The organism is Kitasatospora sp. NPDC056184 (assembly GCF_042268405.1).
Taxonomy (GTDB): domain Bacteria; phylum Actinomycetota; class Actinomycetes; order Streptomycetales; family Streptomycetaceae; genus Kitasatospora.
This window is the reverse complement of the sequence record NZ_JBHJUI010000005.1, coordinates 267,594-378,698: the sequence shown is the minus strand read 5'-3', so window position 1 is coordinate 378,698 and position 111,105 is coordinate 267,594. Positions and strand designations below refer to the sequence as shown.

Annotated in this window: 104 protein-coding genes and 1 pseudogene (2 of these 105 running past the window's edge); 47 read left to right on the top strand and 58 right to left on the bottom strand. The window is 75.5% G+C overall.

Going from position 1 to position 111,105, the window contains the following annotated elements; translation table 11 throughout:
- On the top strand, positions 1 to 59 hold the 3' portion of the coding sequence (locus ACFC0B_RS13690; protein WP_376085811.1) for a hypothetical protein. 124 nt of this gene lie to the left of the window's left edge; 59 of the gene's 183 nt are visible here — the last part of the coding sequence; its start codon lies off the left edge, out of view; the stop codon is at positions 57 to 59.
- A 196-nt stretch (positions 60 to 255) separates the two neighbouring features.
- Here the strand turns inward: ACFC0B_RS13690 and ACFC0B_RS13685 are convergent, their stop codons facing one another.
- Positions 256 to 2,490: a sensor histidine kinase gene (locus ACFC0B_RS13685; protein WP_376085808.1), complete on the bottom strand. Its 2,235-nt coding sequence runs from the start codon at positions 2,488 to 2,490 to the stop codon at positions 256 to 258.
- A 282-nt stretch (positions 2,491 to 2,772) separates the two neighbouring features.
- Between ACFC0B_RS13685 and ACFC0B_RS13680 the strand changes: the two genes are divergently transcribed.
- From ACFC0B_RS13680 to ACFC0B_RS13670, 3 genes are all read left to right on the top strand, one after another.
- Positions 2,773 to 3,414, top strand: a complete 642-nt coding sequence (locus tag ACFC0B_RS13680) for a response regulator (RefSeq protein ID WP_376085995.1) — start codon at positions 2,773 to 2,775, stop codon at positions 3,412 to 3,414.
- 114 nt (positions 3,415 to 3,528) lie between these two features.
- Entirely contained in the window at positions 3,529 to 5,763 is a 2,235-nt protein-coding gene (locus tag ACFC0B_RS13675) for an ATP-binding protein (protein WP_376085805.1), read from the top strand.
- Positions 5,764 to 5,982: 219 nt separating this feature from the next.
- Positions 5,983 to 7,320 (top strand): M28 family metallopeptidase, encoded by a 1,338-nt coding sequence (locus ACFC0B_RS13670; RefSeq protein ID WP_376085803.1) that lies wholly within the window; start codon positions 5,983 to 5,985, stop codon positions 7,318 to 7,320.
- A 109-nt stretch (positions 7,321 to 7,429) separates the two neighbouring features.
- Here the strand turns inward: ACFC0B_RS13670 and ACFC0B_RS13665 are convergent, their stop codons facing one another.
- Together ACFC0B_RS13665 and ACFC0B_RS13660 are read right to left on the bottom strand one after the other, a co-directional pair.
- Positions 7,430 to 9,130, bottom strand: coding sequence for an acyl-CoA dehydrogenase family protein (locus tag ACFC0B_RS13665; protein ID WP_376085800.1), 1,701 nt, complete (start codon positions 9,128 to 9,130; stop codon positions 7,430 to 7,432).
- Positions 9,131 to 9,187: 57 nt separating this feature from the next.
- A complete protein-coding gene (locus ACFC0B_RS13660; protein WP_376085799.1) occupies positions 9,188 to 9,766 on the bottom strand; it encodes a PadR family transcriptional regulator in 579 nt (192 codons plus the stop codon).
- A 204-nt stretch (positions 9,767 to 9,970) separates the two neighbouring features.
- Between ACFC0B_RS13660 and ACFC0B_RS13655 the strand changes: the two genes are divergently transcribed.
- Positions 9,971 to 10,441 carry an SPW repeat protein gene (locus ACFC0B_RS13655; protein WP_376085797.1) on the top strand — a complete coding sequence of 157 codons (471 nt, stop codon included), beginning with the start codon at positions 9,971 to 9,973 and terminating at the stop codon, positions 10,439 to 10,441.
- A gap of 108 nt (positions 10,442 to 10,549) precedes the next feature.
- Here the strand turns inward: ACFC0B_RS13655 and ACFC0B_RS13650 are convergent, their stop codons facing one another.
- Both ACFC0B_RS13650 and ACFC0B_RS13645 read right to left on the bottom strand, forming a co-directional pair.
- Positions 10,550 to 11,953, bottom strand: coding sequence for a class II fumarate hydratase (locus ACFC0B_RS13650; RefSeq protein ID WP_376085795.1), 1,404 nt, complete (start codon positions 11,951 to 11,953; stop codon positions 10,550 to 10,552).
- A gap of 184 nt (positions 11,954 to 12,137) precedes the next feature.
- Positions 12,138 to 12,866, bottom strand: coding sequence for a carbon-nitrogen hydrolase family protein (locus tag ACFC0B_RS13645; protein WP_376085794.1), 729 nt, complete (start codon positions 12,864 to 12,866; stop codon positions 12,138 to 12,140).
- Between the two features lie 201 nt (positions 12,867 to 13,067).
- Here ACFC0B_RS13645 and ACFC0B_RS13640 point away from each other — a divergent pair, with 201 nt between their 5' ends.
- The gene (locus ACFC0B_RS13640) at positions 13,068 to 14,972 is read left to right on the top strand and encodes a cholesterol oxidase substrate-binding domain-containing protein (protein ID WP_376085792.1); all 1,905 of its coding nucleotides are present in this window, start codon (positions 13,068 to 13,070) and stop codon (positions 14,970 to 14,972) included.
- A 147-nt stretch (positions 14,973 to 15,119) separates the two neighbouring features.
- Here the strand turns inward: ACFC0B_RS13640 and ACFC0B_RS13635 are convergent, their stop codons facing one another.
- Positions 15,120 to 15,698 carry an XRE family transcriptional regulator gene (locus ACFC0B_RS13635; RefSeq protein ID WP_355362881.1) on the bottom strand — a complete coding sequence of 193 codons (579 nt, stop codon included), beginning with the start codon at positions 15,696 to 15,698 and terminating at the stop codon, positions 15,120 to 15,122.
- Positions 15,699 to 15,767: 69 nt separating this feature from the next.
- Here ACFC0B_RS13635 and ACFC0B_RS13630 point away from each other — a divergent pair, with 69 nt between their 5' ends.
- The gene (locus ACFC0B_RS13630) at positions 15,768 to 16,586 is read left to right on the top strand and encodes an AzlC family ABC transporter permease (protein ID WP_376085791.1); all 819 of its coding nucleotides are present in this window, start codon (positions 15,768 to 15,770) and stop codon (positions 16,584 to 16,586) included.
- Entirely contained in the window at positions 16,577 to 16,885 is a 309-nt protein-coding gene (locus ACFC0B_RS13625) for an AzlD domain-containing protein (RefSeq protein WP_376085788.1), read from the top strand. The genes ACFC0B_RS13630 and ACFC0B_RS13625 overlap by 10 nt, the downstream gene beginning before the upstream one ends.
- Positions 16,886 to 16,932: 47 nt before the next feature.
- Here the strand turns inward: ACFC0B_RS13625 and ACFC0B_RS13620 are convergent, their stop codons facing one another.
- Together ACFC0B_RS13620 and ACFC0B_RS13615 are read right to left on the bottom strand one after the other, a co-directional pair.
- A complete protein-coding gene (locus ACFC0B_RS13620) occupies positions 16,933 to 17,268 on the bottom strand; it encodes a hypothetical protein (protein ID WP_376085785.1) in 336 nt (111 codons plus the stop codon).
- Between the two features lie 51 nt (positions 17,269 to 17,319).
- On the bottom strand, positions 17,320 to 17,937 hold the full coding sequence (locus ACFC0B_RS13615; RefSeq protein ID WP_376085783.1) for a GNAT family N-acetyltransferase: 618 nt from the start codon (positions 17,935 to 17,937) through the stop codon (positions 17,320 to 17,322).
- Positions 17,938 to 18,087: 150 nt separating this feature from the next.
- On the opposite strand from ACFC0B_RS13615, the gene ACFC0B_RS13610 reads away from it, so the two are divergent.
- The 3 genes from ACFC0B_RS13610 to ACFC0B_RS13600 all read left to right on the top strand — a co-directional run bounded on the left by ACFC0B_RS13610 (position 18,088) and on the right by ACFC0B_RS13600 (position 20,678).
- A complete protein-coding gene (locus ACFC0B_RS13610) occupies positions 18,088 to 19,278 on the top strand; it encodes an acyl-CoA dehydrogenase family protein (protein ID WP_376085781.1) in 1,191 nt (396 codons plus the stop codon).
- A gap of 72 nt (positions 19,279 to 19,350) precedes the next feature.
- Positions 19,351 to 19,770, top strand: a complete 420-nt coding sequence (locus ACFC0B_RS13605; protein WP_376085780.1) for an ADP-ribosylation/crystallin J1 — start codon at positions 19,351 to 19,353, stop codon at positions 19,768 to 19,770.
- Entirely contained in the window at positions 19,767 to 20,678 is a 912-nt protein-coding gene (locus tag ACFC0B_RS13600; protein WP_376085777.1) for an ATP-grasp domain-containing protein, read from the top strand. The genes ACFC0B_RS13605 and ACFC0B_RS13600 overlap by 4 nt, the downstream gene beginning before the upstream one ends.
- Here ACFC0B_RS13600 and ACFC0B_RS13595 read toward each other — a convergent pair.
- Positions 20,588 to 21,073: a hypothetical protein gene (locus ACFC0B_RS13595; protein ID WP_376085776.1), complete on the bottom strand. Its 486-nt coding sequence runs from the start codon at positions 21,071 to 21,073 to the stop codon at positions 20,588 to 20,590. The two genes, ACFC0B_RS13600 and ACFC0B_RS13595, sit on opposite strands and share 91 nt — an antisense overlap.
- On the bottom strand, positions 21,070 to 21,504 hold the full coding sequence (locus ACFC0B_RS13590; protein WP_376085773.1) for a MarR family winged helix-turn-helix transcriptional regulator: 435 nt from the start codon (positions 21,502 to 21,504) through the stop codon (positions 21,070 to 21,072). The genes ACFC0B_RS13595 and ACFC0B_RS13590 overlap by 4 nt, the downstream gene beginning before the upstream one ends.
- Positions 21,505 to 21,696: 192 nt before the next feature.
- Here ACFC0B_RS13590 and ACFC0B_RS13585 point away from each other — a divergent pair, with 192 nt between their 5' ends.
- The 3 genes from ACFC0B_RS13585 to ACFC0B_RS13575 all read left to right on the top strand — a co-directional run bounded on the left by ACFC0B_RS13585 (position 21,697) and on the right by ACFC0B_RS13575 (position 24,926).
- Positions 21,697 to 22,575, top strand: coding sequence for an alkaline phosphatase family protein (locus tag ACFC0B_RS13585; protein WP_376085772.1), 879 nt, complete (start codon positions 21,697 to 21,699; stop codon positions 22,573 to 22,575).
- A 375-nt stretch (positions 22,576 to 22,950) separates the two neighbouring features.
- Entirely contained in the window at positions 22,951 to 23,430 is a 480-nt protein-coding gene (locus ACFC0B_RS13580; RefSeq protein WP_376085770.1) for a hypothetical protein, read from the top strand.
- Between the two features lie 131 nt (positions 23,431 to 23,561).
- On the top strand, positions 23,562 to 24,926 hold the full coding sequence (locus tag ACFC0B_RS13575; RefSeq protein ID WP_376085768.1) for a multidrug effflux MFS transporter: 1,365 nt from the start codon (positions 23,562 to 23,564) through the stop codon (positions 24,924 to 24,926).
- A gap of 216 nt (positions 24,927 to 25,142) precedes the next feature.
- Here ACFC0B_RS13575 and ACFC0B_RS13570 read toward each other — a convergent pair whose 3' ends face one another.
- The 10 genes from ACFC0B_RS13570 to ACFC0B_RS13525 form a co-directional block, all read right to left on the bottom strand.
- On the bottom strand, positions 25,143 to 27,257 hold the full coding sequence (locus tag ACFC0B_RS13570) for a glycosyl hydrolase family 18 protein (protein ID WP_376085765.1): 2,115 nt from the start codon (positions 27,255 to 27,257) through the stop codon (positions 25,143 to 25,145).
- Between the two features lie 943 nt (positions 27,258 to 28,200).
- Positions 28,201 to 28,842, bottom strand: coding sequence for a hypothetical protein (locus ACFC0B_RS13565; protein ID WP_376085764.1), 642 nt, complete (start codon positions 28,840 to 28,842; stop codon positions 28,201 to 28,203).
- An 83-nt stretch (positions 28,843 to 28,925) separates the two neighbouring features.
- Positions 28,926 to 29,909 carry an ABC transporter substrate-binding protein gene (locus ACFC0B_RS13560; protein ID WP_376085762.1) on the bottom strand — a complete coding sequence of 328 codons (984 nt, stop codon included), beginning with the start codon at positions 29,907 to 29,909 and terminating at the stop codon, positions 28,926 to 28,928.
- Positions 29,910 to 29,998: 89 nt separating this feature from the next.
- Positions 29,999 to 30,691 (bottom strand): ABC transporter permease, encoded by a 693-nt coding sequence (locus ACFC0B_RS13555; RefSeq protein ID WP_376085760.1) that lies wholly within the window; start codon positions 30,689 to 30,691, stop codon positions 29,999 to 30,001.
- Positions 30,688 to 31,356, bottom strand: coding sequence for an ABC transporter permease (locus ACFC0B_RS13550; RefSeq protein WP_376085757.1), 669 nt, complete (start codon positions 31,354 to 31,356; stop codon positions 30,688 to 30,690). The genes ACFC0B_RS13555 and ACFC0B_RS13550 overlap by 4 nt, the downstream gene beginning before the upstream one ends.
- Positions 31,346 to 32,563, bottom strand: a complete 1,218-nt coding sequence (locus ACFC0B_RS13545; protein ID WP_376085755.1) for an ABC transporter ATP-binding protein — start codon at positions 32,561 to 32,563, stop codon at positions 31,346 to 31,348. Before ACFC0B_RS13545 ends, ACFC0B_RS13550 begins: the two co-directional genes overlap by 11 nt.
- Positions 32,564 to 32,803: 240 nt before the next feature.
- Positions 32,804 to 33,187 (bottom strand): rhodanese-like domain-containing protein, encoded by a 384-nt coding sequence (locus ACFC0B_RS13540; protein ID WP_376085752.1) that lies wholly within the window; start codon positions 33,185 to 33,187, stop codon positions 32,804 to 32,806.
- The gene (locus ACFC0B_RS13535; RefSeq protein ID WP_376085750.1) at positions 33,184 to 33,750 is read right to left on the bottom strand and encodes a cysteine dioxygenase family protein; all 567 of its coding nucleotides are present in this window, start codon (positions 33,748 to 33,750) and stop codon (positions 33,184 to 33,186) included. The genes ACFC0B_RS13540 and ACFC0B_RS13535 overlap by 4 nt, the downstream gene beginning before the upstream one ends.
- 188 nt (positions 33,751 to 33,938) lie before the next feature.
- A complete protein-coding gene (locus ACFC0B_RS13530; RefSeq protein ID WP_344330530.1) occupies positions 33,939 to 34,019 on the bottom strand; it encodes a putative leader peptide in 81 nt (26 codons plus the stop codon).
- Positions 34,020 to 34,066: 47 nt separating this feature from the next.
- Positions 34,067 to 37,234: a hypothetical protein gene (locus ACFC0B_RS13525; protein ID WP_376085747.1), complete on the bottom strand. Its 3,168-nt coding sequence runs from the start codon at positions 37,232 to 37,234 to the stop codon at positions 34,067 to 34,069.
- Between the two features lie 455 nt (positions 37,235 to 37,689).
- Here ACFC0B_RS13525 and ACFC0B_RS13520 point away from each other — a divergent pair, with 455 nt between their 5' ends.
- Genes ACFC0B_RS13520 through ACFC0B_RS13510 form a run of 3 tightly spaced genes read left to right on the top strand, consistent with a single transcriptional unit; the run spans position 37,690 to position 41,127 of the window.
- Positions 37,690 to 38,532: a nitrilase-related carbon-nitrogen hydrolase gene (locus ACFC0B_RS13520; protein ID WP_376085744.1), complete on the top strand. Its 843-nt coding sequence runs from the start codon at positions 37,690 to 37,692 to the stop codon at positions 38,530 to 38,532.
- Between the two features lie 59 nt (positions 38,533 to 38,591).
- On the top strand, positions 38,592 to 40,040 hold the full coding sequence (hydA, locus tag ACFC0B_RS13515; RefSeq protein ID WP_376085991.1) for a dihydropyrimidinase: 1,449 nt from the start codon (positions 38,592 to 38,594) through the stop codon (positions 40,038 to 40,040).
- Between the two features lie 58 nt (positions 40,041 to 40,098).
- On the top strand, positions 40,099 to 41,127 hold the full coding sequence (locus ACFC0B_RS13510) for a TIGR03842 family LLM class F420-dependent oxidoreductase (protein WP_376085741.1): 1,029 nt from the start codon (positions 40,099 to 40,101) through the stop codon (positions 41,125 to 41,127).
- Positions 41,128 to 41,151: 24 nt separating this feature from the next.
- Here the strand turns inward: ACFC0B_RS13510 and bla are convergent, their stop codons facing one another.
- A complete protein-coding gene (bla, locus tag ACFC0B_RS13505; RefSeq protein WP_376085738.1) occupies positions 41,152 to 42,138 on the bottom strand; it encodes a class A beta-lactamase in 987 nt (328 codons plus the stop codon).
- A 281-nt stretch (positions 42,139 to 42,419) separates the two neighbouring features.
- On the opposite strand from bla, the gene ACFC0B_RS13500 reads away from it, so the two are divergent.
- On the top strand, positions 42,420 to 42,686 hold the full coding sequence (locus ACFC0B_RS13500; RefSeq protein WP_376085735.1) for a GlsB/YeaQ/YmgE family stress response membrane protein: 267 nt from the start codon (positions 42,420 to 42,422) through the stop codon (positions 42,684 to 42,686).
- Between the two features lie 72 nt (positions 42,687 to 42,758).
- On the opposite strand, the gene ACFC0B_RS13495 is transcribed toward ACFC0B_RS13500, so the two are convergent.
- The 5 genes from ACFC0B_RS13495 to ACFC0B_RS13475 form a co-directional block, all read right to left on the bottom strand.
- A complete protein-coding gene (locus ACFC0B_RS13495) occupies positions 42,759 to 43,682 on the bottom strand; it encodes an ADP-ribosylglycohydrolase family protein (RefSeq protein ID WP_376085732.1) in 924 nt (307 codons plus the stop codon).
- A 135-nt stretch (positions 43,683 to 43,817) separates the two neighbouring features.
- Positions 43,818 to 44,408, bottom strand: a complete 591-nt coding sequence (locus tag ACFC0B_RS13490) for a TetR family transcriptional regulator (RefSeq protein WP_376085729.1) — start codon at positions 44,406 to 44,408, stop codon at positions 43,818 to 43,820.
- A gap of 144 nt (positions 44,409 to 44,552) precedes the next feature.
- Complete coding sequence (locus tag ACFC0B_RS13485; RefSeq protein WP_376085726.1) at positions 44,553 to 45,575, bottom strand: aldo/keto reductase; 1,023 nt, start codon at positions 45,573 to 45,575, stop codon at positions 44,553 to 44,555.
- A 147-nt stretch (positions 45,576 to 45,722) separates the two neighbouring features.
- The gene (locus tag ACFC0B_RS13480; protein ID WP_376085723.1) at positions 45,723 to 46,025 is read right to left on the bottom strand and encodes a GNAT family N-acetyltransferase; all 303 of its coding nucleotides are present in this window, start codon (positions 46,023 to 46,025) and stop codon (positions 45,723 to 45,725) included.
- Between the two features lie 51 nt (positions 46,026 to 46,076).
- On the bottom strand, positions 46,077 to 47,018 hold the full coding sequence (locus tag ACFC0B_RS13475) for a class I SAM-dependent methyltransferase (RefSeq protein ID WP_376085720.1): 942 nt from the start codon (positions 47,016 to 47,018) through the stop codon (positions 46,077 to 46,079).
- A 161-nt stretch (positions 47,019 to 47,179) separates the two neighbouring features.
- Between ACFC0B_RS13475 and ACFC0B_RS13470 the strand changes: the two genes are divergently transcribed.
- From ACFC0B_RS13470 to ACFC0B_RS13455, 4 genes are all read left to right on the top strand, one after another.
- On the top strand, positions 47,180 to 48,862 hold the full coding sequence (locus ACFC0B_RS13470) for a sensor histidine kinase (RefSeq protein WP_376085718.1): 1,683 nt from the start codon (positions 47,180 to 47,182) through the stop codon (positions 48,860 to 48,862).
- Entirely contained in the window at positions 48,859 to 49,518 is a 660-nt protein-coding gene (locus tag ACFC0B_RS13465; RefSeq protein WP_376085716.1) for a response regulator, read from the top strand. The genes ACFC0B_RS13470 and ACFC0B_RS13465 overlap by 4 nt, the downstream gene beginning before the upstream one ends.
- A gap of 709 nt (positions 49,519 to 50,227) precedes the next feature.
- The gene (locus ACFC0B_RS13460) at positions 50,228 to 51,850 is read left to right on the top strand and encodes a M20/M25/M40 family metallo-hydrolase (protein ID WP_376085713.1); all 1,623 of its coding nucleotides are present in this window, start codon (positions 50,228 to 50,230) and stop codon (positions 51,848 to 51,850) included.
- Between the two features lie 306 nt (positions 51,851 to 52,156).
- Positions 52,157 to 54,154, top strand: a complete 1,998-nt coding sequence (locus tag ACFC0B_RS13455; protein ID WP_376085711.1) for a LamG-like jellyroll fold domain-containing protein — start codon at positions 52,157 to 52,159, stop codon at positions 54,152 to 54,154.
- Here the strand turns inward: ACFC0B_RS13455 and ACFC0B_RS13450 are convergent.
- A complete protein-coding gene (locus ACFC0B_RS13450) occupies positions 54,141 to 55,211 on the bottom strand; it encodes an aminoglycoside phosphotransferase family protein (RefSeq protein WP_376085708.1) in 1,071 nt (356 codons plus the stop codon). The genes ACFC0B_RS13455 and ACFC0B_RS13450 overlap by 14 nt on opposite strands.
- 139 nt (positions 55,212 to 55,350) lie before the next feature.
- Between ACFC0B_RS13450 and paaA the strand changes: the two genes are divergently transcribed.
- From paaA to paaE, 5 genes are read left to right on the top strand one after another with little or no spacing between them, the layout of a single operon-like run.
- A complete protein-coding gene (paaA, locus tag ACFC0B_RS13445) occupies positions 55,351 to 56,571 on the top strand; it encodes a 1,2-phenylacetyl-CoA epoxidase subunit PaaA (protein ID WP_376085705.1) in 1,221 nt (406 codons plus the stop codon).
- A complete protein-coding gene (gene paaB / locus ACFC0B_RS13440; RefSeq protein WP_030391930.1) occupies positions 56,568 to 56,861 on the top strand; it encodes a 1,2-phenylacetyl-CoA epoxidase subunit PaaB in 294 nt (97 codons plus the stop codon). Before paaA ends, paaB begins: the two co-directional genes overlap by 4 nt.
- 17 nt (positions 56,862 to 56,878) lie before the next feature.
- On the top strand, positions 56,879 to 57,760 hold the full coding sequence (gene paaC / locus ACFC0B_RS13435) for a 1,2-phenylacetyl-CoA epoxidase subunit PaaC (protein ID WP_376085702.1): 882 nt from the start codon (positions 56,879 to 56,881) through the stop codon (positions 57,758 to 57,760).
- Between the two features lie 5 nt (positions 57,761 to 57,765).
- Positions 57,766 to 58,362, top strand: coding sequence for a 1,2-phenylacetyl-CoA epoxidase subunit PaaD (paaD, locus tag ACFC0B_RS13430; RefSeq protein WP_376085699.1), 597 nt, complete (start codon positions 57,766 to 57,768; stop codon positions 58,360 to 58,362).
- On the top strand, positions 58,363 to 59,568 hold the full coding sequence (gene paaE, locus ACFC0B_RS13425; protein WP_376085696.1) for a 1,2-phenylacetyl-CoA epoxidase subunit PaaE: 1,206 nt from the start codon (positions 58,363 to 58,365) through the stop codon (positions 59,566 to 59,568).
- A 40-nt stretch (positions 59,569 to 59,608) separates the two neighbouring features.
- On the opposite strand, the gene ACFC0B_RS13420 is transcribed toward paaE, so the two are convergent.
- Positions 59,609 to 60,532, bottom strand: coding sequence for an NAD(P)H-binding protein (locus ACFC0B_RS13420; RefSeq protein ID WP_376085693.1), 924 nt, complete (start codon positions 60,530 to 60,532; stop codon positions 59,609 to 59,611).
- A gap of 76 nt (positions 60,533 to 60,608) precedes the next feature.
- Between ACFC0B_RS13420 and ACFC0B_RS13415 the strand changes: the two genes are divergently transcribed.
- Entirely contained in the window at positions 60,609 to 61,025 is a 417-nt protein-coding gene (locus ACFC0B_RS13415) for a winged helix-turn-helix transcriptional regulator (protein WP_376085690.1), read from the top strand.
- 24 nt (positions 61,026 to 61,049) lie between these two features.
- On the opposite strand, the gene ACFC0B_RS13410 is transcribed toward ACFC0B_RS13415, so the two are convergent.
- The gene (locus ACFC0B_RS13410; RefSeq protein WP_376085988.1) at positions 61,050 to 62,153 is read right to left on the bottom strand and encodes a flavin-containing monooxygenase; all 1,104 of its coding nucleotides are present in this window, start codon (positions 62,151 to 62,153) and stop codon (positions 61,050 to 61,052) included.
- Between the two features lie 173 nt (positions 62,154 to 62,326).
- Entirely contained in the window at positions 62,327 to 62,701 is a 375-nt protein-coding gene (locus tag ACFC0B_RS13405) for a YbjQ family protein (protein ID WP_045938048.1), read from the bottom strand.
- Positions 62,702 to 62,848: 147 nt separating this feature from the next.
- Between ACFC0B_RS13405 and ACFC0B_RS13400 the strand changes: the two genes are divergently transcribed.
- Together ACFC0B_RS13400 and ACFC0B_RS13395 are read left to right on the top strand one after the other, a co-directional pair.
- Positions 62,849 to 63,781, top strand: coding sequence for a hypothetical protein (locus ACFC0B_RS13400; protein WP_376085687.1), 933 nt, complete (start codon positions 62,849 to 62,851; stop codon positions 63,779 to 63,781).
- 57 nt (positions 63,782 to 63,838) lie between these two features.
- The gene (locus ACFC0B_RS13395) at positions 63,839 to 64,552 is read left to right on the top strand and encodes an aminoacyl-tRNA hydrolase (protein WP_376085684.1); all 714 of its coding nucleotides are present in this window, start codon (positions 63,839 to 63,841) and stop codon (positions 64,550 to 64,552) included.
- 65 nt (positions 64,553 to 64,617) lie between these two features.
- Here ACFC0B_RS13395 and ACFC0B_RS13390 read toward each other — a convergent pair whose 3' ends face one another.
- From ACFC0B_RS13390 to ACFC0B_RS13380, 3 genes are all read right to left on the bottom strand, one after another.
- Entirely contained in the window at positions 64,618 to 65,079 is a 462-nt protein-coding gene (locus tag ACFC0B_RS13390) for an SRPBCC domain-containing protein (RefSeq protein ID WP_376085681.1), read from the bottom strand.
- Positions 65,080 to 65,185: 106 nt separating this feature from the next.
- Positions 65,186 to 65,980, bottom strand: a complete 795-nt coding sequence (locus ACFC0B_RS13385) for a hypothetical protein (RefSeq protein WP_376085678.1) — start codon at positions 65,978 to 65,980, stop codon at positions 65,186 to 65,188.
- Positions 65,977 to 66,885, bottom strand: a complete 909-nt coding sequence (locus tag ACFC0B_RS13380; protein ID WP_376085675.1) for an ABC transporter ATP-binding protein — start codon at positions 66,883 to 66,885, stop codon at positions 65,977 to 65,979. The genes ACFC0B_RS13385 and ACFC0B_RS13380 overlap by 4 nt, the downstream gene beginning before the upstream one ends.
- 138 nt (positions 66,886 to 67,023) lie before the next feature.
- Between ACFC0B_RS13380 and ACFC0B_RS13375 the strand changes: the two genes are divergently transcribed.
- Positions 67,024 to 68,313, top strand: coding sequence for a sensor histidine kinase (locus tag ACFC0B_RS13375; RefSeq protein WP_376085672.1), 1,290 nt, complete (start codon positions 67,024 to 67,026; stop codon positions 68,311 to 68,313).
- On the top strand, positions 68,313 to 68,975 hold the full coding sequence (locus tag ACFC0B_RS13370; protein ID WP_376085986.1) for a response regulator: 663 nt from the start codon (positions 68,313 to 68,315) through the stop codon (positions 68,973 to 68,975). Before ACFC0B_RS13375 ends, ACFC0B_RS13370 begins: the two co-directional genes overlap by 1 nt.
- Positions 68,976 to 69,072: 97 nt before the next feature.
- Here the strand turns inward: ACFC0B_RS13370 and ACFC0B_RS13365 are convergent, their stop codons facing one another.
- The 3 genes from ACFC0B_RS13365 to modA form a co-directional block, all read right to left on the bottom strand.
- Positions 69,073 to 70,176 carry an ABC transporter ATP-binding protein gene (locus ACFC0B_RS13365; RefSeq protein ID WP_376085669.1) on the bottom strand — a complete coding sequence of 368 codons (1,104 nt, stop codon included), beginning with the start codon at positions 70,174 to 70,176 and terminating at the stop codon, positions 69,073 to 69,075.
- 103 nt (positions 70,177 to 70,279) lie between these two features.
- On the bottom strand, positions 70,280 to 71,155 hold the full coding sequence (locus ACFC0B_RS13360; protein ID WP_376085666.1) for an ABC transporter permease: 876 nt from the start codon (positions 71,153 to 71,155) through the stop codon (positions 70,280 to 70,282).
- On the bottom strand, positions 71,152 to 72,012 hold the full coding sequence (modA, locus tag ACFC0B_RS13355) for a molybdate ABC transporter substrate-binding protein (RefSeq protein WP_376085663.1): 861 nt from the start codon (positions 72,010 to 72,012) through the stop codon (positions 71,152 to 71,154). The genes ACFC0B_RS13360 and modA overlap by 4 nt, the downstream gene beginning before the upstream one ends.
- Before the next feature lie 398 nt (positions 72,013 to 72,410).
- Between modA and ACFC0B_RS13350 the strand changes: the two genes are divergently transcribed.
- From ACFC0B_RS13350 to ACFC0B_RS13335, 4 genes are all read left to right on the top strand, one after another.
- A complete protein-coding gene (locus tag ACFC0B_RS13350; RefSeq protein WP_376085660.1) occupies positions 72,411 to 73,478 on the top strand; it encodes an RNA ligase (ATP) in 1,068 nt (355 codons plus the stop codon).
- Between the two features lie 122 nt (positions 73,479 to 73,600).
- Complete coding sequence (locus tag ACFC0B_RS13345) at positions 73,601 to 75,058, top strand: cytochrome P450 (RefSeq protein WP_376085657.1); 1,458 nt, start codon at positions 73,601 to 73,603, stop codon at positions 75,056 to 75,058.
- Between the two features lie 339 nt (positions 75,059 to 75,397).
- A complete protein-coding gene (locus tag ACFC0B_RS13340; RefSeq protein WP_376085654.1) occupies positions 75,398 to 75,928 on the top strand; it encodes an RNA polymerase sigma factor in 531 nt (176 codons plus the stop codon).
- Positions 75,929 to 75,972: 44 nt separating this feature from the next.
- Complete coding sequence (locus ACFC0B_RS13335) at positions 75,973 to 77,007, top strand: hypothetical protein (RefSeq protein WP_376085652.1); 1,035 nt, start codon at positions 75,973 to 75,975, stop codon at positions 77,005 to 77,007.
- Between the two features lie 140 nt (positions 77,008 to 77,147).
- Here ACFC0B_RS13335 and ACFC0B_RS13330 read toward each other — a convergent pair whose 3' ends face one another.
- The gene (locus ACFC0B_RS13330; RefSeq protein WP_376085649.1) at positions 77,148 to 78,656 is read right to left on the bottom strand and encodes a cation:dicarboxylate symporter family transporter; all 1,509 of its coding nucleotides are present in this window, start codon (positions 78,654 to 78,656) and stop codon (positions 77,148 to 77,150) included.
- 255 nt (positions 78,657 to 78,911) lie between these two features.
- Between ACFC0B_RS13330 and ACFC0B_RS13325 the strand changes: the two genes are divergently transcribed.
- Both ACFC0B_RS13325 and ACFC0B_RS13320 read left to right on the top strand, forming a co-directional pair.
- Positions 78,912 to 80,660 carry an ATP-binding protein gene (locus tag ACFC0B_RS13325; RefSeq protein WP_376085647.1) on the top strand — a complete coding sequence of 583 codons (1,749 nt, stop codon included), beginning with the start codon at positions 78,912 to 78,914 and terminating at the stop codon, positions 80,658 to 80,660.
- Positions 80,657 to 81,403, top strand: coding sequence for a response regulator (locus ACFC0B_RS13320; RefSeq protein ID WP_376085644.1), 747 nt, complete (start codon positions 80,657 to 80,659; stop codon positions 81,401 to 81,403). Before ACFC0B_RS13325 ends, ACFC0B_RS13320 begins: the two co-directional genes overlap by 4 nt.
- A gap of 208 nt (positions 81,404 to 81,611) precedes the next feature.
- Here ACFC0B_RS13320 and ACFC0B_RS13315 read toward each other — a convergent pair whose 3' ends face one another.
- Both ACFC0B_RS13315 and ACFC0B_RS13310 read right to left on the bottom strand, forming a co-directional pair.
- Complete coding sequence (locus ACFC0B_RS13315) at positions 81,612 to 81,977, bottom strand: PH domain-containing protein (protein ID WP_376085641.1); 366 nt, start codon at positions 81,975 to 81,977, stop codon at positions 81,612 to 81,614.
- A 118-nt stretch (positions 81,978 to 82,095) separates the two neighbouring features.
- Complete coding sequence (locus tag ACFC0B_RS13310) at positions 82,096 to 82,815, bottom strand: class I SAM-dependent methyltransferase (protein ID WP_376085639.1); 720 nt, start codon at positions 82,813 to 82,815, stop codon at positions 82,096 to 82,098.
- A 215-nt stretch (positions 82,816 to 83,030) separates the two neighbouring features.
- Here ACFC0B_RS13310 and ACFC0B_RS13305 point away from each other — a divergent pair, with 215 nt between their 5' ends.
- Together ACFC0B_RS13305 and ACFC0B_RS13300 are read left to right on the top strand one after the other, a co-directional pair.
- Complete coding sequence (locus ACFC0B_RS13305; RefSeq protein WP_376085983.1) at positions 83,031 to 84,422, top strand: diaminobutyrate--2-oxoglutarate transaminase; 1,392 nt, start codon at positions 83,031 to 83,033, stop codon at positions 84,420 to 84,422.
- A complete protein-coding gene (locus ACFC0B_RS13300; protein ID WP_376085637.1) occupies positions 84,419 to 86,080 on the top strand; it encodes a pyridoxal phosphate-dependent decarboxylase family protein in 1,662 nt (553 codons plus the stop codon). Before ACFC0B_RS13305 ends, ACFC0B_RS13300 begins: the two co-directional genes overlap by 4 nt.
- Position 86,081: 1 nt before the next feature.
- Here the strand turns inward: ACFC0B_RS13300 and ACFC0B_RS13295 are convergent, their stop codons facing one another.
- The 8 genes from ACFC0B_RS13295 to ACFC0B_RS13260 all read right to left on the bottom strand — a co-directional run bounded on the left by ACFC0B_RS13295 (position 86,082) and on the right by ACFC0B_RS13260 (position 94,261).
- Complete coding sequence (locus tag ACFC0B_RS13295; protein ID WP_376085634.1) at positions 86,082 to 86,756, bottom strand: signal protein; 675 nt, start codon at positions 86,754 to 86,756, stop codon at positions 86,082 to 86,084.
- A gap of 47 nt (positions 86,757 to 86,803) precedes the next feature.
- On the bottom strand, positions 86,804 to 87,601 hold the full coding sequence (locus tag ACFC0B_RS13290) for an inositol monophosphatase family protein (protein ID WP_376085980.1): 798 nt from the start codon (positions 87,599 to 87,601) through the stop codon (positions 86,804 to 86,806).
- 163 nt (positions 87,602 to 87,764) lie between these two features.
- A complete protein-coding gene (locus ACFC0B_RS13285; RefSeq protein WP_376085632.1) occupies positions 87,765 to 89,033 on the bottom strand; it encodes a type III PLP-dependent enzyme in 1,269 nt (422 codons plus the stop codon).
- On the bottom strand, positions 89,030 to 90,781 hold the full coding sequence (locus ACFC0B_RS13280) for an IucA/IucC family protein (RefSeq protein WP_376085629.1): 1,752 nt from the start codon (positions 90,779 to 90,781) through the stop codon (positions 89,030 to 89,032). The genes ACFC0B_RS13285 and ACFC0B_RS13280 overlap by 4 nt, the downstream gene beginning before the upstream one ends.
- The gene (locus ACFC0B_RS13275; protein WP_376085626.1) at positions 90,778 to 90,981 is read right to left on the bottom strand and encodes a hypothetical protein; all 204 of its coding nucleotides are present in this window, start codon (positions 90,979 to 90,981) and stop codon (positions 90,778 to 90,780) included. Before ACFC0B_RS13275 ends, ACFC0B_RS13280 begins: the two co-directional genes overlap by 4 nt.
- Positions 90,978 to 92,723 (bottom strand): IucA/IucC family protein, encoded by a 1,746-nt coding sequence (locus ACFC0B_RS13270; RefSeq protein WP_376085623.1) that lies wholly within the window; start codon positions 92,721 to 92,723, stop codon positions 90,978 to 90,980. The genes ACFC0B_RS13275 and ACFC0B_RS13270 overlap by 4 nt, the downstream gene beginning before the upstream one ends.
- The gene (locus tag ACFC0B_RS13265) at positions 92,720 to 93,958 is read right to left on the bottom strand and encodes an acetyl-CoA carboxylase biotin carboxylase subunit family protein (RefSeq protein WP_376085621.1); all 1,239 of its coding nucleotides are present in this window, start codon (positions 93,956 to 93,958) and stop codon (positions 92,720 to 92,722) included. Before ACFC0B_RS13265 ends, ACFC0B_RS13270 begins: the two co-directional genes overlap by 4 nt.
- 96 nt (positions 93,959 to 94,054) lie before the next feature.
- Positions 94,055 to 94,261 (bottom strand): hypothetical protein, encoded by a 207-nt coding sequence (locus ACFC0B_RS13260; RefSeq protein WP_376085618.1) that lies wholly within the window; start codon positions 94,259 to 94,261, stop codon positions 94,055 to 94,057.
- 166 nt (positions 94,262 to 94,427) lie between these two features.
- Here ACFC0B_RS13260 and ACFC0B_RS13255 point away from each other — a divergent pair, with 166 nt between their 5' ends.
- On the top strand, positions 94,428 to 95,282 hold the full coding sequence (locus ACFC0B_RS13255; RefSeq protein ID WP_376085616.1) for a (2Fe-2S)-binding protein: 855 nt from the start codon (positions 94,428 to 94,430) through the stop codon (positions 95,280 to 95,282).
- A gap of 38 nt (positions 95,283 to 95,320) precedes the next feature.
- Positions 95,321 to 95,722 (top strand): VOC family protein, encoded by a 402-nt coding sequence (locus ACFC0B_RS13250; protein ID WP_376085613.1) that lies wholly within the window; start codon positions 95,321 to 95,323, stop codon positions 95,720 to 95,722.
- A gap of 142 nt (positions 95,723 to 95,864) precedes the next feature.
- Here the strand turns inward: ACFC0B_RS13250 and ACFC0B_RS13245 are convergent, their stop codons facing one another.
- The gene (locus ACFC0B_RS13245; RefSeq protein ID WP_376085611.1) at positions 95,865 to 96,572 is read right to left on the bottom strand and encodes a bleomycin resistance protein; all 708 of its coding nucleotides are present in this window, start codon (positions 96,570 to 96,572) and stop codon (positions 95,865 to 95,867) included.
- Between the two features lie 46 nt (positions 96,573 to 96,618).
- Positions 96,619 to 97,233 carry a maleylpyruvate isomerase family mycothiol-dependent enzyme gene (locus tag ACFC0B_RS13240; RefSeq protein ID WP_376085608.1) on the bottom strand — a complete coding sequence of 205 codons (615 nt, stop codon included), beginning with the start codon at positions 97,231 to 97,233 and terminating at the stop codon, positions 96,619 to 96,621.
- Between the two features lie 72 nt (positions 97,234 to 97,305).
- Between ACFC0B_RS13240 and ACFC0B_RS13235 the strand changes: the two genes are divergently transcribed.
- On the top strand, positions 97,306 to 98,235 hold the full coding sequence (locus ACFC0B_RS13235) for a LysR family transcriptional regulator (RefSeq protein ID WP_376085605.1): 930 nt from the start codon (positions 97,306 to 97,308) through the stop codon (positions 98,233 to 98,235).
- Here the strand turns inward: ACFC0B_RS13235 and ACFC0B_RS13230 are convergent.
- The 4 genes from ACFC0B_RS13230 to ACFC0B_RS13215 all read right to left on the bottom strand — a co-directional run bounded on the left by ACFC0B_RS13230 (position 98,225) and on the right by ACFC0B_RS13215 (position 100,588).
- Entirely contained in the window at positions 98,225 to 98,764 is a 540-nt protein-coding gene (locus ACFC0B_RS13230; RefSeq protein WP_376085603.1) for a GNAT family N-acetyltransferase, read from the bottom strand. The two genes, ACFC0B_RS13235 and ACFC0B_RS13230, sit on opposite strands and share 11 nt — an antisense overlap.
- On the bottom strand, positions 98,761 to 99,231 hold the full coding sequence (locus ACFC0B_RS13225; protein ID WP_376085600.1) for an NUDIX domain-containing protein: 471 nt from the start codon (positions 99,229 to 99,231) through the stop codon (positions 98,761 to 98,763). Before ACFC0B_RS13225 ends, ACFC0B_RS13230 begins: the two co-directional genes overlap by 4 nt.
- A gap of 113 nt (positions 99,232 to 99,344) precedes the next feature.
- On the bottom strand, positions 99,345 to 100,178 hold the full coding sequence (locus ACFC0B_RS13220; protein ID WP_376085597.1) for a hypothetical protein: 834 nt from the start codon (positions 100,176 to 100,178) through the stop codon (positions 99,345 to 99,347).
- Positions 100,175 to 100,588 (bottom strand): hypothetical protein, encoded by a 414-nt coding sequence (locus tag ACFC0B_RS13215; protein ID WP_376085594.1) that lies wholly within the window; start codon positions 100,586 to 100,588, stop codon positions 100,175 to 100,177. The genes ACFC0B_RS13220 and ACFC0B_RS13215 overlap by 4 nt, the downstream gene beginning before the upstream one ends.
- 175 nt (positions 100,589 to 100,763) lie before the next feature.
- Between ACFC0B_RS13215 and ACFC0B_RS13210 the strand changes: the two genes are divergently transcribed.
- Positions 100,764 to 102,773, top strand: coding sequence for an SMI1/KNR4 family protein (locus ACFC0B_RS13210; protein WP_376085591.1), 2,010 nt, complete (start codon positions 100,764 to 100,766; stop codon positions 102,771 to 102,773).
- Between the two features lie 71 nt (positions 102,774 to 102,844).
- On the opposite strand, the pseudogene ACFC0B_RS13205 reads toward ACFC0B_RS13210, so the two are convergent.
- From ACFC0B_RS13205 to ACFC0B_RS13195, 3 genes and pseudogenes are all read right to left on the bottom strand, one after another.
- Positions 102,845 to 103,336, bottom strand: a pseudogene (locus ACFC0B_RS13205) (GNAT family N-acetyltransferase); the annotation flags it as partial.
- 28 nt (positions 103,337 to 103,364) lie between these two features.
- On the bottom strand, positions 103,365 to 104,366 hold the full coding sequence (locus ACFC0B_RS13200; RefSeq protein WP_376085588.1) for an ABC transporter substrate-binding protein: 1,002 nt from the start codon (positions 104,364 to 104,366) through the stop codon (positions 103,365 to 103,367).
- 167 nt (positions 104,367 to 104,533) lie between these two features.
- Positions 104,534 to 105,310, bottom strand: a complete 777-nt coding sequence (locus ACFC0B_RS13195; RefSeq protein WP_376085585.1) for a MerR family transcriptional regulator — start codon at positions 105,308 to 105,310, stop codon at positions 104,534 to 104,536.
- A gap of 168 nt (positions 105,311 to 105,478) precedes the next feature.
- Between ACFC0B_RS13195 and ACFC0B_RS13190 the strand changes: the two genes are divergently transcribed.
- The 3 genes from ACFC0B_RS13190 to ACFC0B_RS13180 are packed head-to-tail and all read left to right on the top strand — an operon-like array spanning position 105,479 to position 109,007.
- Positions 105,479 to 107,098 (top strand): flavin-containing monooxygenase, encoded by a 1,620-nt coding sequence (locus ACFC0B_RS13190; RefSeq protein WP_376085582.1) that lies wholly within the window; start codon positions 105,479 to 105,481, stop codon positions 107,096 to 107,098.
- On the top strand, positions 107,095 to 108,117 hold the full coding sequence (locus ACFC0B_RS13185; protein WP_376085580.1) for an alpha/beta fold hydrolase: 1,023 nt from the start codon (positions 107,095 to 107,097) through the stop codon (positions 108,115 to 108,117). Before ACFC0B_RS13190 ends, ACFC0B_RS13185 begins: the two co-directional genes overlap by 4 nt.
- Positions 108,114 to 109,007 (top strand): SDR family oxidoreductase, encoded by an 894-nt coding sequence (locus tag ACFC0B_RS13180; RefSeq protein WP_376085577.1) that lies wholly within the window; start codon positions 108,114 to 108,116, stop codon positions 109,005 to 109,007. The genes ACFC0B_RS13185 and ACFC0B_RS13180 overlap by 4 nt, the downstream gene beginning before the upstream one ends.
- A 93-nt stretch (positions 109,008 to 109,100) precedes the next feature.
- Here the strand turns inward: ACFC0B_RS13180 and ACFC0B_RS13175 are convergent, their stop codons facing one another.
- Together ACFC0B_RS13175 and ACFC0B_RS13170 are read right to left on the bottom strand one after the other, a co-directional pair.
- A complete protein-coding gene (locus ACFC0B_RS13175) occupies positions 109,101 to 110,195 on the bottom strand; it encodes a serine hydrolase domain-containing protein (RefSeq protein ID WP_376085574.1) in 1,095 nt (364 codons plus the stop codon).
- Positions 110,196 to 111,105, bottom strand: partial view of a DUF6895 family protein gene (locus ACFC0B_RS13170; protein ID WP_376085571.1) — the 3' portion only. Its footprint extends 68 nt past the window's final position; the window shows 910 of its 978 coding nt (coding positions 69-978); the start codon falls outside the window, past its right edge; the stop codon is at positions 110,196 to 110,198. It lies immediately after the preceding gene.

The following is a 111,105-nucleotide window of genomic DNA, read 5'->3' as shown; positions in this document are numbered from 1 at the left end:
AGAGCGTGGCGGAGGCCGCGCGCAGCTGCAAGCCGGGCGAGAAGGACTGCGGGCACTGATCGCCTGCTGAAGCCCCCGCTGCTGCGTCTCTCCTCTGCCGATCCCCCTTCCCCGTCCGCCCCGACCCTTCCCCGTCCCCGCCCCCGGCGCCGGAGCCTCCGGCGCCGGGGGCGGGCGGCTTGCGCGGGGCGGGTGGACGACTGACAGATGACAGAGTCTGAAATCTGTCATCTGTTATCTGTCATCTGAAATCTGTCAGTTGTCAGTTGTCGGCGACCGGCCGTCGGCTCCCGCGCCGCGTCCCTGCGAGGGGTGCCGGGGGAGGACCGCCAGCACCCGGGTGCCGCTCTCCTGGGGGAGCCGGTCGATGGTGCAGCGCCCGCCGATCTCGGCCGCCCGGTCCGCCATCGACCGCAGGCCGACCCCGCCCGCAGAGTCCGCGCCCGCACCCACCGCGGGAGCGGGGTCGGCCCGGAAGAGGCCGAGGCCGATCCCGTCGTCCTGGACGGTCAGCGTCAGGGTCGCCTCGTCCGCCCGGAGCGCCACCTGGGCGTGCCGGGCGCGGGCGTGCCGCAGCACGTTGTTCAGCGCCTCGGCGGTGATCCGGTACGCGGCGACCTCGACGGCGGCCGGCAGCTCCGGCAGCGGGTCGGGTTGCAGCGCGGCGGAGACGGCGAGCCCGTCGCTGCTGAACGAGGCCGCCAGGTGTTGGACGGCGCGGGTGAGGCCGAACTCGCCGAGTGGCGCGGGCCCGAGGCGGTCGGTGATCCGCCGCACCTCCTTGATCGCCATCGCCAGATCGTCCGAGATGCCCCGCAGCGTCTGCGCGATCGACTCCGCCCCGGCCCCGGCCCCGGCCCCGGTGCCCGCACCGGGGCCCGCCCCCGCCTCGGAGCCGTCCGCCGCCCCGGCCGCCGAGGCCGTGTTGTCGACCCGCAGCCGCAGCCCGGCCAGCACCGGCCCGAGCCCGTCGTGGATGTCCCGCCGAAGCCACCGCCGCTCCTCCTCGCGCGCCGCGACGATCTGTTCCCGGCTGGCCTGGAGGTCCTCCTGCAGCCGCAGCGAGGCGACGGCCGGCGAAGCCTGGTCCGCGAGCGAGCGCAGGATGTCGACGTCGCTGGACTCCAGCCGCTCCTCACCGGCCCGCAGTCCGACCGTCAACTCCCCGATCACCGCCCCGTTGTGGACCAGCTCGAAGCCCTGGACCGGCCCGTCCAGCCGCCCCACCGCGGCCAGCGAGCGGCGGCCGGCCCGGGTGGTGACGGCCAGCGCCACACCCGGCAGCCGCAGTTCGTCCGCGACGGCGGTGCACAGCGCCGACGGCAGCCGCTCCGGCTCGACCACCTGCCGGAACTGCCCGGCCAGCGTCCGTAGCACCTGGTAGGGCTGGGCACGGTCGCCGTAGTAGAGCCGGTCGACCACGCCCACGGCCCACCGGGCGGCCCGCGGCAGGCCCGCGCCCAGCGTGAAGACCAGCGCGATCAGCACCAGCGCGGCGGCGCCCCGGCCGGGCACCAGCCACCCCGACAGCACCGCCGCGCACACCACGAACACCACGGTGAGCCCGGTGGCGAGCAGCAGTCCGGTCAGCACCGACCGGGCCGCGCGGTCCAGCCGCCACCCCCCGTCGCGCACCACCAGGAACCCCACGGCCACGGCCCACACCGCCCCGGCCGCCGTGAACAGCGAGTAGCTCAGCCAGTACTCGTACTGGAACCGGCGCATGTAGTAGTCCTGCATGCCCGCCCAGAGCAGGTAGGCGCCCAGCATCCCGGCGATGTGCGCGCGCTGCCGGGGCGCGGTGCGCCGCAGCAGCCGCACCAGCAGGACGGCGGTCGCGATGCCGATCAGCAGGTACCTGACCGGGTCGTAGAGGCTCTCCAGATGGTTGTAGACGGAGCCGAAGAAGTTCGCGGGCAGGCTGTCGGCGAGCGGGTTGGGGCGTCCGAAGACGGTCGTGAGGTCCAGGAAGGACATCTCGTTCGGCAGCTGCCACAGCGTCACGGCGCCGATGTACCACCACCACCGGCGCGTGGTGAGCCGGCCGGCCGGCAGCCAGAGCGGCAGCACGTACAACAGCGTCTGGTTGACGGTGTCGCACACCCCGCGCACCACCACCGCCACGCCCACGATCCCGGGGTCGGAGACCTCCACCCAGACGGGTGCCGCGGTCGCGCTCGGCAGCATGGCCGTCAGCGCGTAGAGGAGCATCACCCAACCGAGCGGATTTCCCGGCCGGTGGGCGTGCAGCAGCATCCCCGCGCCCGCGGTCGGCAGCGCGTAGAGCAGGATCGCCAACTGGTCACGGGGCCCCTCGATGCCCGGGGCGTCGAGGTGGACCAGGACGTAGCAGACCCAGAGGGTGGCGACCGCCAGGCAGACCACGGTGACCGCCGCCGCGGCGGTGAGCCGGCGCTGCGCGGCCGTGCGGTGCGGCAGGGGCCCGGCAGGCGTGCGCGGCCGGGGGCGGAAGGGGATCACCATGGTCATGGCACCGCCTAGGGACGGGTGGGAGGAGGCCCACCGACGACCGGTCGCCGGGCCGGGCGCGCTGTCTCCAGTCTTGGCCTCCCGCGGTCCCGGGCGCATGGGGCAGCGGTCATGTCCGCCCAGGCGCGCGGCACACCGAGCGGCGCGGCCCCCGCCGCCAGGCCTGTCACGGAAAGTCACACCTGCATCGCTGGTAGTGTCGGCCAGGTGGATGAAGAACAGCCAGCCGAGAGCCCGCGGGAACCGGAGGGCCGCCAGGACGAGGAGTCGCCGGCCGCGCCCGTGCGGGTCCTGATCGTCGACGACCACCCGCTGTTCCGGGAGGGCCTGAAGGCCGCCCTCGAAAGCGCCGAGGGCATCGCCGTCGTCGCCGAGGCCGAGCGCGTCGGGGACGTGCCGGAGGCGGTCGCCCGCCACCGCCCGGACGTCGTCGTGATGGACCTCTCGCTGCCGGACGGCTCCGGGCTGGAGGCCACCCGCCGGCTCTCCGCCGACCAGCCCGCCCCGCCGGTGCTGATGCTCACCATGGCGGACGACGACGGCAGCCTGCTCGCAGCCCTCCAGGCCGGCGCCCGCGGCTACCTGGTGAAGGGCGCGGGCCGCGAGGAGGTGCTGCACGCGGTGCGCACCGTCGCGGCCGGCGGCGCGGTGTTCGGCGCGGACGTCGCCGAGCGGATCACCACCCTGCTCGCCGGGGCCCGGGTGCGGGAGGCCGGCCAGCTCTTCCCGGCGCTCACCGCCCGCGAAGCGGAGGTGCTCGACCTGGTGGCCCGCGGACTGGACAACCGCCGGATCGCCCGCGAACTGGTGGTCGCGGAGAAGACGGTCCGCAACCACGTCACCCACATCTTCGAGAAGCTGCACGTCGCGACCCGCGCGGAGGCCGTCGCCCGGGCCCGGGACATGGGGCTCGGCGACGGCTGACCCGCGCCCGCCGCGGGCACCCCGCCGGTGCGGGCCGGCGCCGGGGCCGGGACCGGACCGCCGTCCCGCGCCGACGGGACGGCAGGACCCGCAGGATGCGGGGAGGAGGCCCTCATGAGCGAACCGGCCGCGACCCCGGCCACCACCACCCCGGCCCGGCACACCGCCGGACCGGCCACTCGGACCGCCCGCCCGCACGGTCCGGCGGGACCGCCCGCACCGTCGGCGTTCCCGCCGGCCCCGGCCGCGCCCCGGCGCACCGTCCTCGGCCCGGCGGCCTGGGCCTGCGCCGCGACCCTGCTCAGCGGGCTCGGCTGGGTCCTGCTCGCCGTCACCCACCCGGACGCGCCCTGGGCCTCCCCGTTCTATCTGCACGACGGCGAGACCGTCCTCCTCGGCTTCGCCTTCGCGCTCTCCGGGCTGCTCATCCTCGCCCACCGCGCCGCGCCCGCCCCCGACGGGACCGTCCCGGGCCCCGCCGCCGGACCGCCGGCCGGCCGCAGCCTCGGCCGCTGCCTGCTCGCCGCCGGGCTCCTCGGCTGCCTCTCCCGCTTCGCCCTCCTCGCCGCCGCGGTCGCCGGTGCCGGCCCCGCCGCGCAGGCCCTCGGCGCGGCGCTGCTGCTCGTCTCCGTCGCCCTGTTCATCTTCGTCTCCCTCGCGCTGCCGCTCTGGCTGCCCGAGGGCCGGCTGCCCGGCGGACCGGGCCGCGCCTACGTCGCGGCCATCGCCCTCTGGAGCGCCGTCCACGCGTGCACCGTCCGCCTGCGCAGCCCGCTGCCGTACCTCGGCGACATCCTGGTGCCGCCCGGGAGCGGGCTGCCGCTGGACGAGTGGCACGCCACCCTGGTCGCCTGGGGCCTGGTCGTCGCCAGCCTCGCCGTCGCCGCCGTCCGCTGGCGGCGCTCCGCCCGCCCGCACCGCAGCGTCACCGCCGTCCTGGTGCCCTACCTGGTCTGGCTGGTCACGACCAACATCGCGCTGCGGCTCGGCAGCTCGGAGAGCGTCGCGGCGGTCGCCTACTTCGCCGGCTCCGCGCTGTGGATGCTCGGCGCCGTCGGCTACGCCTTCACCCGCGACCGCTCCCGCTACCTCGACCGGGCGACCCGCCGGATGCTCAGCATCCTCGCCCTCACCGCCGTGCTGATCGCCGGCTACCTCGGCATCGCGCTGCTGCTGCGCCGCGCCCTGCCCGAGGCCAGCAGCGCGCCCGCGCAACTGCTCGCCGCCGGGGCGCTGGCCATCGGCGGACTGCTCGGACCCACCACCCGGTGGGTGGTGCGGGCCGTCGACCGCTTCTACTACGGGGACCGGGCCCGCCCCTACCAGGTGGTGCGGGCGCTCGCCGAACGGCTGAGCCGCGCCGTCAGCCCCGCCGACGCGCCGCCCCTGCTCTGCGACACCGTGGTCAACGCCCTCGGCCTGCCCGGCGCCAGGGTCGTCCTGCACACCCGCACCGGACCGCACGAAGCCGCCGCCGTCGGCACCCTCGGGCCCGCCAGCCAGGTGTTCCCGCTCAGCTACGAGGGCGCGGTGATCGGCGACCTGTACGCGCCGCCGCGCACCGGGCAGCCCGAACTGGACGCGCAGGACCACGAGGTGCTGCGCTTCCTCGCCGACCAGGCCGCGCCCGCGATCGCCTCGCTGCGCATGTACGAGGAACTGCAGCGCGGGCGGCGGAAGATCGTGCTCGCCCGCGAGGAGGAGCGCCGTCGCCTGCGGCACGACCTGCACGACGGCCTCGGGCCCACCCTCTCGGGCCTTCGGCTCGGCGTCGACACCGCGCGGGCCGCGGTGCCCGAGGGCTCCCCGGCGGCCCGCTCGCTGGTCGCGGTGTCGGCCGGGATCGGGCAGGCGATCGACGAACTGCGCCGGATCACCGAGGGGCTGGCGCCCGCCGCGCTGGCGGGGGAGGGGCTCGCGGTGGCGCTGCGGAGGCTCGTTGCCGAGCTGGACGGGCCGCGGGCGCGGATCTCGCTGGTGCTGGACCCGGACCCGCCGCCCGCGCTGCCGGCCGCCGTCGAGGTGGCGGCGCTGCGGATCAGCGGCGAGGCGCTGCACAACGTGCTGCGCCACTCGGGGGCGGGCCGGGCCCGGCTGACGCTGCGGGTGCGGCCGGAGGCGGTGGTGGTGGAGATCTGGGACGACGGCCGCGGCTTCCAGGCCGATCCGGCGGAGGGCTGGGACGGGAGCGGGACGGCGCGGCGAGCCGGTTCGGGCGTGGGACTGCGCTCGATGGCCGAGCGGGCCGAGGAACTCGGCGGCTGGTTCGCGACGGGCAACCACGACGGCGGCGCCGTCGTCCGGGCGGTGCTGCCCCGCACCCCCGAGCAGCCCACGGTCGACGACTGACAGCTGACGACTGACAGATAACAGATAACAGCTGACAGATTTCAGATTCTGTCAGCTGCCACCTGCCCGCAGCCCCTTGACGGACTCCCGGCTTCGCCCAATCATCATGGTCGCGTCAACTTTTCGGCGCGGCCGGCGGCCCCACACCCCCTCAACATCCCTCCGCCGCCCGTGAGGTGACGCGCTTCCGTTCTGCCCCACCGGATACCGGAGCCTCCATTGACCGAGCGCGCCCCGCGGCGATCCCGCCTGCGCCGATCCGCCCTGTCCGCCGCTGCCGCCGTCACCCTCGCGGCAGCCTTCCTCGCCCCCGCCGCCTCGGCGGCCCCCGCGCCTCCCGCCGCGCCGGCGGCCGTCGCCGCGCCCGACATTCCGGTCGCCAACGTCAAGGCGCACCTGGCCCAGCTCCAGTCCATAGCCACCGCCAACGGCGGCAACCGGGCCCACGGCCGCACCGGCTACAAGGCCTCGATCGACTACGTGAAGAGCAAGCTGGACGCGGCCGGCTACACCACCACGCTGAAGACCTTCAGCTACAACGGCTCGACCGGCTACAACCTCATCGCCGACTGGCCCGGCGGCGACACCTCGCACGTCGTGATGGCCGGCGCCCACCTCGACTCCGTGACCGGCGGGCCGGGCATCAACGACAACGGCTCCGGCTCGGCCGGCGTCCTGGAGACCGCGCTCGCCGTCTCGCGGGCCGGCCTCCAGCCCGGCAAGCACCTGCGGTTCGGCTGGTGGGGTGCCGAGGAGTACGGCATGATCGGCTCCCAGAACTACGTCAACAGCCTTGCGGCCGGCGAGCGTTCGAAGATCGACACCTACCTCAACTTCGACATGATCGGCTCGCCCAACCCCGGCTACTTCACCTACCGCTACGACAGCGCGCTCGACGCCCTGTTCCGCGACTACTTCGCCGGCCTCGGCATCAGCACCGAGCAGGACTTCGAGGGCGACGGCCGCTCCGACCACGCCCCGTTCCAGAACGCCGGGATCCGGGTCGGCGGCCTGTTCAGCGGCGCCGACTACACCAAGACCAGCGCCCAGGCGGCGAAGTGGGGCGGAACGGCGGGCCAGCCGTTCGACCGCTGCTACCACTCCTCCTGCGACACCAGCGCCAACATCAACGACACCGCGCTGGACCGGATGAGCGACGCCATCGCGTACGCCGTCTGGACCCTCGCCGCCGGCTCCACCACCCCGCCCACCGGCACCGTCTTCGAGAACACCGCCGACGTCCAGATCCCCGACTACGGCTCGGCCGTGACCTCCGACGTCGCCGTCACCGGCCGCACCGGCAACGCCCCGGCGGCGCTCCAGGTCGGCGTGGACATCAAGCACACCTATCGCGGCGACCTCGTCATCGACCTGGTCGCGCCGAACGGCACCGCCTTCCGCCTCAAGTCCTCCAGCAGCGACTCCGGGGCGAACGTGCAGACCACGTACACCGTGAACGCCTCGGCCGTGCCGGCCAACGGCACCTGGAAGCTCAAGGTCCAGGACGTGGGCCCGCAGGACACCGGCTACATCGACAGCTGGAAGCTCACCTTCTGACGCTCCACCGGCGAGACGCCGGAAGCCGGAAGGCGGAGGCGAGAAGCAACAAGCAAGAAGCGCCCCCCGGGGGTGCCGGCCTGCCGACCGGCACCCCCGGAGGTCCCGCCTACGGGGCCATCTCGTACGCGCCCGAGAGCGCCTCGACCATGCCCCACACCTTCGCCGCCCGCGCCGCGTCCGCGACCGGGCGGCGCACGTGCGCCAGCGCCCACGCGGCCTGGGCCTCGCTGGCGGACGCCTTGCCGTGCAGCTCGGTGGCGTGCGCGGAGAAGTCCCGCACCAGCGCGTCGAAGACCTGGTCCAGCAGGTCCGCGTCCAGCCCGGTGAGCGCCGCCTGCTCCAGGACCAGCTGGCCGTAGACGATCAGCGCGAACAGCTGGCCGATCTCCAGCAGGAAGTCCAGGTCCGCCTGCTGCTCGGCGCTCGGCGCGTGGCTGAGCAGCAACTCGCAGAAGCCGTCGGCCTGTTCGCGGAACCGGGCGACGTTCGGCAGGTGCCCGTGCGCATCGTAGGCGGCCCGCCAGTCGTGGAAGCGGATCGCGCCGAGGCCGCGGGCCGGGCCCTGCCGGAACAGGAACGCGTCGTCGGCGGCGTCCTGCCGGGTCGGCACCGGGGCGTACTCGGCCGGGTCGAACAGGTAGTTGGCCATGAACTTGAGGATCAGCGCCAGGTTGACGTGGACGGTGCCCTCCAGCTTCGGCAGGCCGCGGATGTCCTTGGCGGCCTTGTCGAAGTAGGTGTCCGCCTCGAAGCCCTTGGCCGCGATGACGTCCCACATCAGGTCGATGACCTTCTCGCCCTCGGTGGTGACCTTCATCTTGGTCATCGGGTTGAAGAGCAGGTAGCGGCGGTCCTCGGGGAAGGCGGTGCGGAAGTAGTCCACCGAGCGGGCGGAGAACAGCTTCATCGCCACCAGCCGCGCGTAGGCGTCGGTCAACTCCCGGCGCACGTGCGGGAAGTCGGTGACCTTCTTGCCGTACAGCACCCGGTTGTGGGCGTGCGTGACGGCCTCGTACATCGCGTGCTCGCAGATGCCGACGGAGGCCGTGCACAGGTTGAACTTGCCGACGTTGACGGTGTTCAGGGCGGCGTCGAAGGCGGCCTTGCCGGTGTGCAGCACGTCCTCGGCGCGGACCGGGTAATCCTCCAGCCGGAACTCGCTGACGTACATCTGGGCGTTCACCACGTTCTTCACCAGGTGGTATGCCTCGTGGCGGCTGTCGGCGGCGAAGAAGACGTAGCCCTCCGGCCCCTCGACGTCCGAGCGGCGGCCGAACACCGAGACCAGGCCGGCGACGTTGCCGTTGCCGATGTAGTACTTGGAGCCGGTGGCGGTGAAGCCGCCCTCGCCGTCCGGGGTGAGGATCAGGTCGGTCGAGTAGATGTCGGCGCCGTGGCCGCGCTCGGAGAGGCCGAACGCCATCACGTGACCCTCCGTCAGGAGGCGGGCGGCGCGTGCCCGGACGGCCTCGTTCTCGCTCTGCCACACCGGTCCCAGGCCCAGGATGGTGACCTGCCAGGTGTACCAGTAGCCGAGGCCGTAGAAGCCGAGGATCTCGTTCAGTTCGGCGATCCGGGACGTGTCCCAGCGCTTGGCCGGGTCGGCCGAGGAGGGCGTCAGGAACTCGGCGAACAGGCCTTCCTTCGCGGCGAATTCGAGGAAGTCGGCGTACCAGGCGCGGTCGATGTAGGTGTCGATCAGCGCCTTCTTGCCGCGCGATTCGAACCAGTCCACGGTCGCGCGCAGCAGCCGGCGGGTCGGCTCGTCGTACTGCGCGGGGTCGTAGGTGCGCGGGTTGAAGAGCATCGCGGGCTCCCGGGGGGTCGAGGGTGAGGGTGGGAAGTCGAGGCTGAGGGAAGGGGGTCAGCGGTCGGCGCCGGGAGCGGCCCGGCCGTCGGCGAGTTCGCGCAGGGTGGCGAGCACGTCGTCGAGCCAGGCGAGCGTCATCCGCTCGTACTCGATGCCGCCGCGCAGCACCACGTGCTGGAGCCGCTCCCGGGCGTCCAGCGCGCCCGGCGCCGCGGCGGCCGGGAAGTCGCGCCGCTCGCCGTGCAGGTAGCGGGCGAGCAGGGCGGCGTGGCCCTCCCGGTGGCGCTCGACCTCGGGGATCAGCGCGGCCGGGTCGTCGAAGGCGGCCGCCCGGATCCGGACGGCCAACTCGTGGCGGACGGTCTCCGGTTCGACGGGCTCGCGCAGCCAGGCGGCGAGCGCCTCGCGCCCGGGCGGCGCCGCCGAGTACACCTTCTTGTCCGGTCGGCCGTCCTGGGCGACCTCCTCGGCGCGGACCCAGCCGTCCGCCTCCATCCGCCGCAGGACCCGGTAGATCTGCTGGTGGGTGGCGGTCCAGAAGCGGCCGATGGACCGGTCGAAGCGCCGGGCCAGTTCGTAGCCGGAGCCGGGCCGTTCCAGCAGCGAGACGAGGATCGCGTGCTCCAGTGCCATGACCGGCATCCTGCTATGCAACGAGTTGCATAGGCAAGGGCGGCAGGCGGCGGTGAGACGGAGGTCACCCGCCCCGTGACCGCTGGGTGCCGGAGTGGGTGCGGAAGAGTAGCCGTCCGGAAGAAAAGGTGCAAAACGGGCGAACGGCGCCAGAATGGTACTGGGCTAGAGCCCTCCATGTTCGAAACCTAGGAGGTGGTATCGGTGTCGACCCAAGCGCCGATGGGCATGGAGCACCATCCGGACATCGTTGAACTCCGGGAGCACTACGAGCGGGTCACGCTGACCCCGCGGGCCCAGGCCGTCGAGGCCCTGGCCGTTCTGGCCGGTCTGTTCCTGGCGGCCTCGCCGTGGATCGTCGGCTTCACCGCGTTCAGTACGCTGACCGTCACCTGCCTGATCGTCGGCATCGCCTACTGCGTGCTGATGGCCGGCTACGGCTCGGCGTACGAGCGCACCCACGCACGGGCCTGGGCGGCCACCCTGCTCGGCGCGTGGACGATGATCTCCCCGTGGGTCGTCTCGGGCGAGGTCGACCGGGGCAAGAACATCGTCACCTGCCTGATCGCGGGTGCCGTGATGTTCCTGCTGGGACTGGCCGCCATCTCGATGGCCACGATGACGTCGAACGGAGCGGCGATGCGGCGCGGCCGGGCCGGCCGGGCCAGGGGCTGACGGTCACCGGAAGCCCGACACCCGGGGCGCGGAGGGCGGCAGCGCCGCTCCGCGCCCCGGGTGCGCGTGAGGCGCCGCCGGACGCGGGCCGGCCGGCGGCGGCTACGGCTACGGCCGGGTCATCCGCAGCACGTCCAGCGCCTCGTCCAGCTGCTCCACGGTGAGCCGACCCTGCTCGACGTACCCGCGCTCCAGCACCACCTGACGGATGGTCCTGCGCTCGGCGAGCGCCTGCTTGGCGACCTTGGCCGCCTCCTCGTAGCCGATGTACCGGTTCAGCGGCGTCACCACCGAGGGCGAGGACTCCGCGTACTCCCGGGCCCGCTCGGCGTTGGCCGTGATGCCGTCCACCGCGCGGTCGGCCAGCAGCCGGGCGCTGTTGGCGAGCAGCCGTACCGACTCCAGGACGTTGCGGGCGATCACCGGCAGCATCACGTTGAGCTCGAAGTTGCCGCTCGCCCCGGCGACCGTGACGGTGGCGTCGTTGCCGATCACCTGGGCCGCGACCATCAGCACCACCTCGGGCAGCACCGGGTTCACCTTGCCCGGCATGATCGAGGAGCCGGGCTGGAGGTCCGGCAGGTTGAGCTCGCCGAGGCCGGTGCGGGGGCCCGAGCCCATCCACCGCAGGTCGTTCGCGATCTTGGTGAAGCCGACGGCGACGGTCCGCAGCTGGCCGCTCAGCTCGACCAGGCCGTCCCGCGCGCCCTGCGCCTCGAAGTGGTCCCGGGCCTCGGTCAGCGGCAGGTCCGTGGCGCGCGCGACCTCCTCGATCACCGCCGCCGCGAACCCGGGCGGGGTGTTGATGCCGGTGCCGACGGCGGTGCCGCCGAGGGGCAGTTCGGCGACCCGGGGGAGGGTGGCCAGCAGCCGCTCCCGCCCGTGCCGGACCTGCGCCGCGTAGCCGCCGAACTCCTGGCCGAGGGTGACCGGCGTGGCGTCCATCAGGTGCGTGCGGCCCGCCTTGACGACGTCCGCGAACTCCGCCGCCTTGCGCTCCAGCGCCTCCGCCAGGTGCTCCAGCGCCGGGATCAGCTCCTGGCTGACGGCGGCGGTGGCGGCGATGTGGATCGAGGACGGGAAGACGTCGTTGGACGACTGGCTGGCGTTGACGTGGTCGTTGGGGTGGACCGGCCGGCCGAGGCGCTCGCCGGCCAGGGTGGCGATCACCTCGTTGGTGTTCATGTTGGAGGAGGTGCCCGAGCCGGTCTGGAAGACGTCCACCGGGAACTCGGCGTCCCAGCGGCCCGCCGCCACCTCCTCGGCGGCGGAGGCGATCGCGGCGGCGGTCTCCTCGTCGAGCACGCCGAGCCGGGCGTTGACCCGCGCGGCGGCGGCCTTGATCCGGGCCAGCGCGGCGATGTGCGCCCGCTCCAGGCGCTGGCCGGAGACCGGGAAGTTCTCCACCGCCCGCTGGGTCTGCGCCTGCCACTTCGCCCCGGCGGGCACCCGGACCTCGCCCATCGAGTCGTGCTCGATCCGGTAGTCGCCGGTCATCTGCTCGTCACCCATCGCGCGCTGCACCTCCTGAACGGTCCCGGCCGGGGCGGGGCCCTTCGGGCCCGGGATCCCCGCCCCGACCGGGTACGGCTTCCGCACACCACAGCCGCGCGCGGGCCCCGGGTATTTCCGGCCGGGGGGAGCGGCCCGCGCGCGGGCACCGGAACGGCGCTCGCGGCGGTCCCCGCGCCCCCGGCTACCCCAGCACCGCGGTCACGACCTCGTCCGGCGCCGTGCCCGCCCTGGCGGCCTCGGTGCCGTCCGGCGCCCAGACGCCCGAGCCGCCCGAGGTCGCGGCGAACTCGCCGCTCGCCCCGGCGGCGGTGGCCAGCACGACCCAGACGCCGTTGTCCGCCGCGCGCGCCGGGTACCGGGCCTCCTTGGTGGCCAGCGACTCGGCGCCCGCCCCGTACAGCGTCGAGGCGACGTAGGCGTCGGCGCCGAGCGCGACCAGCCGCTTCGCGTGCTCCGGGTCGGCGGCGTCCGCGCAGATCGCCAGGCCCAGCCGCCAGCCGTCCAGCTCCAGGACGGAGGGCCGGTCGGCGGCGGCGAAGCGCTCGACCTCCCTGCCGTAGAGGTTGGTCTTGCGGCAGACCACCGAGGCGCCGGCGCCGGTGACGGCGAGCGTGGCGATGTACTCGCGGCCGTCCGCCCCGGCGACCGGCGCGCCGACCAGGGCCGTGGCACCGGTCTCCGCGCAGGCCGCGACGAGCGGTGCGAGGCGCTCGTCGGACGGGTCGACGGCGGGCGCGGCCAGGTCGTAGCCGGTGAGCGAGAGTTCCGGGAACACCACCAGGCGCACCGCCCCGGCCGCCCGGACGGCGGCGGCGTGCCGGTCGACGTTGGCCGCGACGGTCCCGGGCCGCCCCGACGGGTGGCAGGCGGGCTGGGCGACGGCGACGGCCAGGGGAGTGGGCGCGGACACGGTGGGGCCTCCGGAGGTGAAGAGGGCCGGCGATGGAGCACGGCGATGGAGCACGGCGATCACGATCAACCTATGAGCGCACCGGGAAATCCGGCAAGGTTCATTCCTTCGAGTGAAGATCGCGGGCGCCGCCGCAGCACCCGGCCGACCGCTTCGTACATTCACCCGGATCGGGGAGACCACGGACAGCAGGGGCGGGGCATGACCACGGAACACCACCACCGGCACGAGCACGAGCACGAGCGCGACCACGACCAGGAGCACGGCGGCCACGACCGCGGCGAGGCGCACCGGGGCCTCAGCCGGCGCCGCCTGCTCGGCGCCTCCGCCGTGCTCGGCGCCGGCGCCTGGCTGCTGCGCGGCACCGTCGGCCCGGACAGCGCCCTCGCCGACGACGCCCCCGTCCCGCCCGGACTCCCGGCCGGCACCGAGCTGTTCCGGCGCGTCTACCAGAACTGGTCCGGCGAGGTCCGCACCGACCGGCTGTGGACCTGCGCCCCGCGCACCCCCGAGGAGGTCCCCGCGCTCGCCGACTGGGCCCGCGCCCACGGCTGGCGCCTGCGCGCCCAGGGCCACCGGCACACCTGGGCACCGCTCACCGTCGCCGACGGCACCCCGGAGGCGGCCCGCGTGCTGCTGCTCGACACCACCCGCCACCTCACCGCGCTCACCGCCGACTCGCCCACCACCGTCCGCGCCCAGAGCGGCGCCACCATGGAGGCCCTGCTCGCCCACCTCGCCGAGCGCGGCCTCGGCCTCACCGCCGTCCCCGCCCCCGGCGAACTCACCGTCGGCGGCGTGCTCGCGATCGGCGGCCACGGCACCGCCGTCCCCGCCGCCGGCGAGACCCGCCCCGACGGGCACGGCTACGGCTCCGTCAGCAACCAGGTCACCCGGCTGACCGCCGTGGTCCTCGACCCGGCCACCGACCGCTACACGCTGCGGACCTTCGACCGCTCCGAGGCCGACAGCGCCGCCTTCCTGGTCCACCTCGGCCGCGCGTTCGTCACCGAGGTGGTGCTCCGGGCCGGCGCCGACCGGCCGCTGCGCTGCGTCAGCCGGCTGGACATCCCGGCCGCCGAACTCTTCGCCCGCCCCGGCGCGCTGCCGGCGTCGACCCCCTCCCGCCCGCGCACCCTCGCCGACTTCGTCGAACGCGACGGCCGCGTCGAGGCGATCTGGTTCGCCTACACCGAGCGGCCCTGGCTGAAGACCTGGAGCGTCGCCCCGAACCGCCCCTTCGCCGCCCGCGCCGTCGACGGGCCCTACAACTACCCCTTCTCCGACTCCGTCCCCGAGCCGATCGCCCGGCTGGCCGGCGACCTCGTCGCCGGCACCTGGGCCTCGGCCCCGCTCTTCGGCCAACTCCAGTACCTCGTCGCCAAGATCGGCCTCACCGGGGACATCACCGACGTCCTCCTCTCCGGCGGGCTGATCCGCGACCTGCTCACCGGCGAGGTGCTCACCCACCTGCTCGCCGGCGGCCTGCGCTCCGACCTCTGGGGTCCCTCGCGGACCCTGCTCCAGTACGTGCGCCCCACCACCCTGCGGGTCACCGCCAACGGCTACGCGGTCCTCGCCCGGCGCGCCGACCTGCAGTGGGTGGTGGCCGAGTTCGCCGACCGCTACCGGGCGCTGCTCGACGCCTACCGGGACCGCGGCGAGTTCCCGGTGAACGGCGCGGTGGAGATCCGGGTCACCGGCGTGGACGACCCGGCCTGGTCCGGGGTGCCCGGCGCCCGGCCGCCGCTGCTCTCCGCGCTGCGTCCGCGCCCCGACCGCCCCGAGTGGGACACCGCCGTCTGGCTCGACGTGCTCGGCTTCCCCGGCACGCCCGGACTGAACCGCTTCGCCCGCGACCTCGAACAGGCCCTGCTGCGCTCCTTCGACGGCACCCGGGCGGGCCTGCGCGTCGAGTGGTCCAAGGGTTGGGCCTACACCGAGGACGCCGCGTGGGCCGACCCGGACATGCTGGACCGGGTGATCCCGGCCGGCCACCGCGAGGGCGGCGGACCGGGCTGGGACGAGGCCGTCACCACCCTGGACCGCCACGATCCGCACCGGGTCTTCGGCAACCCGTTCCTGGACCGGCTCCTGAAGCTCTGATCAGGCGGTGCCGGGAAGCGGGGCCCGCGACCGGGCCGCCGCGCCACCGGCGGCGGCCGGCGAGGGGTCGCCGCCGGTGGCGCGGACTCGTCGCGCCGGTCGTGCCGGCCGTACCAGTTGTGCCGGTCATGTCGGTCGTGCCGGGGGTCAGACGTGCTCCATCACGATCACCGCGAGGGTGCCCGGCGCCAGGGCCCGGAACACGTGGGGGGCGTCGCCGGGGTAGCTGACGTAGTCGCCCGGGCCCAGTTCGACGGGCGCCTGCGTCGGCCCGGCCAGCGCCCGGCCGGCGCCCAGCAGCACGTGCTCGACGGTGCCCGGCATGTGCGGGTCGGAGGCCCGGGTCTCGCCCGGCTCGGCGTCGATCCGGTAGATGTCGCGGCGGGCGCCGGGCGGGCAGGAGGCGAGCAGGGTCGCGGCGTAGTCGGCCCGCTCGGAGTGGGTGACCGGGCCCTCGCCGGCCCGCACCACCCGGACCACCGGGCGCGGCGGGTCGACCAGTCGGCTGAACGGCACGTCCAGCGCGACGCCGAGCGCCCAGAGCGTCTCGACGCTCGGGTTACCGGCGCCCGACTCCAGTTGCGAGAGCGTCGATTTGGCGATCCCCGCCCGGCGGGCCAGCTCGGCCATCGACAGCCCGGCGCGTTCGCGCTCGCGCCGGATCGAGGCCGCGATCAGCTCGATCAGCTCGCTCCCGGCGGGCCCGCCGCCGCTGTTTCCACTCATCCGCGTTCGCTCCACACGTCCAGGCGTTCGGCTTGACGAACGACCCCTGTTGCGTTCACTCTACTGGACATGCGTTCGCTCCTCCGAACCCTCGAACGTGCCACCCTCCGGGACATCGCCCTGGTCTGCCTCGCGGACGCCCTGGTCGGCGCCTCGTTCGGGGCGATCTCCGTCTCCGGCGGCCTCCCGCTCTGGGTGCCCGTCGCCATGTCCCTGCTGGTCTTCGCCGGGGGCTCGCAGTTCGCCGCCGTCGGCGTCGTGCTCTCCGGCGGCGGCGCGCTCGCCGCCGTCGTCACCGGCCTGGTCCTCAACGCCCGCCTGCTCCCCTTCGGCTTCACCGTCGCCGACGCGCTCGACGGCCCCCGGTGGCGCCGGCTGCTCGGCGCCCAGCTGCTGACCGACGAGTCCGCCGCGTTCACCCTGCTGGAGTCCGACCCGCGACGGCGCCGGGCGGCGTACTGGGTCTGCGGCTTCGCGCTGTTCGCCGTCTGGAACGCCGCCGTCGTGGTCGGAGCGGCGGCCGGCGGGCTGATCGGCGACACGGACGCCCTGGGGTTGGACGCCGCGTTCCCCGCCGTGCTGCTCGCCCTCGTCCTGCCCGCGCTCGGCGACCGCCGCACCCGCACCGCCGCCCTGGTCGGCGCCGCCGTCGCCGTGGCCGCCACCCCGTACGTCCCGGCGGGCCTGCCGGTCCTGCTCGCGCTCGTCGGACTGCTGTTCGCCGGCCGTCCGGCAGCCCCGGAGCAGGCCCCGGAGCAGGCTCCGAAGCAGACCCCGGAGCAGGCCCCCGAGGCGGTTCCGGCGGCGTCCGGGGCCGCCACCGGCGCGGGGAACGCCCCCGGGTCGCAGTCCGTGCCGCTCACCGAGGAGGTCCGCCGATGCCCCTGACCGCCATCCTGCTGCTGGCTGCCGGCACCTACGCGTTCCGGCTCGCCGGCCCGCTGCTCGGTGACCGGCTCACCGTCTCCGAGCGCCTGCGTCACCTGCTCGCGGTCGCCGCCGCCGTGCTGCTGGTCGCCCTGGTGGCCACCGGCGCGCTGACCCAGGGCCACGGCTTCGCCGGATGGGCCCGGCCGGCCGGCGTGCTGGTCGCCGGGGTCCTCGCGCTGCGCCGCGCGCCGTTCCCGCTGGTGGTCGTCGCGGCCGCCGCGACCACGGCGGTCCTGCGCCTCTGCGGCGTCGCCTGACCGCGCGCCGGGCGCCCGCCCGGCAGAACCGCCCGCGGCACCGTCCGTCAGCCCGCGTCGCCCGCGCCGTCCCCGGCCGCCGCGAGCCGCTCCTGCTGCACCTCGGGCCGCTCGCTGTCCCACAGCAGCTCCCACACCGTGAGGACGCAGTGGTAGTCCCGCATGCTCCCCTGGGTGATCAGCAGATAGTCGTCGCCGTCCCGGTACAGTCGGCGCCGCCGGCCGTTGAACGGGTGCTGCGGCGTGTACGCCGGGACGATCCGCCGCAGCTCGTCGAGCGCGTCCTCCCGGCTGCCCTCGACCTCGGCGAGCACCTTGGGGCCCCAGATCCGGTTGTCCCCGAGGCCCTCGGTCTCCTGCGCGACCACGGCCCAACGGCCCACGGTCCACCACCCCTCACGTCTCGTCCCGCACCCCGCCCGGGTGCGGAGGCGTCATCGTAGCGACGCGGCCGCCGGGGCCGTCGGCGCCTTGTGGAAGATGGTGGTCGCGTGCGGCACCCCCGCCGGGTCGGTCGCGAAGTCCGGCACCGTGCCGACCCTGGTCCAGCCCGCCGCCGCGTACATCCGCTCGGCGGGGCTGCCCGTCTCGGTGTCCAGCACCAGGGTCCGCAGCCCGCGCTCGGCGGCCCCCGCCTCCAGGGCCGCGAGCAGCCGTCCGGCCAGCCCCCGCCCCCGGTCCGCCCGGTGGACCATCAGCTTGGCGACGTCCGCCCGGTGCCGGCCGTTGGCCGTCGTCGCCGGACGCAGCTGCACCGTCCCGGCGATCCGGCCGCGCCCCGCGCCGTCCGCGTCGTTCGCGCGGTCCGCTGCGTCCGCGTCGTTCGCCGCATCCGCTTCGTTCGATTCGTCCGCCTCGGCGACCCAGACCAGCAGCCGTCCGTCCGCCACGTCCGGGGCCAGCGCCCGCCACCAGTCGGCCGCGGCGGCGAGGTCGAGCGGAGCGAGGAAGCCGATCGAGGCGCCGCCGTCGACGGCGTCCGCCAGCAGCGCGCCCAACTGCTCCGCCGACCCGCGCAACTCCTCCGCCGTCAGCAGCCGGATTGTGTACATGCTCACTCCCTCGTCGACGGCGGTCCCGGGAGCGGCCCGGTGCGCCATACTCGCCGGTACCCAGCGCCGCGACGGGTCCGCGGTCCGGCTCCCGCCGTCCGACTTCCGCACCCCGCCGCCCGCACCCCGCCGAGCGTACAAGGAGCCCCCGTGGCGAAGCCGCCCAGGATCGACCCCGCCGACCTGCTCGCCGTCGGCGACCTGCTCACCGACGAGGAGCGGCTCGTCCGCGACACCGTGCGCGAGTTCGCCGACGACCGGATCCGCCCGCACATCGGCGACTGGTTCGAGCGCGGCGTCTTCCCCGCCCGTGAACTCGCCCCCGAACTCGGTGCCCTCGGCGTGCTCGGCATGCACCTCGACGGCTACGGCTGCGCCGGATCCGGCGCCGTCGCGTACGGCGTCGCCTGCATGGAACTGGAGGCCGCCGACTCCGGCCTGCGCAGCTTCGTCTCCGTCCAGGGCTCGCTGGCCATGCGCTCCATCCACGCCTTCGGCTCCGAGGAGCAGAAGCAGCGCTGGCTGCCCGGCCTCGCCGCCGGCGAGCTGATCGGCTGCTTCGCCCTCACCGAACCGGACTTCGGCTCCGACCCCGCCCACATGCGCACCCGCGCCCGCCGCAAGGGCGCCGGGGAGGGCGCGGACTGGGTCCTCTCCGGCTCCAAGATGTGGATCACCAACGGCGGCATCTCCGACGTCGCGGTCGTCTGGGCGCAGACCGAGGACGGCGTGCGCGGCTTCCTGGTCGAACCCGGCACGCCCGGCTTCACCGCCACCGACGTGCCCGGCAAGCTGTCCCTGCGCGCCTCGGTGACCAGCGCCCTCGCCTTCGACGACGTCGTGCTGCCCGCCGACGCCGTCCTGCCCGGCGTCACCGGCCTGCGCGGACCGCTGTCCTCCCTCAACGAGGCCCGGTTCGGCATCCTCTGGGGCACCGTCGGCGCCGCCCGCGACTGCTACACCGCCGCCCTCGACTACGCGAAGAGCCGCGTCCAGTTCGAGCGCCCGATCGCCGGCTTCCAGCTCACCCAGCAGAAGCTCGTCGACATGATGCTGGAGGTCGAGAAGGCCTACCTGGTCGCGCTGCGGATCGGCCGCCTCAAGGACGAGGGCGCGGCCCGCCCGGCGCACATCAGCTTCGGCAAGCTCAACAACGTCCGCGCCGCCCTGGAGATCGCCCGCAGCGCCCGCACCGTGCTCGGCGCCAACGGCATCACCACCGCCTACCCGGTCCTGCGGCACGCCAACAACCTGGAGTCGGTGCTCACCTACGAGGGCACCAGCGAGATCCACACCCTCGTCCTCGGCGAGGCCATCACCGGCGAGTCCGCCTACCACTGACCCGCCCGCCGGGCCCTCCCCGCTGCGAAAACCGGTACCGCCGCCGGGCCGTTCATGGCTAGCGTCAGGCCCATGAACGGCCCGACGACCCCGCCCGCCCCCACGTCCGCCGGCGCCTCCACCGGCGTGTCCGCTGCCGGCGCGCCCACCACCACCCTCTGGCGCCCGACCGGCCCTCAGGAACTGGCCCTGGTCGAGGCCGCCGACTGGCGTGCCTGGCCACCGCGCCTGCCCGACCAGCCGATCTTCTACCCGGTGCTGAACGAGGACTACGCGATCCGGATCGCCCGCGACTGGAACGTCCCGGCCTCCGGCGCCGGCTACGTCACCCGCTTCGAGGTCGACACCGCCTTCCTCGCCCGCTACCCCGTCCGCCAGGCGGGCGGGCGCACCATCCTCGAACTCTGGGTCCCCGCCGAGGACCTGCCCGAGTTCAACCGGCACCTGGTCGGGCGCATCGAGGTGGTCCACGCGTTCCGGCCCGCGCCGTGACCGCCGGGCTCCCGGCCGCGCCGGCCCCGGTCCTGCTGACCTCGGCCCAGGCGACCGGCACGACCGCGCTGCTCACCGCGGCCGCCGCCGCCCGCGGACTGGCCACCGCCGTCCTGACCGGCCCCGGCACCGTCGACCGGCTGGCCGGCAGGCCCGTCCACTGGTACGGCGGACCGCTCGCCGCCGCCCGGATCGCCGATCGCCTCGACCTGGCCCTGCTCGAACCCGCCGACGACTGGCTCGCCGCCCTGCCCGAGGAGTTCACCGGCCGCCGGATCGAACTGACCACGCTCGCCGAGGCCTGGACGCTGCGCCGGCCGGCCTTCGTCAAACCCCCGGCCGACAAGTCGCTGCCGGCCGCCGTCTACGCAGACGGCGGCCGGCTGCCGCGCACCGGCGAACGGATCGGCCCCGACACCCCGGTCCTGGTCAGCGACCCGGTGACGTTCGGCGCGGAGTACCGGCTGTTCGTCCTCGACGGCGCCGTGCGCACCGGCAGCCGCTACGCCCGCTTCGGCCGGCTCGACCCGGGGCCGCTCACCGGGCCGGCCGTCGCCTTCGCGCAGCGGCTGCTCGCCGCCGCCGGCACCGGCCTGCCCAGCGCCGTCGCCCTCGACGTCGGAACGCTGCTCGACCCGTACGACCCGGCCGAGCGGTGGGCCGTGGTCGAGGCCAACCTGCCGTGGTTCGCCCACTGCTACGCCGCCGACCCGGACCGTGTCCTGGACGTGGTGCTGCGCGCGGCGGGCCCGGCCGGCGCGGTGCGGGCCGCCGACCGGCGCTTCGTACGCTCCGGCGCCGGGCGGGCGGGCACGCCTCAGCGGTCGGCGGCCCGGGGGAGCGGTGCGAGGTCGGGTTCGACCCACTCGGCGCGGGCCCGGGGGGACGCCAGGGTCCCGGGGCGGTAGTACCGGTCGAGCAGCCGCTGGTCGAACAGCTCGGCGTGCCGGTCGGCGAAGTCCGCGAACTCCGCGCCGTCCGCGCCGTCCGCGCCGTCCGCGCTGCCTGGGACGTCCGCGCCGTCCCCGGGCTCGCGGTCGGCGGCGTGGTGGGCGACCAGCTCGACCCAGGCGCGGGTGAGCGTGGCGTGGTACTTGCCGGGCGCGCCGGCGGCGGTGGCGGTGCGCCGGATGCCGTCGCCGACGAGGGCGAGCGCCGCCGGCATGCCGACCTGGTGGACGGCCAGCCAGGTCAGGTGGACGTGCTCGCGGTGTCCGAAACCGCCGCCGCCCGCCCGGACCAGGGCCATCAGCCGGTCGAAGAGGGCGGCGTCGTCCTGCGTTGCGAGGGTGTCGTGGGTCATGACGGTGCCTCCGTGAGGGCTCGTAGGACGTGGTGGAAACCGGCCAGGGACTCCGCGGGCAGCCCGTCGAGCGCTCGGGTCTCCAACGCGTCCAGGGTCTGTCGGACGGTCTCGGCGACCCGTCGGCCGGAGGGGGTCAGCTCGATCACCACGACCCGCCGGTCGGCCGGCCGGGTGCCGCGGGTGATGTGGCCGCGGCGCTCCAGGCGGTCGAGCACGCTGGTGAGAGTGGTCGGACGGGTGCCGGCGGCGGTGCCGAGCTCGGAGGCGGTCCGGCTCCGGCCGTCGGCCAGGATCGCCAGCGCGTTGGTCTCGGAGGGGGTCAGGTCCAGGCCGGCCAGTTCCGCCGCGAGCACGTGCAGGGTGACGTGCGTGGCACGCTGCAGCGCGAGGATCGCGGAGCTCGTGCTCGGCTCGAAGGATGAATTCACGTAATCGGACTATACGAAATCGTAGGACCGGAGGCAAAGCTTCCCCGAAGCCGCCGGACATGCCCCGTCCACCCGGCCTTCCCCGCCAGGACACCCGGCGGTCCGACGGGGCGTGAAGCATGAGCGCGGTCGCCGCCGCCCGCCCCGCCGCGGGCGCGGCCGGCGCCCGCACCGTGAAAGGAACCGCCCCTCATGTCCACACCGCCGCTGCCGCGCCCCCGGGTCCTCGTCGTCGGGATCGACGGCGTCCGGTACGACCTGCTGGAGCAGGTGCCGATGCCGAGGCTCGCGGAGCTCGCCGCGGCCGGGTTCCTGGCGCCCGTGACGGTCGCGGACTCCACCCCCACCATGTCCGGCCCGTGCTGGGCCACCGTCGTCACCGGCGTCGAGCCCGCCAAGCACGGCGTCTGGGGCAACCACCTGGGCGGCAACCGGCTCGACGTCTTCCCCGACTTCACCACCCGGCTGGCCCGCGGCGACGGGCGCCGCACCTTCGTCGCCGCCGGCTGGGACCCGCTGGTCATCGCCGAGTCCGGCGGACCGCTGTTCCGCGCCCCCGGCCGGCTCTGCTACGTCGCCCCCGCCGAGGACACCCCCGAGGCCTGGGAGGCCGTCGACGAGGAGGTCACCCGGGAGGCCGTCGACGTGCTGCGCGACGCCGACCCCGAGGCGTCCTTCGTCTACCTCGGCGCCGTCGACGAGACCGCCCACTTCCTCGGCTGCGGCGAGGAGTACCGCGCCGCGATGCGGGCCGCCGACGAGCGCCTCGGCCGTCTGCTGGACGCGCTGCGCGCCCGGCGCGGGTACGCCGCGGAGGCCTGGACGGTCATCGTCGTCACCGACCACGGCCACGTCGACGCCGGCGGCCACGGCGGGCGCACGCCCGAGGAGCGCACCGCCTGGGTCGCCTGCGCCGGCCCCGGCATCCCCGCCGCCCCGCCCGTCGGCGAGATCCGCCACCCCGACGTCGCCGCCCAGGTGTACGCCGCGCTCGGCCGCCCGATCGACCCGCACTGGACCCTGGACGGCCGGCCCTTCCCGCTCGCCGTCCCCGCCCCGGCGGCGTTCTGACCGCAGCGGCACGGCCTTGACCGGAGCGGGGGCGGCCGCCGCAGGCCGCCGCTCCCGCGCCCGGGCCCGGGCCCGGCAGTATCCGGCAACCGGGTGGCCGCCGCACCCGCCGGCACCCGGGCGGGTGCGGCCGGGCTGCGCCCCCGGACGGCCCGGGCCAGGCTCGACCGGGGAGAACCCCGAGACCGGCCGGGCGCGCGTACGCCTCAAGGTGGAGGAGGTACCCCCCAAGGACGGCGGAAGACCAGGACCTGGCGGTGACGATCCGGCAGCCCGGCGCGCACCAGGATGGAGACAGGCCGGGAGACCGGCCCCGGGGCCGGGGAAGCGGGCGCCGGACGCACAGCACCACCCCACGGGAGAGGACGGTCGGGCATGAACGGCATCGCGGGCAGGATCGCACTCGGAGTGGCCGGCACCGGTATGGCCGTCGCCGTCGCCGCCGTGGCGGTCGGGCCGAGGGTCGCCGAGTGGTACGACGGCCGGCACCAGGAGCAGTCCGCCTACGCCAGCGGCAGCGCGGCCAAGGCCGACCACCGCGCCGTGCCGGCCTGGCTGCCCGACAACGCCTCCGCCGTCCGCTACCTGATGTCCACCACCGGCGACGACCGCCTGCTCACCGCCACCCTCCCGGAGGGCCGGCTGCCCGCCGGCTGCCGGACGGCCGAGCCCGGCAGGGGCAGCCACCCGGCGCCGGTCTCGATCAAGGCGGGCTGGTTCCCGGAGGGGGTCACCGCCAAGGCGGCCGGCTCCTGCGGCCACTACAACGTCGCCCTGACCGGCAACCAGCTCTACGCGTGGCAGGACGGCGCCGCCGTCCAGGCCGCCCTGCGGGCCGAGCGGCTCGCCCGCTGAGACGGCGCCGGGGCAGGCCGGCCGCCCTGCCCCGAACGGGCCAGGCGGCCGACCCCCCACTGTCGGCGGCACCGAGGGCTGCGGTAGGACGGAGCGAGCACGAAGGCCGTGCCCGTTCCGAGAGGAGCCCCATGCCTGGCCCGACCGCCGGCTCTGCCGGTGACACGTCGACCGCCTCCGCCGCCCCCGCCGACTCCCTCACCGGCACCGCCCAGCCCGGCACCGCGCAGCCCGCCACCGATCCCGCCCTCGCCGACCCGGGTACCGCCAAGGCCCGGGCGGGCGACGGCGCGCACGGCCGCACCACCATCGCCGTCCTCGGCGGCCTGGTCGCCCTCGGCCCGCTCACCACCGACCTCTACCTGCCCGGCCTGCCCGCGATCGCCGACGACCTCGCCGTCGAACCGGCCGCCGTCCAGCTCACCCTCACCTTCTCGATGTTCGGCGTCGCGGCCGGCCAGCTGATCTTCGGACCGCTCAGCGACCGCTTCGGCCGCCGCCCGCCGCTGCTCGCCGGGCTCGTCGTCTACACCCTCGCCAGCCTGGTCTGCGTGATCGCGCCCAACCTGTCCGTGCTGATCGCCGCACGCTTCGTCCAGGGCGCCGCCGGCGCCGCCGGACTGGTCATCGGCCGCGCCGTCGCCCGCGACCGCTTCGAGGGCGTCGCGATGATCCGCTTCCTCGCCTCGATCACCCTGATATCCGGCCTCGCCCCGATCCTCGCCCCGCTGTTCGGCTCGCAACTGCTGCGCGTCACCTCCTGGCGCGGCACCTTCGGCGCCCTGGTCGGCCTCGGCGTGCTGCTCACCCTGGTCGCCTTCGGCGCCCTGCGCGAGACCCTCCCGGCCGGCGCCCGGCGCGGCGGCGGCCTGGCCTCCACCCTGCGCACGATGGGCGGGCTCCTGCGCGACGTGCCGTTCCTCGGTCTGCTGCTGACCAGCACCTTCGCCTTCGGCGCGCTGTTCGGCTACATCAGCGGCTCCTCGGTGGTGCTGCAGCACGTCTACCACGTGTCGCCGCAGACCTACGGCCTGCTGTTCGGGCTCAACTCGGTGGCCATCGTCGGCGCCAACCAGGTGAACGGGCGGCTCCTCGCCCCCCGCTTCGCCGTTGCCACCCTGATGCGCGCGGGCCTGGCGACGATGATCGCCGCCGGGACGTTCCTGGTCCTGGCCACCGCCGTCTGGGACCTCGGGCTGGTCGCCGTCTGCGCCTCGCTGTTCGTGATGATGGCCGGCCTCGGCGTCGTCCTGCCGAACTCGGCCGCCCGGGCGCTGAGCCTGGTCGCACCGCACGCCGCCGGCTCCGCCTCGGCCCTCCTCGGCACCGGCAACTTCCTCTGCGGCGCCGTCGTCGCTCCGCTCAGCAGCCTGGGCGGGAGTCCCTCCGCGGTGCTGCTCGCCGTCGTCGTGCTGAGCTGCTCGCTGCTCGCCGCGCTGTCCTACCTGCTGCTCCTGCGGCCCGGTCGGCGCGCCGCGGAACCGGCCGTCGCCTAGCGGGCGGCGGACGGCCGGCCGCCGCGGGGTCGGTACCGGCCGCTGGAACGGGGTCCGCCGGGGTGCCGCGACACGAGCGTCGCGGCACCCCGGCGGGGGAGTGGGGCGTGGGGCGGGGACCGACGGCTGACAGATGACAATATCTGTCAGCTGTTATCTGTCAGTTGTCAGTTGTCAGTTGTCACCTGTCAGCCGTTGCCCGCGGGCCGGCGTCCGTCAGGCGATCGAGAAGTCGTCGCCGTAGACGCTGCCCTGGCCGTACCAGCCGTGCAGGTACACCGTCACGGTGCCGGAGGCGCCGGTGGTGAACGGGACGCTGAGCTTGGTCCAGCCGGAGCCGCTGGTCCACGCGGAGCCGGTGGCGCCGCCGCTCACGCCGAGGTAGGAGTAGTTGCCCTGGACCCAGCCGGTCAGCGTGTAGGCCTTGTTGGGCGTCAGGGTGACGGTCTGGGCGCACTCACCGGTCTGCGACGCGGTGGCCGCGGCCTGCAGCGCGTACGAGCCGGAGTGCACCGGGGTGCTCACCACGGAGCCGCCGGCCTGGCAGGTCCACGGACCCAGGCTGCCGGTCTCCAGGCCGCCGTTGGCCAGACCGCCGGGCGGGGTGACCCCGGTGACGGTCAGCGTGTAGGTGGCGGTGTGGCTGCCGGAGGCGGCGGTGCCGGTGACGGTGAGCGGATAGGTGCCGGGGGTGGTGGTGACCGCGGTGGCGAGGGTGAGCGTCGCGGGCGAACCCGCGGTGACGCTGCCCGGGTTGACCGTGGCGGTGACGCCGGCGGGCGCGCCGCTCACGGTGAGGGCGACGCTCTGCGCGGAGCCGGCGACGACACCGGTGTTGACGGTGGCGCTGGCGGACGAGCCCGCCGTCACCGAGCCGGCGGCCGGGCTGACGACGACCGAGAAGTCGTTGCCGGGCTGGGTGCTCGTCACCTTCAGCGTGTAGGTGGCGGTGTGGCTGCCGGAGGCGGCGGTGCCGGTGACGGTGAGCGGGTAGGTGCCGGCGGCGGCGTTCGCCGTGGTGGCGACGGTGAGCGTCGCGGGCGAACCGGCCAGGACGGTACCGGGGTTGACCGTGGCGGTGACGCCGGCGGGCGCGCCGCTGACGCTGAGGCTGATGCTCTGCGCGGTGCCGGAGGGCGCGCCGGGCGGGGTGATGTCGGCGGTGTTGATGGTGGCGGTGGTGGACGAACCGGCCGCCACCGTGCCCGCGTTGGGGTTCACGCTGAGCGTGAAGTCGTTGTTGGGCAGGCTGCCGCTGGTGAACGGCGCGAAGATCTTGGTGAAGTCCCAGGTGTTCTGCTGGATCCCGGAGCAGTCGTCGCGCGCGCCGCCGCCCGGGCACTTGCCGTTGTCGCGCTGCAGCGCCCAGAACGACAGGGTGTTGATGCCCCTGGAGACGGCCCAGTTGTAGACCGTGGTCGCGTTGGCCAGCGTGAAGGTCTCCGCCGCGCCGAAGTCGTCGACGCCGGGCATCTCGATGATGCCGATGGAGCCCCAGAGCTGCGCGGGGGTCTTGGTCGGGTACAGCTTGGCCAGCTGGTTGTACAGGCCGGTCGCCGCGGTCTGGGTGTCCGCGGCCATGTCGTGCGCGGCGTTGTCGTAGTAGTCGAACGTCATCAGGTTGACGACGTCGATCCGCGCGTTGTTGGTGACGGCGTTCCTCAGCAGCGCGATGCCGTTGGCCGCGGGGCCGCTGGTGGTGGTCGGCAGCGTGTAGGAGAACTGGATCTGGCGGCCGTTCGCGGCGGCCCAGTCCTGCGTCAGCTTGATCGCCTTGTTGCGGCGGTCGATGCCCGCGGAGTTGTCCAGCGAGTCGACCTCGATGTCGAGGTCGATCCGGCTGATGTCGTACGTGGTGATGAGCTTCTGGTAGGCGGCGGCGATCTGGTTGACGTCGGTGCAGCTGTCGGCCAGTTCGGTGCCGGTGGTGTCGGCGGTGTAGCCGCCGAACGACGGGATCACGTCGCCGCCGTTGGCCCTGATGGTGGCGAAGTCGGCGCCGAAGGAGGACTGCGCGATCGGCAGCGAGGTGTCGCCGTTCCAGTACGGCGTGCAGGAGCCCTTGGTGGCGGTCTGCAGGAACGCCATCGTCAGGTGCTTGGCCCCGGACTGGGCGGCCAGCGCGGCGGGGCTCTCGCCGGTCCACGACTCGAAGTAGGGGGCGAACACCCGGCTGGGCAGGGGCTTCGCGGCGGTCGTGGCGCTGACCTCGGCGCCGGCCGCGCTCACGGGCGCGGCGTCGGCCACGGCCGCGCCGGCGACCAGGCCGGCCGAGGCGACGAGGGTGGCACAGGCGGCCAGGGCGGCCTGAACTGTTCTGCGTAGACGCATGGGTTCTCCAACAGGCGTGGTGGGGCAGGACGTTGGTGAAGCGTGCGGAACGGCGCTGCGGACCTTGCGGGGGCGTACGGAACCCTCGTAGGGGGAGAGGACCGTGCGGCGGGACGGGTGGCGCGGGGGTGTGCGGTTCCCGCAGGCGCGCGGCACGGACGGACGGCGTGCGCGGACGCGCGTACGCCGTGGCGGGGCCTGGGGGCGGAGCGGAGCAGGGCAGGGCGTGCCTCAGCCGCCGGTGGTCACACCCCCACAGTGCATCCCGGTCGGATCGACATGCCTATGGTTGGACTAGACCACTCGTCTGTCAAGAGTCCTTACAGTTCGTCAGCGAAGCATAATGGGCCGAGGTTGGCCGGGGGACGGTCAACCGCCCGCAAATCCGGTTGTGGCCCGGCCGGTCGCTCCGACATCATCGGGGCATGCGAGACCTCGATCGGAAGCTCGACAGAGAGGGCGGCTGCCGCCCGCACGGGTGAGCCCCCGGCCCCGGGTCCCGGACCGCCGCCACCGGCGGCCGACGGCCGGGCCAAGTCCGTTCGCTCCCGCGCACGTTCGTGCGCCGTCGCCGTCCTACCGTCCAGCCGTTCCGTCCTTCTTCCGGGCTTCCGCCCGCCCGCTCTCCCAGGCGCGCGTCCACGCGGAACGCCCTCCACCCGCACGTGCCCGTACGCCGGGCGCCGTCCGTCCACCGCTGCGCCCGTACGCGCGGAAACCCGCTTGCCGCGTGACACGCGCCCCGCGCTCACGCGTCTTACTTGTGTCGACCCCCGGAAAGGAGGAACCCGTGGACTTCGTCTCGTCCGACGACAAGGACACCGCCTGGAGCCTCGTCTGAGCCGGGGGTGTGTGCCGTGGCCGCGCGGTGGTCGTCGCGCGCGGCCACGGTGGCCCGGAGCTCAGGACACCGGGCCGTTCGGGGGCCCGCCGGAGGAGCGGTTCAGGCCGGCGGGCAGAGGGTGGTGCGCAGCGCGTCCAGGATTTTTTCCGCCTTCTCCGGCCCGAAACCCTGGGGGTGGGTGGGATCCGTGAAGCGCCGGTCGGCCAGATCGATCAACTTCGCCCGGTCCTTCGGGAACTGGTACATCGCCTGGCACTGGGCGCGGGCCCGGTCGACGGCCTGGCCGGGCTGTCCGCCGACGAGCGCCGGGTCGATCGCCTCCAGCGCGGCGACGAGCCGCGCGGTGAGGTCCGCGGCGGGCTCGGCCGGCAGCCCGGCGTCCGGGGGCGGTGCCGGCTTCGAGGCCGCCGGGGGATCGGCGGGGGATTCGGAGGCCGGCGCGGAGCCCGTGGCCCCCGGGGCGGGCGGGTTCCCGGTCGCGGCCCCGGTCGGCGGCGTGCCGGCGGAGGCGCCGGCCGTGCCGCCCGGGCCGGGCGCCTCGGGGGAGCCCGGTGCCGGGGCGGGGGCGGTCGCCGCGGGGGACGCGGCGGCCGTCGCCGCGCCGGTGCCGGACGCCGTCGGCGCGGCGGTACCCGGTGGGGTGGCGGCGGTGCTGCCGGAGTCCGAGCCGGAGCTGGAGCACGCGGCGAGGCTCACCGCGGCGCAGGCCGTGAGGGTGGCGGCGAGGAGACGAGTGCGCATGCCGTCACACTGTCATGTCCGCGCCGCTCAAGGGAAGGTCTGCCGGACCCGGGATCGGCTCCCGGGCCCGGCGTTCCGCGTGGTCAGGACAGCCCGTTGCTCTTCAGCCAGTCCTTGGCCACCGCCGACGGGTCCTCCTTGTCGACCGCGACCTTCTTCATCAGCTCCAGCAGCCCCGCGGTGTCCAGCTTCGCCGACACCGCGTTGAGCGCGCCGGTCGCCGTCGCGTCCACCTTGGCCTTGTTGACCAGCGGCGTCACGTTCTGGGCCGCGAACAGGTTCTTCGGGTCGGTGAGCGGGACGAGCTTCAGCTGCGAGATCTTCGGGTCGGTCGAGAAGACGTTGCCGACCTGCACCGAGCCGTCCTTGACCGCGTTGGCCGTGGTCTCGCCGGTCGACTTCCACTCCTTGAACGTCAGACCGTAGACGTCCTTGAGCGGCTGCTCCTGGCGCGACTTGAACTCCGGCGGGCCGCCGATGGTGAACTCGCCCGCCTTGCCGGCCAGGTCGGCGATCGACTTCAGCCCGAACTTGTCGGCGCTCTCCTGGCTGACGCTCAGGGTGTCCTTGTCCTCGGCGGGCGAGGAGTCCAGGACCGCGAGCGAGGCGGGCAGCGTCTTGGCCAGCTCGGCGTTGACGGCGGCGGTGCTCGGATCCGCCGACTTGCCGCCCAGGTAGGCGAGCAGCGAGCCGTTGTACTCCGGCAGCACGGACAGACTGCCGCTCTGCAGCTGCCCGTAGAGCACCTCGCGGCTGCCGATGTTGAACTTCTCCTCGACCTTCACGCCCTTGGCCTTGAGGGCCTGCGAGTAGATCGAGCCGAGCAGCACGTTCTCCGGGAAGTTGGCCGAGCCGACCACGACCGTCCCGCCGGCCGGGGCACCCGTCGCGGCGCTCCCGGAGGCGCTGCCGGGAGCCGGGGCGGCCGAGTCCTTGCCGCCCAGCGGGTCGCCGCCGGAGGAGGAGCAGGCCGTCGCGGTCAGGGCGAGCGCGGCGAGCGCGGCCAGGACGCCGGCCCGGCGGCCGGCCGTCGCCGCTCTCAGTGGCGCGGATACGGATGTCGACATGGTGATAGGTGTCCTTTCGAGGTGGACGTCACGGTCGGTCGAAGGAAGCGGGACGGCCGCGGTGGCGGCACGCCGTCGGGCCGGAGCGGTCACGAGGGCTGCCGGGCCGCGGCCAGCTGCTGCGCGCGCAGCCCGGGCGGGAGCGCGTAACGGGCCAGCAGCGCGAAGAACGCCTGCGCCCCGACGGCGAGCAGGACGACCAGCAGCGCGCCGCCGACCGTCATCGCGTAGTCGCGGGTGGCCAGCCCGTCGACGACGTACCGGCCGAGACCGCCGAGCCCGACGTACGCGGCCACCGTCGCCGTCGCGATGACCTGCACGGTCGCGGTCCGGAAGCCGGCCAGCAGGGTCGGCAGCGCCGACGGCACGCAGACCTGCCACAGCACCTGCGGATGCGTCAGCCCGACGCCGCGCGCCGCGTCCCGCACGTCCGGGTCGGTGCCGCGCACCCCCTCGACGGCGGCGACCAGCAGCGGCGGCGCGGCCAGCGCGACCAGCGGCACCAGGACGGCGGTGTCGCCGACCCCGGCGAGCAGCACCGCCAGCGTCACCAGCCCGAGCGTGGGCAGCGCGCGGGCGGCGCCGGCCAGCGCGGTCACCGCGGTGACGCCGCGCCCGGTGTAGCCGATCAGCAGCCCGAGCGGGACGGCCAGCAACGCGGCGAAGAGCAGGGCCTCGCCGGAGAACAGCAGGTGCTCGGCGATCCGGTTCGCGATCGAGTTCGGACCGCTGCGGCGGTCCGGGTCGGAGAAGAAGTCCCCCAGCCAGGTGAGCCAGTTCACCGGCCCGCTCCCTTCTCCCGCACGGCCCAGGGCGCCAGCAGCCGGCGGGCGCCGACCAGCAGCAGGTCCACGGCCAGGGCGAGCGCGGCGATCAGCACGATCCCGGCCACGATCGGGGTCGGGAAGGTGCGCTGGAACCCGTCGACGAACAGGTAGCCGAGCCCGCCGCGCCCGACCAGCGCGCCCACCGAGGCCAGCGAGATGCTGGAGACGGCCGCCACCCGCAGTCCGGCCACCAGGTAGGGGACGGCGGCGGGCAGTTCGACGGCGGCCAGCCGGTGCCACGGCCCGTACCCCATCGCGGTGGCGGCCTGCCGCACCGGGTCGGGCACGGCCCGCAGCCCGTCCACCGTGGTGGGCAGCAGCACGGCGAGCGCGTAGAAGGTGAGCGGGATCATCACGGTGGCCTGGGTGGCCAGTCCCGTGTAGGGGATCAGCACGACGAACACGGCCAGCGAGGGCAGCGCGTAGACGATGTTGAAGACGGCGGCGAGCGGCTGGTAGAGGCGCGGGTAGCGGGTGCAGGCCAGCCCGAGCGGGACCGCCAGCAGCAGGCCGATCAGCACCGGGAGCAACGCGATCACGGCGTGGTCGGCGAGCAGGTCGCCGAGGTAGCCGAGGTGGTCGCCGATCCAGTACCAGCGGACGATCGGTTCACCGTCCACCGGCGGCTCCGTCCTTCTCGGGCTCGGGCTCTGCCCCGGCACCGGCCGTTCCGGCCCGCTCCGGCGCGGAGGCCTCGGCGGCGCCGGGGACAGCGGCGGTGTCGGGCACGTCGGCGAACGCGGCGGCGCCGGCGGCACCGGCCGGGGACGGAGGGGCCGCGAGCGCGGCCAGCACGGCCTCGCGGTCGGCCGTCCCGGTCGCCCGGCCGTCGGTGTCCAGCGCGACGGCGACCCCCGCGGGGGAGAGCACGGCGGCGTCCAGCGCCGCGCGCAGCGTGTCGGCCTCGGGGCGGAACCCGGGCGCCGGCTGGAGGGCGGCCCCCGCCGCGTCCCGGTCGATCCACCCGATCGGACGGCGCTCGTCGTCCAGCACGAGCTCCCACCCGCCGAAGCGCACGGTGCCCTTCGCCCGGCCGGCCGGTGCGAGGGGTATCGGCCGGACGGCCACGGTCGCGGCGGGCCGCAGCCCGAGCCCGCGCAGGCCCCGGTCACGGCCGAGGAAGGCCGCGACGTCCGCGTCGGCGGGCGCCGTCAGCAGCGTGTGCGGATCCGCGAGCTGGGCGATCCGGCCCCGCTCGCGCAGCACCACGACCTGGTCGCCGAGCCGGACGGCCTCCTCGATGTCGTGGGTCACGAACAGCACCGTCTTGTGCAGCTCGGACTGGAGGCGCAGCAGCTCCTCCTGGAGCCCGGCCCGCACGACCGGGTCGACGGCGCTGAACGGCTCGTCCATCAGCAGCACCGGCGGATCGGCCGCCAGCGCCCGCGCCACGCCGACCCGCTGCTGCTGGCCGCCGGAGAGCTGGAACGGGTACCGCCGGGCGGTCTCCGGGGCGAGTCCGACCAGGTCGAGGAGCTCGGCCGCCCGCGCGCGGGCCTTCCTCCGGTCCCAGCCGAGCAGATAGGGGACGGTCGCGACGTTGTCGATCACCCGGCGGTGCGGGAACAGCCCGGCCTGCTGGATCACGTACCCGATGCCGCGCCGCAGCTTGGCCGGATCCATCGCCGCCACGTCGGTGCCGTCCAGCAGGACCCGGCCCGAGGTCGGCTCGACCATGCGGTTGACCATCCGCAGCAGGGTGGTCTTCCCGCAGCCGGACGGTCCGACCAGCACGGTCGTCCGACCGGTGGGGACGTCGAGGTCGAGGCCCTCGACGGCGACCGTGCCGTCGGGGTGGCGCTTGCCCGCGCCGTCGAATCTGATCACGGGGGTTGTCCTCGTCTCGGCGGTCCCCGGCGGCGGCGCCGATGGTGTCGTCCGGCGGTCTGTCGGTCTCGGTCGGTGTGCCTGTCGGTCGCGCGGCTGCCCGCCCTGGCGGAGTGGAAACTCTGATCAGCCTATGACCTGACGACCCCTGTGTCCCTGATTTCCCGACCGTGGCCGGATCCGCCGGGCCTCACGGCCCCCGCGGATCCGACCACCTGCCGGTTCTCGAACCCGGCCCGCTCACCCGCTCTGACGGGTCGGCAGCCCGGCCGCCGCCCAGCCGACGAAACCGCCGTCCAGGTCGGTCGCGCGGTGCAGGCCCAGCTCGCGCAGCGACGACGCCGCCAGGCTCGACGCGTACCCCTCCGAGCAGACCAGGATCACCTCCAGGTCGTACCCGGTGGCCTCCGGGATCCGGTGACCGCCGGTCGGATCCAGCCGCCACTCCAGGACGTTGCGCTCGATGATCAGCGCGCCGGGGATCTCCCCCTCGGCCGCGCGCTGCGCCGCCGGGCGGATGTCGACCAGCAGGGCGCCGTCGCGCTGCGCGCGGTGCGCCTCCTCGGCGCCGGGCCGGTGGACGCCCTTGCGGGAGCGGGCGAGCAGGTCGTCGATCGTGGTCACCACTGGTCGGGTCCTTCCTCGGAGGTGCGGACCAGGCCGCCGGCCCGCAGTTCGTAGTGCGCCATCGACTGGAGCGGCGGCGAGTAGGCGTGCAGTGTCACGGCCGGGCCGGACGCGGTGTTGCGGACGTCGTGCACGTACTCGGGGCCGAACGCGCGGGCGGTGCCGGACTGGATCCGCCGGATCAGCAGGCCCTGCTCGGGGCCGCCCAGCGACAGCTCCTCCAACTCGCCCAGCGCGACGGTGAACGCGCCGCGCGAGCCGCCGTGGTCGTGGAAGCCGGTGGACTGGCCGGGCAGCCAGCTGATCAGCCAGACCTCGTGGTCCTCGTCGGCGGCCAGCCGCCGGTACCAGCGCTCCTCGGTGGAGAGCCGCACGTGGTGGATCCACTGCTCGGGCTGTTCGGCCAGCTCGCGGACGATCGTCCGCAGCGCGTTCGGGGTGAGCGGCGGGCGGGTCTCCTCGACCGTTGCCGTCGCGGTGGTGGTCGCGGTGGTGGTCGCGGTGGTGGTCGCGGTGGTCGCGGTGGTGGCGGGCGTGTCGGGGGCGAGGTCCAGGCTCATGTGGGTGTCCTCGGGGAAGGCGGGAGGGGGAGCGGAAGCGTGGTGGCGCACGCACCGGACCGCACCGCACCGGACCGTGCCGGCCGGCACGGTCGCGCAGGGCGAGGGCGCGTCAGGAAGACGGGTGTGGCTGTACGGCGCGAACCCTGGGGGACGTCACAGGGCGGGGCCGACGGGGAAGGCCGGGATCAACAACAGGCACAGATGGAACTCGCCTGGCGTCGGAGGTCGACGTGCAGACGGCAGACCAGAGTGGTGCCGGAGTCCATGTGCCGGATCCTTCCCGACGGACGCGGTACGAGTCAAGCGAGCACCGTCACACCTGCCCGTTGCGCCCCTGGTCGGGCGCGGTGGCGCCGCGCTCCGCACCGGGCGCCCGGCCCGGCCCCGGCACGGTCCCCGGCCCCGGCACGGTCCCCGGTCGGCCGGGCCCCCGGCCGTTGGCCTTGTGGTCCGGCGCCGGTGCTGCGGCGGTCCCTGTCGCCGCCGTCCCCGTCCCGGCCCCCGCCTCCGGGCCCGCCGCCTCGGCCCGCGCCGCCGCCTCCGTCAGCGCCGCCGCGACCGCCGGCGCGGCCTGCTCGCCCAGGTACCGGCCGAGCGTCTGATAGGCGTCGAACTGCCGGTGGTCGAACCACTGGTCGCCGGCGCCGTCGTTCGGGAACGCCGGATCGGCCGCCGCGTACGCGTGCAGCTCGTACGGCATGCCGGGGGTGAGCACGGCCTGGGCGACGATCAGCGTGCCGTGCCGGGCCGCCGCGCCCGGGGGACCGTCGGCCTCCCCGAGCTCCAGTGGCCACGGGTACGCGATGTCCCCGACCACCACCGCCCGGGCGGAGAGCCGGTCGGCCAGCCGGGCCGCCAGCCCGCGCAACGGCGGCTGGCCGCCCCCGGCGCTGCCCGGGACCAGCAGCTCCGGTTCGCGCAGCGTGATCGTGATGCCCAACTCCTCCTTCGCCAGGGTGATCGCCGCCGCCAGCGCGCCCGCGAAGGCGGAGTCGCCGCTCGCGTCGACGCACACCGCCGTCCGCACGCCGTGCCGCAGCAGCTCGACCAGGCCGAGGTTCTCGTAGTGCCCGCCGTCGGTGGTGAGCAGGAACCGCGCGTCCATCGGGTACCGGCCGCAGGCCTCCCGCAGCTGGTAGGAGAGCCGCCGGACGGCGGGCTGCGGCGCGTACCGCCAGTCCCGGTCGGCGGCCCAGAGCGGGGCGAGCGCCGCCGGGTTGGGCAGCCAGGTGCCCAACCGCGCGTTGGTCACCGCGAACAGCCCCTGGTAGGCGCGGGAGCGGCGGCCCATCGCGGAGGAGAACGCCGCGCCGGAGACGGCCATCGCGGACTGCACGGTGAGGTCGCGGGCGATGTGCCGCCGGGTGCGCCGCTCCAGCAGGTCGGTGCGCGCGTACCCGACGTCCGGCCCGCCGACGTAGTCGTGGGAGAACGTGAACGACACCGCCCGCCGGCCGGGCGGCGTCCGCGCGCTGCCGGAGAGGTTCGCCGCCGCCGCGAAGATCACCTGGGGGAAGTCCGGCTGCCGCGCGCCGTAGTGGCTGAGCCGGGTCTGCTCGCGGAAGAAGTGGTACGGCCGGGCCAGCACCTCCCCGGACCGGCCCGCGCCGTCCTCCTCCCCGGCCGGCGCCGGGCCCGGGCCGGCGCCCCCTCCCGCGCCCTCGACCACCCGGCGGACGGCGAAGGCCGAGGCGAGCCGGCGCCGGTAGAAGGGGTGCAGGCCCATCCAGGTCTGGTCGAGGTTGAGCCCCACCGTGAGCAGGACCAGCGGCAGCAGCACCTGGACCGCGCCCGGCCAGGCGTGCCCGGTGGCCACCGCCCACCCGAAGGTGAGCAGGGTGCCCGAGGTGAGCGCGGTCAGCGCCGACCAGAGCACCAGGTACTCGGTGATCCGCCCGGTGAGGCCGCCGACCCGCCGCACGCCGGCGCCGCGCCGCACCCCACGCAGCACACCGCCGAGCACCGCCGCGCCCTGCTCGATCGCGTGCCGGCCGTGCCAGAGGATGCCCAGCAGCAGCGCCAGGTAGCTGAGCAGCACGGTCAGGCTGATGCCGGCCCCGGTCTGCCGGACGCCGACCGCGAGCGCGCGCTGCAGCGCGACCGCGCCCCACGCCAGGCCGGGGACGGCCAGCACGCCGACGCCGGTCAGCCCGGCGAGCGCGAGCGCGCTGTGCGAGAAGCGGCGCAGCGCGCGGGGCAGCAGGGTGTTCCAGCCGAGCCAGGAGAAGGCGAGCAGCCACAGCAGCCACCCGGTGGCGGCGGTCGCCAGCAGCCCGACGAGGGCGAGCACGGCGGGGGAGCGCACCGGCGGCGGGCGGTCCAGGTCGGCGAGCGGCACGAGGTGGTAGAAGCGGCTCAGCCCCAGGCCCAGCACCAGGACGGCGGCGAGCAGCAGGGAGAGCGCCGCGACCAGACCGCGCAGCAGGGTGCCGAGCGCGACCAGCCACTCGCCCGCGCCGTCCGCCAGGTACTTGGAGTGGCGGCGCAGGTGGTCCTCCTCGGGCGAGCCCGGTTCGAGCACGGTGTCGGCGTCCAGCCCGGAGCGGGCCCGGACCGGGCCGCCGGGCGCGGAGTCGCTCAGCGCCAGCTGCATGGCGCCGACGGTGTACCCGCCGCCGGAGACGGCGACCAGGTAGCGGGCCTGCTTCAGCCAGGGGCGCAGCGCCTGCAGCGCGCCGAGGGTGACGCAGGCCGCGCGGATGCCGCCGCCGGAGACGCAGAAGCCGAGCCGGGCGTGCTCGCGGCCGGGCGGCACCCGGGCGGCGTTGCGCCAACGGGCGTGCCGGGCGAGCGGCCCGTGGACCCGGGGGCCGGGCGGCCACCGCCCGCCGCGCGCGGTGGCCACCGGCCACGGCGGGATCAGCGCCGGTCCGCTCCCGGTCTCCCCGGCTCCGGACGCGTCCTCCCGCTCCTCCGGCGCGCGGGGCAGCAGCGCGCGCACCGCCCGGTGCGCGGTGGCGGAGCAGACGACGACCGCCACCGCGCCCGCGGGCGGCAGCAGCAGCCACTTGACGGTGGCGAACGCGGCCGCCGCGGCGAACGGCGCGTCCCCACCGACCGGCCCGGAGCCGGTGCAGCCGAGACCGGCGCCCAGCAGGACGTCCTCGGCCAGGTCGCAGCCGCCGGCCAGCACCCCGGCCATTCCGGCGATGAGCGCGGTCAGCCGCCAGTGCGCCCGGGTGAACACGTACCCGCCGAGCATCCCGGCCGCCGCCAGCGTCACCGCGAGGCCGCCGATCAGCCAGAGGTCGGCGTCCAGCGAGGCGCGGAAGGCCGGCGCCCGCCCGGCGAGCACGGCCTCGGCGGCGGCCCGCGAGCCGGCCAGCTGGAGCCGGACGTCCAGCGCGCCCTGTCCGGCGGGCGTCCGGCGGACGAACAGCAGCCAGCCGAGCACCGCCGGCACCGGCACCCCGAGCGCGAGCAGCACCCCGCCCCAGGCGGGCACCCGCGCCGCCCCCCGCGTCCTGTCGGCCGTCGCCATCCGTCCACCACCCCCTTCCGGCCGCTGCGCGGCACCGCCGCCCGTCGACGGGCTCCTCCGGCGGCGGACCGGAGGAGCGTCACCCGCTTCCTGCCCCGCGCCACGCGGTTCCGCTCCTGGATTCACCCGAATGAGTAGGGAGTCAGTTCTTGGGGTAGATGAGCTTTTCATCCCATCTACGCGACCCTGCGTGTCCGCACACCACGATCGCGTCGGCCGCCCGGCGTTCGACGTATTGTCAGGCGACCGAGAACGGGCCTACGGTCGAGGCACCCGCTCTCTACGCACGTAGACCGCAGGCGCGGCACACAGCTCGCCCGCAGGACGCCCGACCGCAGAACGCCCCCAGAACACCCCCAGAACGCACGAAGACATCCACCGCAGGCAGCACCGCCCGCCAACCCTCGAACCGCGGGCCCGCCCCCGGGACGGGCCGCGGAGTTGCGGAGGTACCCATGTCGCAGATCGTCCGTGCCGCCCTCGTCCAGACCCGCTGGACCGGCGACCAGGAGAGCATGATCGCCCTCCACGAGCGGTACGCCCGCGAGGCCGCCGCCCGGGGCGCGAAGATCCTCGGCTTCCAGGAGGTCTTCAACTCCCCGTACTTCTGCCAGGTCCAGGAGCCCGAGCACTACCGGTGGGCCGAGGCCGTCCCCGACGGCCCCACCGTGCGCCGGATGCGGGACCTCGCCCGCGAACTCGGCCTCGTCCTCGTCGTCCCCGTCTACGAGGAGGAGCAGCCTGGCGTCTACTACAACACCGCCGCCGTGATCGACGCCGACGGCGGCTACCTCGGCAAGTACCGCAAGCACCACATCCCGCAGGTGAAGGGCTTCTGGGAGAAGTACTACTTCAAGCCCGGCAACCTCGGCTGGCCGGTCTTCGACACCGCCGTCGGCAAGGTCGGCGTCTACATCTGCTACGACCGGCACTTCCCCGAGGGCTGGCGCGCCCTGGGCCTAGGCGGCGCGCAGATCGTCTACAACCCCTCCGCGACCAGCCGCAGCCTCTCCGCCTACCTCTGGCAGCTCGAACAGCCGGCCGCCGCCGTCGCCAACGCCTACTACGTGGCCGCCATCAACCGCGTCGGCACCGAGGAGTACGGCGACAACGACTTCTACGGCAGCTCGTACTTCGTCGACCCGCGCGGGCAGTTCGTCGGCGACGTCGCCTCCGACAAGGAGGAGGAGCTGGTCGTCCGCGACCTCGACCTCGGGCTCATCGAGGAGGTCCGGCGGCAGTGGGCGTTCTACCGCGACCGCCGCCCCGAGGCCTACGGCCCGCTGACCGAGGCGTGACGGAGGCGAACCCCGTGACCACCACCCCCGAGAGCGCCCCCGAGAGCTCTCCCGAGCGCATCCCCGCGACCACCGCCCGCGTCCCGGCCACCGCCCCGCGCCGCACCGCCGTCCGCGGCGGCCTCGTGATCACCGCCACCGAGGAACTGCGCGCCGACGTCCTCATCGAGGGCGAGCGGATCGCCGCCCTCGCCACGACCGGCAGCGAGGCCGCCCTCTCCTGGACCGCCGACACCGTCATCGACGCGGCCGGCCACTACGTCGTCCCGGGCGGGGTCGACGTCCACACCCACATGGAGCTGCCGTTCGGCGGCACCCACGCCTCCGACACCTTCGAGACCGGCACCCGCGCCGCCGCCTGGGGCGGCACCACCACCGTCGTCGACTTCGCCGTCCAGCCCGTCGGCGGCAGCCTGCGCGAGGGCCTGGACGCCTGGCACGCCAAGGCCGAGGGCAACTGCGCGATCGACTACGCCTTCCACACCATCGTCTCCGACGTCACCGACGCCGTCCTCAAGGAGATGGACGCCCTCGTCGACTCCGGCGAGTCCACCTCCTTCAAGCTGTTCATGGCCTACCCCGGCGTCTTCTACAGCGACGACGGCCGCATCCTGCGGGCCATGCAGCGCGGCGCCGCCAACGGCGGGCTGATCATGATGCACGCCGAGAACGGCATCGCCATCGACGTCCTCGTCGAGCAGGCCCTCGCCGCCGGCCGCACCGCGCCCCGCTTCCACGGCGAGGTCCGCCGCGAGCTGCTGGAGGCCGAGGCGACCCACCGCGCCATCAAGCTCGCCCAGGTCGCCGGCAGCCCGCTCTACGTCGTCCACGTCTCCGCCGCCTCCGCGCTCGCCGAACTCGCCCGCGCCCGCGACGAAGGACTGCCCGTCTTCGGCGAGACCTGTCCGCAGTACCTCTTCCTCTCCACCGACAACCTCGCCGAGGAGGGCGAGGACGGCTTCGAGGGCGCCAAGTACGTGTGCAGCACCCCGCTGCGGCCCCGCGAGCACCAGACGGCCCTCTGGCGCGGCCTGCGCACCAACGACCTCCAGGTGGTCTCCACCGACCACTGCCCGTTCTGCTACACCGGCCAGAAGGAGCTCGGCCGCGGCGACTTCTCCCGGATCCCCAACGGTCTGCCGGGCGTGGAGAACCGGATGGACCTCCTCCACCAGGCCGTGGTCGACGGCCGCCTCGGCCGCCGCCGCTGGATCGAACTCGCCTGCACCACCCCGGCCCGGATGTTCGGCCTGCACCCGCGCAAGGGCACCCTCGCCCCCGGCGCCGACGCCGACCTGGTCGTCTACGACCCCGCCGCCGTGCAGACCGTCTCCGCCGCCACCCACCACATGAACGTCGACTACTCGGCGTACGAGGGACGCACCCTCACCGGCCGCGCCCGCACCGTCCTCTCCCGGGGCACCGTCGTCCTCGACCGGGGCACCTGGCTCGGCCGGGCCGGCCACGGCACCTTCCTGCGCCGGGACACCTGCCAGTACCTCGGCTGACCGAGCCCCGCCCCCTGACTCCCCGACCCGACCCGTCGTCCCGACTCCCGGAGCCCCCATGGACATCGGCCTCGTCCTGCAGACCGACCCGCCCGCCCGCCTGCTCGTCGACCGGATGATCCGCGCCGAGCGGGCCGGCTTCAGCCACGGCTGGACCTTCGACTCCTGCGTCCTGTGGCAGGAGCCCTTCGTCATCTACAGCCGGATCCTCGCCGAGACCGGCACCCTCACCGTCGGCCCGATGGTCACCAACCCCTCCACCCGCACCTGGGAGGTCACTGCCTCCCTGTTCGCGACCCTCAACGACATGTACGGCAACCGCACCGTCTGCGGCATCGGCCGCGGCGACTCCGCCATGCGCGTCGCCGGCCGCAAGCCCGCCACCCTGGACCTGCTCTCCCGGGCCATGCGCGCCATCAAGGAACTGGCGGAGGGCCGCACCGCCGAGGTCGACGGAACCGAGCTGCACCTGCCCTGGGTCGGCGAGGGCGCCGCCCTGCCCGTCTGGATGGGCGCCTACGGCCCCAAGGCCCTCGCCCTGACCGGCCGCCAGGCCGACGGCTTCATCCTCCAGCTCGCCGACCCCTTCCTCACCGAGTACATGGTGAAGGCGGTCCGCCGCGCCGCCGCCGAGGCCGGCCGGGACCCCGACGCGGTCACCGTCTGCGTCGCCGCGCCCGCCTACGTCACCGCCGACGACTCCCCGGAGGCTCTCGCCCACGCCCGCGAGCAGTGCCGCTGGTTCGGCGGCATGGTCGGCAACCACGTCGCCGACCTCGTCCGGCACTACGGCGAGCACTCCGGCCTCGTCCCCGAGGCCCTCACCGCCTACATCAAGGACCGCCAGGGCTACGACTACAGCCACCACGGCCGCGCAGGGAACCCCGACACCGCCTTCGTCCCCGACGAGATCGTCGACCGCTTCTGCGTCATCGGCCCCACCGCCACCCACCTCGCCCGCCTCGACCACCTCCGCTCCCTCGGCGTCGACCAGTTCGCCATCTACGCCATGCACGACGCCGTCGAACCCACCATCGACGCCTACGGCACCGACGTCATCCCCCACCTGCGCACGGCCGGTGCCTGATCGCGGGCGCGGGGAGCAGCGGGGTCAGGCCGGGGCGGCCGCGAGCAGAGCGGCCGCGATCAGATCGGCTGCGAGCAGGGCGGCCGCCTCGGCGAGCAGCGGCTCGTCGGCGGGCGCGGCCGGGTCGGGCTTGGTGGAGAGGACCGCCAGCGTGACCGGGCCGCGGCCGGGCGGCCGGGCGACGCCGACGTCGTTGGTGGTGCCGTAGCCGCCGGTGCCGGTCTTCTCCGCGACGGTCCAGTCGTCGGGGAGGCCGGCGCGCAGGCGGTTGCCGCCCGTGGTGTTGTGCAGCAGCCAGCTGGTCAGCCGGTGGCGGTCGGGCGCGTCGAGGGCGTTGCCGGTGGTGAGGCGGGCGTAGGTCCGGCCGATGGCGCGCGGGGTGGTGGTGTCGGTGATCCGGCCGGGTTCCGCGGAGTTGAGTGCGGGCTCCCGGCGGTCGAGCCGGGTCGTCCGGTCGCAGAGGGAGCGGCAGAAGCGGGTGACCGCCGAGGGGCCGCCGAGTTCGCGCAGCAGGAGGTTGGCGGCGGCGTTGTCGCTGTGGGTGATGGCGGCGCCGCACAACTCCTCGACGGTCAGGCCGCTTTCGAGGTTCCCGGGCAGGCCCGTGATCGGTGCGTGGCCCGCCTCCGCGACGTCCCCCGCCGTGTAGCGGATGCGCTCGGCGAGGAAACCGCCGTCCCGGTCGAGGTCCCGCAGTACGGCGGCCACGGCGAGCGTCTTGAACGTTGAGCACATCGGGAACGGTTCGTCCGCGCGGTACGCCACCGTCCGGCCGGTGGCCGCGTCGTGGGCGAAGACCCCCAGCCGTGCGGCGTGCGCCTGCTCAAGCGCGCGCAGCCGGTCGGCGAGGCCGCGATCGGGTGTTCCGTCCAGGGCGGTGGCCCGTCCCTCGGTGGCCTGTCCCTCGGTGGCCCGTCGCTCGGTGGCCCGTCGCTCGGTGGGGAGTGCGACGGCCAGGGCGGTCGCGGCCGCGACGCCGAGGACCCGGCGTCGACCGGGGCGCAGCTCCATCGCTGTCTCCTTCCCGCCGTCCGGCCGTCGCCGCGATCCCCGGGGGTGCGGGCGCGGGGCGTGGCGTCCGCGGGCGGTGCCAGGCTATCCGGCGAGCCGGCGGTGGCGGCCGGGACGCGCATGGCCGCGGTGTCGCGGGGTAGTCGGGATCCGGAGCAGGACGCCACGCCCGCCGCAGCCGGGGCGGTGGGGCGGGAACCGCCGACCGGTGGTGCGGCGTCCTTGGAGGCGGTACGGCGTGCACGGGGCCGCCGTACGGCTCGAAGGGCGGGAGGACACGGATGAGCTTCGTCGCATGGATCGTGCTGGGCCTGGTGGCCGGGGCCCTGGCCAAGTTGCTGCTGCCGGGCCGTGACCCGGGCGGCCTGGTGGTGACCACCCTGATCGGCGTCGCCGGCTCGTTCGTCGGCGGCTGGATCTCGTCGAGGTTCCTGCACCGCGAGGTGACGGCCCAGTTCTTCGACCTGGCGACCTGGGCGTCCGCGATCGGCGGCGCCCTCGTGCTGCTGATCCTCTACCGGCTCGTGTTCGGCCACTCGCGGAGCTGAGGACGGCGGAGGGGACGGGCCGGACGCGCGGGATGCGCATCCGGCCCGTCCGCGTCCGGAGGCGGGCGCCGGTCAGCCGGGCAGCGGATCGGGCAGCAGGTCGGCCGGCAGGTCCTCGCGGGCGGCCGGCCAGGAGGCGGGCACGCCGGCGGTCCCGGTGCGGGCGGCGACCACGCCGCCGGCGATGGCGGTGGTGGTGTCCATGTCGCCCCAGCCCTCCAGGGTGTGCCAGAGGGCGTCGGGCAGCGAGTCCTGGTGCCCGGCGGCGGACCACAGGGCGAACGGCACGGTGTCCGGCGCGGAGATCAGCAGTCCGGAGCCGAGGACGTGCGCCGCGTGCCGGACGGAGGCCGTGCCGGGAAGCCGGGCGGCTATCCGCAGCCCGGAGCGCACGTCGCTGTCCGGCAGCCGACCGGCGATCTCGCCGAGCAGCTCGGCCCGCGTCGGCGCGTCCCGCCCCCGGCCGCGGGCGGCGAGGGCGGCCGCCAGCGCGACGGCGACCGCTCCGGCGACCGCCTCGGGGTGGAAGTGCGTGGTGCGGGCCTGGAGTTCGGCCTGGCGGGCGACGGTGCCGAGGTCGTCGGCGAACCAGGCGCCGAGCGGTGCCACCCGCATCGCCGCGCCGTTCCCGTACGAGCCCTGGCCCTCGAACTGGCCCGACGTGACCGCGCGCCAGTCGCCGCCGTCCTGGATCCCGCGCAGCACCCGGTGCATCGACGGCCCGTACTTGCGCCCGTACTCGCGGGTGTACTCGGCGGCGAACTCCCGGGCCAGGGCGTCCTGGCGGACCTCGCCGTTGGCGCGCAGGTGGCGCAGCAGGACGATCGCCATCGCGGTGTCGTCCGTCCAGTGCCAGGGCGCCGGCCGGGGCAGCCGGGCCGCGAGCGCGGCGGGGGCCTCGTCGGTGGGGACGGCGAACCAGCGGTCGCCGAACGCGTCGCCGAGGGCGAGGCCGTGCAGACTGTCGAGGGCGGGGCCGGGACCGGTGGTGCGCATGGCGTCTTCTCCGCGCGGGTGGCGAGGGGGATCGGTTCGGCGCGCGCCAGTCTGCTGCTCGGGAACGGCGCGGGCCAGCGGTTTTCGCCGCCCCGGGCCGGTCGGGGTGGGTCGGGGCGGGGTCGGGGGCGGCGGTCAGGCGTCGGCGGCCAGGCCGCGGAGGATCAGCTTCCAGACGGCCTCGAAGCGGTCCTCGGCGGCCGGGTCGGACCAGCCGGACGCGTGGGCGGGGTCGTGGAAGTGGGCGGTCGCCTCGAACACCGCGCGGGCGGTCGCGCTGACGGGGGTGTGCCGGAACTCGCCCTTCTCGATGCCGTCCTGGAGGATCTGGGCGATCTGGTCGACCAGCGTCCGCAGGTGGGCGTCGACGGTGTGGCTGGCCTCGCCGACCAGCGTCATGTAGGTCGCGAAGAGCTGCGGGTCGTCCAGGGCCTTCTTGCGCTTGGCGGCGAACAGCGTGGTCAGCCAGCGGTACAGCCGCTCGGCGGCCGGACCGGGCTCGATGGCGATGAAGCGCAGGTCGTCGTGGGCCTGGGCGAGCCAGCGCTCGGTGACGGCCTCGCGCAGCGCCGCCTTGCTCGGGAAGAAGCGGTAGACGCTGCCGTGGCTGACGCCGAGGGTGCGGGCGACGTCGACGACGGTGGCCTTGGCCGGGCCGAACCGTCGCAGGGCGTCCTCCGTCGCGCTCATGATCTGTTCGGCGGTGAGTGCGCTGTCCGTGGCCACGGGGAGGTTCGTCCTTACGGGTGAGGCGTCCGCCCGCCGGGTGCGGCGGACGGGCGGCCGTCCGGGTGGCGGCCGTCGGCGGGTGGTGCGGGTGCGGACGGTCCCGCCCGCGGCGGGCACGGGCGCCGCGGGCGGGACCGCGGCTCAGCGCTCGCTGTCGAGATGGGCCATCTGGGCGGCAGCGTACCGGTCCCCGGCCGCGGACCCGGCGGGGACCGCCGCCTCGATGGCCGCGAGGTCGGCCCCGGTGAGGGGGACGTCCAGCGCGCCGAGCGCCTCGGCGAGCCGGTCGCGGCGGCGGGCGCCGACCAGCGGGACGACGTCCTCGCCGCGCGAGGCGACCCAGGCGATCGCGATCTGGGCGACGGTGGCGTTCCGGTCGGCGGCGACCGCGCGCAGGGCCTCGACGAGCCGGAGGTTGTGGGCGAGGTTGTCGCCCTGGAAGCGGGGGCTGTGGCCGCGGAAGTCGGTGCCGGACAGCTCGCGGTCGCCCCGCCAGTGGCCGCTGAGCAGGCCGCGCGAGAGCACGCCGTAGGCGGTGACGCCGATGCCCAGCTCGCGGGCGGTCGGCAGGATCTCGGCCTCGGCGGAGCGGGAGAGCAGCGAGTACTCGATCTGGAGGTCGCTGATCGGGTGGACGGCGGCGGCGCGGCGCAGCGTGTCGGCGCCCACCTCGGAGAGGCCGATGTGGCGGACGTGGCCGGCCCGTACCAGCTCAGCGATCGCGCCGACGGTCTCCTCGACCGGCACGGTCGGGTCCAGCCGGGCCGGGCGGTAGATGTCGACGTGGTCGGTGCGCAGGCGGCGCAGGGTGTAGGCGAGCGCGGTCTTCACGGCGGCCGGGCGGGCGTCGTAGCCGAGCCACTCGCCGTCCGGGCTGCGCTGGGCGCCGAACTTCACGCTGATGAGCACGTCGTCGCGGTCGCGGCCGCGCAGAGCGTCGTGGATCAGCAGCTCGTTGTGGCCCATGCCGTAGAAGTCGCCGGTGTCGAGCAGGGTGATGCCCGCGTCGAGGGCGGCACGGACGGTGGCGACGCTCTCGGCCTCGTCGGCGGGGCCGTAGAGGTCGGACATGCCCATGCAGCCGAGGCCGAGGGCGGAGGCGGTCGGGCCGGCGGCGCCGAGCGCGCGCCGGGGGATGCGGGGGGAGGGGGATGCGGTGGGCATGGGGCCAGGGTGCACCCGGCGCTGACAGATGACAAAATCTGTCAGCTGTCATTTGTCAGCGGCCCGGGACGCGCCCGCCGGCCCAGCCCCCGTGGTGCCCCCGAGCGTCGCTGGACGGCGCCCGCGGACGCCCCGCCCGGCCACCCGTCAGTCGGTCACCCGGCTGCGGTTCTCGTACGCCAGGTCCACGTACTCGGGGTGCCGCAGCATCCACGCCTTGATGAACGGGCACGTCGCCAGCACCGCCAGCCCCCGGGCCCGCGCATCGTCCAGCGCCGCCCGCGCCAGCGTCCCCCCGATGCCCTGCCCCTCGTACGCCGGCTCGACCACCGTGTGCGGGTACACCACCAGCCCCTCGCTGCGCAGGTACTCCGCGAACCCGGCCAGGTCGTCGCCCACCCACGCCTCGAACCGGCCGGCACCCTCGGCATCACGGATCGTGACCGTCATCGCGGACTCCTCACTGCTCGCCACGGAGCCGCGGCCGGCGGCCCCGGTCCATCATCGAGCGGCGCCGGCCGCCCCGCCCGTCGGAGGGGCGCCGCCCGCCGCCTTCTCCCGGCGGACGCCCGGTGCGCGCAGCAGGTGCGCCCGCGCCGGCGGAACGTTCCGCCACGCCGTCCGGCTCCCCAGCCCGTACTCCTTCTCGAACTGCCGCAGCAACCGCACGACCGCCCGGTGCCGCGCACCCCGGCGGGGCCCGGAGGTCAGCAGCCGCGCCGCCGACGTCCCGAGATAGGCGAAGTACGTCAGCTCGCCGCCGGGTACCAGCAACCGCAGATAGAGGTCGAGGACGCGCTGGACCGCCGCCGGCTCGAAGTTGGTGAACGGCAGGCCCGACACGATCACGTCGTACCGGCCGGCGGCAGCCCCGGGCTGCTCGCACCCGGCCCCGCCGCCCCGGACCGGGCCGTCGCCGGCGCCTCCGGGGTGCCCGGAAGCCTCCGCCGCCCGGGCCTCCGGAAGGTCCTGCACCCGGCACTCCGACACCCGCAGCCCCAGCTCCGGCTCGCGTCGCGCCAACTCCGGATCCGCCAGTAGCCGTTGGACGAACCGGGGGTTGGACTCCACCACGTGCAGCCGGTCGCCCGGCCGCAGCACCCGCACCAGCCGACGCGTCACGGCCCCCGTCCCGGCCCCCACCTCCAGCACCGAGATCGGCCGGTCGGGGCGGCTCGTCGCCGGGACCACCAGGGCGTTCACCAGGTCCGCCCCGCTCGGCGCGACCGCACCCGTCAGCCGGAAGGTGCGCAGCGCCTCGGAGAGGAAGAACCAGCCCTCGCCGACAGCAGGCCGGGACCCGACGGGAACGGGCAGGGCGTTCGGGCCGGCGGCCCCGGCGCGGGCACCGGAGAGGTCGGCGGAGTCGGCGGCGTTGGCGTCGGCGTCGGGACCGGGGCCAGGATCGGGGACGGGATCGGGACGGAGCTGATCGGTCGTCATGACACCGACGGTAGGCACGCCCCGACGTCCCCGAATCGGCCGACCGACCGCCCGCACCCCCGACGAAAGTCGAGGGTGCCACTGGCCGATCGTCAGGGGTCACGGCCCGCCGCAACGCCATAGCATCGAGGCCCTGAACCGCGAAAGGGAGGGAGGACCGGATGACCGCCGATCACCTGACACGCACGCCCCGACCGACCCGTCCGCGCCGTCCGTCCTGGCTCTCCCACCCGTCCTGGCTTTCCCACCCGTCCCGCGCCCCCCGCGCTTCCCGGCCGTCGCAGGCACCGCTGCCCGGCCGTGCCGGGAGCACCGGGCACCCCGGGCTGCTCGGCTGGTACGCCCCCGGCCGGAACCGGCTGATCGACACGCTCCTGCTCGCGACCGTCCTCGTGCTCGTCGTCGAGGAGGCGGTCTCCCAGTGGCTCACCCCGGACCTGCCCCTGCGCCCGCTGCGGATCGCCGGCGCGGTCCTCGCCCCGCTCTCCCTGCTCCTCGCCCGCCGCCACCCGGTCGCCGCCGCGGTGCTGCCCGTCCTGTTCGGCGGGCTGCTCAACCGTGCCTTCCCCGGCCTGTTCAGCGTCTTCCACCTGGCCTCGACCGGCCGCACCGGACCGGCCCTCGTCGCCGGGGCCGCCACGGCGGCGCTCAGCGTGGTCCGCGCCCGCTCCGTCCTCGACTGGGCCGGCACCACCGGATCCCAGCTCCTCGTCGAGGCCGCCGCCGTCTCCCTCGGCCTGTGGCTGCACGGCCGCCGGGTGCTGATCGGCACCCTGCACGCCAAGGTCGCCGCGCTGCGCCGCGAACGCGAACTCCGCGCCGAGCAGGCCCGCGCCGCCGAACGCGCCCGGATCTCCCGCGAGATGCACGACGTCCTCGCCCACCGGCTCAGCCTCCTCGTGCTGCACGCCGGCGTGCTGCGCGACCAGGCCCGTGCCGGCACCGTGGCCGACGATCCCGAGCGCCTCGCCCACCGCCTCGAACTGCTCCGGGCGACGGCCGCCCGGTCGCTCGACGACCTGCGGGACGTCCTCGGCGCCCTCCGTGCCGACCCGCCGGACGAAGCCGAACCACCGGCTCCACCGGCTCCACCGGTGCAGCCCGGCCCACCCACCCCCGCCCCGGCCGTCCAGCCCCCGCCACCGCCCGAGCGCGCCACCGCCGGTGCGGCGAGGGCCGGCACGGGCCCCGCGACGGCCCCACCGGACGGCGCCCGCACCGCCGTCGGCGACGGCGCGCCGCCCTTCCGGCACCGCCCCGACTCCAGACCGGTCGCCGCACCGGCCCTGCGCGACCTCGCCGAACTCGTCGACGAGGCCACCGACGCGGGCCAGAGCGTCGAACTCGCCCTCGCCGGAGACCCGGAGAGCATCCCCACCACCCACCGGCTGGCCGTCCACCGCGTCGTCCAGGAGGCGCTGACCAACGCCCGCAAGTACGCGCACACCGCGCCGGTCACCGTCCGCGTCCAGTACGGGGCGCCCGCGACGACCGTCGAGGTGCACAACGGCCCGGGCGGCCCGGCGCCCTCCGGTGCCTGCACGGGCGGCGGCTACGGCCTGGTCGGGCTCGGCGAACGGGTCGGCGCACTCGGCGGGCACTTCGACGCGGGGCCCGACGGCAGCGGCGGATTCCGCCTGGCCGCCCGCCTCCTCGCCCCGCGGCGGCCACCGGTCCGCCCGCCCGCGCGGCCGTCCGCCCGGACGCCGTCCCGCCCAGGCCCGGCTCCGGCCCCAGACCCGACCCCAAACCTGGCCCCGACCCCAGACCCGGTCCCGGCCCCGGATCCGACCCCGGGGCCGGGGCCGACCCCGGGCCCGAACCCACCGAATGAGGCGCTGTGATCCACACGATGGTCGTCGACGACGACGCGCTGGTCCGGCTCGGGCTCGTCGACCTGCTCGCCCAGGACCCCGAGCTGACCGTCGTCGCCGAGGCCGCCGACGGCCTGGAGGCGGTCGAACTCGCCGCCCGGCACCGCATCGACGTCGCCCTCATGGACATCCGGATGCCCCGGCTCGACGGCATCGCCGCGACCCGCCGGCTGCGCGAGCTGCCCGGCGGCCCCCGCGTCATCGCCCTCACCACCTTCGACCTCGACGAGTACGTCTACCGGGCCCTCGCCGCCGGCGCCGACGGCTTCCTGCTCAAGGACACCCCGCCCGCCGAGATCGCCCGCGCCGTCCACGTGGTCGCCGGCGGACAGGGCATGCTCCACCCCGCCGCCGCCCGCCGGCTCATCGACCGCTACCACCGCACCGGCGAGCCGCGCGCCGTCGCCGCCCGGGGCCGACTGGCCGCGCTCACCCCGCGCGAGACCGACGTGCTGCGCGAACTCGCCGTCGGCCGCTCCAACGCCGAGATCGCGCTCGCCCTCGGCATGCGCGAGAGCACCGTCAAGGCGCACGTCAGCCGGATCCTCACCGGACTCGGCGTCGGCAACCGGGTCCAGGCGGCGTTGCTCGCGCGGGACGCGGGGGTGGTCGACGACTCGGCCTGACCGACCGTCGCCCGCCATGACGGGCTCCCTTCATCACCGTTGCCCTCGCGGCCGTCCTCCGCCACGACCGCTTCCGGTCACGACGACCTCCCGGAACGACTGCCGGAGGTCCGCTCCGTCCTGACTGTTGCGCATCCGCCCCGTTCAGGATGAATCGTCCCGTCCCGACCACGTCCGATCAGCGCCACGCGGTACTCGCCACCGGTCCGCCATCACCCATCTGGCTTGGAAAACGCGCGCCTTGGCGTCCCGTGCTGCCGAACCACCGCTCCGGGTCCATGGTGGAAGTGGGCGCGATCCGGCGACCGCGCCCGCGCGCCGGGCCAGATCCGCACGCCGTGCGCCGACCGCGTCCCGCGGCTGCGTGCCGGGGCGGATCCCGGCCCCGGCACGCTGGGAGCAGGGCCACCTCGCAGGAAACCGAACGGTTCTTCTAGGCTCACATCTCGGCTTCCCTGCGGTAGTGCGCCGTTCTGCGCCCGCCGCAAGGGAAGCCGCCGTCCACGGAGGCCCCGGGACGATCGGGGCCACCGGATCGAGCGAGGAGGACGCACATGCCACACACGCCGCCCAGCCGTTCCAGCGCACTTGGACCGGAGGGCCCCTTCTTCCGCTGTCCCGCCGTCGAGGCCGGGCCCGTCCGCCCGGCGACCCTGCCCGGCCGACCCGACCGGCCGCTGTATACCGGCGGCGGCCGGGGAGGCGAGCGTTGAGTCCTCGAACCGTCCGCCCGTCCACCGCGACGGCGGACCCCACGACCGCCGTCGCTCCCACCGCCATTGCCGCCGCCACCACCCAGGGCACCATCGGCACCATCACCGGAACCGGCACCACCCCCGCCTGTGCCGCCCCGACCGTCAACACCCCCACCGGCGTCTCCACCACCGCGACCGTCACCACCGCGACCGTCACCACCGCGACCGTCACCGCCTCCGCCGTCACCACGGCCGACCCGACCAGGACCGACCCGACCAGGACCGACCCGGCCAGGACCGCCGACGCCGCACCCGGCGCGGCCGTGCCCGGCACGACCAGAACCGGCACCGCCCGAACCGCCCTCGCACCGGCCACCCCCGCACCCGCCGCCGCACCACCCGTCGCAGCGGCCCCCCACGCTCCGGCCGTCCCCGACAGCGAGGGCCAACCCGGCCCCACCGCCGCGCTTCCCGGTCTGCCGCAGGCCCTCACCACCCGCGCCCGCACCCTCGCCGGAGCCGTCCGGAGACGCTGCGCGGACCTGGCCAGGATCGAATCCCCCAGCGGAGACGCACCCCGACTCGATGCCCTCGCGGAGGAGTTGGCCGCCGGCTTCCGCGCCACCGGGGCCACCGTCCAACGCGAGCCCGGTCCGGCCGGCGACCACCTGGTCCTCCAGTGGGACGGCCGGGACGAGAGCCTGCCGCACCTGCTCGTGGTCGGCCACCACGACACCGTCTGGCCCGCCGGCATCCTCACCGACTGGCCGGTCACCGAACAGGACGGCACCCTCAGCGGACCCGGCGTCGTCGACATGAAGGGCGGACTCGCCATCCTCGAAGGCGCCTTCGCACTCCTCGCCGACCTCGGCCAACGCCCGCACCGCACCGTGCGGCTGGTCGTGGTCTCCGACGAGGAGGTCGGAAGCCCGGACGGCCGCCGCCTCGTCGAACGCCAACTGCGCGGAGCCGGAGCCGTGCTGGGCCTCGAACCCCCGCACCCGGACGGTCGGCTCAAGACCGCCCGGCGCGGCTCCACCCGTGTCCGGCTCACCGTCACCGGACGCGAGGCGCACGCGGGCAACGACGCCGCCGAGGGGGTGTCGGCGGTCGACGAGCTCGTCGACCAGCTGGTCGCCGTCCGCGGCCTGGTCAGCCTGCCCGGCACCGAGCTCAACGCCGGCCGGATCAGCGGCGGCAGCCGCGCCAACGTGGTCGCCGGCCGGGCCGAGGCCGAACTCGGCCTGCGCTTCGCGACCACCGAGGCGCAACGCCGCACCCTCGACAACCTCGCCCGGCTGACCGCGCTCAGGCCCGGCGCCCGGGTGCGCACCGAGGTGCTGTCCAGCCGTCCGGCCTGGCCGGAGCGCTCCGGGAATCCGCTGCTGCGCCACGTCCGTTCCCTCGCGGCGGTGCTCGGACAGCAGCTGGACGGCGGTCCGGCGGGCGGCGCCGGCGACACCAACCTGCCGGGTTCGCGCGGACTGCCCACGCTCGACGGCTTCGGCGCCGTCGGAGGGGGCGCGCACGCCCGGCACGAGCACATCCGCATCGACCAGCTGGCGCCGCGGATCGCCCTGCTGGCGGCGCTCCTGGCGGTCCCGCTCCCGCGGCTGCGCGACCGGTCGGAGGGGTGAGCGGGAGGCTGCGCGGAACGGCCGCCCACGGTCGCCCACGGCCGCCGATGACACGAGCGGATGGCCGGAGGCCGATGACCGACCGCCGATGACCGGCTGCCGGTGACCGGAGGCTGACGGGGCGGTGGGCATCCGGCCCGGACGGCGGTCGGCAGATCGAGGGATCTGCCGACCGCCGTCCGCCCCCAGCCGCCCGGAGCGCCGCCCGCCGGGTTCGGCCGCTGTTCAGCGGCGCGTGGCCCGGTCGATGATCTCCGACCAGACCCGATGCCTACCGTCGTGGCCCGGACCACTTCGGGAGCGAACATGCACGACATCCACGAGTCCGGGCACGAGTGCGAGTGCCCGCGGACCGCCGACCTCGACGGGGACGGACCGGCCGCGGCCGGTCGGCGCCGGTTCCTGCGCGGGGCGGGCCTCCTGGGCGCCGGGGCCTCGGCGGCGGGGCTCGGCCTGCTCGGCGCGGCGCCCGCCCTGGCGGCCGGTTCCGAGCCGGCCGGCGGGCCCGGGGCGGAGCCGGGGAAGGCGGGGAAGACGGGGAAGGCGAAGGGGAAGGGGCGCTGGCAGCCGGACCCGGACGCCCGGCGGTTCACCGTCGTCGTCATGCCGGACACCCAGTACCTGTTCGACCAGGACCGGATCCACCCGGCGCCGGTGGAGGCCTCGATCCGCTACGTGCTCGACGGCGGCGTCAACCGCGAGGACGGGACGGACGACAACATCGTCTTCCTGGCCCACCTCGGCGACGTCACCGAGAACGGGCTGGCCGTCGAGTACGCCGCCGTGACCAAGGTGTTCGGCCTGCTGGACGACGCCGGCGCGGCCTACGGCGTGCTCGCCGGCAACCACGACGTCCGCTCCTCGACCGACGACCGGCGCGGCAGCACCCCGTACCTGGAGACGTTCGGCAAGGCCCGGGCCGCCCGCACCTCCGGCTACCACAGTTCCAGCCCGGACGGCTACAACACCTGCCACATCGTCACGGCGGGCGGCCGCCCGTGGATGCTGCTCTCGCTGGACTGGCGGCTCTCGGACGCGGGCTTCGACTGGGCCAACGCGGTGATCGCCGCCAACCCGAAGGTCCCGGTGATCCTGACCACCCACGACCTCGCGTACGCCGACGACGCCGGCCGGGCCGAGCTGTCCGACTACGGCAGGAAGCTCTGGGACCGGCTGATCAGCGGCAACGACCAGATCTTCCTCACCGTCAACGGGCACTACTGGCCGCCCGGCCGCACCGTGCTGAAGAACAGGGCCGGCCACGACGTCCACGTCCACATCACCAACTACCAGGACCGCTACTACGGCGGCGCCGCGATGATCCGGGCGTACCGCTTCGACCTCGACCGGAACACCGTCGACGTGTCGACCTTCTCGCCGTGGATCCAGGAGATCGCCGCCGAGGAGCGCAACACGCTGGCGGCGCAGCAGGTCGAGCTGACCTCCGACGTGGACCGCTTCTCGCTGGCGATCGACTTCGACCGGCGCTTCGCGGGCTTCGCGCCCGCTCCGCGGCGCCCGGCGCGCCGGGCGGCCGAGCTGCTGGTCCGGGACACCGCGGCGTACTGGCGGTTCGACGGCGGCGGCGACGGCACGGCGGTCTCCGCGCAGCAGGTCGTCAAGGACCTGGCGGGGCAGGGCAACGACCTGTTCTGGCGCAGTTCCCCGGGCACCCCCGACGGCGCGCTCACCTGGTCCGCCGAGCACCACCCGGACCAGCCGGCCCACGGCAGCCTGCTGTTCAGGGGCACCCTCTCGCCGGTGCGCGGCGCCTACCTGGAGACCGCGCCCACCGCGCCGCTGAACCGGGAGACCTTCGAGCGCGGGTTCACCGTCGAGGCCTTCTGCAAGCTGCCCGCCGACTGGGACTCCGGGCAGAGCCGCTGGTCCGCCCTGCTCAGCCGGTGGGGAACGGCGGGCGAGGCGGGCAGGAGCGGCCCGGGGACGGACGCGGACGAGCCCGTCGTGACGCTCAGCCTCTCCGAGGCGCCCGCCCTGCAGTGGTGCGTCTACCCGGTCAACCAGACGGGGGGCTCGACCTGTTGGGGCCACCAGCTGCCGCTGGACCGCTGGTGGCACGTCGCGGTCGTCAACGACGGAAAGCTCAGCCGGATGTACGTCGACGGCTGCGAGGTGGCCCGCAACCCGGCGACCCCGGCCGTGGGGCTGGCCACGCTGGGGCGCCCGTGGATGCTGGGCGGCTACGCGTACGCGGGCGTGCTGGACAAGGTGTTCCACGGGTACATCGGCGACGTCCGGATCGTGAAGCGGGCCCTGCGGGTGCGGGACTTCATGACGGCGTGACGCCTCCGCCGCGCGGCGCCGCCGGGTCCCGGACCGAGGGCCCGGCGGCGCCGGCGGAAGCGGAGACGGAGCCGGAATCGGAGGTCGAGCCGGAAACGGGGACGGAGCCGGAATCGGAGGTCGAGCCGGAAGCGGGGACGGGGCCGGAGTCCTCGGCGAGGATCGCCCCCAGGCGGGCCAGGCACTCGGCGACGAAGGCCGGGTAGGTGTGCCAGTAGTAGGAGATCCCGCTGGCGCCGACCGCGATCGCCCAGGCGCGGGCGCGGACCCAGGTGGGTTCGTCGAGGTCCAGCGCCTCCCGGTAGGCCCGGCGCGCCGCGGGCGGCAGGTCCCAGACGGTCGCGTGCTCGGCGTCGGGGTGGCCGACCGACAGGCAGCCGAAGTCGATGACCGCGTGCAGCGCGCCGTCCCGGACCAGGAGATTGGTGGGCTTGAGGTCGCCGTGGAGCCACACGTGCGGCCCGGACGGATCGGGCAGCGCGAGACCGGCCCGCCAGAGCCGCTCCAGCGCGTCGACGTCGAGCTCCCCGCTCCCGCCGGCCCCCGCGAGCGCGCGGCAGTCGGCGAGGCAGCGGCCGATCCACTCCTCGCCGTCCCGCAGCGAGCCGCCCCGGTACCAGCTGAGGTCGCCGGCGCGGGTGGCGCCCATCAGGTCGAGGCCGTGCAGCTCCCGCACGAACGCCGCGAGGTCGCCGCCGAACGCGGCCCAGTCCCGGACGCTCGACGGCCCGGCCTCCGTACCGTCGATCCAGCGGTGGACCGACCAGGCGAGCGGGAACGCCGCGGCGGGCGCCCCGCGGTGGACGGGAGTGGGGACGGCGCGGCCGAGCAGCGGGGCCAGCCGCGGAAGCCACTCCTGCTCCTTGCGCAGCGACCGGGCGCCGTCCGGGGTGCGCGGCAGCCGGACGAGCAGGTCGTCGCCGAGCCGGTACATGGTGTTGTCGGTGCCCGCGCCGGCCGGCGCCAGCGGGAGGGCGGCCCACTCCGGCCGCTGCGCCTCCAGCAGGGACCGGACCAGGTCCTCGTCGGCCGGGATCTCGTCCGTGTGCAGGGTCATGCCGGGAGTCTCGCCCCGCCGGCCGGGTGCGGGCCACCGGTTTTCGGCGCCGTGCCGCCGGGGCCCGGCGCAGGGTCCGTACCGGGACCCGCCCGCCATCGGCGGTGCTCCCTTGTCAGCCGCCCCCTCTCCGCGCACAATGGAACCGACCGAACGGTTGGTCGGTTGCCGTCGATCGCCGTCGGCGGGCGGTGACGGGCGGCGCCGGCCCCGCACCGGGCGGGGACACAGCCAGCGAAAGGGGACCGTGGTGACAGCAGAGGTGGCCGAGCGGCCCGGGGCGTCGCCCGAGGAGGCGTTCGAGGCCGTCATCGCCGCGGAGCAGCGCATCGAGCCCCGCGACTGGATGCCCGACGCCTACCGGGCCACCCTCGTCCGCCAGATCGCCCAGCACGCGCACTCCGAGATCATCGGCATGCAGCCCGAGGGCAACTGGCTCACCCGCGCCCCCTCCCTGCGGCGCAAGGCGATCCTGCTCGCCAAGGCCCAGGACGAGGCCGGCCACGGCCTGTACCTGTACGCCGCCGCCGAGACCCTCGGCGTGGACCGCGCCGAACTCACCGAGAAGCTGATCGCCGGCCGCCAGAAGTACTCGTCGATCTTCAACTACCCGACGCTCACCTTCGCCGACGTCGGTGTGATCGGCTGGCTGGTCGACGGCGCCGCGATCTGCAACCAGGTCCCGCTCTGCCGTTGCAGCTACGGCCCGTACGCCCGCGCGATGGTCCGGATCTGCAAGGAGGAGTCGTTCCACCAGCGCCAGGGCTACGAGCTGCTGATGACGCTGATGCGCGGCACCGACGCCCAGCGCCGGATGGTCCAGGACGCGGTGGACCGCTGGTGGTGGCCGTCGCTGATGATGTTCGGCCCCTCGGACGCCGCCTCGCCGAACACCGCCCGGTCGATGGCCTGGCGGATCAAGCGGCACACCAACGACGAGCTGCGGCAGCGCTTCGTCGACATGACGGTCCCGCAGGCCGAGCACCTCGGTGTCACCCTCCCCGACCCGGAGCTGCGGTGGAACGAGGAGCGCGGCGGCTGGGACTTCGGCGAGCCGGACTGGTCCGAGCTGAACCGGGTCATCCACGGCGAGGGCCCGTGCAACGCCCAGCGGATGGAGCGGCGGCGGGCCGCGCACGAGGACGGCGCCTGGGTGCGCGAGGCGGCCACGGCGTACGCGGCGAAGCGCCGCGCCGAGGCCGGCGGGAGCACGGACGGGACCGGCGGCGGGACCGCGAACGGGACCACCGGCGGGACCACGAGCGGGACCAGCGGTGGGACCGGCGGCGGGACCGCCGACAGGACCACGGAAGCGCCACGGCACACGGCGGGGCACGCGGAACAGGAGAACGGGAAGTGACCGAGTCCAAGGCCGGCTGGCCGCTCTACGAGGTGTTCGTGCGCCCCCGGCGCGGCCTGAACCACGTGCACGTCGGCTCGCTGCACGCGGCCGACGACCGGATGGCCCTGCTCGCCGCCCGCGACCTCTACACCCGCCGCAACGAGGGCGTCAGCCTCTGGGTGGTCCGCTCCGACGCGATCACGGCCTCCACCCCGGACGAGCGCGACCCCTTCTTCGCGCCCAGCGGCGACAAGGTCTACCGCCACCCGACCTTCTACGACATCCCCGAGGATGTCCCGCACATCTGACCGGGAGCAGCCGAACCATGACCGACGACCACGTGTACCTGAGCCTCGCCGAGGCGTCCCCCGAGCCCGAGGGCGAGGGCCGCTGGGCGTACGGGACGGGCTTCGCCGACCCGCTGCTCGGCGTGGACACCACCGTGCCGCCCGGCCTGGACGGCGCCGACCTCGCGGCGTACTGCCTGATGCTGGGCGACGACGCGCTCGTCCTCGCCCAGCGGCTGATCGAGTGGTGCACCCGCGCGCCGGAGCTGGAGGAGGAGGTCGCGCTCGCCAACCTGGGCCTCGACCTGCTCGGCCAGGCCCGCCAGCTGCTCACCCGTGCCGGGCAGGCGGACGGCACCGGGCGCACCGAGGACGAGCTGGCGTACTGGCGCGAGGACCACGAGTTCCGCAACGTGCGCCTGGTCGAGGCGCCGAACGGGGACTTCGCGTTCTCGATCGCCCGCCTGCTGCTGTTCGCCACGGCCCGCGGCGCGCTCTACGAGGCGCTGGCCGGCCACGCCGACCCGGTGCTGGCGGCGGTCGCGGCGCGCGGGGTGAAGGAGCTGGCGTACCACCGCGAGTACGCCGCGGCGTGGACGCTGCGGCTGGGCGACGGCACGCCGTACTCGGCGGCGCGGATGCAGGCCGGGCTGGACGCCGTGTGGCCGCTGGTGGAGGAGCTGTTCACCGCGCACTCGGTGGAACTGCGGGTCGGGGCGGACCCGGCGGCGCTGCGCGAGCCGGTGCTGCGCTCGGTGGCGGCGGTGTGCGCCGAGGCCGGGCTGACGGTGCCGGACGTGCCGGGGCTGGCGGCCGTCGGCGGCCGGGCCGGGCGCGACGGGGTGCACACCGAGGCGCTGGGCCCGCTGCTCGCCGAACTGCAGGTGGTGGCCCGCGCGCACCCGGGCGCGACGTGGTGACGGCCGTGGCCGGGACGCGCGCGTCGGACGGGGCGGGCGGGGCCGCCTGGGCGGTGGCGGCGGCCGTGCCGGACCCGGAGCTGCCGATGCTGACCCTCGCCGACCTGGGCGTGCTCGCCGAGGTCGCGGAGGACGGCGGCGCGGTGACCGCGTGGCTCACCCCGACGTACTCGGGCTGCCCGGCGGTCGCCGAGATGGCCGCCGACGTGGACCGGCGGCTGCGCGCGGCCGGGTTCGCGGACGTCCGGGTCCGGCTGCGGCTGGACCCGCCCTGGTCGACCGACCTGATCACCCCCGAGGGCCGGCGCAAGCTGGCCGAGGCCGGCATCGCCCCGCCCCGGCCCGGCGCCGCGGCCGTTGCCGCCGTGGGGAGCGTCGGCGGCGGGAGCACGCCGCTGAGCCTCGGCCCCACCCGGCTCGCGGTCGCCGGTGGCGCCAGTGGTGCCGGTGGTGCCGGTGGTACCGGTGCCGGGCCCGTCACCTGTCCGCTCTGCGGCGGCACCGACACCGAGGAGCTGTCCCGCTTCGGCTCCACCGCCTGCAAGGCGCTGTGGCGCTGCCGGGACTGCCGCGAGCCCTTCGAACGCGTCAAGGAGATCTGAATGGCCGCCGTCCCGTCCGCGGAACTGCCCGCCGCCCCGGCCGCGGAGCCGACCCCGGTCCCGGCCGTGGAGCCCTCCACGGAGCCCTCCGCGTCGCCGTCCGTCGCCGCGGAGCCGCCCGCCGTGCGCCCCGCCCGCCGTCCGACCTTCCACGTGCTGCGGATCGCCGGGCTGGAGCGGCTCTGCGAGGACGCCGCCGCGGTGACCTTCGCCGTGCCGGACGGGCTCGCGGAGGCGTTCGCGTTCCGGCCGGGGCAGACGCTGACCCTGCGCCGGGTGGTGGACGGCGTCGACGAGCGCCGCTCGTACTCGATCTGCGCCCCCGCCGGCGGTCCGCTGCGCATCGCCGTGCGCGAGGTGCCGGGCGGGCTGTTCTCCCGCTGGCTGGTGCGCGACGCCCGGCCGGGGGAGGAGGTGGAGGTGCTGACGCCGTCCGGCCTGTTCACGCCCGACCTCGCCGAGCCCGCCGACCACGTGCTGCTGGCGGCCGGCTCCGGCGTCACGCCGATGGTGTCGATCGCGGCCTCCGTCCTGGCCGCCGACCGCACCTCCACGGTGACCCTGCTCTACGGCAACCGGCGCAGCGACACCGTGATGTTCGCCGACGAGCTGGCCGACCTGAAGGACCGCTACCTGGGCCGCTTCCAGCTGGTCCACGTGCTCTCCCGGGAGACCCGGGACGCCGAGCTGCTCAGCGGCCGGCTCGACCCGGAGCGGGTCCGGGCGCTGCTGGCGGCGCTGGTGGACACGGCGGCGGTCGGCCACTGGTGGCTCTGCGGGCCGTTCGGGATGGTCGCCGGGGCCAAGGAGCTGCTGGCCTCGCTGGGCGTCCCGGCGGAGCGGGTGCACCAGGAGCTGTTCCACGCCGAGGACGAGCCGGTCGCCGAGCGGGCGGAGGACGCCCCGGGCGCGGCCGACGGGGCGGCCGGGCGCAGCGAGGTCACCGTCGTCCTGGACGGGCGCGGCAGCACGCTGTCGCTGCCGTGCGACCGCTCCATCCTGGACGGTGCGCAGCGCTCCCGCCCCGACCTGCCGTTCGCCTGCAAGGGCGGGGTCTGCGGCACCTGCCGGGCGCTGGTGACGGAGGGCGAGGTGGAGATGCGGCGCAACTTCGCGCTGGAGGAGAAGGAACTGGCGGCCGGCTACGTCCTCACCTGCCAGGCCCGCCCGGTCACGGACAAGGTGACGGTCGACTACGACCGCTGACCGGGCGGCCGGTCCGGCGGCGACCGGGCGGGCCGGCCCGTCAGGTCGTTCCCGCCAGCAGCTCCGCGCGGTGGGCGGCGAAGAACGCGCCGAGCGTGACCGGGGCGCGCCCGAGCAGCCGCCGCGTGGTGCCGTCGTCGGGGACGTCGAACCAGCCCTGGCGGCGGAACGGGTCGTTCTCGCCCCAGCCGGCCGCCAGGGCCGGGGGCACGCCGAGCGCGGTCAGCGCGCCGGGGACGTCCGCGTCGGCCACCGGGCGGTGCCGCACCGGCCGTCCCGTGGCCCCGCCGAGCGCGGCGGCGACCTCGGCGTCGGTCAGGCCCGGGCCGGTCACGTCCAGGACCGTTCCCGTGGCGCCCGGTGCGGGGGCGACGGCGCCGACGGCCTCGACGGCGCCGGTCAGGACGCGGGCGGCGGCCCAGGCGGTGTCCTCCCGGGTGATGTAGCCGACCCGGCCGTGCGCGGCGCTGCTGGGCAGCTCCCCGTGGGCCACCGCGAGCCGGGCCAGGCCGGAGAGCAGCAGCATCTGCGGCCAGACGTTGAACCGCAGGACGGTGTGCGCCAGGCCGGATCCGGCGAGCAGCCGCTCGGTGCGCCGGTGGTCGGCGGCCTCGGGGACGGGGTTGCCCGGGTCGGCGGCGCGGACCACCGAGGTGTAGACGAGGTGCTCCACCCCGGCGGCGACGGCCGCCTCGACGGCCGCCTCGTGCAGGTGGAACCGGCGGGGCGAGCGCTCGGTGCTGACGAGCAGCAGCCGCCGGACCCCGGCGAGCGCCGGCGGCAGGGTGGCGGGACGGGCGAAGTCGGCCTGCCGGACGGACAGGCCGGGCCGGTCCGGGTCCGCGCCGACCCGGGCCGGATCGCGGGTGAGGGCGACCGTGCCGGTCCGGCCGGCGGCCAGGTCGAGTACCGCGGCGAGCGCCGACCGGCCGAACCGCCCGGCGGAGCCGGTGACTGCGAACATGTGAACTCCTCGACTGCGACGACGTCCTGGAGCGATCATGGGCGGGTCCGGCGGGTCGTCGAAAGAAGGAACATCCATGTCCACTGGCACGGACCGGACCCCGGCCCCCGCGCCGCTCACCGCGCAGGACCGTGCGCCGCTCACCGCGCAGGACCGCGTTCCGGTCACCGCGCAGGACCGCGCGACGTGCCCGGCGACGGCGGTGCTGCACCGGATCGGGGACCGCTGGAGCGTCCTGCTGATCTGCCTGCTCGCCGACCGTCCCCACGGCTACAACGAGTTGGACCGCGCGGTCGCCGACCTGAGCCGGCGGATGCTGACCCGCGCGCTGCGCACCCTGGAGGCCGAGGGGTACGTGAGCCGCACCGCCCGCCCCGAGTCCCCGTACCGGGTCGAGTACGCGCTGACCGGCCTCGGCGCGTCGCTGCACGCGGCGGTGCGGGAGCTGGGCGCCTGGGCCGCCGCGCAGGACGGGCCCCCGCGGGCGCGGTGAGGCCCGGCCGGAACCGGTGTCCGGTCAGCCGCCGACCGGCACCGCCACCGCTACCGCGGCCCCGTCCCGAGCCGGGGCGCCGAGCAGCCCGACGATCCCGTTGACCGCCGCCCGGCCGGCCCGGTTGGCGCCGACGGTGCTGGCGGACGGGCCGAAGCCGACCAGGTGGACCCGCGGGTCGGCGGTGGCGCGGGTGCCGGTGAGGGCGATCCCGCCGCCGGGCGCACGCAGGCCGAGCGGCGCGAGGTGGCCGACCGCGGGACGGAACCCGGTGGCCCAGACGATCGCGTCGACGGCCAGCTCCTCGTCGCCCCAGGCGACCCCGTGCTCGGTGAGGCGGTCGAACATCGGACGGCGGTGCAGCGCGCCCAGCTCCTCGGCCCGGCGGTAGGCGACCGACGGGCCGAGCCCGGTCACGCTCACCACGCTGCGCACCGGCAGCCCCTGGCGGACCCGTTCCTCGACCTTGGCGACCACCGCGCGCCCGTACTCGGGAGTGAACGGGCCGTCGTGGTGGACGGGCGGGGTGCGGGTGACCCAGACGGTCTCGCCGACCGCCGCGACCTCCGACAGCACCTGGATCGCCGAGGCCCCGCCGCCGACCACCAGCACCCGCTTGCCGGCGAACTCCTCCGGGCCCCGGTAGGCGGCGTAGTGCAGCTGGCGCCCGGCGAAGCGGCCGGGGTAGTGGGGGAGGAAGGGCCGGGTCCAGGTGCCGGTGGCGTTGATCAGCGCCCGGGTGGACCAGGTGCCCGAGTCGGTCTCGACCAGCAGCCGGGCGTCCGGCCGGGCGGACGCGGAGCGCACCGCGAGCACCTTGACGGGGCGTACGACGGGGAGCGCGTGCTGCGCCTCGTACGCCGCGAAGTACCCCGGGACGACCTCGCGCGCGGGCGCGTTCGGGTCGGGCTCGGGGAGTTCGACGTCGGGCAGGTCGTGGAAGCCGTGCACGGTGGCCATCCGCAGGGAGGGCGAGCGGTGGGCCCAGGCACCGCCGGGGGCGTCGTCGGCGTCCAGGACGACGAACCCGCCGTCGGTGTCCGCGCGGTGCGGCGCGAAGCCGCGGCGGCGCAGGTGGTAGGCGGCGGACAGGCCCGCCTGGCCCGCGCCGATCACCAGGACGTCCACCCGGCGTCCCGCGTCGTCCGGCGCGCCGTCGGCCGCCGGACCGGAGGTGGTTGCACCGTAAACAGTCACGCCCGTGAAACATCCGGCGGGCGGGCGGTGTTCCCGGGACCCCCGCAACCGGGGATTCCGTTCCGGGAGCACCCCCGCCCGCCGGCGGCCGCGGCCCGCCGGGGTCAGGCCGTGGCCGGGGAGATCACCACCGCCGTGCCGTAGGCGCAGACCTCCGTGCCGACGTCCGCCGCCTCCGTGACGTCGAACCGGAACATCAGCACCGCGTTCCCGCCGCGCGCCTTGGTCTGCTCGACCAGCCGCTCCATGGCCTCGTTGCGGCTCTCCACCAGGGTCTTCGTCAGGCCGCGCAGCTCACCGCCGACCAGCGACTTCAGCGAGGCGCCGATCTGGCTGCCGATGTGCCGGCTGCGCACGGTCAGGCCGAAGACCTCGCCGATCACGTGGTCGACCCGGTAGCCGGGGATGTCGTTGGTGGTCACTACCAGCACCTGGGCGTCCGGGCGCTGCCCGCCGCCGTACTCGTCGATGTTTGCCATGGGGCCCATCCTGCCGGGAGTTCGGACGCCGTCGAACAGTGGCACGCGGGGCGTGCGCGGGAACGCGCGGGGCGGTAACGGCGAGAACGCGTAGGGTAGCCGGAACAGACCGGTGATCGGAGGGCCGAAAAGCCGTACCGTAGCCCCATGGGCGAGCGAAGCGATCATCCACAGGGGCCGGGCGCGGCGGAGGACTCCGGCGCGCAGGAGATCGAGGCGACGGTGGTCCTGGGCCTGCGGATCACGAACTGGCCGGCGTTGCGCGCCGCGGCCATCGCGGCCGTCGAGGAGCTGGACTTCGAGGGCATCGATCCGGCCGGGCAGCGCCGTGAGCTGCTGCGCGAGGTGGCCGAGGACGCCAACGCGGCGCTCGGCGCGCTGCTCCACCCGGACCGGCTGGTGGCGGCGATCCCGGGGGTCGAGGCGGTCGGCGGCACGCTGGAGATCAGCGTCACCGAGGACTTCGCGCCCGACTTCGCCGAGCTGTTCCCGCTGGACGGCGACGAGGAGGAGGGCGGCGGCGCGGCCGGCGACTGGACGCTCACCCCGCGCACCGCCTGTCTCCTGCACGCCCAGCTGCTCGGGCTGGCCGACGCCGCCTACGACGACCTCGACGAGCACGAGGACGAGCCGGTCACCGACGGCGAGGAGGCCGACTGGACGGTGTTCGGGCGGCTGCCGCAGCGCACCTGGCGGCTGCACCGGGGCTGGCGCCGCGCCATGGCCCGCACCTTCGACGACCTCGCCGACGACCTCGCGCTCGGCGAGTGGCCGCTGCCGCGCTGCCTGGCGGAGGAGATCGCGCTGCGGATGGCGCTGGTCGACGCCCGGGCGCTGCTCGGCGCGCAGCCCGAGTCGGTCGCCGACATGATGGGCGACCTGCCGGCGGACCTGTACGACTACGACTGGGACGGCTGCCACGACGAGCTGTTCGGCGTCTACGGGCCGGACGACGGCGATCCGGAGCTGACCGCGGAGCAGCGCGCCGAGCTGCTGCTGACGGCCACCCATCCGGAGGGCTGGTTCCTGACCTACGACGACGCGGAGGAGCGGGACGCGCAGCGCGGCTACCGCCGCTGAGCGGCCGCCGGCGGACCGCGGTGATCGCGGTGGTGCGGGGGCTGGCATGCTGGACGGGTGACTTCTCCGTTCGACGCCCCCGTTCCCGACCCGACGCCCGAGGACCGCGACGCCCGGCCGCAGTACGTGCTGCCGCTGGTGGTGCGGCTGGAGCGTGCGACACCGCCCGGGCGGACCGACGCGCTGGAGACCTCGGCGCGCGCGGTGCTGACCCTGCTCGACGACCCGCGGGTCGCCGGGGCGGAGGGCGAGTGGGCGGAGCGGGTCGCGGCCTGGGAGGACGCGCGGATCCGCAAGGTGGTCCGGCGGGCGCGCGGCGGTGAGTGGCGCCGGGCCGGGGAGCTGCCCGGGATCACGGTGGCCGGCCGGGAGGCGGAGGTGCGGGTGTTCCCGCCGGTGCCGCTGGACGGCTGGCCGAAGGAGCTCGCCAAGCTCCAGGTGTCGGGCACCGACCTGGAGGAGGGCGGTCCCCTGGACGCCCCGGCGCCGGGTGTGCCGGTGCTCTGGCTGAACCCGGAGCTGGAGATGAGCGCGGGCAAGACCATGGCGCAGACCGGCCACGCCGCCCAGCTCGCCTGGTGGCGGCTGGACGAGGCGCAGCGCAAGGACTGGGCGGAGAGCGGCTTCGCGCTCGCCGTCCGCACCGCGACGCCGCAGGCGTGGGCGGAGCTGGTGGCGAGCGGGCTGCCGCTGGTGCAGGACGCGGGCTTCACCGAGATCGCCCCCGGTAGTTGCACGGTGGTGGCGGACCACCCGGCTCTGCGCGGCTGACAAATGACAGCTGACAGATAACAGATTCTGTTATCTGTCAGCTGAAATCTGTCAGTTGTCAGCCGTCACCGGCGGAGCGTGAGGCGCTCGGTGTGGCAGGCGAGGTCGGTGAGCTTGCGGGTCCAGCCCGTGCCGTTCTGCCGGGAGCGGGTGCGGACCGTCTCGTGCGGAAGGGTGAGGGAGGCGAAGCCGCTCTCCACCATCCGCAGCCGCGTGTGGTCGCCCGGTTCGGTGGCCAGGGTGAAGGTGACCAGGGTGGCGTTGCCCGCGCCCGGTTCCTCGCCCGCGGCGCCCTGTGACCAGCGGAAGGCGAAGACGGCGGGCGGATCCACCCGCTCGATCCGTGCCGCCAGTGCCCCGTGGACGCCGTGGTCCAGGAGCATCCGGCCTCCGGGGCGCAGGTCGATCTGCGCGGGGGCGCCCGTGCCGAACCAGATGCCCAGGAACTCCGCCTGGGTGAGCACTTCCCAGACCCGCTCGCGCGGCGCCGCGATGGTGATCTCCCGCTCGATGCTGTCGGCGACCATGCCGTGAACCTCCTCGATCCGTTGTCCGAGGGTCGCATGTTCCGGCCGCCATGTGCAACTCGTCGGTTGCGCATGGCGGGCCGGTCGGGCGTGGCGTGACGAAGCGTCAGATCGCTTGGCGGCGCAGGCTTCGCAGGCCGCCGTACGCGGCGGCGCCCGCCCACACGGCCATGATCAGCAGACCGGTCCAGTGGCCGTACGCCACCTGCGGGTCTTCGGCGTAGCGCAGCGCGTACTGGCCCGCCCGGTCCGGGAGGAACTGCGCGGCGAGGCGCACGCCCGGGACGCCGGACAGCAGCGGGGAGAGCAGGAAGACGCCCGGAAGCAGCAGGCCCATGGCCGCGGTGAGGTTGCGCAGGACGGCGGTCAGCCCGAGGCAGAGCACCACCAGCAGCACCGGGTAGAGCACCCCCGCGGTGATGCTGCGCACCAGGGCGTCGTCGTTCCCGGCGTGCGGCACGAAGACGGCATAGCCGGCGAACGAGCCGGCCGTCCCGAGCAGGCCGACGGCGAGGGCGACGGCCGCCCCGAGGGCGAGCTTCGCGCCGTAGAGCCGGCCGCGGTGCGGGACGGCCGTCAGCGAGGCGCCGATCATGCGGGTGCTGAACTCCTGCCCGAGCAGCAGGACGGCGAAGCAGACCAGCGCCGCCTGGCCGAAGTTGAGGCCGTAGTGGATGCCGATGCCCGGGTCGGCGGCAAGGGTCTCGTCCGTCGCGCCGACGGCGGCCGCGACGGCGGTGGTGAAGCCGACGGTGAGCAGCAGGGCGGTGAGCGGCGTGATCCAGAGCGAGCGCAGCGTGGTGAGCTTGATCCGCTCCGCACGCAGCGCGTTCCGGGCGGTCGCGGCGGTCGCGGTCGCGGTGGCGGCACGGGTTGCGGTGGTGGTGGTCGTGGTGGTCATGCGGCCACCGCCCGGTACTCGACGCTGTCGGCGGTCATCCGCAGGAAGGCCTCCTCCAGAGAGTCCTGCTGGACGGCGAGTTCGTACAGCACCACGCCCTCGGCGGCGGCCAGGGCCGCGAGATCCTCGGGTGCCGTGCCGGTGACCTCCCAGGCTCCGCCGTCGGCCTGGTGCGCCTCCAGGCCCGAACGGCCCACCAGTGACGCCCACTTGTCCGGGTCTGCGGCCCGAACCCGGACCCTGGCGCGGCCGTGGCGGTCGATGAAGTCCGGGGCCGCCGCGTCCGCCAGCAGCCGGCCGCGGCCGATCACCACCAAATGGTCGGCGGTCAGGGCCATTTCCGTCATCAGGTGCGAGGAGACCAGCACCGCGCGCCCCTCGGCCGCCAGGCCGCGCAGCAGGGCGCGGATCCAGCGGATGCCCTCCGGGTCGAGGCCGTTCACCGGCTCGTCGAGCAGCAGTGCCGGCGGGTCGCCGATCAACGCGGCGGCCACGCCCAGACGTTGGCGCATGCCGAGCGAGAAGCCGCGGACCCGGCGACCGGCCGCATCGGCCAGCCCGACCTGGTCGAGCACCTCCTCGACCCGGCGCTCCGGCAGGCCGTTGCTCGCGGCCAGCCAGCGCAGGTGACCGCGCGCCGTGCGGCCGCCGTGCAGGGCGTTCGCGTCGAGCAGCGCGCCGACCCGCCGCAGCGGAGCGTCCAGTTCGCCGTACGGGCGGCCGTCGACGAGGGCCCGGCCGGCGGTCGGGCGGTCGAGGCCGAGGACCAGCCGCATCGTGGTGCTCTTCCCCGCGCCGTTGGGCCCGAGGAAGCCGGTCACCACCCCCGGGCGGACCTCGAAGTCGAGGCCGTCCACCACCCGTGCCCCGCCGTACTCCTTGGTGAGGCCCTCCACCTTGATCACGTCAGTCCTCCCTCTCTCCGTGCTCCGACGGCTCCATGGGACCCCGGCGGGGCGGTCCGGCGGATCCCGCTGGGGAGGGGATCCGCCTCCCTCCCGGGAAGGAGGCCGGGCGCGGCGCTGACCTGGCAGGATGGCGCGATGCCCCGGATATTCGCGCCCCTGCTGAGCGCCGTCACCTACGCGCGCTGGCTGCACCTGCTGGTCGGCTGGATCTTCGCCGGCGTCATGCTGATGGTCTATCCGGGCGTCGAGGGGCGCGGCCTCGGCGAGGTGCTGGTGCGGGCGGTGCCCGCGGACGTCGCGCTGCTGGCGCTGTCCGCGCTGGTGCCCGCGGTGCGCCGGGCGGAGGGCGTCCAGGCGCGGCTGCTGCTCGTCCCCGAGCGCGAGCGGGACATCGCCGTCGAGCCCGCCCGGAGCTGGGCCGACCGGCGGCGGACGGCGGCCTGGCTGATCGGGCGGTTCGTCCTCGGCGGGGTCGTCGGCATCGCCTCGGTCCTCGGGCCCGCCGCCGCCTTCGACCTGGTCGTGCGGTCGAAGCCGGTCGTGTTCGGCGTGCGGGTGCCGGGCGGGGACGTCCTGCCCTGGGGGCCGGCGGCGGCGCCGCTGCTGCTGTTCGGGCTCGGCTGGCTGGTCGTCTGGGCGGGTCGGCTCCAACTCGCGATGGCGGTAAGGCTGCTGGGACCGTCGCCGGCCGATCTGCTGGCCGCCGCCGAGCTGCGCGCCGAACGGCTGCTGGAGCGCAACCTGCTGGCGCGCGAGCTGCACGACTCGATCGGCCACGCCCTGACGGTGACGGTCCTCCAGGCGGGCGCGGCCCGCGAGGTCGGCGACCCGGCCTTCTCGGCCAAGGCGCTCGAAGTCATCGAGGAGACCGGCCGGCAGGCGATGGACGACCTCGAACGCACCCTCGCCCTGCTCCGCGACCCGGGCGAACCCGGTGGCCCCGGTGGCCCGGGAGGCCCGGCGGAGTCGGCCGGCTCGGGCGGTCCCGGCGGCCCGGGCGGCGAGGAGGTTCGCGAACGGCCGGGCATCGACCGCCTCCCCGCCCTCTTCGAGCACGCGCGGGCGGCCGGCAGCCCCGTCGAGGCCAGCGTCGACGTCCCGGCCGGCGGCCTCCCCGGCGTGCTCTCCCGCGAGGGCTACCGGATCGTCCAGGAAGGCGTCACCAACGCCCTCAAGTACGCGCCCGGCGAGACGATCAGCGTCCGGATCGCCGTCCGCGAAGGCCGGTTGGAACTGCGCTGCGTCAACGGCCTGCCCCCGCACGGCGCCGCGCCCGGCCGGTCCGGCGGCTCACTGCGCCGCGGGGGCAAGGGACTCCGCGGCATCCGCGAACGAGCCGTGCTGCTCGGCGGCGAGGCCACCGCGGGTGCCGAGTCCGGTGCGTGGGTGCTGGCCGTCCGGGTCCCCCTACGCTTGGGCGCGTGATGATCGACATTCTGCTGGCCGACGACGAGGAACTCGTCCGGGCCGGCCTGCGGGCCGTGCTGGAGGCCCAGGGCGACCTGCGGGTGGTCGGGGAGGCGTCCGACGGCGCCGAGGCCGTCGCCCTGGCCCGCCGGCTGCGCCCGCACGTGGTGCTGATGGACGTCCGGATGCCCGGGCTGGACGGCCTCGCCGCCACCCGCGAACTGGTCCGCGACGGCGCCGCGCCCGGCGGCCGCGCGCCGAAGGTCCTCGTCGTCACCACCTTCGAGGTCGACGACTACGTCTACCAGGCGCTGCGCGCCGGGGCCGACGGCTTCCTGCTCAAGCGCACCCGGCCCGCCGAGATCGCCCAGGCGGTGCGGCTGGTGGCGGCCGGCGAGTCACTGCTCTTCCCCGCCCAGATCCGCCGGCTCGCGGCCGGCCAGGGCAATGCGTCGGCGCGCGCGACGATGGCACGGGCGGCCCTGACGGAGCGCGAGGCCGAGGTGCTGCGGCAGGTGGCGCGCGGGCTGACCAACGGCGAGATCGCCGAGCAGCTCTTCCTCGGCGTGCAGACGGTGAAGACGCACGTCAGCAGCGTGCTGGCGAAGCTCGGGGCGCGCGACCGGACCCAGGCGGTCATCCTCGCCTACGAGTCGGGCTTCGTGACACCCGCCGAGTAGCGCCCATCGAGTAGTGCCCGGCGAGTGACGCCGCGGAGCAGAGCCCGCCGAGCAGCCCCCCCGCGTCGTGGCGCGCGACGCCGGGCGGGCTCGCGCCTCAGGCCGGGTAGGCGTGCGTCTGAGCGGCCTTGACGGCGGCCCAGACCGCCGCGCCGGGCGCGAGCCCGAGCTCCGCGGCCGCCGCCGGCGTCAGGTCGGCGGCCATCGGGACGGCGCCCGCCAGGTCGGCCCGCACCTGGTCGCCGTGCAGGTCGAGGCCGGCCACCGTCAGCTCCCAGACGTTGCGCGCGCTGCCCTCCGGCCGCGTCCGGTGCAGGGTCACGGCGGACGGCGGGAACGCGACGAACGCCGGCCCGGACAGCTCCTCGTCCGCCGTCAGCACGGCGCCCTGCGGCAGGGTGACCCGGTGCCCGTCCGCCGTGCCCCGGTACAGGTTGAGCCCGACCAGGCGCGCGATGTAGTCGGTGCGCGGGCGGCGCGCGATCTCCGCCGGGGCGCCGGACTGCACCTCGCGCCCGTCCTCGATCACCACCAGCCGGTCGGCCAGCACCATCGCGTCCAGCGGATCGTGCGTCACCAGCACCGCGACCGCCTCGAACTCGGTGAGGTGGCGGCGCAGCTGGGCCCGGACGTCGAGCCTGGTCCGCGCGTCCAGGGCGGCCAGCGGCTCGTCCAGGAGCAGCAGCCGCGGCCGGACGGCCAGCGCCCGGGCCAGCGCGACCCGCTGCGCCTGGCCGCCGGAGAGCCGGCCCGGGCGGGCGTCCGCGTGCTCGGCCAGGCCCATCCGCTCCAGCCAGCCGGCCGCCTCGGCCCGCGCCTCGCGCTTGGAGCGGCCGCGGCAGCGCGGGCCGAACGCCACGTTGTCCAGCGCGCTCAGGTGCGGGAAGAGCAGGTAGTCCTGGAAGACCACACCGACCGGGCGCTCCTCGGCGGGGGTGTGCAGCCGCCGGGCCGGGTCCTCCAGGACGCGGCCGTCCAGCCGCAGGTGGCCGTCGCCGAGCGGCAGCAGGCCGGCCAGCGCGCGCAGGGCGGTGGACTTGCCGGCGCCGTTGGGGCCGAGCAGCGCGACCACCTCGCCGGGGGCGGCGGTGAGCGCGAGGTCCAGGGTGAACGCGGCGCGCTCGACCCGCAGCCGGGCGTCCAGGCCGGAGGCGGCGGGAGCGGCGACGGGCCCGGTGGGGGGCGCGCTGGGCGGGGTCATCGGCGAGGGCTTCCGGAGACGGGGCCCGGGCTGCGGGCCGACAGGAGGAGGGAGCGCACCACGGCGGGCGGCGCTGCGGCGGGCGGCATCACGGCCGGCCGCGTCACGGCGTGGACATCCAGCGCTCGCGCAGCCCGGCCAGGACCGCGATCGACACCACCAGCAGCACCAGCGACAGCGCGATCGCCGCCTCCGGGTCCGACTCCATCGCGAGGTAGACGGCGAGCGGCATGGTCTGGGTGCGGCCGGGGAAGTTGCCCGCGAAGGTGATCGTCGCGCCGAACTCGCCGAGCGCCCGCGCCCAGGCCAGCACCGCGCCGGCCCCGATCCCCGGCGCGATCAGCGGCAGCGTCACCCGCCGGAAGGCGGTCAGCCGGGAGGCACCCAGCGTCGCGGCGGCCTCCTCGTAGCGCGGGTCGGCGGCGCGCAGCGCGCCCTCGACGCTGATCACCAGGAACGGCATCGCCACGAAGGCCTCGGCGATCACCACGCCCGTGGTGGTGAACGGCAGGGTCAGGCCGAACGCGGAGTCCAGCCAGGAGCCGACGATGCCGCGCCGGCCCAGCACCAGCAGCAGCGCCACACCGCCGACCACCGGCGGCAGCACCAGCGGCAGCGTCACCAGGGCCCGGACCATCCGCCGGCCGGGCAGCTCGGTCCGGGCCAGCAGCCAGGCCAGCGGCACCCCCAGCACCAGCGACACGCCGGTCGCCGCCGTCGCGCAGACCAGCGACAGGCGCAGCGCCTCCCACACCTGCGGGCTGGTGAGCTGCTCCGACAGCGAACTCCACGGCGCCCGGACCAGTAGCCCGACCAGCGGGAGGACGAGGAACGCCAGCCCGAGCAGCGCCGGGAGCAGCAGGGCGACCGGTACCCGGTGGGCCCGCCGCCGCCCCCGGCGGCGCGGCGGACCGACGGGGTCCCGCGGTGCGTTGCCGCCGTCGGGGTGGCCGCGACGGCGGCCGGTGCGGGGGATCACGGAGCCTGGAAGCCCGCCGCGGTCAGCACCTGCTGCGCCTCGGGCGACTGGATGTAGGCGACGAAGGCGGCGGCGCCGTCCTTGTTCGGCGCCTTGGCCAGCGCGGCGATCGGGTAGTCGTTGACGGCCTGGGCGGCTTCGGGGAAGTCCACGCCGTCGATCTTCCCGGAATCGGCCCGCACATCGGTGCGGTACACCAGGGAGGCGTCGACCTCGCCCAGTTCGACCTTGGTCAGCGCGCCCTTGACGTCCTGTTCCAGGGTGACGGGGGTGAGCGTGACGTTCGCGGCCTTGAGCGCGGTCAGCGCGGCGGCGCCGCAGGGCACCTCCTTGGCGCAGAGCGCGACCTTCACCCCGGGGGCGGCCAGGTCGGCGAGGCCGGCGAGGTGCTTGGGGTTGCCCTTGGGGACGGCGATGGCGAGCGTGTTGCGCACGAAGGTCTTCGGCGCGCCCGCGGCGCCGCCCGCGTCGGTGACGGTCTTCATGGTGGCCGGGCTGGCGGCGGCGAAGACGTCGGCGGGGGCGCCGGAGTTGATGCTGGCGGCGAGGGCGGAGCTGCCGCCGAAGTTGAAGGCGACCTTGGCACCGGGGTTGGCGGCCTCGAACTTCTTGCCGAGGTCGGTGAAGGTCTCCTTGAGCGAGGCGGCCGCGAACACGGTGATCGAACCGGACGCCTTCGGAGCACCGGCGGAGGCGCCCGTCGCCGCCGGGCCGGTGGCCGAGTCGGTGGCGGTGCTCGTCGCCGAGCCGTTCTTGTCGGCGGAGCCGCCGTCGCTGCCGCAGGCGGTGGCGCCGAGGGCGAGGACGAGGGCCGCGGCGCCGGCGGCGGTGAGTCTGCGGACGGTCGTTCCGGTCATTCCTACGCTTCCCCTCCTGGGCGCGCCGGAAGGGCGCGGGCCGTGGCCGCAGCTGCGGCCTTTATGCCGATCATAGTGCCGCAGATGCGAGCCGATCCCTGCCCGTACCGTCGCAGGGGCGAGGGAAGGTCCGCACGGCGTCCCGGCCGTCGGAAGGTCCTCGGACGGGGAAGGGCCGCCGCGCGGCCGCCGAAAACCCTTCGCGCCCGGACGCACCGGGGCGGGAGAGTGGCCCCCTCGGTCCGTCGATCGCCTCGATCCCATGGATCCCGTCGATCCTGTTGGTCCCATCGATCCCAGCCATCCCATCGGTCCTCATCAGTCCTATCGGTCCTATCGGTCCCCTCGGCCCCGCGCGCACGCCGGCCGACGGCCGAGCCAGGGGGAGGAGTACGCCCATGTCCACGCTGCGGGTCACCGCCGAGCGGCTGACCATCCTGGAGCACCCGAACGCCGACGCCCTCGAACTCGCCCAGGTCGGCCTGTACCGCGCGGTGGTCGCCAAGGGGGCCTATCGCACCGGCGACCACGCCGTGTACATCCCGGAGCAGGCCGTGCTGCCCGCGCCGCTGATCGCCGAGCTGGGCCTGACCGGCCGGCTCGCCGGGAGCGGCGCCGACCGGGTCAAGGCGGTGCGGCTGCGCGGCGAGCTCTCGCAGGGCATCGTCTGCCGGCCCGGGGCCCTGGCCGGCACCGACCTGGCGGCGGCCGCCGGGCGGGGCGACGACTTCGCGGCGCTGCTGGGCATCACCAAGTGGCAGCCGCAGGTGCCCACCACGATGAGCGGCGACGTCGTCCCGGCCCCGGACCTGCTGCCCTGGGTGGACATCGAGAACCTCAAGCGGTTCCCGGACGTGTTCGCGCCCGGCGAGCCCGTCGTGGTGACCGAGAAGCTGCACGGCAGCTGCTGCCTGGTCACCTACCACGCCGCCACCGGCGAGGTGCAGGTCTCCTCCAAGGGGGTCGGCGCGCGGGGGCTGGCGCTCGTCGAGGACGGCCGCAACCTGTACTGGCGGGCGGTGCGGGCGCACGGCGTCGCGCGGGTCGCGGCGCGGCTGGCCGAGCGGCTCGGCGCGGAGCGGGTCGGCGTCTTCGGCGAGGTCTACGGCACGGGCGTGCAGGACCTCACCTACGGCGGGTCCGGGCGCGGGGAGGTGCCCGGCTACGCGGCCTTCGACGTCTCGGCGGTGGTCGACGGGCAGCTGCGCTGGCTGCCCGCGGCCGAGCTGCTGGACGGGGAGCTGCCGCTGGTGCCCGAGCTGTGGCGCGGGCCGTTCGCGGTGGACACGGTGCTGGCGCTCGCGCAGGGGCGCGAGACGGTCTCCGGGCGCGAGCTGCACCTGCGCGAGGGCGTGGTGGTCCGGCCGCTGGTCGAGCGCCACAGCCCGGTGGTGGGCGGACGCGCCATCGCCAAGGCGGTCGGGGACGCCTACCTCACCCGCAAGGGCGGTACGGAGTACGAGTAGGGGCGTGAACGATCCGGCGGGCGCCGTCCAGCGCCCGCCGGGCCGCCCCGCGCGCTCCTTCTGCTCTGATTACCACTCAGTTACGTTGGGTCGGTACCGAGGAGCACGACCGAGGAGGGGACATGACAGAGACCGCCGCTGCCGCTGCCGCCACCGCTGCTGCCGCCGCCACGAAGCGGATACCGGGACCGCTGGGCCTTCCCCTGGTGGGATCGCTGTTCGACCTGACGCGGCGCCCGCTGCGGACGTACCTCGACGCCCGACGCGACTACGGCGACGTCGTCCGCTTCGTGGCCGGTCCGCCCGGGCTGCGCGCGGAGTTCTACGCGGTGTTCTCCCCGGAGGGCGCGCACCAGGTGCTCGGCAGCCAGGCCGCCAACTTCCGCAAGGACAACAGCTTCTACGACGAACTGCGGACGAGTCTCGGCAACGGCCTGCTGACCAGCCAGGACGGCGACTACCAGCGCCAGCGCCGGCTGATCCAGCCGCTGTTCACCCGCCGCCGGGTGGACGGCTACGCGCAGGCCGTCGGGCTGGAGTGCCGGGTGCTCGCCGACCGGTGGCGGGCGGCGCCCGGCGGCGTGGTCGACCTGGCCGAGGAGATGTCGCGCTTCGCGCTGCGCACGGTCTCCCGGATCCTGTTCGGGGCGGACGTGGAGGCGGCGGTGGAGGTGGTGCACCGCAGCTTCCCGGTGATGGGCGAATTCGTCCTCGAACGCGGGTTCGCGCCGGTCCGGCTGCCCCGCTCCTGGCCGACGCCGGCCAACCGGCGCGGCGCGGAGGCGCGCCGCGACCTGTACGCGGTGTGCGACCGGATCATCGCCGAGCGGGCCCGCCGGGCGGAACGCTCCGGCACGGCGGACGCCGGCGTCGCCGCCGGCGGCGTGGACGCCGTGGACGGGCCGGCCGTTTCGGACGACCTGCTGGAGCTGCTGACCCGGGCCCGCGGCGAGGACGGCGAGCGGCTCGACCCGGACGAGCTGCGCGACCAGGTGCTGATCTTCCTGCTCGCCGGGCACGAGACCACCGCGACCTCGCTGGCCTTCGCGCTGTTCCTGCTGGCCAAGCACCCGGAGCAGCGCCGGCTGGCCCGGGCGGAGGCGGACGCGGTGCTCGCCGACCGGGAGCCCGGAGCCGCCGACCTGGAGGCGCTGCCCTACCTGACCCGGGTGCTGAAGGAGGCCATGCGGCTCTACCCGGCCGCCTCGCAGATGGGGCGCCGCTCGGTGGAGGAGTCGGTGGTCGACGGGCACGTCATCCCGGCCGGCGCCCAGGTGATCCTGGCGCCCTGGGTGACCCACCGGCACCCCGGCCACTGGGAGGAGCCCGACCGCTTCGACCCGGACCGCTTCCTGCCCGAGCGCGAGAAGGAGCGGCACCGGTACGCCTGGTACCCGTTCGGGGGCGGGCCGCGGGCCTGCATCGGGCAGCACTTCTCGATGCTGGAGTCGGTGCTGGCGCTGGGCGCGCTGCTGCGGGAGTTCGACCTGGAGGCGATCGACCGCGGGGTGCGGCTCGGCCAGGGGATCACGCTCCAGGTGAAGAGCCCGATGCGGGTACGGCTGACGCCGCGCGAATGAGCGGATTCACACCCGGGCGAATCACCGGCCGAATCGGTGGACAGGTGAATCGGCGGGTGGGGGAGAGGGAAGGGCGGTGCGGCGTGCCGCACCGCCCTCGTGGAATTCCCCCGTTTCTCCCCCGCCATTTTTCGATGATGACGCATTACCGGGATCCGTAGCGGGCAGGAGGACGGCGAACCATGGCGCGAGGTGCGTCGTGGGTGTTCCGGTCGGTGGTGGCCAACCGGGCTTCGGGGTGCCGATTTCCGAGGGGGCGGCATGGGGAGCGCGCCGGGTTGTCGGGGCGAAGGGGAACCGGAAGGCCGTTCCGGGGCCGAATCCGCGGAATTCGACCGGGTGTTCACGGAATTGCTGCCCAGACTGCACCGGGCGGCCACCCGGCTGGTCGGAAATCCGTTCGGTGCGGGGGATGTCGTCCACGAGGCGTATGTGCGGATCGCCCGGCGGCCCGCCCGTTTCCTCGGCCATCCGCGGCCCTATGCGTACGCGTTCACCGCGATGGTCAACGTCGTGCGCGACGAGTGGCGCCGCGACCACCGCCGGCTGGTGCCGTTCGAGGCGCTGGAGGACGTCGAGGCGCTCGGCGGAGAGGCCGGCGGGCAGGCCGAGCTGCAGGCGCACTGGGAGGTCGTCCGGCTGCTGGGCTGCCTGACGGCGAAGCAGGCCCGCGCCGTCCTGCTGGTCGACCTCGACGGGTACGGGCTGGAGGAGGCCGCGGCCCTGCTCGGCGTGCACCGCTCCACCCTGGCCCTCACCCGGCGGCGGGCGCTCGACCGACTGCGGACCGTTCTCGAACGGGAGCGCGGGGCGGTCGACGGGCCCGGGCCCGGGAACGGGCCCGGGAACGGTTCCGGCGCGCCGGACTGACGGTCTGTCAGCTCATGCGCGGTCTCGCCCGTACGCTGAAAATCGTGATCACGTACGAGGAGCATCGGCTCCGCTCCCTGGCGGACGAGGGCCGTTGGATCGAACTGCTGGGCGCCTACCGGCAGGCCCGCGCCGTCGCCGTCGCGTTCCACCCGGGGGAGACCGGTCCCGGTCCGGGTGGTCTCGGTTCGGGCGGTGCCGGTGCGGGCGGTGCCGCGCGGGGCCGGGCCGCCGTCGCCACCGCCCCGCTCGGCCACCTGATCGCCTACGCCGCGCCGCCCGAGGTGGCCGCCCGGCTGTTCGACCCGGACGGGGGCCCCGGCACCGCCGCCGCCGTCACCGACCACGACGCCGGGCCGCTCTGGGAGGTGCTGGCGACCCGGCACTGCTGGCGGCGGCTCGCCCCGCTGCTCGGCCCGCCGCCGGTGCGGCGGCTGGTCGCGCAGACCCGGGTGCTGCTCGGCGAGGACCTCTCCCGGGACGCCGAGCCGGACCGCGAGGGCGTTCCGCTGCGGCTGGAGCCGTGGGAGGCGGCGGGCCGGGGCGAGGGCGCGCCGGTGCGGGAGTACCTGCGCGACGGAGGGTCGCGCAGCGCGCTGCTGACACTGCCGGCCAGCCGGGAGGGCCTGGCCCCGGTGGAGCTGCCCGGTTCCGGTGCCCGGCTGCCCGGGCAGCCGGCCACCCGGGCGCTCGCCGAGCTGGCCGGGTGGGCGCGGGCCGTCTGCGTGCGGGGATCGGCGCCGCAGGCCGCCGCGCAGCTCGCGCCCGGGCGGCTGGTGACCGGCGGGTACCTGCCGTTCGCGCTCGTCTGGGCGGCGCTGGTGCAGGCGGGCGTCGCGGACCGGGCGCACGGCGCGGCGCACGGGCGGCTGGCGCTGTGGCGGGTGCTGGCGGCGATGGCCGGGGCCGGGGCGGAGGGAGCTCGGCGGGCGGACCGGGCGGAGGTGGGCGCGCTGGTCGCGCGGATGCGCTGCTTCACCTGGGAGGACCCGGCGGACCGGCTGCGGCACCTGCACCTCGCGCTGGAGGACCCGGCGACCGGCCTGAGCTGGGCGGTCAGCGGGTCCGAGGAGGTCTGAGGGTCGGCGGGCGGCGGCGGCGCGCGGGGGAGCGCCGGGGGGAACGCGGAACCCCCGGTCCGGCGCCATTTCCGGGGGGTTGGGCGGGGCGCCGGACCGGGGGAGTCAGGGGGTGGGGCGGCCGGGACGGCCGGGGCGGGTCAGGCGGCGGCCAGTGGCACCGGGCCCGGGGCGGCGGGTGCGGACCCGGGCGCTGCCGCGGGCGCGGACCCGCCGGCCGGGGCGCCGTGGGCGCCGGTGTCCAGCAGCGTCCGCTCGTCGAAGGGCACCGCACCCGCCAGCACCTGCCGGGCCCGCTCGCGGTCCAGCTCCCCGGTCCACTGCCCGATCAGCACGGTGGCGACGGCGTTGCCCGCGAAGTTGGTCATCGCCCGCGCCTCGGACATGAACCGGTCGATGCCGACGATCAGCCCGACCCCGTCCACCAGCGCCGGCTTGTGCGACTGCAGTCCGCCCGCCAGCGTGGCCAGTCCGGCGCCGGTGACCCCGGCCGCGCCCTTGCTGGCGATCACCATGAAGACCAGCAGCGACAGCTGCTCGCCCACCGACATCGGCTTGTCCAGCGCCTCCGAGATGAAGATCGAGGCCATCGTGAGGTAGATCGCGGTCCCGTCCAGGTTGAAGCTGTAGCCGGTCGGGACGGTGATGCCGACCACCGGGCGGCTGACGCCCAGGTGCTCCATCTTGGCGATCAGCCGGGGCAGCGCGCTCTCCGAGGAGGACGTGGAGAGGATCAGCAGGAACTCGCGGCCCAGGTAGCGCAGCAGGCCGAAGATGTTCACACCCGCGACCAGGCGCAGCAGCGTGCCGAGCACCACGACCACGAACAGCGCGCAGGTCAGGTAGAAGCCGACCATGATGACGGCGAGGCTCTTCAGCGCGGCCGTCCCGGTGGCGCCGACCACCGCCGCCATCGCCCCGAAGGCGCCGACCGGCGCCACCCACATGATCATCGCCATCACCCGGAAGACCAGCCGCTGCACGTGCTCGACGCCGCGCAGCACGGGCGCACCGGCCGGGCCCAGCGCCTGCAGGGCGAAACCGACCAGCAGGGCGACCAGCAGGGTCTGCAGCACCTTGCCCTCGGTGAGGGAGGAGAGCAGGGAGGTCGGGATCATGCCGAGCAGGAAGTCGGTGGTGGACTGCGCGCCGCCGGCGGCGGCCTGGGCGTGGCCGGACTTGGCGAGCGCGGCGGTCAGGTGGAGGCCGCCGCCGGGCTCCAGCAGGTTGCCGACCAGCAGGCCGATCGCGAGCGCGACGGTCGACATGGCGAGGAAGTAGCCCAGCGCCAGGCCGCCGACCCGGCCGACCTTGGCGGCCTTGGTCACCGAGCCGATGCCGAGCACGATGGTGCAGAAAATGACCGGGCTGATCATCATCTTGATGAGGTTGACGAAGCCCGTGCCGATCGGCTTCAGCTCCACCGCGAAGCCCGGCGCGGCCAGGCCCACCACGACACCCGCGACGACCGCCGCGATCACGGCGAGGTAGAGGTAGTGGGTGCGGTCCCGCGGCGCCTTCGCCGCAGTGCCCGCAGTGCCTGCGATGCCCACGGTGCCCGCGATGCCCGCAGTGCCCGCGTCCGGCTCCGCGCCCGCGTCCGGGGCGTCCGCGGCTCTGGACCCTGCTCCTGGTCCGGTGATCGACATCTGCGGCTCCTTCGCCACTGCTGGGCCCGGCGCGCGAGCGCCCGCACGCCCGGCGCGCTGCTGCGCCGGTACGTGGGTGGGGGTGCGCCCGTGAGGGTGCGCGGCCGTGCGGTCCTGGCGGCCCCGGGTGGTGGGCCGCTCCGACTATGCGGCCGGGGGGTGACGCGGGTCACGCTTGCGTTCATAGAGTTCACGCGGACGCCGGAACACCGCGGCCGCACCGGGCCGCCGCGGCCGTGGTGCACACTGACAGGCATGTCCGTGCGAACCCTCCCTCCGTCGCGCCGGCTGGTGCGCAGCCTGGCCGGACAGCTCTTCGTCGTCCAAGTGGTCATCGTCGCCGCGGTGGTGGCCGGCGGGGCGGTGCTCGCGTACCTGTTCACCGCCGACCGCACCGAGGCCGCCGCCCGCCGCCAGGTCACCGCCGTCGCCCGCTCCGTCGCGGACTCCCCGGCCGTCCTCGCCGCCGTCTCCGCGCCCGACCCGACGGCCGTGCTCCAGCCGTACGCCGAGCGGGTGCGGGTCGACACCGGGGTCTCCTTCGTCACCGTGATGGACACCGCGGGCGTCCGCTGGACCCACCCGCTGCCCGAGCAGATCGGGCGCACCTTCCTCGGCCACATCGACTGGGCGCTCGACGGGCAGACCCGCAGCGAGACGTACACCGGCACGCTCGGCCCGTCGGTGCGGGTGGTCACCCCGGTGCTGGACGAGCGGAACCGGGTGGTCGCCCTGGTCAGCGCGGGCCTCACCGTGCAGTCCATCTCGGCCCAGCTGCGCGGCCCGCTGCTCGCTCTGGCCGGGGTGGCGGCGGGCGCGCTGGCCGTCGGCGGGATCGGCACCTACCTCGCCAACTCCCGGCTGCGGCGGCACACCCACGGCATGGGGCCGGCCGAGCTGAGCCACCTCTACGAGTACCACCAGGCCACCCTGCACGCCGTGCGGGAGGGGCTGGTGCTGCTCGACCGCGACCGCCGGGTGGTGCTCTGCAACGACGCCGCGCGTGAACTCCTCGGCCTGGAAGGGCCGGTGGAGGGGCGGCCGGTCGCCGGGCTGGGCCTGCCGGCGGCGCTGGTGGCCGCCGTCTCCGGGGCGGAGCCGGTCCGTGACGAGGTGCACCTGACGGCCGAGCGGGTGGTGGTGCTCAACACCTCGACCATCGGCACCGGGCTCGGCCGCGTCCTCACCCTCCGCGACCACACCGAACTCCAGTCGCTGAGCGGAGAACTGGACTCGGTGCGCGGCTTCACCGAGGCGCTCGGAGCGCAGGCGCACGAGGCGGCCAACCGGCTGCACGCCGTCGTCTCGCTGATCGAACTCGGCCGCCACCGCGAGGCGGTGGAGTTCGCCACCGCCGAACTCGCCCTCGCCCAGCGGCTCACCGACCGGGTGGTGGCCGCCGTCGGCGAACCCGTGCTGGCCGCCCTGCTGCTCGGCAAGGCCGCCCAGGCGGCCGAGCGGGGCGTGGAGTTGACGCTCACCCCTGACAGCTCCATCGACGACGGGGTGCTGCCGCCCTGCCTGAGCGCACGCGACCTCATCACCGTCCTCGGCAACCTGATCGACAACGCCGTGGACGCCGCCATCGCGGGCGCGGCCGCGCGCCCCGAACCGCCGGAGGTCACCGTCACCGCCCGGATCGACGGCGAGCACCTGCTGCTGCGGGTCGCCGACACCGGCGAGGGCATCGCCCCGGGCGCGGTGGACGACGTGTTCCGGCGCGGCTGGAGCACCAAGCAGGGCGGGAGCGGAGCCGGGGACGGGAGCGGACACGGGGACGGACACGGACACGGGGACGGGAGCGGAGGCGGACGGGGCGGCGGCCACGGGCGCGGACTCGGGCTCGCGCTCGTCGCGCAGGCCGCCCGCCGCAACGGCGGCACCGTCGAGGTCGGCCGGGAGCGCGGCGCCGTCCTCACCGTCCGCCTGCCGCTCGACCGGGCCGTGCGCGACGGCGGGGCCGAGGGCGCCGGGGACCGCGGGCGCCTGGCGGTGGCCCCGTGACCGGCGCGCCGCGCGCACCCGAGCGCCCCGAGATCTCCGTGCTGGTCGTCGAGGACGACCCGGTGGCCGCCGCGGCCCACGCCCTCTACGTCGGACGTGAACCGGGCTTCCGGGCCGTCGGCACCGTGCACGGCTGCGCACAGGCACTGCGCTTCCTGGAGCGCGCCCGCGCCGCCGGGAGCCCCGTCGACCTGCTGCTGCTCGACCTCTACCTGCCCGACGGGCACGGCCTCCAGCTCTGCGGCACGCTGCGCGCCGGCGGGCACACCACCGACGTCATCGCCGTCACCTCCGCCCGCGACCTCGCGATGGTCCGCCAGGCCGTCTCCGCCGGCGTCGTCCAGTACCTGTTGAAGCCCTTCGCCGCCGCCGCGCTGCACGACCGCCTGGAGCGCTACGCCCGCTACCGGGACACCCTCGCCCGCACCGGTCCGGCCACCGGGCAGGACGAGGTCGACCAGGCGTTCGCGCTGCTCCGCGCACCCGAACGCACCGCCCTGCCCAAGGGGTTGAGCGCGCCGACGCTGGACACCGTCGCGGGCGTGCTGCGCGCGGCCCGCACCGGCCTGTCCGCCGCCGCGGCGGGCACGGCGGCCGGGGTCTCCCGGATCACCGCCCGCCGCTACCTGGAGCACCTGGTGGACAGCGGTCTCGCCGCCCGCGAGCCCCAGTACGGCACCGTCGGCCGCCCGGAGCTGTGCTACCGCTGGACCGGCGGCGACGGCGGGCGCCGCGGCGTCTGAACGAGTGAACTGCCGCTCGGTACCTGCCTGTTCGAGTCCGTGGTCCTGACTGCCCGTACTCGGGCGGCACGCCCGGGCGCGATGTCGCCCTGCCGGTGGGGCGGCCACCGGGTCGCACGACGGCGTCGAGATCGACACCCCCTGCTTCGACGACCGCGTCGTGGGCATGTGCAACCAGCAGGGATTCGGTGACCTGACCCCGGCCGGGTCAGCGGGTGACGAACTCGCTGAGCAGGGCCTGCACCTCGTAGATGTCCACGCCCTTGGTGAAGTTCTTGGAGATCGGCAGCGCCGCGCCCGACACCCGGATCTTCAGCTCGGCGTCCAGGTCGAAACCGCCGGCGGTCTCCACGGCGAAGTGGGTGATGGACCGGTAGGGGATCGAGTGGTACTCGGTCTTCCTGCCGGTGATGCCCTGCTTGTCGACGAGGATCAGCCGGCGGTCGGTGAACAGGAAGGAGTCGCGCAGCAGTTGGTAGGCGGCCCGGAGCTGCTCGCCCTCGCCGAGCAGCCGGGCGAACTCCTTGTGGGCCTCGTCGTCGTCCACCCGGTGGGCGTTGCCGAAGAGCGCCATGCCGGCTCCTCTCGTCGGGCACCCGGTTCGGGTGCGGAGGGCTTCGAGTCCGGCATGCCGGCGGTCACGGCCGGGTGGGGCCCCCGACCGTCCGGTCCGGTGTCCGCTCGGCCGCCGGCTAGGCCGTCCGCTCGGCTGTCCGCTCGGCGAGGGCGAGGTAGCGGTCGTCGGCGTCCGTGTAGGAGGTCAGGCGCCAGCCGGCGGCGGCGAGCAGCGGGCGGAGGTTGGGCTCGGCCCGCAGGTCGTCCGGGGTGACGGCGCGGCCGTGGCGGGCGGCGAGGGCGGCGCGGCCGACGGGGTGGAACAGTGCCAGCCGGGCGCCGGGGCGGGCCGCCCGGGCCAGTTCGGCGAGGGCGCGGGCCGGGTCGGGGAGGTGGGAGATCAGGCCGGCGGCGAAGACGGCGTCCAACGCGGCGTCGGGCAGGGGGAGCCGGGCGCAGTCGGCGAGTAGCAGGTCGGCGGTGCCGGGGTGGCGGGCGGCGGCCTCGTGCAGCATCTCCGGGGTCACGTCGGCTCCGAGGACCCGCCCCGCCGGTCCGACCGCCGCCCGGAGCGGGGCAAGGGCGCGGCCGGTGCCGCAGCCGGCGTCGAGCACCGACGCGCCCGGGCGCAGGGCGAGTTCGGCGACGGCGGCGGCGTAGCGCGGGCCGTCGTCGGGGAACTTGGCGTCCCAGTCGGCGGCGCGGACGGCGAAGAACGCGCGGGTGCGGGCGAGTTCGGCGGCGTACGCGTCGGTGTCGGGGGCCGGCGGTGCGGACGGCGGGGTCGATGGGGCGGACGGCGGGGTCGCCGGGGTCGCCGGGGTCGGTGACGGCGGGGAGGAGGGCGAGGACGGCATGCGGTGAGGGTAGCGCGCGTGGTCCGCCCGCCCGGGCCGTGACCTCCCGGCGGTTCGCTCGTTGGGGAAACGGGTCCGCTGTCACCCGCGCGGGTGGTTCCGGCGGCCCCGGGGAGAATCCGGGCGAACCGGAGAAGTAAGGTTAGGCTCACCTAAATTCTTGGGAGCCCGCCTTGACGCTCGCCGCTGAGCCCGCCACCGGTCCGACCGTCCCCGTGCCACCTCCTTCCCCGGCCGGCGGGTCTGCCGGCGCGCCGCCCGAAGCCGCCCGGGCCGCCGCCGTCCTGCGGCGCCAGCGCGGCCGCGAGTCCGCCGCCCGCACCTATGCGCGCTCGTTCCCGATCGTCCCGGTCCGCGCCCACGGCATGACCGTCGAGGGCGCCGACGGCCGCCGCTACCTCGACTGCCTCTCCGGCGCCGGCACCCTCGCGCTCGGCCACAACCACCCGGTGGTCCTGGAGGCGATCCGCCGCACCCTCGACAGCGGCGCCCCGCTCCACCTGCTCGACCTCGCCACCGCCGAGAAGGACGACTTCACCACCGCCCTGTTCGAGAGCCTCCCGCCCGCCTTCGCCGACGGCGCGCGCGTGCACTTCTGCGGCCCCGCCGGGACCGACGCCGTCGAGGCCGCGCTGAAGCTGATGCAGACCGCCACCGGCCGCTCCGGCGCCCTCTCCTTCACCGGCGCCTACCACGGGATGACCGCCGGGGCCCTCGCGCTCACCGGCAACGTCGCCGTCAAGGAGCCGCTGCCCGGCGGCGGCGAGGTGGTTCGGCTGCCCTACCCCTACGGCTACCGCTGCCCGTTCGGGGTCGGCGGGGAGGCGGGCGCCGAGCTGTCCGCCACCTACGTCGAGCGGCTGCTCGACGACCCGTCCGGCGGTGTCGTCCCGCCCGCCGCGATGATCCTGGAGGCCGTCCAGGGCGAGGGCGGCGTCGTCCCCGCGCCCGACGCCTGGCTGCGCGCGATGCGCCGGATCACCGCCGAGCGCCGCATCCCGCTCATCGTCGACGAGGTGCAGACCGGCGTGGGCCGCACCGGCGCGATGTGGGCGGTCGAGCACAGCGGGATCGTGCCGGACGCCATGGTGCTCTCCAAGGCGATCGGCGGCAGCCTGCCGCTCGCCGTCGTCGTCTACCGCGAGGAGTACGACGGCTGGCGGCCCGGCGCGCACACCGGCACCTTCCGCGGCAACACGCTCGCCATGGCGGCCGGCGCCGCCACCCTGCGGTACGTCGCCGCGAACGGGCTCGCCGAACGGGCGGCGGCGGTCGGCGCGCGGATGACCGAACGGCTGCGGGCGCTGGCCGGGGAGCTGCCGGTGATCGGCGATGTGCGCGGACGCGGGCTGATGATCGGTGTGGAGCTCGTCGACCCGGCGGCCGAGCCGGACTCCTGCGGCGCGCGGCCGGCCGCACCCGAGCTCGCCGTCCGGGTGCGGGAGGCGTGCCTGGAGCGCGGGCTGATCGTCGAACTCGGCGGGCGGCACGACGCCGTGCTGCGGCTGCTGCCCCCGCTCACCGTCACGGACGAGCAGGCGGCCGCGGTGCTGGACCGGCTCGCCGACGCCCTCGCGGCGGCCTCCGGGCCGGCGGTGTCCGCGTGAGCGCGTTCGGACCGGGCGGGGGCGGGGGCGGGGGCGGGGCGGAGTCGGGCGGGGCGGACGGGTCGGGATCCGGCGGGGCGGGTGGCCCGGACGCGGGCGGGCCGCTCGGTACCGGGTGGCCGCTCGACGCGCTGTCCGGCGGCGTCGGCGGGCCCGCCGCGCTCGGCCCGCTGCTCGCCACCGTCCTCGACGCGCTGGAGACCGGAGCCACCCGGCGGGGCGGCCCGCTGCCCACCGGCCGCCCCGCCGACCTCGCCGCCCGGACCGCCGAGGCACTGACCTGGGCGAGCGGCCGCGACGCCCTCGGCCGCCTCACCGAACTCCTCGCCCACGGCGCCGCCGACCCCGCCGATCCCGCCTGCGCCGCCCACCTGCACTGCCCGCCGCTCGCCGTCGCCACCGCCGCCGACCTCGCCGTCAGCGCCCTCAACCCCTCCCAGGACTCCTGGGACCAGGCCCCCGCCGCGACCGCGCTCGAAACGGCGCTGCTCGCCGAACTCGCCGCCCTGGTCGGCTACGACCCCGCCTCGGCCACCGGCGTGCTCACCTCCGGCGGCACCGAGTCCAACCTCATGGGCCTCATGCTCGCCCGCGACCAGAAGCTCGACGGCATCGTCGAACTCGACGGCCTGCTCGGCCTGCCCGCCGGCACCCGGCCCCGGATCTTCGCCTCCCGGGCCGCGCACTTCTCCGTCCAGCGGGCGGCCGCCCTGCTCGGCCTCGGCGAACGGGCCGTCGTCCCCGTCGACGTCGACCGCGAGCTGCGGATGGACCCGGCCGCGCTCGAACGCGCCCTGGCGGAGGCCGGCTGGGCCGGAGCCACCCCGCTCGCCGTCGTCGCCACCGCCGGCACCACCGACACCGGCGCCGTCGATCCGCTGTCCGCCGCCGCCGACCTCGCCGCCCGCTACGGCGCCTGGCTGCACGTCGACGCCGCGTACGGCGGCGGCGCGCTGCTCTCCGACCGGCTCGCGCCGCTGCTGGCGGGCATCGAACGGGCCGACTCCGTCTCGCTGGACTGGCACAAGCTGGGCTGGCAGCCGGCCGCCGCCGGGGTCTTCCTGGTCCGCCGTGCCGAGACGTACGTCTCGCTCGCCCGCCGGGCCGCCTACCTCAACCCGGCCGACGACGAACAGGCCGGCTACCCGAGCCTGCTGGGCCTCTCGCTGCGCACCACCAGGCGGCCGGACGCCTTCAAGCTCGCCGTCACCCTGCGCACCCTCGGCCGCGCCGGACTCGGCCGGCTCGTCGACGCCTGCCACGACCTCGCCCGGGACGCCGCCGAGGTCGTCCGGGCGGAGCCGGAGCTGGAACTGCACGCCGAACCCGTGCTGACCGCGCTGCTGTTCCGCTACCGGCCGAGGGCGGCCGGTCCCGCCGATCCGGCCGCACCCGGTCCGGGCGACGCCGGTCCGGGCGACGTCGGTCCGGGCGGCGTCGGCCCGGCGGTGCTCGACCGGGTCAACGCCGAGCTGCGCCGCGAGCTGCTGCGCACCGGCCGGGCCGTGGTCGGCCGCACCGAACTGCCCGGCGAGGGCCCGGGGCGGGTCCGGCTCAAGCTGACCCTGCTCAACCCGCACACCACCGCGGAGGAGGTCGCCGGGCTGCTCGCCGAGGTCGTCCGGGCGGGCCGGGAGGCGTGGAGCGCGGCGCGGTAGCTCAGACGGCCCCGGTGGGGGCGGGTGCGGCGACCCGCAGGTGGTAGTCCACCCCGGTGGAGAAGTCGATCGCGCCGGACTCGCCCCGGATCGCCAGCTCGTGGCTGCCGGGCGCGAGCGGGTCCAGCCGCACCCACAGGCCGCAGGCCCAGGTGTTGCCGATGTCCTCGCCGAAGGCGTTGCCGGGGGCGCCCATCAGCCCGATCGGGGTCGCGCCGATCGGCTCGGCGGTCAGCGGGGTGCCGTCCAGGACGGCGGAGCCCTTGGCGGTGTCCATGAAGTCCATGCACTCGGCGGCCTCGCCGAACATCGTCACCAGCGGGAACAGCACCGGGACGCCGACGGGCACGGTGCACGTCCGCTCGACGACCTCCCCGCCGGTCGTCCCGGCCAGGTACCAGAGGTTCTCCCGCTGGTGCTCGGCGCACCACCGGCCGGTGGTGTCCAGCACCGGGCTGCGCTTCGCCTCGGCCGAGACCGCCCAGCCCCACCAGCCGTCCTGCACCTCCGCCGCGGTCAGCGCGTGCACCGCCACCGGCGGGCTCGGCGACTCCGACGGCTCCTCGGCCGGCGGGTGCGCGGAGGAGGCCGCGGAATCGTGGCCGGGTGCGGAGGTGCAGGCCGGGGCCAGCAGGAGCGCGCCGAGGAGCAGCGCGACCAGTCGCCGTGAAGTCATGATCGCGAAGTGTAGGAGCCCGGCCGCCTCCCCTTGCCGCCGGGTCCCTACGGTGCGAGCAGGAGCGCGCGGCAACGCTCCCAGGTGGCCGGGTCGGCGGCGACGAGCAGGCCGTCCTCGCCGCCCGGGGGCTCAGGGGTGTACGGGGTGCCGTCGAACCGGGCGGCGCGGCCGCCGGCCTCGGTGAGGAGAAGGGAACCGGGTGCGTGGTCCCAGGGGAGGGTGCGCCAGTAGAGGAGGAAGTCCATGGCGCCCTCGACGACGTCCGGGTACTCGATGCCGGCGGCGTGGCGGCCCGGGCCCATCTCTCCGAAGGCGGCGCTGTTGGCCTCGATCCGGCGGCGGCGCGCGGGATCGAGGAAGCGGCTCTTCACCGAGCCGCGCCACTTGGCCGGGTCGGCGGGGGCGGGCGTGCGGGTCAGGCGGTGGCCGTCGCGCCAGGCGCCGGAGCCGAGCTCGGCGGTGTAGGTGGTGGCGGTGACGGGGTGCCGGATCCAGGAGGCGACCGTCCGGCCGTCGCGCACCAGGGAGACCATGACGGCGTACTCGGGCCGGCCCGCGACGAAGTTGGCGGTGCCGTCGACGGGGTCGACGAGCCAGACGGCGGGCTCGGCGTGCAGCGCCCGGGCGAGGGCCGGGTCGGCGGCGACGGCCTCCTCGCCCACCACCGGGACGGGCAGCAGCTCGCGCAGCCGCCGGGCGATGATTACCTCGGCCTCCCGGTCGGCGACGGTGACCACCTCGCCGGGGGCCTTCTCCATCACCTCGCCGGCCGCCAGCGCCCGGAACCGGGGCTCCACCGCCTCGGCCGAGGCCTCAGCGATGATCTCCGCCACCTTCTCCATCAGCACGTGCGCGCTCCCTTCGCCGGCTACCACTTTCGCACGTCAGTGCGGAGTCGGCGTGCGGCGGGGCGGGGTGGCTGTCGCCGGGTGGCGGCTGACAGATGACAGCTGACAGATAACAGATAACAGATGACGAAATCTGTCAGCTGTCATCTGTCAGCCATCAGTCATCAGCCGTCCCGTCCTCCCCGTCCAGGTAGCAGAACCCGGGGCGGGGGTGCATCAGGAAGTCGTGGTGCGAGATGTTGAACGCGTACGCCCCCGCCATGCCGAACAGCACGCGGTCGCCCGCGCGCAGGCCGGCCGCCGCCGGGGCGGCGTGGGCGAGGACGTCCTTCGGGGTGCAGAGCTGGCCCGCCAGCGTGGCGCGGCCGGTGGTCACGGCCGGGCGCGGCCAGGGGTGCGGCCAGGCGGCGACCGGCAGGGTGGTGAACGGCTGGCTGTGCCCCCGGGTGGCCGGAGTGCGCAGGTGGTGGGTGCCGCCGCGGACGATCACGAAGTCCTCGCCGTGGCTGCGCTTCACGTCCAGCACCTCCGTGGCGTACCAGCCGCAGTAGGCGGTCAGCGCCCGACCGGGTTCGATCCGCAGCGTCAGCCCCGGGTACCGGTCCAGCAGTCTGCCGAGGCCCTCGCCGAACGCCGCCCAGTCGAAGCGGGCGGCCGGGTCGCCGTAGTCGACGGCCATGCCGCCGCCCACGTTGACCTCGTCCAGCGTGAACGCGTGCCGCTCCGCGAGCCGGACGGACCAGCCGACGATCTGCTCGGCGAGGGCCAGCTGCTCGGCGGCCGCGAGGCCGCTCGCCAGGTGGGCGTGCACGCCGCGCAGCCGTAGGCGCCGCCGGACCGGGCCCAGCGGGCCGACCGGCTCGGTGAGCAGCCGGACGGCCGTCTCGGCCCGGTCCGGGTCGAGGCCGAACGGCGTCGGCCGCCCGCCCATCGCCAGCGCCACCGAGTCCAGCGCACCCGCCTCGACCGGCAGGTTGACCCGGAGCAGCACGTCCACCACGGCGTCCGGCCGGTCGGCCAGCACGGCGGCGAGCCGGCGCAGCTCGTGCTCGCTCTCGACGTGCCAGCGGTGCACGCCCGCGTCGACCGCGGCGGCGATCTCGGCGGGCGTCTTGCCCGGCCCGCCGAACGCCAGCGGGGCACCGGGGACCGCCGCCCGGACGTGGGCCGACTCGCCGCCGCTGGACACCTCGTAGCCGTCCACGGCGCCGCGCAGCGCGGCCAGCACCGGCGCCTCCGGGTTGGCCTTGGCGGCGTAGTGGAGCTCGACGCGCTCCGGAAGGGCGGCCCGGACGGCCGCGGCGTGCGCGCGCAGTGCGCGCAGGTCGTAGACGTAGGCGGGCAGTTGCTCGGAGGTCAGGCCCGCGACGTGGCGGCGGACGGCCTCGGTGGCGGCGGGGACGGGGACGGCGGCGGGGGCGGTCATCGGGTCCTTCCGGCGGAAACGGGTGGCGGGGCCTGGACGGGCTGCGGGGCCCGGGCCGGGGACGGGGTGCGGGCCGCCTCCGTCGGGGCGGTGCGGGCCAGCGGCGAGGCGAGGCGGACGTAGCCGGCCGCGCGGTCGGCTCGGCGTTCCCAGCGGGTGAGCAGATTGGCCTTGCCGGGCAGTGGCGCGCCCGCCAGCAGCGCGCGCAGCCGCGGCGGGCACCCGTGTGCGGCGGCGTACTCGGCCAGGGCGCGGCGAACGGCCTCCCAGAGCGCGCTCTCCGCCGCCGGGTGCAGGTCGGCGAGGGCCGCGAGCAACTCGGCGACATGGTTGACCAGCAGGCAGTAGACCACCCGGTCCCAGCCCTGCTCGGCGTCGTACGCCATCGGCCCCGCCACCTCGGGCGGCAGCGCGGCGAGCAGCGCCGCGTGCCGCTCGGGGAGGAGCTTGGTGCCCTCCAGATCGCGGAAGACCACCTGGGCGGGCTGTCCGGCGGCGTCCACGCCGATCAGCACGTTCTGCAGGTGCGGCTCCAGGACCACGCCGTGGTCGAAGTAGGCGGCCAGCACCGGCGGGAGCAGCAGCCGCAGGTAGGCCGTCCACCAGTCGAGGGCCCGCGCCGGGTCCGGAGTGCCGGACAGCAGCCGGGAGATGTGGGCGGAGCTGGTCGGGTACTCGTCGGCGACGGCGGCGGCCAGCAGCGGGGTGACGCCCGGGCGCAGCGCGCCGCCGAGGCCCTCGCGGACGATCAGCCCGAACCCCTCGTACAGCGCCCGGTCGGGCCGGCCGCCGGCGCCGGGCAGAGCGAGCGTGCGGAAGGCCGGCTCGCGCAGCACCGTGGCGTCCGGGAACCGCTCGGCGAGGTCGGCGAGCACCGGGGCGAGCAGCCGGGTGAGGGCGACTGCGCCGGTCAGCTCGTACGCGGCGTTCTTGCGCAGGCAGTTGGTGATCCGGACGTTCAGGCTGAACTTGAGGAACGCGCCCGCGCCGTACAGGGTGCGGACGGAGGAGGTGGCGGCGAACGGGGCGCCGCCGGGGCCGAGGTCGAGGACGTCCCCGCGTTCCAGGGCGTCCCTCAGCAGCGGTTGGTCGCCGATGAGTTGGTACTGCCAGGGGTGGGCGGGCAGCAGCAGGTGGCCGTCCGGGGCGGGGCCGAGGCCGTCGAGCAGAGCGGTCGCGGCCGGGTCGGCGGCGGACTCCGCGATCAGCTCCCGCCGGACGGCGAGGTGGCGCAGCGGGAAGGCGGCGCGGGCTTCGGGAGCGTAGTCGCGCCAGTCGCCGCGTTCTGCGGAGCGGGACTTGGGCGCGGGGTGGAAGCGGTGCCCGAACAGCAGCGCCTGCTCGGACTCCAGGTAGCGGTCGGGGCCGGGCGCCGGACGTCCGGCCAGGGCGGCGGCGACCGCGGTGTGGCTGGCGGCCAGCTGGTCGAGGAACTCCTCGTTGGCGGTGCCGGTGCGCAGCTCCAGCTCGCCCTGGACGTGCCGGGCGAGCCGGCGCCAGTCCAACTCCCGCCATCCGTCGATGTGTTCCTCCTCGACGGGGCCGGTGAAGCGGTGCGCGCCGAGCAGTGAGGTGCGGCGCAGGGCGACCCGGAGCACGGTGCCGCGCCGGGGCAGGCGGAGTAACAGCCGGCGGTCGCTGACGGCGGTCTGGCGCTCGGGCGCGGACACCTCGCGCAGCAGGCAGTTGAGCAGGGTGTGGGCCACCACATGGTCGGCGGTGGGCAGTTGTTTCGCCTGGTTCGTCATGAGTGGCTCCGGCGCTGGCCGACGGGAGAGGTGAACGCGGTGGCCGCGACGGCATCGGCGGCCACGGCGCCGCCCTTGGAGGCGCATTCGAGGGTGCCGAACATCCGCCCGGGCGTCCGGCCGCGGGCGTCGCGGTCGCCGAGGCCGGGCAGGATCGCCGCCGGGCAGGATCGCTGCCGGGTCGGCGCGCCGACCGTCACGGGCCGGCCTCCGCTCCGGACGGGGAACCGGCGGGCGGCAGCAGGTAGTTCGGGCCGTCCGTGTAGTGCTTGTTGATGTCGGCGGCGCCCGAGCGCCGCTTGCTGAGCAGGGTGCCGGCGGTGACCATCGCCTTGACCGGCAGCCGTTCGGCGTCGAGCAGGGCGGTGCGCAGCGGCTCGGCGGCCGGGCCGGTCCGGTCGAGGGCCTGCGCGAGCCGCTTGCGCAGCAGGGCGAGCAGTTCGTCGAGTCCGGCGCGTCCGTGGGCGGCGAGGCCGAACGCCAGGGCGCCGGTGCACAGGTGGCCGGTGATGGTGGTGAACAGGTCGGTCAGCGGCCGGTCGTCGTCGGCGAGGATCCGGGTGTCGTCGAACTCCCCGGGGGAGGGGGCGTGGTCGCCGAGCGCGGCGGCCACGCGGCCGGAGTGGACGCGGGGGCCGTCGTCGTCCTTGTGGAGCAGGCGCGGGCCGCCGTCCTCGTCGAGCACGAGCGAGATGTTCTGCTGGTGGGACTCCAGGGCGACGCCGTGGCCGAAGAGGGTGGTCTGCCAGTCGAGCAGCAGTTCCAGCAGGGCGTCGTAGAGGGCGACCGGGTCACCGGCCGAGAAGCGGTCGGCGAGGTGGTCGACGACCAGGCGTCCGCCCGGCGCCGGGGCCAGCAGGGCGGCGAGCGGGACGGTCACCGACCTTTCCAGCCCGGCCGGGTGGCGGCGCAGCAGCACGGCGAGCAGCTCGTGCCCGGCGTGCGCCCAGGTCTGTTCGTCGGCGTGCAGGATCCGTCCGGCGAGGCGCGGTTCGCGCGCCAGCACGGCCTCGAACAGCCGCTGTCCGGCGGCGCCGTCGCGCAGCGAGCCGGGCTTGATGGTGCGGCGGTTGAGCCGGCCGAGGGTGGCGGTGGCGAGCGGCAGCTTCAGGTGGTGGACGGGGTCCTCGGCGACGGCGACGGTGCGCATCGAGAGGGTGGGGACGACGGTGAGGTACGGGCGTTCGGCGAGGACGGCGCGGTCGTCCAGCCCGGCGGCGCGCAGGGCCTCGCCGAGGGCCGGGCCGACGGTGAGCGGGTGGACCGGCAGGGTCTCCCAGGCCCGGTCGCCGCCGGGCAGGTCGAGGCCGAGCCAGCTCGGGGTGGGCCACCAGCGCGGCAGCGGCCGGTCGCCGTGCCGGGTGAGCGTGCCGGCCGGCAGGGCGAGCCAGCGCAGTTCGAAGGCTGGATGGAACTCCGGCGCGTACGAGCGCAGTTGGTTCTCGTCCAGGCCCGATCGGCCGCGCGCGGTGGGATAGACCGGGTGGTCGAGGTAGGCGGCCAGGGTGTCGTGGGCGAGGGCGGCGGCCGGGCCGGTCCAGTGGGCCGGGTCGGCGCCGTAGAGGTCGGTGAGCGCGGTGTGGACCTCGTCGCGGACCCGCTCGTGCAGTTCCATGGTGGCGAGGGTCTGGCGGCACTCCTCGGCGAACGCCGTCCAGCCGGGCCGGTCCTCGGCGTCGGCCAGGCCGGCGAGCGCGGCGAGCACGGCGTCCAGGCCTTCGACCGGGCGGCCGTCCAGTTCGACGCGCGGGAGCCGGGCCGCGTACTCGCTCTGGAAGCCCTCGGGCACGACGGGGACGGCGAGCGCGTGGCCGCGGGCCACCGCCCAGGGGCCGTCGGCCCGCTGCTCGACCGTGCCGCGGGTGCGCAGCCCGAGCACGTCCTCGCGCAGCAGGGCGGACAGCACGCGCAGGGCCAGTGCCTCGGCGGGTGACGCGTTCACGGGGTGATCTCCCAGCGGTTGGCGGCCACGAACCCGGCCACGGCGGCGTCGGCGGCGGGCTGGTCGGGGCCGACCGCCCAGATCACGCTCAGGTAGTCCCGGTTGGTGCGGTAGTGCTCGTGTCGTTCGCCGATCGCGCGCTGCGGCCGGTGGACGAGCCGGACGCCGTCGGCGCGCTCCTCGGCCCGCTCGTCGTGCGGCCCGGGCGCGGCGGTGAGGGTTCCGGCCCGGTCGGCGCGGACGGCCTCGTTGCGGGCGCGCAGCGGGGTGGCGGCGCAGCGTTCGCCGAGCTCGGCGGGGAGTTCGCGGCCGAGGTGGGCGGCGAGGACGAGCTCGAAGAGCGGGAGGTCGAGGACGGCGGCGAGCATGAGGTCGCACTGGTCGCCGATGGCGCGGTAGTTGACCTCGACGATGCGGGCCCGCCCGTCCGGCTGGACGACGAACTCGGTGTGGCAGGCGCCGAGTCCGACGCCGATCGCGTCCAGTTGGGCGAGCACCTGCGCGACCACGGCCGGCGGGTGCGCGGGGACGAACTCCAGGGCCTCCTCGATGAAGTCCGGCAGTGGGGAGAGCGTGGTCCGGAAGCCTCCGAGAACGTGCCGGCGGAGGCCGTCGCCGAGCGTCTCCAGGGTGCACAGCGGACCGTCCAGGAACTCCTCGACGACCAGGGCGGCGCCGGGTCGCCGGGCCTGGATCTCCCGGGCGCGCCGCACCATCTCCCGGGCGTCGGCGACCAGGGTGACGTCCTCGCTGGCGACGCCCTCGCGGGGCTTGACCACGGCGGGGAAGGGCAGGCCGGCCTCCAGCAGCGCGGACGGATCCTGGTCCGGGGCGAGTTCGGCGGAGCGGACGGTGTCGAGGCCGGCGGCGGCCAGGTGGCGGCGCAGCTGGCCCTTGTTCTTGGCCCGCAGGGCGGCCTTCCAGTCCTTGCCCGGCAGGCCGAAGTACTCGGCGGCGAGCGCGGTCTGGACCTGCAGGTGGTCGCTGTTGCTGAAGACGGCGAAGGGTGTGCGGCCGTCCCGGGTGAGCCGCGAGATCAGCCCGACCACCTCGCGGAAGTCGTGCACCTCGCAGTCCACCACCGCGGGCGCCCCGGGCAGTTCGGCGTAGGCGCGGCGGTGTGCGTCGGCGTGGTCGGTGAGGACGGTGACGTCGAGTCCGAGCCGGGCGGCGGCCGGGAGGAAGCCCTCGGTCACCGACTCGGTCGGGTTGAGCGCGAGCAGGTAGAGGCGCATGGCGGGCGGGTCCTCTCCGTGGGTGGGGGAGGGGGCCGGGGGCGGGCTCGGCAGGGACCGCCCCCGGTTCCTCCGGGCGGGCGTGGACGGCGGTTCCTACCGGGGCGCGTCGGCGCCGTCCGCGCCGCCGGCCGGCGCGCCAACGACGGTGCCGAGCGGGACGGCGCGGGAGCCGAGCGCGAGGCCCGGCGCGGCGCACGGCGCGAGCTCGCCGGGCCCGACGGCGAGGACCAGGGGGAGCCTGGCGGGGGAGCGGCGGGTCGCGGCCGGGGCCGCGGGGGCCGGCGTGTCGGTGGTCAGCACGGGGCGAGATATTAGGTTAGGTAAGCCTAATATCGTCAAGTCGCGGCCGGGGCCGGGTCCCTGTCGGGGGCGCCGGCGGCATCGGCGGCCGGTCGGCCGGGTGGCGTGAACCGGTCGCCGAGCGCCTGTAAGGTGAGCCTCACCTAACACGATCTCGGGAGTGCCGATGATCTTCTCGGGGCCACCTCTGCCTGCCGCCCCGCCCGCCGCGGCGCCACCGGCGAACCCGCTGGAGGCCGACTACCGGCTGCTGCTGGACCTCTGCCCGGTGCTCCGGGTGCGCCTGCTGGCGGCGGACGAGCCCGCCCCCGACCGGGCGCGCGACTGGTACTCCGCGGCCGAACTGGCGGGCGATCCGGAGGCGCTGGCGCGGGCGCTGGCCGGCGAGGCCGCCCGGATCGCCCCCGTCGCCGCCGAGCACGGCACCGCCCCGCGTCCGCACGTGGCCGCCTCCCGGCTGCTCCACCACTACCTCTGGTCGCTCTGCGTGCTGATTGCCGGGCCCTGGCACCTGGCCCGCCGGGTCCCCTCGATCGACGGCGCGGACGTATGGCTGCACGCCCCCACCGGTGATCTCGCGCTCCGCCCGCGCGCCTACGTCACGCTAACCGGCGAGGACGAGCTGCGGGCCGAACTGCGCGCCGCCGTCGTCGCCCACGCCGAACCGCTGCTCACCGCCTTCGCCGCCCCCACCCGGCGCGGCACCCGCGCGCTGTGGGGCATGGTCACCGACGACCTCGCCTCGGCGGTCTGGTACCTCGGCAAACGGCTCGACGCGTGCGCCCCCGGCCCCGGCCCCGTCGGGGAGGACGCCGCCGTCGCCGCCGCCGGAGCCGTCCTGCCCGGGGGCACCGACCCGCTCCCCGGCGCGGCCGGCTTCCGGCTGCTGCGCGGCGCGGACGGCCGGGACCACCACACCAGGACCCGCCTCGGCTGCTGCCTCTACTACGCCGTCGAGCCCGCCCGGGCCTGCCTCACCTGCCCGCGCACCGGCGACGAGGAGCGGTTGCGCCGGCTCTGACGGAACGTCCGGCGCGCACCCGGGTAGGCTCGGCGCCCGTGATCGACTCCACCACCCACGTCCGGGTCGCGCGCCCCTCCCGGGACCTCGCCGCGGCCGAGCGCTTCTACGTCCACGGCCTCGGCCTCGCCGTCCTGTGGCGCAGCACCGAACGCGTCCCCGGCGAGCACGACCTGCTGATGGTCGGCCCGTCCGGCGGCGGCTGGCACTTCGAGCTGACCCGCGACCCCGAGCGCCCGGTCGAGCCGGCGCCCACCGTCGACGACCTGTTCGTCGTCTACCTGGGCGCCCCCGTCGACGACGCGCTGGTGCGGCGCCTGGAGGACGCCGGCGGCACGCGGGTGCCCGCCCACAACCCGTACTGGGACGAGTGCGGCGTCACCGTGGCCGACCCGGACGGCTACCGCCTGGTGCTCTGCACCCGCACCTGGAGCTCCTGACCGCGCGCAGGGCGCTCGGGCGGCGCGCCGGCCGCGCCGTCCGGGGCCGGTCGCCTCGGCCGTGCGCGCCGTGCACACCGTGCGCGCCGTTCGCGCCGGTCAGGGACCCCCGGGCGGCGATCGGGAGGCGCCTGATGGTGGATCAGAGCAGGACGTCCGCCAGTCGCTTGAGGTCGTCGAGGACGGACTCGCGTTCCTCCTCGGTCAGTTCGGCGGCGACCCGCTCGGCCCACCGGGTGAACGCCTCGGCGCTCGCGCCGTCCGCGAGGCGGTGCGCCAGGTCGGCGCGCAGCGCCAGGATGCGGAACAGCAGGACCGGTGCGGGCGGGCCGTCCGGCCGGGCCAGCGCGCGGTCCAGCACCCGGGCGGCCGCGGCCGGGTCCTCCTTGGAGTCGGCGAACAGCGCCGCGTGGTGCAGCGCCTTCGCGAACGGTTCCTCGGGGGACGGCCGGTGCCGCTGGTCGGCGCGGATCGGCTGGCCGATCCGCAGGCAGTTGCCGCCGGGGTCGGTCACCAGGAACTGCCGCACACCGTGCGAGGTGTCGCCGACCGGGCCGAGCCGGGGCAGGCCGCTGGTCGGCACCCGCCCGTAGGCGGAGCGCAGGCCTTCCTGGAAGGCGGCGTGCAGCGCGTCCACGTCGTCCGTGCGGACCAGGCAGGTGCTGTAGGAGGTGCCCGGATCGTACTTCTTCATGCCGAAGAAGTGCAGTTGGATGGCGCCGCGCTGAACAACGGCGTACGGGCTGGGGCTCTTCTGATGGAGGGTCACCTCGAAGCCGAGCGCGGTGTAGAACTCGAGCACTGGCGGGAGGGCCTGACAGGGGAGGATCGGAACCGTCGATTCGACCATGCCCGCTGACTTTACCCCTGGTTGACCGCGAATCGGACGCTTCCGGTCAGATGTCGACCCCGGGAACGCGGCGCCCGTAAGCGAGAAGCAGCAACTCCTCGGCCGGTCGGGCGACCGTCCGACTACCGCTTCCGTACGACCAGTCGAGATCCGTGGCGCGCAGCCGGACGTTCTCCAGGCGGGCGCCGAAGAACCGCAGGGTGCGCGGGGTGACCTCGGCCAGCAGGGGAAGCAGCCGCTCGGCCGGCACCCGGCGGCACAGGCCCAGCGCGACGGTGATGTCCAGGCCGTGCACGACGTCGTGCCCCAGCGCGGCGGCGAGTCCGCCGACCGGCGGCGTCCACGGATGGTCCGCGTTGTCCCGCAGGGCGGCGGCGAGTTGGGCCGCGGTGAGCGCGCCGGCGTCGCGGCGGGCGAAGCGGTCGGTCATCCGGTCCAGACTGCCGCGCGAGCGGACCAGCTCGACGGCGATCCGCGGGATCCGGTGGCGAAAGCCCATGCTCATGTGCGCCGCCACCTCGCGCACCCGCCAACCGGTGCAGAGCGACGGGGAGTTCCACTGCGTGATGGACAAGCCGTCGAGGACGTCGGCGAGTTCGCGCCGCTCGGTGGCGATCTCGGATCGCAGGTCGGCGGTGCCGGACGTGTGGGAGTGCTGCATGGTCACCAGGCTGCGGGACGGAGCGGCCAGAAGTCCAAGAGCTGGTTCTTCTGATCCCTAGAATCAGGGGTTATGGAGCTTCGGCAGTTGCGGTACCTGGTGGCGGTGGTCGAGGAGGGCGGATTCACCCGGGCGGCCGAGCGCCTGCACCTCGCGCAACCCGGGATCAGCGCGCAGATCCGCCAACTGGAGCGCGAACTGGGCCAGCAGTTGCTCGACCGCACTGGGCGCTCGGTCACCCCGACGGAGGCGGGCGCGGCCGTCCTGCCCTACGCGCGGGCGGCGCTCGCCGCCGTCGAGGGCGTGCGGCAGACGGCGCAGGCCCACGCCGGACTGCTGACCGGGCAGGTCGCGGTCGGGATGGTGGCGGGCGTTCCCAGCGGTTCCGACCAGCGGGGCTTCGACCTCGCGGCCGTGCTCGCCGCCTTCCACACCGAGCACCCCGGGGTGGAGATCTCGCTGCGCGAGTCGACCTCGGAGCGGATGTTCACCGCCCTGCGGAGCGGTGAACTCGACCTCGCCGTGGTCGGCCTGGAAAGCGCCGAGCCGCCGCCCGGCCTCGACGTCCACCTGGTCGTCGACCTGCCGCTGGTCGCCGCGACGGCCCCCGGCCACCCGTTCGCCGCCGACCCCGGCCCGCTCCCGGTCGCGGCCCTCGCCGACCACCCGCTGATCGGCCTGCCGCCCGGCACCGGCCTGCGCGGCACGCTCGAACGGGCCTGCGCCGAGGCCGGCGTCCACCCGCGCGTCGCCTTCGAGGCCTCCACCCCGCCGCTGCTCGCCCACCTCGCCGCCCGCGGCCTCGGCGTCGCCGTCCTGCCGCAGCCGGCGCCCGGCGCCGCCGAGGCCCTCGGCCTGCACGTCCGCCGCCTGGTCGCGCCCGAACCGCGCGGCCGGGTCGCCCTCGCCTGGCCCGCCGCCGGACCGGCCCGCCCCGCCGCCAGGGCCCTGCTCGCCCGCCTGCGGGGGGCGTTCGCCGCGGCCGGGCCGGTCACGCCCTGAGCCGCTTGACCATCACCCGCTCCGCCGCGCCGTGCTGCTGGTCCTCCCCGTCCTCCCGGCCCTCCCTGTCCTCCCCGTTCGCTTCCGCGTCGACGAACCCGTGCCGCCGGTACAGCGCGACGGCGGCCGCGTTGCCCGACAGCACGGCGAGCCGCAGCGACGTGCTGCCCCGGCGCCGCGCCCACGCCTCGACGGCGGCGAGCAGCCCGTCCCCCACCCCGCGCCCGCGCGCCCGCGGCCCGACCCACACCGACCGCAGCTCGCTCACCGCGCCCCGGTCGTCCAGCCCGGGCACCCCGCCCGCCAACCCGGCCGGCCGCCCGTCCGCCGCCACCGCGACCACGTGCACGGCGTCCGCCCGCGCGAACCGGGCCCGCCACTCCGCCTCGCCCCCCGCCGACCAGTCCGCCAGCCGCACCCTGAACGCGTCCGGCGCGTCGGCGAGCGCCGCCAGCCGGGCGTCCCGCCACAGCGGCCAGTCGACGGGATCGGCGGGCGTCAGCACCCGGAGCACGAACCCGCCGCTCACCGGACCACCGGCCCGCCGCTGCCGCGCCAGTCCGTGAGCCGCTTCCGCACGCTCGCCACCATCGGAAGCCGGTCGGTCTCCTCCGGCGCGAACCAGCCGACCTCGTACGACTCGTCGGACGTCCGCAGCACACCCCCGACCGGCCGCCCGAGCAGGCAGATCGAGAACTCCTGGCGCACCTCGCCGTCGTCGTACGCCATGAGGTGGCGCGGATTCGTGTACGTGCCGACGATCCCGGTCACGACGACCTCGATCCCGGTCTCCTCCAAGGTCTCCCGGGCCGCGCACTCGCCGATCGACTCGCCCAACTCCATCGTCCCCCCGGGCAGCGCCCACATCCCGTTGTCCACCCGCCGTTGCAGCAGCACCCGACCGGTGCCCTCCTCGACGACGACCACCGAAGCCGCCGGCACCAGACTGTTGGCCGCCGGTGCCCCCGGTTCGTCCTCATAGTCACGCCTGGCCATCCCGACCCCTTTCCCGCACAGGAACGCTGCGACGGGGTGCATGCCCCCGTCGCGGCCCCGCGATGCACGCCCCGGCGCCGCCGTCCGGCCCGGCACGGCCCGGAGACGCGTCTCTAGTCGGTGCCGTTCCAGACGAGCACCGTCGCCTCGAAGGCGCCCCGGCCGTACCCGGAAGGCCTGAACTCCCCCACGGTGACCAGGGCGATCCGCCCGAAGACCGTCCGGGCGCAGAACCTCGTCGTCGGCTCGATCGGCAGGGAGTGCGACGCCTGCGTGCTGAGGAGGTCGGAACACTGCCGGCGGGTCGGGGCGGCCGCGCCGGTGACCGGGACGAGGCCTCCGCTGTTGGCGGCGGTCGCCCCCTGTCCGCCGGCGTCCAGGAGGTAGTTCACGCCGAAGCCCTTGATCAAGGGGGGCTCGTCCTCGCTCAGCACCCTCGGCGGTGTCCCGTCGAGGTCCACCGAGGCGGTGAGCCGGACCGTCCCCTCGAAGCGGACGGCCTCCGCGGCCGCGGCCGTCGGGGAGGGCGAAGGACCGCCGGCCGCGGGCGGGACGGTGAAGCCCGTGTCGGCGGCTGCCGGGGGAGCGGTCGTCACCGGGGGCGCGGCCGGCGTGGGCTCCGGTGACGGCGTCCGGGCGGAGGCGCCGCCCGAGGCCGAGGGGCTCGCGGCGGCGGCCTCGGCGGCGGGGCCGGCGGAGTCGCGCTCCGCCAGCTTCCGTTCGACCAGCGCGCCCAGCACCGCGGCACAGACCAGGGCGGCGCACAGGGCGGCACACAGGGCGGCGGCCCGCGCCCGGGGCCGGCGCGGCGGTGGGGGCGGTGCCGCCTGGGTGATGGTGATGCTGCCGCCGGCGTTCAGGGAGTGGCCGCCGCCCGCCACGTGCCCCGCCTGGCCGCCGGCGGGGTGTCCGGGGTGCCCGGTGCTTCCGGCGCTTCCGGTGCTCACGTCGTGATCGAGATGTCGCCGCGCGCGTTGTAGACGCTCCCGCCTCCGATCGCCTGCCCGAACTGGGCCTCCCCGCTGACGACGGGCCCCGTCGAGGGCGCGGGCCGGTCGACCGCCAGCAGGGCGCGAAGCCGGTCCGCCAGCTCCGGGCTCCGGAGCAGCAGCCAGGTGAAGCGCTGCTCCCACTCCTGCCCGGTGCGCGCCGCCGCGCCCCCGTCCCCCCGCTCCTGCGCGGCGCCGAGCACCTCGCGCGCCGTGTCGAGCGCGGCGCCGATCGCCTCGCCCTGCTCCGGCGCGACCTCGTGCCACAGCTCGACGACGCCGTCGCGGACCCGCCGCCACGACGGGCCGAGCAGCAGGCCGGTGACCGCCGGGCCCGCTGTCCGCGCGAGTTCCAGGACCTGGTCCATGTGCGAGGTTCCCCCTCGGTGTCCGGGCCCGGCGTGCGGTACCGGTCCCTGCCACGGCCAGCATAGGAACCGCCGGGCCCCGCGCGGGACCGCGTTCCGCGATCGATGCCGGTTCGCGACGGGGAACCTGACGCTCCGCCGGGGATTGTCAGTCGTGCGTGCAAGGATCGCGGCCATGACGGAGCAGGCGTTCGACTGGCGGCCCTTCCTCGTGCGGTGGAGCGAGGAGTGGGCCGGAGCGTGTACCGACCCGGCCGGGCTCCGGGACGGGGACGAGGAGGCGTGGCGGGCGCGCTGGCTGGGGTTCGAGGGAGCCCCGGCCGAGCGGATCGCGGCGGCCGAGGCGGAGCTGGGATGCGTGCTGCCGCCGTCGTACCGGGAGTTCCTCGCGGTGAGCGACGGGTGGCGGCACGCCGGCGGCTTCGTGTTCCGGCTGGCCGGGGCGGACGGCGCGCGCTGGCACCGGGACGCCGACGGGATCAGCGAGTACTTCGAGGACGACGAGTCGGCGGACATGTGGCACCGGGCCCTGCAGCTCGACGTCGAGTCGGACCTGACGCTCGTCCTGCTCGACCCGGGCGACGTCGACGCGGACGGCGAGTGGGCGGTGTACTGCTACGCCTCGTGGCGGGCCGCGCCGCCCGAGCGCTACCCGTCGTTCCGGGCGTTCATGCTGGCCATGCACCAGGAGTTCCACCGCCTGGCCGCCCACCGGGACGACGAGCGCTTCGTCAACGCCACCACCCGCGAACAGGACGCGCGCGTCGAGGCGGCCCGGCTGGACGCCCTGGCCGGGGAGCACGAACGGGCGGAGCGGGCGCTGGCCGAGGCCGTCGTCTTCGGACGGCCGCGCGCCGCCGGCCTGCTCGACCAGCTGCGCTGTTTCAGGCAGCAGGGGCCCCAGCCGACGTTCGGGGACCTGCCGCGCGATCCGGCCTACCTCGGCGAGGTGGTGCCGGTGCTCGCGGCCCGGCACGTGCGGAACGGGCACGACAGCACGGTGTGGGGCTACACGCTGCGGGTGGACGGCGGCGAGCCGCGGGCCGCGGCCGACGAGGTGCTCCGGCAGGTGCGCGAGCACGAGTACCGCTACACCGCGGCCGGTCCGTTCGGCGAGGCCGTCGACCGGGCGAGGGAGCAGGCGCGCTGGGGCGGCACGGACGCCGCCTGGCGGACGCTGCGCGTCGCGCTGCCCCGGTGGACGCCGGTGGGGCCGGACCACCTCGCGCCCGTCGGGCTGCTGGCGGACCCGCTGCTCGGGCCGCTGCTCACGGCGGAGCGCGGGCGGGAGCTGCTGGCCGTGCCGCGCGGCCTGCCGGGCACGGCGGCGGGGGAGACGGCGGGGGAGGAGCCGTCGGGGGAGGAGGCGGAGGCCTCGGGCGACGGGCTCGCCTGGCTCGCCCTGGAACCGCGGTCCGGCCGGCCCCGGCCCTACCGCTTCGTGCTGGTGGAGGGGGTGGCCCCGGACGCGCTGCCGGCCGTCCTCGCGGGGGAGGGGACGGTGCTGGCACCGCCCGCGACCCGCTGGGAGGCCGAGAGGGACCGGGACCGGACGGTCTTCTCCTCCGAGGACCCGGAGCCCGCCGTCGTCGGCCACGCGGGCGGCGACGGCGGGTCCGGCTGGAGCTTCGCCTTCGAGGCACGGACCTCGCCGGTGACGCCGGGGCCGCGCATCGGGACCCCGGCCGCGACCGCCTCCGGCCGGACGGGCGGGCGCGCCGTGGCCGTGTTCGTCGTACCGGAGGAGGGCTTCTTCCACCTGTCGGTGGCGGAGGGCGGGGAGGAGCGGTACGGCTTCACCGTGCGCGGCTCGGAGATCGGCCGCAGCGGAGCGGCGGAGGTCCCGCCCGCGCTCGACCCGGACCGCCACTTCGGTCCGCACGCCCACGGCCGGCAGGGCGAGCACGGCCTGCTGACCGCGCTCGCCGCCGAGTTCGGGGTGGCGCTGCCCCGGTTCGCGCTCACCGAGGGGCGGCTGCACGCCTTCGCCGACCCGTCGTGGGCACCGCCCCGGCTGCCGGGCGAGGTCTACCTGACGGCCGTGCTCGTCTCCGGGGCGTCCGACTCGACGTCGGGAGCGTGGGAGACACTGGAGGAGGCGGTGGAGGCGCTACGAGGTCCGGGCGCACCCGATGTGTCGGCCTCGTCGGGGGAGCCGGTGAGGAGGCCGCCGGAGCCGTCCTGAGGACCGGGGGGTCCGGGGCGCCGCCGCTCCTCCCACTCCTGGCGGAGCATGCCGAACAGCAGGCGGTCGTAGCGGACCCCGCCCACCAGCACGGCGGCCCGTCGGCGGCCCTCCTCGCGGAAGCCGAGCCGGGTGAACGCGCGGGCGGCGCGGGCGTTGCCGCTCCAGGTGTCCAGCTCCAGCCGGTGCAGCGGGAACGCGCCGAACAGGTGGTCCACCAGCAGGCCGAGGGCCTCGGAGCCGTAGCCGCGGTCCCAGAACTCCCGCTCGCCGATGGCGATCCCGACCTCGCCGACGCCCTCGTACAGGTCGAGGCCCCGGTAGTCGACCAGGCCGATCGGGCGGCCGCCGGCCGTCTCCTCGACGGTCAGCATGCCGGCCTCGCGCGGATCGAGCCGCAGGATCCGGCCGAACCGCTCCGCCAGTGCCTCGGCGGTGGTCGGGCCGAAGCGCGGGTCACCGGCCGCCGCCTGCCGGATCAGTTCGGGGTCGTTGCGCCACCGGAGGTGGTGCTCGGCGTCCTCGGCGCGCAGGGCGCGCAGCCGTACTTTCGTACCTTCCATCATGATCGGATGGTAGGCCGGGCCGCCGTCAGCCGGTGAGGTGGTGGCGGATCTGGTCGAGGATCCGGCCGGCGCCGGTGTAGCCGATGCCGAGCATCCAGAGGTTGTCGTCGACCTGGTAGACCCTGCCCGTGCGGACGGCGTCGAGGCTCTTCCACAGCGTGCCGCCGACGATCTTCCCCTGGTCGGACTTGGCCGCGTCGCCGTAGACCGAGTAGAAGATGACGTCGGCGGCGGCCTGGTCGACCTGCTCGGGACTGATCTCGATCGAGAAGCCGGGCTTGTTCTGGTTGGCGGGGCGGCCGACGCCGAGGTCGGTGAGGATCGAGCCGACGAAGGTGTCGTTGAGGTACAGGCGGGTGGGCGCACCGGCGAGGAAGCGGGCCATCTCGACCTTGAGCGCGGCCGCGTTCTCCGGCCCGCCGAGCGCGGTGACGAGTTCGGCGAGCTTCGCCCGGTACGCCTGTTCGGCGGCGGCCGCCTCGGCCTGGCGGCCGAGGGCCTCGGCGTGCAGCCGGACGTTCTCCTTCCAGACGGGGCCGGTGGTCCTGCTCAGCACGGTCGGCGCGATCTTGGAGAGCTCGTCGTAGCGCTTGTCGTCGCGGACCTGGTTGCTGAGGATGACGTCCGGGCGGAGGGCGGCGATGGCCTCCAGATCGGGTGAGCCGATGGTGCCGACGGCCTTGATCCCGGCGAGCCGTTCGGCGGGGAGGTAGGCGGAGAGCGGCGCGCCGGCGGTGACGGTGGTGGCGCCGACCGGGGTGATGCCCAAGGTGACGGCGGAGTCCAGGGCGTCGGTGTCCAGGACGACGACCCGGCCGGCCCGCGCGGGGACGGTGCTCTCCCCGCGCGCGTGCCGCACGACGCGCCCTTCCGGGGCGCTCGATCCGCTCGCCGTCGCCGGGCCGCCGGACCCGCACGCGGTGAGCGCGAGCCCGGAGGCGAGCCCGGCGGTCAGCGTGAGCAGCCGGCGGCGGGTCGTGGCCGTGGCCGTGGTCGCGGGGAGGGAGCGGGCGGGGGCGTCGGGCATCGGGCGACTCCGTTCCGGAGGCAGACGGCGAGGCGTCCCATCCCTGCCCGGCGGCGCGGATCGCTACGCGTGCGGGCGGCCGCGATGACGGCTGACAACTGACAGATTACAGATGACGGATAACAGCTGACAGATTTCGTCAGCTGTCAGCTGTCAGCTGTCAGCTGTCAGTCGCCCTCGTGCTGCTCCATGCGCTGGCGGAGCAGTCCGTCGTACGTGGCCTGCACCTGGCGGTCCATCGCCAGCGCGAACTGGGCGTCGGTGACCGTGCGTGCGAGGGGGCGGATGCGCAGGACCTGCTCGGTCAGCCGGGCTGCCTCGCCGGGTGGCAGTGGAGTGTCGGCGGTCAGTGCGCCGAGCAGGTGCTCGCGCACCACGGAGGTGAAGATCTCGGCGATCGCCGTCACGTGCTCCTGGGTTCGCCGGCTGGCCTCCAGTACCGCCGAGAGCGGTACGCCCTCCGCGACGAGCGCCGTGGTGGCGTCCATCAGCCGCCGGCTGACGTGGGTGATCCCGTCCTCCTCGACCGTGATGAAGCCCTGGTCGATGGACTCGGTGGTGTTCTCCTCGGTGAGCTGGTCGCCGAGGGCCGCCTTCAGCTCGTCCCAGTCGAGGTGGACCGGCGTCTCGTCGGACCACGGCGCGATGATCGCCGCCTCCAGGCCGATCAGCTGGGCGACGTCCCGCCCGCTCTCGCCGGCGCCGATGAGCTCGGCGATCCCGCCCAAGGTGTGCCCGCGGTCCAGGAGTTCGGCGATCATCCGCAGCCGGGCCAGGTGGTGTTCGCCGTACCAGGCGATCCGCCCCTCCCTGCGGGGCGCCTGGAGCAGCTTCCGCTCGCGGTAGAAACGCAGCGTGCGGGTGGTGATCCCGGCCGCTTCGGCCAGTTCCTCCACCCGGAACTCGTGTTGTCTGTCCTCGGCAGCACCTTCGACCTTGTCCACGGCGCTCAGCATAGGACCGGCGATCGTCCGATCGGCTCGGTCGGGCTTCTTCCATCAACTGTCAACAAGGGCTACCCTGCCAACCGTGCCAGTGATTGCTGGCATGGTTGGCGTGACCCGCGCCCCGCCCGAAACGGCGACGCGCCCCACCCTCCAGGAGGACGCCGCATGGCATCCAGCACCAAGCGCCCCCGCCCCAGCGCGTCCGACGCCGACGCGACCGTCCCCGACCAGGCCGCGTCTGCCGAGGACCGGCCCACCGAGGGCCGGCCCGTCCCGCACGTCCGGGTCGCCGTCATCGGCTCCGGCTTCGGCGGCCTCGGCGCGGGCGTCCGGCTGCGCCGCGCTGGCATCACGGACTTCGTCATCCTGGAGCGCGCCGACTCGGTGGGCGGAACCTGGCGCGACAACAGCTACCCCGGCTGCGCCTGCGACGTCCCCTCGCACCTCTACTCCTTCTCCTTCGCCCCCAACCCGGACTGGCCGCGCAGCTTCTCCGGCCAGCCGGACATCCGCGCCTACCTGGAGAAGGTCACCGACGTCTTCGGCCTCCGCCCCCACCTGCGGATCAACACCGAGGTCGTCGAGGCCCGTTGGGACGCCGAGCGAACCATCTGGCGGATCGCCACGACGGCCGGCCGCTGGACCGCCGACGCCGTCGTCTCCGCCGCCGGACCACTCGCCGACCCGCAGATCCCCGACCTGCCCGGCCTGGACTCCTTCCCGGGCAAGGTGTTCCATTCCTCCCGCTGGGACCACGACTTCGAACTCGCCGGAAAGCGCGTCGCGATGGTCGGTACCGGCGCCTCCGCCGCCCAGATCATCCCGGCGATCCAGCCGAAGGTGGGGAAGCTGACGGTCTTCCAGCGCACCCCGGCCTGGGTCCTGCCGCGCCGCGACCGGACGATCAGCGAGCTGGAGAAGTGGCTGCACGGCCGGTTCCCGCTCACCGCCAAGGTCCGCCGGGGCGCCCTGTTCGCGCTGCGCGAGATCCAGGTGGACGCCTTCGTCCGGCGGCCCGGCCTGCTCAAGCTGGTCCAGAGAATCGCCGAACGGCACATCGCGGACGGCGTCGCCGACCCGGCCCTGCGCGCCCGGCTCACCCCCGACTACCGGATCGGCTGCAAGCGCATCCTGCTCAGCAACACCTACTACCCGGCGCTGGCCGCGGCCAACACCGAGGTGGTGCCCGGCGGTCTGCGCGAGGTGCGGGGCTCGACGCTCGTCGCCGCCGACGGCAGCGAGCGCGAGGTGGACGCGATCGTCTTCGGCACCGGCTTCCACGTCACCGACATGCCCATGGGTTCCAAGGTGTTCGGGGTCAACGGCACCAGCTTCGCCGAGGAGTGGAAGGAGGGGATGGAAGCGCTGCGCGGCTCCACCGTGCACGGCTTCCCGAACTTCTTCTTCGTCATCGGCCCCAACACCGGCCTCGGCAACAGCTCGATGATCCTGATGATCGAGTCCCAACTCAACTACATGATCGACGCGTTGACCAAGCTCGACAGCATCGGTGCGACCGCCATGCAGCCCACCGCCCGGGCGCAGCGCCGCTGGAACCTCGAACTCCAGCACCGGATGGACCGCACCGTCTGGACCACCGGCGGCTGCCGCAGCTGGTACCTGGACAAGAGCGGCAAGAACACCGTGCTCTGGCCGGGATCGACCACCTCGTTCCGCCGCGCCACCCGGAAGGTCGACCTCACCGAATACGAACTGATCCTCCGTCAGGAGAATCGCCCGGGCCTGCCCGGGACCACCGCCGAGGCCGGGGAGGTCCTGGTATGAGCCGCCTCTCGATCCCCGCCGAATGCCTCCAGCCCGTTCCTGCGGACGAGTTGGCCGTGATCTCGGCCGACGGGACCAGGCTGCACGTCGAGGTCCACGGCCGGCCCGGCGCCCCGACGGTGGTGCTCGCGCACGGCTGGACCTGCTCGACCCACTTCTGGGCGCCGGTGATCCACCGGCTCGCCGACCGGTACCGGGTGGTGGCCTACGACCAGCGCGGCCACGGCCGCAGCGAGATCCCGCCGAGCCGGGTGCGCTACTCCACCCGCGCGCTGGCCGAGGACCTCGCGGCGGTGCTCACCCGGGTCGTCCCGCAGGGCGAGCGGGCCGTGCTGGTGGGCCACAGCATGGGCGGTATGACCGTCATGGCGGGCTCCGCCCGGCCCGAGGTCGCCGAGCGCACGGCGGCCGCCGTCCTGGTCTCCACCGGGCCGTCCGACCTGGTCGACGAACTGCGCGTGGTCCCGGGCGTGGTGCGCTCCCCGGGGGTGCGGCGCTTCCTGCACCGGCAGATCCTGCGCTCCCGGCTGCCGCTCGGACCGGTCGGTCCGCTCACCCGGGCCGGGCTCGGGTACGGGATCATGGGGGCGAGCGCACCGGCGGCCCGTATCGAGGTGGCGGTCCGGATGGTGCACGCCTGCCCGGCCGGAGTCCGGGCCAACTGGGCCCGGGTGCTGGAGCGTTTGGACGTCCGCGCCGGGCTGGCCCGGCTCGTCGCGCCGACGTCCGTCGTGGTCGGTGCCGAGGACCGGCTCACCCCGCCGGTGCACGCGCACCGGATGGTCGCGGCGCTGGCCGACCCGCAGGGGTTGCTCCTGCTGCCCGGGGTCGGCCACATGGCGCCGATCGAGCGGCCGGCGGAGATCGCCGCCGAGATCGACCGGATGGCGACCGCCCATCTGCCGGGCGCCCGCACGGGCGGGGGCGGGAGCGCCCCCGACGGCGCGGCCGCCGCCGACTCCGAGGCCGGCACCGGTCCCGAGACCACCACCGACCCCGAGAGGACCGCCGTCGCATGACCGCCACTCCGCCGCTCTCCGCCCAGGTCGCCGTCGTCACCGGAGCCGCGCGCGGCGTCGGCGCCTCCCTGGCCCGTTCCCTCGCCCGCCGCGGCGCCAAGGTCGCGCTGGTCGGTCTGGAGCCGGAGGAGCTCAAGGCCGTCGCCGCGCAGTGCGGCCCGGACGCCACCGCCTGGGAGGTCGACGTCACCGACGCCGAGGCGCTCACCGTGCTCGCCGCGCGGATCAAGGAGCACTACGGCCGGATCGACACCGTCGTCGCCAACGCGGGCATCGCGATCGGCGGCCCGCTGCTGCAGAACGACCACCGGGCGTTCAGCCGGGTGATCGAGGTCAACCTGCTCGGCAGCGTGGCCACCGCCCGGGCCTTCCTCCCGGTGCTCGCCGAGAGCCGCGGCTACCTGCTGCAGATCGCCTCGCTGGCCGCGCTCACCCCGGCGCCGCTGATGAGCGCGTACTGCGCGAGCAAGTCCGGGGTGGAGGCCTTCGCCCACGCGATCCGCGCCGAGGTCGCCCACGAGGGCGTCAAGGTCGGTGTCGGCTACCTGAGTTGGACCGACACCGACATGGTGCGCGGGGCCGACGAGGACGCCGTGCTCAAGCAGATGCGCTCCCGGCTGCCGTGGCCGGCGAACAAGACGTACCCGCTGGAGCCGGCGGTGGACCGCCTGGTCGCCGGGATCGCGCGGCGCTCCGCCCACGTCTACGCCCAGGCCTGGCTGCGGGGCATGCAGCCGGTCCGCTGGGCCCTGCCGTCGCTGATCGCCCTGACCGGCTCCCGCGACGTGGCCCGCCTCGCTCCCCAGCTCGCCGCGACCGCCGCCACCCGCCTGCGCGCGGTCGGCGCCGGCGGAGCGGCCGACACCGCGGCCCGCTCCGATCGGCACTGACGAACGGCGGCTGACGACTGACAGCTGACAGATAACAGATGACAGCTGACAGATTTCAATATCTGTCAGCTGTCATCTGTCAGTCGTCCCGTCTCACTCCCCGCCCACCCCCCGGGCGAACTGCTTGAAGACGTCGTAGGCCGCCTGCGCGAAGTTGCCCCGCCGGCTCGGGCCGGCGTTGCAGAGGGCGGCGACGGCGGTGGCGGTCTGCGGGCAGAACGCGATGAGCGTGGTGCAGCCGCGGGTGCCGCCGGAGTGGAAGAGGAGTTCGCGGCCGTCCTGGGTCCGCCGATGGTTCCAGACCAGGCAGAGCTGGTCGCCCGATCGCGGAAGCCTCAGCCGCGGCCGCTGCACCTCCCGCAGGGCGTCCCCCAGGGCGTCCCCGTAGGGCGACCCGCCCTCGCCCGCCCGCAGATGCGCGGACAGGTACCGGAGCAGGTCGGCGCCGCTGGCCCGGACGGCGCCCGCGCCCGGGAGGCCGGGGATGCGCCACGGCGGCAGCGGCCGCCCGTGCCGGTGGCCGATCGCCCGGTGCGGCGAGTCGGGCGAGCAGGTGGTGGCGCGCATCCCGAGCGGGCGGCAGATCCGGTCGGCGAGCAGTTCGGCGTAGCCGGCGCCGCGACCCGCCTCGGTGAGCAGCCGCCCGAGCAGCCCGACCCCGAAGTTGGAGTACCCGAACCGTTCTCCGGGCCGGTGCCGCACGGTGGTCCGGGCGAGGCCGGCCCGCAGCCGCCTTTCGCCGTACGCGGCGTACGGGTTGCTGCTCCAGGCCGCGACGGCGCTGGTCAGCAGCCCCGGGGGCAGTCGCGGGAGCCCGGACGTGTGGGTGGCCAGGTGGAGCAGCCGGATCGGCCCGCCGTGCCGGACGTCGGCGGGCCGCCAGTCGGCCGGGAGGTGCCGCTCCACCGGGTCGTCGAGGGCGAGTTCGCCCCGTGCGGCCAGGTCGGCGAGCAGCAGGGCGGTGAACGTCTTGGTGATGGAACCGAGTTCGAAGACGGTGTCGGGAGTGCAGGGTTCGCCGGCGGTGTGGTCCACCCGTCCGGAGCACCGCACCGCCCGGCGCCCGCCCTGGGCCACGGCGAGCGTCACGGCGCTCGCACCCGGCCCGGCGGCGCGGACCAGCCGCGCCAACTCCCGCTCGCCCCAGGTGCCGGGGGCATCCAGGGCGGCTCCTCCGCGGGACGCCACCTAGTTCTCCGGCGGCGCTCCGGCCGCCACCGCCGGCACACCCGCGGACACCCCGGTCGTGCCGCCGAGGGCCCGGGCCAGTGTGGTGGTGGCGGCGACCACGGCGACCACGGCGGTGTGCCCGTGGTCGGTGAGCAACTGGGCGGGATCCCCCTCCGTCGCCGTGTTGGCGTCCTTGGGCAGGAGCCCGTCGGGCTGCTGGGCGGACGCCAGCGCGGCCCAGCCCGTCGTGCCGTGGTCGAGCTCGCCGATGCAGGCGGCGACGATGAGGAGTTCGCCCACGAGGTCCCAGTGGCCGACCTCCTGCCACACGTCGAGCCAGGCCGGCAGCCAGTCGCGCAGGTAGTCGCGGATGTGGGCGGGCAGGCATTCGGGGCGGGCGCCCCAGTCGGTGAGGTGGAAGACGGAGTGCGTGACGTAGTAGGCGGTGAGCCAGTCGATGATCCACGGCTCGGGCGTGGCGCCCAGCCAGGTGGCGGCGGCGAGCTCGTCCCAGTCCTCCAGCTGGTCCAGGCCGATCACGCGCCGGGCGTTGGCCGAGGCCAGGCGGCGGCTGGGGAGCTGTTCGGCCGCCCGGACGGAGTGCAGCCGGTTCAGCGTCGCCAACTGCTCCTCGAGGGCCGGGTGACGGAAGCCGGCCCGCGCGAAGTGGACGTAGACCTCCAGCGGGTCGGTCATCAGCGGGTAGCGCAGCTGTCGGTCGTACAGCAGGTCCCCCTCGCGCAGTTCGGCCCAGGCGAGGTCGATGACCTGGCGGGCGATCCGCGTGTCGTCGGCTCCGGCGACCCCCTCGCGCAGCAGCAGGCCGGTGGCCAGGGCGACTTCGCCGAGCGGTTTGTAGATCTCGTTGGGATTGGCGAGGTCGGTGGTGACGTCCTCCTGGAAGCCGCCGAGGCCGCTCTCGTAATAG

Coding starts and splice junctions, on each gene's coding strand:
- ACFC0B_RS13565 (WP_376085764.1), bottom strand. CDS start 28,842: ATGCGCACTCGTCTCCTCGCCGCCACCCTCACGGCCTGCGCCGCGGTG.
- ACFC0B_RS13520 (WP_376085744.1), top strand. CDS start 37,690: ATGTCGCAGATCGTCCGTGCCGCCCTCGTCCAGACCCGCTGGACCGGC.
- ACFC0B_RS13290 (WP_376085980.1), bottom strand. CDS start 87,601: ATGGAGAAGGTGGCGGAGATCATCGCTGAGGCCTCGGCCGAGGCGGTG.
- ACFC0B_RS13665 (WP_376085800.1), bottom strand. CDS start 9,130: ATGCTCTTCAACCCGCGCACCTACGACCCCGCGCAGTACGACGAGCCG.
- ACFC0B_RS13185 (WP_376085580.1), top strand. CDS start 107,095: ATGAGCCGCCTCTCGATCCCCGCCGAATGCCTCCAGCCCGTTCCTGCG.
- paaE (WP_376085696.1), top strand. CDS start 58,363: ATGGCCGCCGTCCCGTCCGCGGAACTGCCCGCCGCCCCGGCCGCGGAG.
- ACFC0B_RS13510 (WP_376085741.1), top strand. CDS start 40,099: ATGGACATCGGCCTCGTCCTGCAGACCGACCCGCCCGCCCGCCTGCTC.
- ACFC0B_RS13415 (WP_376085690.1), top strand. CDS start 60,609: ATGTCCACTGGCACGGACCGGACCCCGGCCCCCGCGCCGCTCACCGCG.
- ACFC0B_RS13225 (WP_376085600.1), bottom strand. CDS start 99,231: ATGGCCAGGCGTGACTATGAGGACGAACCGGGGGCACCGGCGGCCAAC.
- ACFC0B_RS13180 (WP_376085577.1), top strand. CDS start 108,114: ATGACCGCCACTCCGCCGCTCTCCGCCCAGGTCGCCGTCGTCACCGGA.
- ACFC0B_RS13190 (WP_376085582.1), top strand. CDS start 105,479: ATGGCATCCAGCACCAAGCGCCCCCGCCCCAGCGCGTCCGACGCCGAC.
- ACFC0B_RS13345 (WP_376085657.1), top strand. CDS start 73,601: ATGACAGAGACCGCCGCTGCCGCTGCCGCCACCGCTGCTGCCGCCGCC.
- ACFC0B_RS13350 (WP_376085660.1), top strand. CDS start 72,411: ATGTCCACGCTGCGGGTCACCGCCGAGCGGCTGACCATCCTGGAGCAC.
- ACFC0B_RS13370 (WP_376085986.1), top strand. CDS start 68,313: ATGATCGACATTCTGCTGGCCGACGACGAGGAACTCGTCCGGGCCGGC.
- ACFC0B_RS13470 (WP_376085718.1), top strand. CDS start 47,180: ATGACCGCCGATCACCTGACACGCACGCCCCGACCGACCCGTCCGCGC.
- ACFC0B_RS13475 (WP_376085720.1), bottom strand. CDS start 47,018: ATGACGACCGATCAGCTCCGTCCCGATCCCGTCCCCGATCCTGGCCCC.
- ACFC0B_RS13580 (WP_376085770.1), top strand. CDS start 22,951: ATGAACGGCATCGCGGGCAGGATCGCACTCGGAGTGGCCGGCACCGGT.
- ACFC0B_RS13200 (WP_376085588.1), bottom strand. CDS start 104,366: ATGCCCGACGCCCCCGCCCGCTCCCTCCCCGCGACCACGGCCACGGCC.
- ACFC0B_RS13255 (WP_376085616.1), top strand. CDS start 94,428: ATGATCTTCTCGGGGCCACCTCTGCCTGCCGCCCCGCCCGCCGCGGCG.
- ACFC0B_RS13315 (WP_376085641.1), bottom strand. CDS start 81,977: ATGGCGCTCTTCGGCAACGCCCACCGGGTGGACGACGACGAGGCCCAC.
- ACFC0B_RS13310 (WP_376085639.1), bottom strand. CDS start 82,815: ATGCCGTCCTCGCCCTCCTCCCCGCCGTCACCGACCCCGGCGACCCCG.
- ACFC0B_RS13575 (WP_376085768.1), top strand. CDS start 23,562: ATGCCTGGCCCGACCGCCGGCTCTGCCGGTGACACGTCGACCGCCTCC.
- ACFC0B_RS13500 (WP_376085735.1), top strand. CDS start 42,420: ATGAGCTTCGTCGCATGGATCGTGCTGGGCCTGGTGGCCGGGGCCCTG.
- ACFC0B_RS13235 (WP_376085605.1), top strand. CDS start 97,306: ATGGAGCTTCGGCAGTTGCGGTACCTGGTGGCGGTGGTCGAGGAGGGC.
- ACFC0B_RS13455 (WP_376085711.1), top strand. CDS start 52,157: ATGCACGACATCCACGAGTCCGGGCACGAGTGCGAGTGCCCGCGGACC.
- ACFC0B_RS13450 (WP_376085708.1), bottom strand. CDS start 55,211: ATGACCCTGCACACGGACGAGATCCCGGCCGACGAGGACCTGGTCCGG.
- ACFC0B_RS13485 (WP_376085726.1), bottom strand. CDS start 45,575: ATGCCCACCGCATCCCCCTCCCCCCGCATCCCCCGGCGCGCGCTCGGC.
- ACFC0B_RS13405 (WP_045938048.1), bottom strand. CDS start 62,701: ATGGCAAACATCGACGAGTACGGCGGCGGGCAGCGCCCGGACGCCCAG.
- ACFC0B_RS13280 (WP_376085629.1), bottom strand. CDS start 90,781: ATGACGAACCAGGCGAAACAACTGCCCACCGCCGACCATGTGGTGGCC.
- ACFC0B_RS13595 (WP_376085776.1), bottom strand. CDS start 21,073: ATGACCCACGACACCCTCGCAACGCAGGACGACGCCGCCCTCTTCGAC.
- ACFC0B_RS13635 (WP_355362881.1), bottom strand. CDS start 15,698: ATGAGTGGAAACAGCGGCGGCGGGCCCGCCGGGAGCGAGCTGATCGAG.
- modA (WP_376085663.1), bottom strand. CDS start 72,012: ATGACCGGAACGACCGTCCGCAGACTCACCGCCGCCGGCGCCGCGGCC.
- ACFC0B_RS13240 (WP_376085608.1), bottom strand. CDS start 97,233: ATGCAGCACTCCCACACGTCCGGCACCGCCGACCTGCGATCCGAGATC.
- ACFC0B_RS13560 (WP_376085762.1), bottom strand. CDS start 29,909: ATGTCGACATCCGTATCCGCGCCACTGAGAGCGGCGACGGCCGGCCGC.
- ACFC0B_RS13625 (WP_376085788.1), top strand. CDS start 16,577: ATGCCCCTGACCGCCATCCTGCTGCTGGCTGCCGGCACCTACGCGTTC.
- ACFC0B_RS13525 (WP_376085747.1), bottom strand. CDS start 37,234: ATGGCGACGGCCGACAGGACGCGGGGGGCGGCGCGGGTGCCCGCCTGG.
- ACFC0B_RS13660 (WP_376085799.1), bottom strand. CDS start 9,766: ATGGCACTGGAGCACGCGATCCTCGTCTCGCTGCTGGAACGGCCCGGC.
- ACFC0B_RS13375 (WP_376085672.1), top strand. CDS start 67,024: ATGCCCCGGATATTCGCGCCCCTGCTGAGCGCCGTCACCTACGCGCGC.
- ACFC0B_RS13295 (WP_376085634.1), bottom strand. CDS start 86,756: ATGACTTCACGGCGACTGGTCGCGCTGCTCCTCGGCGCGCTCCTGCTG.
- paaC (WP_376085702.1), top strand. CDS start 56,879: ATGACCGACGACCACGTGTACCTGAGCCTCGCCGAGGCGTCCCCCGAG.
- ACFC0B_RS13535 (WP_376085750.1), bottom strand. CDS start 33,750: ATGAGCCTGGACCTCGCCCCCGACACGCCCGCCACCACCGCGACCACC.
- ACFC0B_RS13630 (WP_376085791.1), top strand. CDS start 15,768: ATGCGTTCGCTCCTCCGAACCCTCGAACGTGCCACCCTCCGGGACATC.
- ACFC0B_RS13400 (WP_376085687.1), top strand. CDS start 62,849: ATGGGCGAGCGAAGCGATCATCCACAGGGGCCGGGCGCGGCGGAGGAC.
- ACFC0B_RS13325 (WP_376085647.1), top strand. CDS start 78,912: ATGTCCGTGCGAACCCTCCCTCCGTCGCGCCGGCTGGTGCGCAGCCTG.
- ACFC0B_RS13570 (WP_376085765.1), bottom strand. CDS start 27,257: ATGCGTCTACGCAGAACAGTTCAGGCCGCCCTGGCCGCCTGTGCCACC.
- ACFC0B_RS13330 (WP_376085649.1), bottom strand. CDS start 78,656: ATGTCGATCACCGGACCAGGAGCAGGGTCCAGAGCCGCGGACGCCCCG.
- ACFC0B_RS13365 (WP_376085669.1), bottom strand. CDS start 70,176: ATGACCCCGCCCAGCGCGCCCCCCACCGGGCCCGTCGCCGCTCCCGCC.
- paaA (WP_376085705.1), top strand. CDS start 55,351: ATGGAACCGACCGAACGGTTGGTCGGTTGCCGTCGATCGCCGTCGGCG.
- ACFC0B_RS13685 (WP_376085808.1), bottom strand. CDS start 2,490: ATGACCATGGTGATCCCCTTCCGCCCCCGGCCGCGCACGCCTGCCGGG.
- ACFC0B_RS13385 (WP_376085678.1), bottom strand. CDS start 65,980: ATGACCACCACGACCACCACCACCGCAACCCGTGCCGCCACCGCGACC.
- ACFC0B_RS13480 (WP_376085723.1), bottom strand. CDS start 46,025: ATGACGGTCACGATCCGTGATGCCGAGGGTGCCGGCCGGTTCGAGGCG.
- ACFC0B_RS13245 (WP_376085611.1), bottom strand. CDS start 96,572: ATGGTCGAATCGACGGTTCCGATCCTCCCCTGTCAGGCCCTCCCGCCA.
- bla (WP_376085738.1), bottom strand. CDS start 42,138: ATGGAGCTGCGCCCCGGTCGACGCCGGGTCCTCGGCGTCGCGGCCGCG.
- ACFC0B_RS13675 (WP_376085805.1), top strand. CDS start 3,529: ATGAGCGAACCGGCCGCGACCCCGGCCACCACCACCCCGGCCCGGCAC.
- ACFC0B_RS13640 (WP_376085792.1), top strand. CDS start 13,068: ATGACCACGGAACACCACCACCGGCACGAGCACGAGCACGAGCGCGAC.
- ACFC0B_RS13585 (WP_376085772.1), top strand. CDS start 21,697: ATGTCCACACCGCCGCTGCCGCGCCCCCGGGTCCTCGTCGTCGGGATC.
- ACFC0B_RS13265 (WP_376085621.1), bottom strand. CDS start 93,958: ATGCGCCTCTACCTGCTCGCGCTCAACCCGACCGAGTCGGTGACCGAG.
- ACFC0B_RS13495 (WP_376085732.1), bottom strand. CDS start 43,682: ATGCGCACCACCGGTCCCGGCCCCGCCCTCGACAGTCTGCACGGCCTC.
- ACFC0B_RS13285 (WP_376085632.1), bottom strand. CDS start 89,033: ATGACCGCCCCCGCCGCCGTCCCCGTCCCCGCCGCCACCGAGGCCGTC.
- ACFC0B_RS13215 (WP_376085594.1), bottom strand. CDS start 100,588: ATGGACCAGGTCCTGGAACTCGCGCGGACAGCGGGCCCGGCGGTCACC.
- ACFC0B_RS13420 (WP_376085693.1), bottom strand. CDS start 60,532: ATGTTCGCAGTCACCGGCTCCGCCGGGCGGTTCGGCCGGTCGGCGCTC.
- ACFC0B_RS13390 (WP_376085681.1), bottom strand. CDS start 65,079: ATGGTCGCCGACAGCATCGAGCGGGAGATCACCATCGCGGCGCCGCGC.
- ACFC0B_RS13650 (WP_376085795.1), bottom strand. CDS start 11,953: ATGGGTGACGAGCAGATGACCGGCGACTACCGGATCGAGCACGACTCG.
- ACFC0B_RS13615 (WP_376085783.1), bottom strand. CDS start 17,937: ATGTACACAATCCGGCTGCTGACGGCGGAGGAGTTGCGCGGGTCGGCG.
- ACFC0B_RS13210 (WP_376085591.1), top strand. CDS start 100,764: ATGACGGAGCAGGCGTTCGACTGGCGGCCCTTCCTCGTGCGGTGGAGC.
- ACFC0B_RS13605 (WP_376085780.1), top strand. CDS start 19,351: ATGAACGGCCCGACGACCCCGCCCGCCCCCACGTCCGCCGGCGCCTCC.
- ACFC0B_RS13530 (WP_344330530.1), bottom strand. CDS start 34,019: ATGGACTCCGGCACCACTCTGGTCTGCCGTCTGCACGTCGACCTCCGA.